The sequence below is a fragment of the Polaromonas sp. 39-63-25 genome (genome assembly GCF_002278925.1).
Classification (GTDB): Bacteria; Pseudomonadota; Gammaproteobacteria; order Burkholderiales; family Burkholderiaceae_C; genus Polaromonas.
This window is the reverse complement of record NZ_NCJH01000001.1, coordinates 226,044-339,687: the sequence shown is the minus strand read 5'-3', so window position 1 is coordinate 339,687 and position 113,644 is coordinate 226,044. Positions and strand designations below refer to the sequence as shown.

General features: G+C 64.2%; 106 protein-coding genes (1 of these 106 running past the window's edge). 75 read left to right on the top strand and 31 right to left on the bottom strand.

Annotated elements, in window-relative coordinates:
* From fabZ to B7X65_RS01580, 9 genes are all read left to right on the top strand, one after another.
* On the top strand, positions 1–382 hold the 3' portion of the coding sequence (gene fabZ / locus B7X65_RS01620) for a 3-hydroxyacyl-ACP dehydratase FabZ (RefSeq protein ID WP_096665436.1). It extends 59 nt beyond the left edge of the window; 382 of the gene's 441 nt are visible here — the last part of the coding sequence; the start codon falls outside the window, past its left edge; its stop codon occupies positions 380–382.
* Between the two features lie 27 nt (positions 383–409).
* Entirely contained in the window at positions 410–1,204 is a 795-nt protein-coding gene (lpxA, locus tag B7X65_RS01615; RefSeq protein WP_293592242.1) for an acyl-ACP--UDP-N-acetylglucosamine O-acyltransferase, read from the top strand.
* Between the two features lie 78 nt (positions 1,205–1,282).
* Complete coding sequence (gene lpxB / locus B7X65_RS01610; protein ID WP_293592241.1) at positions 1,283–2,419, top strand: lipid-A-disaccharide synthase; 1,137 nt, start codon at positions 1,283–1,285, stop codon at positions 2,417–2,419.
* Positions 2,391–3,008, top strand: a complete 618-nt coding sequence (gene rnhB / locus B7X65_RS01605; RefSeq protein WP_096665427.1) for a ribonuclease HII — start codon at positions 2,391–2,393, stop codon at positions 3,006–3,008. The genes lpxB and rnhB overlap by 29 nt, the downstream gene beginning before the upstream one ends.
* On the top strand, positions 3,005–3,793 hold the full coding sequence (locus B7X65_RS01600; RefSeq protein ID WP_293592240.1) for an RNA methyltransferase: 789 nt from the start codon (positions 3,005–3,007) through the stop codon (positions 3,791–3,793). Before rnhB ends, B7X65_RS01600 begins: the two co-directional genes overlap by 4 nt.
* Positions 3,794–4,067: 274 nt before the next feature.
* Complete coding sequence (gene carA, locus B7X65_RS01595) at positions 4,068–5,249, top strand: glutamine-hydrolyzing carbamoyl-phosphate synthase small subunit (RefSeq protein WP_293592239.1); 1,182 nt, start codon at positions 4,068–4,070, stop codon at positions 5,247–5,249.
* Positions 5,242–8,472, top strand: coding sequence for a carbamoyl-phosphate synthase large subunit (carB, locus tag B7X65_RS01590; RefSeq protein ID WP_293592238.1), 3,231 nt, complete (start codon positions 5,242–5,244; stop codon positions 8,470–8,472). The genes carA and carB overlap by 8 nt, the downstream gene beginning before the upstream one ends.
* 120 nt (positions 8,473–8,592) lie before the next feature.
* On the top strand, positions 8,593–9,069 hold the full coding sequence (greA, locus tag B7X65_RS01585) for a transcription elongation factor GreA (protein WP_293592237.1): 477 nt from the start codon (positions 8,593–8,595) through the stop codon (positions 9,067–9,069).
* Between the two features lie 8 nt (positions 9,070–9,077).
* Positions 9,078–9,521 carry a DUF4149 domain-containing protein gene (locus tag B7X65_RS01580; RefSeq protein WP_293592236.1) on the top strand — a complete coding sequence of 148 codons (444 nt, stop codon included), beginning with the start codon at positions 9,078–9,080 and terminating at the stop codon, positions 9,519–9,521.
* An 18-nt stretch (positions 9,522–9,539) separates the two neighbouring features.
* Here B7X65_RS01580 and folD read toward each other — a convergent pair whose 3' ends face one another.
* From folD to B7X65_RS01565, 3 genes are all read right to left on the bottom strand, one after another.
* The gene (folD, locus tag B7X65_RS01575) at positions 9,540–10,385 is read right to left on the bottom strand and encodes a bifunctional methylenetetrahydrofolate dehydrogenase/methenyltetrahydrofolate cyclohydrolase FolD (protein WP_293592235.1); all 846 of its coding nucleotides are present in this window, start codon (positions 10,383–10,385) and stop codon (positions 9,540–9,542) included.
* An 86-nt stretch (positions 10,386–10,471) separates the two neighbouring features.
* Positions 10,472–11,101 carry a response regulator transcription factor gene (locus tag B7X65_RS01570; protein ID WP_293592234.1) on the bottom strand — a complete coding sequence of 210 codons (630 nt, stop codon included), beginning with the start codon at positions 11,099–11,101 and terminating at the stop codon, positions 10,472–10,474.
* 34 nt (positions 11,102–11,135) lie between these two features.
* On the bottom strand, positions 11,136–13,700 hold the full coding sequence (locus B7X65_RS01565; protein ID WP_293592233.1) for a PAS domain-containing sensor histidine kinase: 2,565 nt from the start codon (positions 13,698–13,700) through the stop codon (positions 11,136–11,138).
* A 270-nt stretch (positions 13,701–13,970) separates the two neighbouring features.
* Between B7X65_RS01565 and aceE the strand changes: the two genes are divergently transcribed.
* The 4 genes from aceE (at position 13,971) to lpdA (B7X65_RS01545) (ending at position 21,055) form a co-directional block, all read left to right on the top strand.
* Positions 13,971–16,736, top strand: a complete 2,766-nt coding sequence (aceE, locus tag B7X65_RS01560; RefSeq protein ID WP_293592232.1) for a pyruvate dehydrogenase (acetyl-transferring), homodimeric type — start codon at positions 13,971–13,973, stop codon at positions 16,734–16,736.
* A 42-nt stretch (positions 16,737–16,778) separates the two neighbouring features.
* Positions 16,779–18,473 carry a dihydrolipoyllysine-residue acetyltransferase gene (gene aceF, locus B7X65_RS01555; protein WP_293592231.1) on the top strand — a complete coding sequence of 565 codons (1,695 nt, stop codon included), beginning with the start codon at positions 16,779–16,781 and terminating at the stop codon, positions 18,471–18,473.
* A 121-nt stretch (positions 18,474–18,594) separates the two neighbouring features.
* Positions 18,595–19,179, top strand: a complete 585-nt coding sequence (locus tag B7X65_RS01550; protein ID WP_293592230.1) for an MFS transporter — start codon at positions 18,595–18,597, stop codon at positions 19,177–19,179.
* A 28-nt stretch (positions 19,180–19,207) separates the two neighbouring features.
* Complete coding sequence (lpdA, locus tag B7X65_RS01545) at positions 19,208–21,055, top strand: dihydrolipoyl dehydrogenase (RefSeq protein ID WP_293592229.1); 1,848 nt, start codon at positions 19,208–19,210, stop codon at positions 21,053–21,055.
* A gap of 401 nt (positions 21,056–21,456) precedes the next feature.
* Here the strand turns inward: lpdA (B7X65_RS01545) and B7X65_RS01540 are convergent, their stop codons facing one another.
* The 3 genes from B7X65_RS01540 to B7X65_RS01530 are packed head-to-tail and all read right to left on the bottom strand — an operon-like array spanning position 21,457 to position 23,148.
* Complete coding sequence (locus B7X65_RS01540) at positions 21,457–21,966, bottom strand: VOC family protein (RefSeq protein ID WP_293592228.1); 510 nt, start codon at positions 21,964–21,966, stop codon at positions 21,457–21,459.
* Complete coding sequence (locus B7X65_RS01535; protein WP_293592227.1) at positions 21,963–22,643, bottom strand: glutathione S-transferase family protein; 681 nt, start codon at positions 22,641–22,643, stop codon at positions 21,963–21,965. The genes B7X65_RS01540 and B7X65_RS01535 overlap by 4 nt, the downstream gene beginning before the upstream one ends.
* A gap of 10 nt (positions 22,644–22,653) precedes the next feature.
* On the bottom strand, positions 22,654–23,148 hold the full coding sequence (locus B7X65_RS01530; protein WP_293592226.1) for a c-type cytochrome: 495 nt from the start codon (positions 23,146–23,148) through the stop codon (positions 22,654–22,656).
* 101 nt (positions 23,149–23,249) lie between these two features.
* On the opposite strand from B7X65_RS01530, the gene B7X65_RS01525 reads away from it, so the two are divergent.
* On the top strand, positions 23,250–24,176 hold the full coding sequence (locus B7X65_RS01525) for a LysR family transcriptional regulator (protein ID WP_293592225.1): 927 nt from the start codon (positions 23,250–23,252) through the stop codon (positions 24,174–24,176).
* A gap of 16 nt (positions 24,177–24,192) precedes the next feature.
* Here the strand turns inward: B7X65_RS01525 and B7X65_RS01520 are convergent, their stop codons facing one another.
* The gene (locus B7X65_RS01520) at positions 24,193–24,363 is read right to left on the bottom strand and encodes a hypothetical protein (RefSeq protein ID WP_293592224.1); all 171 of its coding nucleotides are present in this window, start codon (positions 24,361–24,363) and stop codon (positions 24,193–24,195) included.
* Positions 24,364–24,422: 59 nt separating this feature from the next.
* Between B7X65_RS01520 and B7X65_RS01515 the strand changes: the two genes are divergently transcribed.
* From B7X65_RS01515 to B7X65_RS01505, 3 genes are read left to right on the top strand one after another with little or no spacing between them, the layout of a single operon-like run.
* A complete protein-coding gene (locus B7X65_RS01515; RefSeq protein WP_293592223.1) occupies positions 24,423–24,722 on the top strand; it encodes a hypothetical protein in 300 nt (99 codons plus the stop codon).
* Between the two features lie 49 nt (positions 24,723–24,771).
* Positions 24,772–24,954, top strand: coding sequence for a hypothetical protein (locus tag B7X65_RS01510; RefSeq protein ID WP_293592222.1), 183 nt, complete (start codon positions 24,772–24,774; stop codon positions 24,952–24,954).
* Between the two features lie 59 nt (positions 24,955–25,013).
* Positions 25,014–26,786 carry a hypothetical protein gene (locus B7X65_RS01505; protein WP_293592221.1) on the top strand — a complete coding sequence of 591 codons (1,773 nt, stop codon included), beginning with the start codon at positions 25,014–25,016 and terminating at the stop codon, positions 26,784–26,786.
* A gap of 609 nt (positions 26,787–27,395) precedes the next feature.
* Here B7X65_RS01505 and B7X65_RS01500 read toward each other — a convergent pair.
* Together B7X65_RS01500 and B7X65_RS01495 are read right to left on the bottom strand one after the other, a co-directional pair.
* Positions 27,396–28,226 carry a hypothetical protein gene (locus B7X65_RS01500; RefSeq protein WP_293592220.1) on the bottom strand — a complete coding sequence of 277 codons (831 nt, stop codon included), beginning with the start codon at positions 28,224–28,226 and terminating at the stop codon, positions 27,396–27,398.
* Positions 28,227–28,574: 348 nt separating this feature from the next.
* A complete protein-coding gene (locus tag B7X65_RS01495; RefSeq protein ID WP_293592219.1) occupies positions 28,575–29,123 on the bottom strand; it encodes a C40 family peptidase in 549 nt (182 codons plus the stop codon).
* Positions 29,124–29,358: 235 nt separating this feature from the next.
* Between B7X65_RS01495 and B7X65_RS01490 the strand changes: the two genes are divergently transcribed.
* The 9 genes from B7X65_RS01490 to B7X65_RS01450 all read left to right on the top strand — a co-directional run bounded on the left by B7X65_RS01490 (position 29,359) and on the right by B7X65_RS01450 (position 36,979).
* A complete protein-coding gene (locus B7X65_RS01490) occupies positions 29,359–30,504 on the top strand; it encodes a PQQ-dependent sugar dehydrogenase (RefSeq protein ID WP_293592218.1) in 1,146 nt (381 codons plus the stop codon).
* A gap of 53 nt (positions 30,505–30,557) precedes the next feature.
* Positions 30,558–31,412, top strand: coding sequence for an archaetidylserine decarboxylase (gene asd, locus B7X65_RS01485; RefSeq protein ID WP_293592217.1), 855 nt, complete (start codon positions 30,558–30,560; stop codon positions 31,410–31,412).
* Positions 31,413–31,781: 369 nt separating this feature from the next.
* A complete protein-coding gene (locus B7X65_RS01480) occupies positions 31,782–32,096 on the top strand; it encodes a hypothetical protein (protein ID WP_293592216.1) in 315 nt (104 codons plus the stop codon).
* Between the two features lie 86 nt (positions 32,097–32,182).
* The gene (locus B7X65_RS01475) at positions 32,183–32,698 is read left to right on the top strand and encodes a response regulator (RefSeq protein ID WP_293592215.1); all 516 of its coding nucleotides are present in this window, start codon (positions 32,183–32,185) and stop codon (positions 32,696–32,698) included.
* Positions 32,699–32,755: 57 nt separating this feature from the next.
* Positions 32,756–33,184, top strand: coding sequence for a hypothetical protein (locus tag B7X65_RS01470; protein ID WP_293592214.1), 429 nt, complete (start codon positions 32,756–32,758; stop codon positions 33,182–33,184).
* Between the two features lie 28 nt (positions 33,185–33,212).
* Complete coding sequence (locus B7X65_RS01465; RefSeq protein WP_293592213.1) at positions 33,213–34,016, top strand: ABC transporter permease; 804 nt, start codon at positions 33,213–33,215, stop codon at positions 34,014–34,016.
* A gap of 46 nt (positions 34,017–34,062) precedes the next feature.
* Positions 34,063–35,067 carry a mammalian cell entry protein gene (locus B7X65_RS01460; protein ID WP_293592212.1) on the top strand — a complete coding sequence of 335 codons (1,005 nt, stop codon included), beginning with the start codon at positions 34,063–34,065 and terminating at the stop codon, positions 35,065–35,067.
* Positions 35,064–35,735: a hypothetical protein gene (locus B7X65_RS01455; RefSeq protein WP_293592211.1), complete on the top strand. Its 672-nt coding sequence runs from the start codon at positions 35,064–35,066 to the stop codon at positions 35,733–35,735. The genes B7X65_RS01460 and B7X65_RS01455 overlap by 4 nt, the downstream gene beginning before the upstream one ends.
* A gap of 41 nt (positions 35,736–35,776) precedes the next feature.
* Entirely contained in the window at positions 35,777–36,979 is a 1,203-nt protein-coding gene (locus B7X65_RS01450) for a YbfB/YjiJ family MFS transporter (RefSeq protein WP_293592445.1), read from the top strand.
* A 252-nt stretch (positions 36,980–37,231) separates the two neighbouring features.
* Here the strand turns inward: B7X65_RS01450 and B7X65_RS01445 are convergent, their stop codons facing one another.
* The gene (locus tag B7X65_RS01445; RefSeq protein ID WP_293592210.1) at positions 37,232–37,834 is read right to left on the bottom strand and encodes a restriction endonuclease; all 603 of its coding nucleotides are present in this window, start codon (positions 37,832–37,834) and stop codon (positions 37,232–37,234) included.
* A 268-nt stretch (positions 37,835–38,102) separates the two neighbouring features.
* On the opposite strand from B7X65_RS01445, the gene B7X65_RS01440 reads away from it, so the two are divergent.
* The 3 genes from B7X65_RS01440 (at position 38,103) to serA (ending at position 42,775) form a co-directional block, all read left to right on the top strand.
* Complete coding sequence (locus B7X65_RS01440; RefSeq protein ID WP_293592209.1) at positions 38,103–40,346, top strand: ATP-binding protein; 2,244 nt, start codon at positions 38,103–38,105, stop codon at positions 40,344–40,346.
* Positions 40,347–40,484: 138 nt separating this feature from the next.
* A complete protein-coding gene (locus tag B7X65_RS01435; protein ID WP_293592208.1) occupies positions 40,485–41,429 on the top strand; it encodes a DMT family transporter in 945 nt (314 codons plus the stop codon).
* Between the two features lie 116 nt (positions 41,430–41,545).
* Entirely contained in the window at positions 41,546–42,775 is a 1,230-nt protein-coding gene (gene serA, locus B7X65_RS01430; protein ID WP_293592207.1) for a phosphoglycerate dehydrogenase, read from the top strand.
* Between the two features lie 88 nt (positions 42,776–42,863).
* On the opposite strand, the gene B7X65_RS01425 is transcribed toward serA, so the two are convergent.
* Together B7X65_RS01425 and B7X65_RS01420 are read right to left on the bottom strand one after the other, a co-directional pair.
* Positions 42,864–43,460, bottom strand: a complete 597-nt coding sequence (locus tag B7X65_RS01425) for a thioredoxin fold domain-containing protein (RefSeq protein ID WP_293592206.1) — start codon at positions 43,458–43,460, stop codon at positions 42,864–42,866.
* 348 nt (positions 43,461–43,808) lie between these two features.
* Positions 43,809–44,780, bottom strand: a complete 972-nt coding sequence (locus B7X65_RS01420; protein WP_293592205.1) for a tripartite tricarboxylate transporter substrate binding protein — start codon at positions 44,778–44,780, stop codon at positions 43,809–43,811.
* A gap of 206 nt (positions 44,781–44,986) precedes the next feature.
* On the opposite strand from B7X65_RS01420, the gene B7X65_RS01415 reads away from it, so the two are divergent.
* From B7X65_RS01415 to B7X65_RS01405, 3 genes are all read left to right on the top strand, one after another.
* On the top strand, positions 44,987–45,505 hold the full coding sequence (locus B7X65_RS01415; protein ID WP_293592204.1) for a hypothetical protein: 519 nt from the start codon (positions 44,987–44,989) through the stop codon (positions 45,503–45,505).
* Positions 45,505–46,782: an Hsp70 family protein gene (locus B7X65_RS01410; RefSeq protein WP_293592203.1), complete on the top strand. Its 1,278-nt coding sequence runs from the start codon at positions 45,505–45,507 to the stop codon at positions 46,780–46,782. Before B7X65_RS01415 ends, B7X65_RS01410 begins: the two co-directional genes overlap by 1 nt.
* 225 nt (positions 46,783–47,007) lie before the next feature.
* Positions 47,008–47,466: an Lrp/AsnC family transcriptional regulator gene (locus tag B7X65_RS01405; protein WP_096665338.1), complete on the top strand. Its 459-nt coding sequence runs from the start codon at positions 47,008–47,010 to the stop codon at positions 47,464–47,466.
* 4 nt (positions 47,467–47,470) lie between these two features.
* On the opposite strand, the gene B7X65_RS01400 is transcribed toward B7X65_RS01405, so the two are convergent.
* Together B7X65_RS01400 and B7X65_RS01395 are read right to left on the bottom strand one after the other, a co-directional pair.
* A complete protein-coding gene (locus tag B7X65_RS01400) occupies positions 47,471–48,358 on the bottom strand; it encodes a DMT family transporter (RefSeq protein WP_293592202.1) in 888 nt (295 codons plus the stop codon).
* Positions 48,359–48,601: 243 nt separating this feature from the next.
* The gene (locus B7X65_RS01395) at positions 48,602–49,324 is read right to left on the bottom strand and encodes a hypothetical protein (RefSeq protein WP_293592201.1); all 723 of its coding nucleotides are present in this window, start codon (positions 49,322–49,324) and stop codon (positions 48,602–48,604) included.
* 287 nt (positions 49,325–49,611) lie between these two features.
* Here B7X65_RS01395 and B7X65_RS01390 point away from each other — a divergent pair, with 287 nt between their 5' ends.
* The 6 genes from B7X65_RS01390 (at position 49,612) to B7X65_RS01365 (ending at position 55,023) form a co-directional block, all read left to right on the top strand.
* Positions 49,612–50,079 (top strand): DUF2721 domain-containing protein, encoded by a 468-nt coding sequence (locus tag B7X65_RS01390; RefSeq protein WP_293592200.1) that lies wholly within the window; start codon positions 49,612–49,614, stop codon positions 50,077–50,079.
* Between the two features lie 87 nt (positions 50,080–50,166).
* A complete protein-coding gene (locus B7X65_RS01385) occupies positions 50,167–50,790 on the top strand; it encodes an isochorismatase family protein (RefSeq protein WP_293592199.1) in 624 nt (207 codons plus the stop codon).
* A 102-nt stretch (positions 50,791–50,892) separates the two neighbouring features.
* On the top strand, positions 50,893–51,180 hold the full coding sequence (locus tag B7X65_RS01380; protein ID WP_293592198.1) for a ferritin-like domain-containing protein: 288 nt from the start codon (positions 50,893–50,895) through the stop codon (positions 51,178–51,180).
* A 185-nt stretch (positions 51,181–51,365) separates the two neighbouring features.
* Positions 51,366–51,860 carry a heme-binding protein gene (locus B7X65_RS01375; protein ID WP_293592197.1) on the top strand — a complete coding sequence of 165 codons (495 nt, stop codon included), beginning with the start codon at positions 51,366–51,368 and terminating at the stop codon, positions 51,858–51,860.
* A 242-nt stretch (positions 51,861–52,102) separates the two neighbouring features.
* Entirely contained in the window at positions 52,103–53,080 is a 978-nt protein-coding gene (locus tag B7X65_RS01370) for an MDR family oxidoreductase (protein WP_293592196.1), read from the top strand.
* Positions 53,077–55,023 carry a propionate--CoA ligase gene (locus B7X65_RS01365; protein ID WP_293592444.1) on the top strand — a complete coding sequence of 649 codons (1,947 nt, stop codon included), beginning with the start codon at positions 53,077–53,079 and terminating at the stop codon, positions 55,021–55,023. The genes B7X65_RS01370 and B7X65_RS01365 overlap by 4 nt, the downstream gene beginning before the upstream one ends.
* Positions 55,024–55,192: 169 nt before the next feature.
* On the opposite strand, the gene B7X65_RS01360 is transcribed toward B7X65_RS01365, so the two are convergent.
* Positions 55,193–56,569, bottom strand: coding sequence for a FecR family protein (locus B7X65_RS01360; RefSeq protein WP_293592195.1), 1,377 nt, complete (start codon positions 56,567–56,569; stop codon positions 55,193–55,195).
* Positions 56,570–56,638: 69 nt separating this feature from the next.
* A complete protein-coding gene (locus tag B7X65_RS01355; RefSeq protein ID WP_293592194.1) occupies positions 56,639–57,967 on the bottom strand; it encodes a porin family protein in 1,329 nt (442 codons plus the stop codon).
* Between the two features lie 368 nt (positions 57,968–58,335).
* On the opposite strand from B7X65_RS01355, the gene B7X65_RS01350 reads away from it, so the two are divergent.
* From B7X65_RS01350 to B7X65_RS01330, 5 genes are all read left to right on the top strand, one after another.
* Positions 58,336–61,215 carry a 2-oxoglutarate dehydrogenase E1 component gene (locus B7X65_RS01350; RefSeq protein WP_293592193.1) on the top strand — a complete coding sequence of 960 codons (2,880 nt, stop codon included), beginning with the start codon at positions 58,336–58,338 and terminating at the stop codon, positions 61,213–61,215.
* Between the two features lie 64 nt (positions 61,216–61,279).
* Entirely contained in the window at positions 61,280–62,551 is a 1,272-nt protein-coding gene (odhB, locus tag B7X65_RS01345; RefSeq protein ID WP_293592192.1) for a 2-oxoglutarate dehydrogenase complex dihydrolipoyllysine-residue succinyltransferase, read from the top strand.
* Between the two features lie 10 nt (positions 62,552–62,561).
* A complete protein-coding gene (lpdA, locus tag B7X65_RS01340; protein WP_293592191.1) occupies positions 62,562–63,989 on the top strand; it encodes a dihydrolipoyl dehydrogenase in 1,428 nt (475 codons plus the stop codon).
* 88 nt (positions 63,990–64,077) lie between these two features.
* Positions 64,078–65,190, top strand: coding sequence for a cell division protein ZapE (zapE, locus tag B7X65_RS01335; protein ID WP_293592190.1), 1,113 nt, complete (start codon positions 64,078–64,080; stop codon positions 65,188–65,190).
* Positions 65,187–65,831 carry a hypothetical protein gene (locus tag B7X65_RS01330; RefSeq protein WP_293592189.1) on the top strand — a complete coding sequence of 215 codons (645 nt, stop codon included), beginning with the start codon at positions 65,187–65,189 and terminating at the stop codon, positions 65,829–65,831. Before zapE ends, B7X65_RS01330 begins: the two co-directional genes overlap by 4 nt.
* Before the next feature lie 13 nt (positions 65,832–65,844).
* On the opposite strand, the gene B7X65_RS01325 is transcribed toward B7X65_RS01330, so the two are convergent.
* Positions 65,845–66,603, bottom strand: coding sequence for a protein phosphatase 2C domain-containing protein (locus B7X65_RS01325; protein WP_293592188.1), 759 nt, complete (start codon positions 66,601–66,603; stop codon positions 65,845–65,847).
* An 84-nt stretch (positions 66,604–66,687) separates the two neighbouring features.
* Here B7X65_RS01325 and B7X65_RS01320 point away from each other — a divergent pair, with 84 nt between their 5' ends.
* Together B7X65_RS01320 and B7X65_RS01315 are read left to right on the top strand one after the other, a co-directional pair.
* Entirely contained in the window at positions 66,688–66,891 is a 204-nt protein-coding gene (locus tag B7X65_RS01320) for a DUF465 domain-containing protein (RefSeq protein WP_096696985.1), read from the top strand.
* A complete protein-coding gene (locus B7X65_RS01315) occupies positions 66,891–68,897 on the top strand; it encodes an ATP-dependent DNA helicase (protein ID WP_293592187.1) in 2,007 nt (668 codons plus the stop codon). The genes B7X65_RS01320 and B7X65_RS01315 overlap by 1 nt, the downstream gene beginning before the upstream one ends.
* On the opposite strand, the gene B7X65_RS01310 is transcribed toward B7X65_RS01315, so the two are convergent.
* A complete protein-coding gene (locus B7X65_RS01310; RefSeq protein WP_293592186.1) occupies positions 68,860–69,681 on the bottom strand; it encodes an outer membrane protein assembly factor BamD in 822 nt (273 codons plus the stop codon). The genes B7X65_RS01315 and B7X65_RS01310 overlap by 38 nt on opposite strands.
* A gap of 17 nt (positions 69,682–69,698) precedes the next feature.
* On the opposite strand from B7X65_RS01310, the gene B7X65_RS01305 reads away from it, so the two are divergent.
* The 22 genes from B7X65_RS01305 to B7X65_RS01200 all read left to right on the top strand — a co-directional run bounded on the left by B7X65_RS01305 (position 69,699) and on the right by B7X65_RS01200 (position 91,722).
* The gene (locus tag B7X65_RS01305) at positions 69,699–70,733 is read left to right on the top strand and encodes an RluA family pseudouridine synthase (RefSeq protein ID WP_293592185.1); all 1,035 of its coding nucleotides are present in this window, start codon (positions 69,699–69,701) and stop codon (positions 70,731–70,733) included.
* Between the two features lie 104 nt (positions 70,734–70,837).
* Positions 70,838–71,551 carry an SMC-Scp complex subunit ScpB gene (gene scpB / locus B7X65_RS01300; protein WP_293592184.1) on the top strand — a complete coding sequence of 238 codons (714 nt, stop codon included), beginning with the start codon at positions 70,838–70,840 and terminating at the stop codon, positions 71,549–71,551.
* 10 nt (positions 71,552–71,561) lie between these two features.
* Positions 71,562–73,271, top strand: coding sequence for a pseudouridine synthase (locus B7X65_RS01295; RefSeq protein WP_293592183.1), 1,710 nt, complete (start codon positions 71,562–71,564; stop codon positions 73,269–73,271).
* A gap of 112 nt (positions 73,272–73,383) precedes the next feature.
* Positions 73,384–73,809, top strand: a complete 426-nt coding sequence (gene ndk / locus B7X65_RS01290; RefSeq protein ID WP_096662563.1) for a nucleoside-diphosphate kinase — start codon at positions 73,384–73,386, stop codon at positions 73,807–73,809.
* Between the two features lie 18 nt (positions 73,810–73,827).
* Positions 73,828–74,973: a 23S rRNA (adenine(2503)-C(2))-methyltransferase RlmN gene (gene rlmN / locus B7X65_RS01285; RefSeq protein ID WP_293592182.1), complete on the top strand. Its 1,146-nt coding sequence runs from the start codon at positions 73,828–73,830 to the stop codon at positions 74,971–74,973.
* Positions 74,970–75,782 carry a type IV pilus biogenesis/stability protein PilW gene (pilW, locus tag B7X65_RS01280; RefSeq protein WP_293592181.1) on the top strand — a complete coding sequence of 271 codons (813 nt, stop codon included), beginning with the start codon at positions 74,970–74,972 and terminating at the stop codon, positions 75,780–75,782. The genes rlmN and pilW overlap by 4 nt, the downstream gene beginning before the upstream one ends.
* A complete protein-coding gene (locus tag B7X65_RS01275; RefSeq protein WP_293592180.1) occupies positions 75,775–76,758 on the top strand; it encodes a helix-turn-helix domain-containing protein in 984 nt (327 codons plus the stop codon). Before pilW ends, B7X65_RS01275 begins: the two co-directional genes overlap by 8 nt.
* Positions 76,758–78,032, top strand: coding sequence for a flavodoxin-dependent (E)-4-hydroxy-3-methylbut-2-enyl-diphosphate synthase (ispG, locus tag B7X65_RS01270; protein WP_293592179.1), 1,275 nt, complete (start codon positions 76,758–76,760; stop codon positions 78,030–78,032). Before B7X65_RS01275 ends, ispG begins: the two co-directional genes overlap by 1 nt.
* 9 nt (positions 78,033–78,041) lie before the next feature.
* Entirely contained in the window at positions 78,042–79,352 is a 1,311-nt protein-coding gene (gene hisS, locus B7X65_RS01265) for a histidine--tRNA ligase (RefSeq protein ID WP_293592178.1), read from the top strand.
* Between the two features lie 51 nt (positions 79,353–79,403).
* On the top strand, positions 79,404–80,114 hold the full coding sequence (locus B7X65_RS01260) for a tetratricopeptide repeat protein (protein ID WP_293592177.1): 711 nt from the start codon (positions 79,404–79,406) through the stop codon (positions 80,112–80,114).
* Entirely contained in the window at positions 80,111–81,265 is a 1,155-nt protein-coding gene (bamB, locus tag B7X65_RS01255) for an outer membrane protein assembly factor BamB (protein WP_293592176.1), read from the top strand. The genes B7X65_RS01260 and bamB overlap by 4 nt, the downstream gene beginning before the upstream one ends.
* 173 nt (positions 81,266–81,438) lie before the next feature.
* Entirely contained in the window at positions 81,439–82,782 is a 1,344-nt protein-coding gene (gene der, locus B7X65_RS01250; RefSeq protein ID WP_293592175.1) for a ribosome biogenesis GTPase Der, read from the top strand.
* Positions 82,783–82,832: 50 nt separating this feature from the next.
* Positions 82,833–83,102 (top strand): RNA chaperone Hfq, encoded by a 270-nt coding sequence (hfq, locus tag B7X65_RS01245; protein ID WP_293592174.1) that lies wholly within the window; start codon positions 82,833–82,835, stop codon positions 83,100–83,102.
* 38 nt (positions 83,103–83,140) lie between these two features.
* A complete protein-coding gene (gene hflX, locus B7X65_RS01240; protein WP_293592443.1) occupies positions 83,141–84,280 on the top strand; it encodes a GTPase HflX in 1,140 nt (379 codons plus the stop codon).
* Between the two features lie 42 nt (positions 84,281–84,322).
* On the top strand, positions 84,323–85,738 hold the full coding sequence (hflK, locus tag B7X65_RS01235) for an FtsH protease activity modulator HflK (protein WP_293592173.1): 1,416 nt from the start codon (positions 84,323–84,325) through the stop codon (positions 85,736–85,738).
* Positions 85,739–85,747: 9 nt separating this feature from the next.
* On the top strand, positions 85,748–86,650 hold the full coding sequence (hflC, locus tag B7X65_RS01230) for a protease modulator HflC (RefSeq protein WP_293592172.1): 903 nt from the start codon (positions 85,748–85,750) through the stop codon (positions 86,648–86,650).
* 9 nt (positions 86,651–86,659) lie between these two features.
* Positions 86,660–86,848: a DUF2065 domain-containing protein gene (locus tag B7X65_RS01225; RefSeq protein WP_293592171.1), complete on the top strand. Its 189-nt coding sequence runs from the start codon at positions 86,660–86,662 to the stop codon at positions 86,846–86,848.
* Positions 86,849–86,975: 127 nt separating this feature from the next.
* On the top strand, positions 86,976–88,190 hold the full coding sequence (locus tag B7X65_RS01220) for an ATP phosphoribosyltransferase regulatory subunit (RefSeq protein ID WP_293592170.1): 1,215 nt from the start codon (positions 86,976–86,978) through the stop codon (positions 88,188–88,190).
* Positions 88,191–88,248: 58 nt separating this feature from the next.
* Entirely contained in the window at positions 88,249–89,577 is a 1,329-nt protein-coding gene (locus B7X65_RS01215) for an adenylosuccinate synthase (protein WP_293592442.1), read from the top strand.
* Between the two features lie 84 nt (positions 89,578–89,661).
* Positions 89,662–90,186, top strand: a complete 525-nt coding sequence (locus tag B7X65_RS01210; protein WP_096662533.1) for a phosphoribosyltransferase — start codon at positions 89,662–89,664, stop codon at positions 90,184–90,186.
* Positions 90,187–90,335: 149 nt separating this feature from the next.
* On the top strand, positions 90,336–91,523 hold the full coding sequence (locus B7X65_RS01205) for a PLP-dependent transferase (protein ID WP_293592169.1): 1,188 nt from the start codon (positions 90,336–90,338) through the stop codon (positions 91,521–91,523).
* Positions 91,524–91,548: 25 nt separating this feature from the next.
* Positions 91,549–91,722, top strand: a complete 174-nt coding sequence (locus B7X65_RS01200) for a hypothetical protein (protein WP_293592168.1) — start codon at positions 91,549–91,551, stop codon at positions 91,720–91,722.
* Between the two features lie 153 nt (positions 91,723–91,875).
* Here the strand turns inward: B7X65_RS01200 and mnmH are convergent, their stop codons facing one another.
* Both mnmH and B7X65_RS01190 read right to left on the bottom strand, forming a co-directional pair.
* Positions 91,876–92,931, bottom strand: coding sequence for a tRNA 2-selenouridine(34) synthase MnmH (gene mnmH, locus B7X65_RS01195; RefSeq protein ID WP_293592167.1), 1,056 nt, complete (start codon positions 92,929–92,931; stop codon positions 91,876–91,878).
* A complete protein-coding gene (locus B7X65_RS01190) occupies positions 92,928–93,560 on the bottom strand; it encodes an arylesterase (protein ID WP_293592441.1) in 633 nt (210 codons plus the stop codon). The genes mnmH and B7X65_RS01190 overlap by 4 nt, the downstream gene beginning before the upstream one ends.
* A gap of 91 nt (positions 93,561–93,651) precedes the next feature.
* On the opposite strand from B7X65_RS01190, the gene B7X65_RS01185 reads away from it, so the two are divergent.
* On the top strand, positions 93,652–94,389 hold the full coding sequence (locus B7X65_RS01185) for an ABC transporter ATP-binding protein (protein ID WP_293592166.1): 738 nt from the start codon (positions 93,652–93,654) through the stop codon (positions 94,387–94,389).
* A gap of 87 nt (positions 94,390–94,476) precedes the next feature.
* On the opposite strand, the gene B7X65_RS01180 is transcribed toward B7X65_RS01185, so the two are convergent.
* Together B7X65_RS01180 and B7X65_RS01175 are read right to left on the bottom strand one after the other, a co-directional pair.
* Positions 94,477–96,582 (bottom strand): protein kinase, encoded by a 2,106-nt coding sequence (locus B7X65_RS01180; RefSeq protein ID WP_293592165.1) that lies wholly within the window; start codon positions 96,580–96,582, stop codon positions 94,477–94,479.
* A 4-nt stretch (positions 96,583–96,586) separates the two neighbouring features.
* The gene (locus B7X65_RS01175) at positions 96,587–97,465 is read right to left on the bottom strand and encodes a DUF3365 domain-containing protein (protein WP_293592164.1); all 879 of its coding nucleotides are present in this window, start codon (positions 97,463–97,465) and stop codon (positions 96,587–96,589) included.
* A gap of 113 nt (positions 97,466–97,578) precedes the next feature.
* Here B7X65_RS01175 and rlmB point away from each other — a divergent pair, with 113 nt between their 5' ends.
* A complete protein-coding gene (rlmB, locus tag B7X65_RS01170; protein ID WP_293592163.1) occupies positions 97,579–98,328 on the top strand; it encodes a 23S rRNA (guanosine(2251)-2'-O)-methyltransferase RlmB in 750 nt (249 codons plus the stop codon).
* A gap of 71 nt (positions 98,329–98,399) precedes the next feature.
* Here rlmB and B7X65_RS01165 read toward each other — a convergent pair whose 3' ends face one another.
* The 5 genes from B7X65_RS01165 to B7X65_RS01145 are packed head-to-tail and all read right to left on the bottom strand — an operon-like array spanning position 98,400 to position 101,975.
* Positions 98,400–98,972 (bottom strand): chromate transporter, encoded by a 573-nt coding sequence (locus tag B7X65_RS01165; RefSeq protein WP_293592162.1) that lies wholly within the window; start codon positions 98,970–98,972, stop codon positions 98,400–98,402.
* On the bottom strand, positions 98,969–99,553 hold the full coding sequence (locus B7X65_RS01160; RefSeq protein ID WP_293592161.1) for a chromate transporter: 585 nt from the start codon (positions 99,551–99,553) through the stop codon (positions 98,969–98,971). The genes B7X65_RS01165 and B7X65_RS01160 overlap by 4 nt, the downstream gene beginning before the upstream one ends.
* A gap of 7 nt (positions 99,554–99,560) precedes the next feature.
* A complete protein-coding gene (locus B7X65_RS01155; RefSeq protein ID WP_293592160.1) occupies positions 99,561–100,478 on the bottom strand; it encodes a DMT family transporter in 918 nt (305 codons plus the stop codon).
* Between the two features lie 16 nt (positions 100,479–100,494).
* The gene (locus B7X65_RS01150; RefSeq protein WP_293592159.1) at positions 100,495–101,448 is read right to left on the bottom strand and encodes a bifunctional helix-turn-helix transcriptional regulator/GNAT family N-acetyltransferase; all 954 of its coding nucleotides are present in this window, start codon (positions 101,446–101,448) and stop codon (positions 100,495–100,497) included.
* 56 nt (positions 101,449–101,504) lie between these two features.
* The gene (locus B7X65_RS01145) at positions 101,505–101,975 is read right to left on the bottom strand and encodes a MarR family winged helix-turn-helix transcriptional regulator (protein WP_293592158.1); all 471 of its coding nucleotides are present in this window, start codon (positions 101,973–101,975) and stop codon (positions 101,505–101,507) included.
* A gap of 86 nt (positions 101,976–102,061) precedes the next feature.
* On the opposite strand from B7X65_RS01145, the gene B7X65_RS01140 reads away from it, so the two are divergent.
* The 5 genes from B7X65_RS01140 to B7X65_RS01120 are packed head-to-tail and all read left to right on the top strand — an operon-like array spanning position 102,062 to position 107,269.
* Positions 102,062–102,595 carry a flavin reductase family protein gene (locus tag B7X65_RS01140; protein ID WP_293592157.1) on the top strand — a complete coding sequence of 178 codons (534 nt, stop codon included), beginning with the start codon at positions 102,062–102,064 and terminating at the stop codon, positions 102,593–102,595.
* Between the two features lie 12 nt (positions 102,596–102,607).
* A complete protein-coding gene (locus tag B7X65_RS01135; protein ID WP_293592156.1) occupies positions 102,608–103,654 on the top strand; it encodes a peptidase M29 in 1,047 nt (348 codons plus the stop codon).
* Between the two features lie 3 nt (positions 103,655–103,657).
* Complete coding sequence (locus B7X65_RS01130; protein WP_293592155.1) at positions 103,658–104,440, top strand: alpha/beta fold hydrolase; 783 nt, start codon at positions 103,658–103,660, stop codon at positions 104,438–104,440.
* A gap of 21 nt (positions 104,441–104,461) precedes the next feature.
* Entirely contained in the window at positions 104,462–105,748 is a 1,287-nt protein-coding gene (locus tag B7X65_RS01125) for an acyl-CoA dehydrogenase family protein (protein WP_293592154.1), read from the top strand.
* A 12-nt stretch (positions 105,749–105,760) separates the two neighbouring features.
* Positions 105,761–107,269 carry an AMP-binding protein gene (locus B7X65_RS01120; protein WP_293592153.1) on the top strand — a complete coding sequence of 503 codons (1,509 nt, stop codon included), beginning with the start codon at positions 105,761–105,763 and terminating at the stop codon, positions 107,267–107,269.
* Here the strand turns inward: B7X65_RS01120 and B7X65_RS01115 are convergent.
* Both B7X65_RS01115 and B7X65_RS01110 read right to left on the bottom strand, forming a co-directional pair.
* On the bottom strand, positions 107,244–109,403 hold the full coding sequence (locus B7X65_RS01115) for a 3-hydroxyacyl-CoA dehydrogenase NAD-binding domain-containing protein (protein ID WP_293592152.1): 2,160 nt from the start codon (positions 109,401–109,403) through the stop codon (positions 107,244–107,246). The two genes, B7X65_RS01120 and B7X65_RS01115, sit on opposite strands and share 26 nt — an antisense overlap.
* 96 nt (positions 109,404–109,499) lie before the next feature.
* Complete coding sequence (locus B7X65_RS01110; protein WP_293592151.1) at positions 109,500–110,705, bottom strand: acetyl-CoA C-acetyltransferase; 1,206 nt, start codon at positions 110,703–110,705, stop codon at positions 109,500–109,502.
* Between the two features lie 182 nt (positions 110,706–110,887).
* On the opposite strand from B7X65_RS01110, the gene B7X65_RS01105 reads away from it, so the two are divergent.
* Positions 110,888–112,057, top strand: coding sequence for an acyl-CoA dehydrogenase family protein (locus B7X65_RS01105; protein ID WP_293592150.1), 1,170 nt, complete (start codon positions 110,888–110,890; stop codon positions 112,055–112,057).
* A 69-nt stretch (positions 112,058–112,126) separates the two neighbouring features.
* On the opposite strand, the gene B7X65_RS01100 is transcribed toward B7X65_RS01105, so the two are convergent.
* Both B7X65_RS01100 and B7X65_RS01095 read right to left on the bottom strand, forming a co-directional pair.
* Positions 112,127–113,152: an OmpA family protein gene (locus B7X65_RS01100; protein WP_293592149.1), complete on the bottom strand. Its 1,026-nt coding sequence runs from the start codon at positions 113,150–113,152 to the stop codon at positions 112,127–112,129.
* Between the two features lie 298 nt (positions 113,153–113,450).
* The gene (locus B7X65_RS01095) at positions 113,451–113,621 is read right to left on the bottom strand and encodes a hypothetical protein (protein ID WP_293592148.1); all 171 of its coding nucleotides are present in this window, start codon (positions 113,619–113,621) and stop codon (positions 113,451–113,453) included.
* Between the last annotated feature and the right edge of the window lie 23 nt (positions 113,622–113,644).

Sequence of the window (113,644 nt, the reverse complement as noted above, 5' to 3'; positions counted from 1 at the left end):
GGATCGTGTGCTGGAACTGGAAAAAGGCAAGCGCATCAAGGCGCTGAAGAACGTCACGATCAACGAGCCGTTTTTTACCGGGCACTTTCCGCACCGGCCGGTGATGCCGGGTGTGCTGATGCTCGAAGCCATGGCGCAGGCTGCTGCCCTGCTGGCGTTCGACATGCAGGGTGTGACCCCCGATGACAAGACCGTGTATTACTTTGCCGGCATCGACGGCGCGCGATTCAAGCGGCCGGTGGAGCCGGGCGACCAGCTGATCATGGAGGTCACGCTGGAGCGGCTCAAGGCCGGCGTGTTCAAGTTCAAGGGTGTGACCCGGGTGGACGACAACATGGTCTGCGAGGCCGAGCTGATGTGCACCATGCGCACTATCGCCTGATCTGTCCCGGCAAGAGAAGGTTTTTCCGTGACAGGCATCCATCCCACAGCACTGGTTGATCCCCAGGCCCAGCTCGACAGCAGCGTCAGCGTGGGGCCGTACACGGTGATCGGCCCGCACGTCAAGGTCGCGGCCGGCACGACGATAGGCGCGCATTGCGTCATCGAGGGCCACACGACGATAGGACGCGACAACCGCATTTTTCAGTTCAACTCGCTGGGGGCCATTCCGCAGGACAAGAAGTACGCGGGTGAGCCCTGCGAGCTGGTCATTGGCGAGCGCAACACCATTCGCGAGTTCTGCACCTTCAATATCGGCTCACCCGGCGACACCGGGGTGACGCGGGTTGGCGACGACAACTGGATCATGGCGTACGTGCATCTGGCGCACGACTGCGATGTCGGCAACCACACGATTTTTGCCAACAACTCCCAGCTGGCCGGCCATGTGCACGTCGGCGACTGGGTGATCCTCGGCGGCTTCACCGTCGTGCACCAGTTTGTCCGGCTTGGCGCGCACAGCATGACCGCCATGTGTTCGCTGTTGTTTGCCGATCTGCCGCCGTTCGTGATGTGCCAGGGCCAGCCCGCCGAGGCGCGTTCGATGAACTATGAGGGCCTGCGCCGGCGCGGCTACACGCCCGACCGCATTGCGGCCGTCAAGGCCATGCACAAGGCCCTGTACCGTGAGGACCTGACGCTGGAGCAGGCGAAGGCGCGCATTGCAGAACTGGCCGCCGGGCATCCCGAAGCGGCGCCTGATGTGCAGGCGATGTTGACCTTTCTGGCGGACAGCTCACCGCAACGCGGCATCGTCCGGTAAGCGACGATGTCCGATGCGCCAAGCCCTGTGCCAAGCCGTACAGAGGCGGCCGGGTCCTCTGCGGCAAATACTCCCCGCATGGCCCTGGTCGCTGGCGAAACCTCGGGGGACCTGCTGGCCGGTTTGTTGCTCGACGGGTTTTGTGCACGCTGGCCCGGGTTGACGGCGGTGGGCATCGGCGGGCCGCAGATGGCGCGCCGCGGCTTTTCACCCTGGTGGCCCAGCGAGAAACTGGCGGTGCGCGGTTATGTCGAGGTGTTGCGGCACTACCGCGAAATTGTCGGCATCCGCAAGCAACTCCGGGAACGGCTGCTGCAGTTACGGCCCGATGTGTTCATCGGCGTTGATGCACCCGACTTCAACCTCGACCTCGAGGCCGATCTCAAGGCAGCCGGCATACGCACCGTTCATTTCATCAGCCCCTCGGTCTGGGCCTGGCGCGCCGACCGTGTCGAAAAAATCCGCCGCAGCGTCGACCACGTGTTGTGCATCTTCCCCTTTGAGCCGGCCTTGCTGGCGCAACACGGCATTGCCGCCACCTACGTGGGTCACCCGCTGGCCGGCATGATCCCGATGCAGCCCGACAAGGCGGCGGCCCGGCAACAGCTGGGCCTGGCAGCGGATGATCTGGTGCTGGCGGTGTTGCCGGGCAGCCGCCGCTCCGAGATTAAATATCTGGCTGACAGATTCTTTCGGGCTGCAGCCCTTGTCCAGCAGGCGCAGCCTGCTATCAAAATAGTAGTTCCCGCGGTGCCCGCCTTGCGCCAGCAGATCGAGCAGGCGGCGCAGGACGCGGGTGTGCTGGCAAAGGTGCAGATCGTCGCCGGGCAGTCGCACACGGTGCTGGCGGCCTGTGATGTCACGCTGATTGCCAGCGGCACTGCGACGCTGGAGGCGGCGCTGTTCAAGCGTCCCATGGTGATTGCCTACAACATGAACTGGCTGTCCTGGCAGATCATGCGCCGCAAGAAACTGCAGCCCTGGGTAGGCCTGCCCAACATTCTGTGCCGCGATTTTGTCGTACCCGAACTGCTGCAGGATGCCGCCACGCCGCAGGCGCTGGCCGCTGCGGTGCTGCAATGGATAGATGCGAAAATCTCCGCACCCGAAAAAATAGCTGCTGTCGAACAACGATTCACACAGCTGCACCACGAGCTGCAGCGCGATACCGCCCAACTGGCCACCGATGCGATCCAGAACATTCTTGAAGGCTGAACAGGTCACCCTCTCCTGGGACACGCCCGGACTGTGGGCCGGTGTGGACGAGGCCGGCCGCGGGCCGCTGGCCGGCCCGGTGGTGGCGGCCGCGGTGATTCTGGACGATCTCCAGCCCATCAAGGGTCTGGCGGACTCCAAGGTGCTGACGGCGCGGCGCCGGGAGCAGCTCTACGAGGAAATCCTCGCCAAAGCCCTGTGCTGCTCGATTGCCGAGGCCAGTGTCGAGGAAATCGACAGGCTCAACATCCTGCAGGCCACGATGCTGGCGATGAAACGCGCGGTCGAGGGCTTGCGTCTGAAGCCCGTGAAGGTGCAGGTCGATGGCAACCGGCTGCCGGTGCTCAGCATGCTGGCCGAAGCCATTGTCAAGGGCGACGCGCTGGTGCCGGCCATCTCCGCCGCGTCCATCCTGGCCAAGGTGCACCGGGACCGCTGGTGCGAGCAATTCCATCTGGAATACCCGCAATACGGTTTTGCCGGCCACAAAGGTTATGGCACGGCCGAGCACCTGGCTGCGCTGCGCGAGCACGGCGCCTGCCCGCAACACCGGCGGTCTTTCAGCCCCGTGGCCGAGGTTCTGCGTTGAGCTCGCCCGCGCCGGCAGCGCCTGTGTTTGTCACCTCGCGCGACAACGCCCTGGTCAAGGATTTACGCCGGCTCTCACAGGACAGCACGGCCTACCGCAAGCAGGGACGGGTCTGGCTGGAGGGCGACCACCTGTGCCGCGCCGCGCTGCTGCGCGGGCTGACCCCGGCGATGACCGTATTTTCAGAATCATTCTGGCCTCTGGCCCCCGCTGAATGGGCGCAGGCAGCTATCAAAACCATAGTAATTTCCGATGCGCTGCTGCCCGAGATCAGCGGCCTGGAGTCGCCGGCCCGCATGGGCTTTGTGATTGATTTGCCGGCACCAGCGGCCCTGTCGCCGGGTGTGGCCTCGCTGATTCTGGACAGGGTGCAGGATGCCGGCAATGTGGGCTCCATGCTGCGCAGCGCGTCGGCCTTTGGTTTCAGCCAGGTGATTGCGCTCCGGGGCACGGCGGCGCTGTGGTCGCCCAAGGTGCTGCGGGCCGGCATGGGCGCCCATTTCGGGCTTCAACTGCTTGAAGGAGTGGAGCCGCAGGCGCTGGACGGCTTGACCGTGCCCATCATTGTGACCAGTTCACATGACGGTGCTTTCCTGCACCGGCAAGCCCTGCCCATGCCCTGTGCGTGGGCCATGGGACACGAAGGGCAGGGCGTCGGCGACGACCTGATGGCCCGGGCCAGCCTGAAGATGCGCATAGACCAGCCGGGTGGCGAGGAGTCGCTCAATGTGGCGGCTGCTGCTGCAATCTGCCTCTACGCCAGCTCGGTTGCCGCAACCCGCTAACCAGGCGGGTTGGGCGGACTTCGTGACCAGCAGGGGCCGCGGAACTGGCTTTGCCAGGCCGCAGGCGCAGCGGCCCCCTCGGGGGGCAGGGCGCTACACGCAGTGAGCAACCGTGGGGGCGCATGCCGGCGTTATATAATCAGGGGCTTTTCAAAACACAGCTTCGCCCAAGCGCACACAAAGCCAACACCCTCACAAAAGCAGCCCGCAAGAGTCTTGACAGAGACGTTTCTTGTGCACGCTTGGGCGAACCGTAACCAACCCGGAGAACCCAGTGCTTTTGTCTCTACAGGGAAATACCCCTCACGCCATCCTGGCGCTCGCAGACGGCACGGTCTTTATCGGCAATTCCATTGGAGCCGTGGGCTCCACGGTCGGTGAGGTGGTGTTCAACACTGCCATGACCGGCTACCAGGAAATCCTCACGGACCCCAGCTACTGCCAGCAGATCGTCACCCTCACGTACCCCCATATCGGCAACTACGGCATCAATGCCGAAGACGTGGAGGCGGAAAAAGTCCATGCCGCCGGGCTGATCATCAAGGACTTGCCGCTGATCGCGTCGAATTTCCGCAGCACCATGACCCTGTCCGAGTACCTGGTCCGGGAGGGCACGGTGGCGATCGCCAACATTGATACGCGCCAGCTGACACGCATGCTGCGCACCCAGGGCGCACAAAACGGCTGCATCCTGGCCTTGCCTGCGGGCGAGGACGTGTCGCCTGAACATATTGAACAGGCGATTCTCGTGGCCCGCAGTGCCCCAAACATGGCCGGCCTCGACCTGGCCAAGGTGGTTTCCTGCAAGCAGTCCTACGAATGGACGCAGACCGAGTGGAAGCTGGGCTCGGGTTACGGCGTGCAGATCACGCCGAAATTCCATGTCGTCGCCTTCGACTTCGGCGTGAAGAAAAACATCCTGCGCATGATGGCCGAGCGTGGCGCACGCATCACGGTGGTGCCGGCGCAGACGCCCGCCGCCGACGTGCTCAAGCTCAAACCCGACGGCATTTTTCTGGCCAACGGACCGGGTGATCCGGAACCTTGCGACTACGCGATCACGGCCGTGCGCGAGCTGATCGAGACCGGCATCCCGACCTTCGGTATCTGCCTGGGCCACCAGATCATGGCGCTGGCCAGCGGTGCGAAAACTTTCAAGATGAAGTTCGGCCACCACGGCGCCAACCATCCGGTGAAAGACCTGGACAACGGCCGCGTCAGCATCACCAGCCAGAACCACGGTTTTGCGGTGGACGAAAAAACGCTGCCGGCGAATTTGCGCCCGACCCACATCAGCCTGTTCGACGGCACGCTGCAGGGCTTGGCCCGCACCGACAAGCCGGCTTTCTGCTTCCAGGGCCACCCGGAAGCATCGCCCGGGCCACACGACATTTCGTATTTGTTTGACCGTTTCACCGCGCTGATGGAACAGGCTCAGGAGAAGAAGAATGCCTAAGCGCACTGACATCAAAAGCGTCCTCATCATCGGGGCCGGCCCCATCATCATCGGCCAGGCCTGCGAGTTCGACTACTCCGGCGTGCAGGCCTGCAAGGCGCTGCGTGAAGAGGGTTACAAGGTCATCCTGATCAACAGCAACCCGGCGACCATCATGACCGACCCGGCCACCGCCGACGTCACCTACATCGAGCCCATCACCTGGCAGACGGTCGAGAAGATCATCGCCAGGGAGCGTCCCGACGCCATCCTGCCAACGATGGGCGGTCAGACCGCGCTTAATTGCGCGCTCGACCTCTGGCACAACGGTGTGCTCGACAAGTACAAGGTCGAACTGATTGGTGCCACGCCCGAAGCCATCGACAAGGCCGAAGACCGCCTGAAGTTCAAGGACGCGATGACCAAGATCGGCCTGGGATCGGCCCGTTCCGGCATCGCGCACAGCATGGAAGAAGCCTGGACGGTGCAGAAGACCCTCGGTTTCCCGACCGTGATTCGTCCCAGTTTCACCCTGGGCGGCACCGGCGGCGGCATTGCCTACAACTCGGAAGAGTTCGAAGTCATCTGCAAGCGTGGCCTGGAAGCCTCGCCGACCAACGAGCTGCTGATCGAGGAATCGCTGCTCGGCTGGAAAGAGTACGAGATGGAGGTGGTGCGCGACAAGGCCGACAACTGCATCATCGTCTGCTCGATTGAAAACCTGGACCCCATGGGCGTGCACACCGGCGACTCGATCACCGTGGCGCCGGCCCAGACCCTGACCGACAAGGAATACCAGATCCTGCGCAATGCCTCGCTGGCCGTGCTGCGCGAGATCGGTGTCGACACCGGTGGCTCCAACGTGCAGTTCTCGATCAATCCGGTCGACGGCCGCATGGTGGTGATCGAGATGAATCCGCGCGTGTCGCGCTCGTCGGCCCTGGCCTCCAAGGCCACCGGTTTCCCGATCGCCAAAGTCGCGGCCAAGCTGGCCATCGGTTACACGCTCGACGAGCTACGCAACGAGATCACCGGCGGCGCGACCCCCGCGAGTTTCGAGCCCAGCATCGACTATGTCGTCACCAAGATTCCGCGTTTTGCGTTCGAGAAATTCCCGCAGGCCGACAGCCGTCTGACCACGCAGATGAAGTCGGTCGGCGAAGTCATGGCCATGGGCCGCACCTTCCAGGAGTCCTTCCAGAAAGCCCTGCGCGGCCTGGAAGTCGGCGTGGACGGCATGAACGAAAAAACCCAGGACCGCGAGGTGCTTGAGAAGGAACTCGGTGCGCCCGGTCCCGACCGCATCTGGTACGTGGGCGACGCCTTTGCCATGGGCATGAGCGTGGACGAAGTGTTTGCGCTGACCAAGATCGACCCGTGGTTCCTGGTGCAGATCGAGCAGATCGTCAAGGTCGAGCTTGAACTGGAAACGACCACCCTGGACAAGATTGACGAGCCGACGCTGCGCATGCTCAAGCAGAAGGGCTTTTCCGACCGGCGCCTGGCCAAACAGCTCAAGACCACGGACACCGCCATCCGCGAAAAACGGCTGGAGCTGGGCGTGCGCCCGGTTTACAAACGGGTGGACACCTGCGCCGCCGAGTTTGCCACCAACACCGCCTACATGTACTCGACCTATGAGGGCGAGGGCAGCGAGTGTGAAGCCGAGCCGACCGACAACAAAAAAATCATGGTGCTGGGCGGCGGGCCCAACCGCATCGGCCAGGGCATCGAGTTTGACTACTGCTGTGTGCATGCGGCGCTCGCCATGCGCGAAGACGGCTACGAGACCATCATGGTCAACTGCAACCCCGAGACCGTCTCGACCGACTACGACACCAGCGACCGCCTGTATTTCGAGCCGCTGACGCTGGAAGACGTGCTGGAAATTGTCGACAAGGAAAAACCGCTGGGCGTGATCGTCCAGTATGGTGGCCAGACGCCCTTGAAGCTGGCGCTGGACCTGGAGAAAAACGGCGTCCCCATCATCGGCACCTCGCCCGACATGATCGACGCGGCCGAAGACCGCGAGCGCTTCCAGAAGCTGCTGCATGAACTGAAATTGCGCCAGCCGCCCAATGCCACGGCCCGCACCGAGCCCGAAGCGCTGGAAAAAGCCGCCGCCCTCGGCTACCCGCTGGTGGTGCGCCCCAGCTACGTGCTCGGCGGCCGCGCGATGGAAATTGTGCATGAGCAACGTGACCTCGAGCGCTACATGCGCGAAGCCGTCAAGGTCAGCCATGACTCGCCGGTGCTGCTGGACCGCTTCCTCAACGACGCGATCGAATGTGACGTCGACTGCATCCGCGATTCCGAAGGTGTGACCTTCATTGGCGGCGTGATGGAACACATCGAGCAGGCCGGCGTGCACAGCGGCGACTCCGCCTGTTCGCTGCCGCCGTATTCGCTGAGCGCGGAGACAGTGACCGAGATCAAGCGCCAGACCGCGGCCATGGCCCAGGCCCTGAACGTGGTGGGTCTCATGAACGTGCAGTTCGCGATCCAGCACGTGGACGGCAAGGACGTGATCTACGTGCTCGAGGTCAACCCGCGTGCCTCGCGCACCGTGCCTTTTGTCAGCAAGGCAACCGGCATCCAGCTGGCCAAGGTCGCGGCACGCTGCATGGTCGGCCAGACGCTGGCCTCGCAAGGCATCAGCAAGGAAGTCACGCCACCGTATTTCAGTGTCAAGGAAGCCGTCTTCCCCTTCGTCAAGTTCCCCGGCGTGGACACCATTCTCGGCCCCGAGATGAAGTCCACCGGTGAGGTGATGGGCGTCGGCAAAACCTTCGGCGAGGCCTTTGTGAAGTCGCAGCTCGGTGCCGGCACCAAGCTGCCGACCTCCGGCAAGGTCTTCATGACGGTCAAGAACAACGACAAGCCGCGCGCCGTGGAAGTGGCGCGTGCGCTGGCGGCGCTGAAGTTCGAGATTGTCGCCACCAAGGGCACGGCTGCGGCGATCAACGCTGCCGGCATTCCCTGCGGCGTGGTCAACAAGGTCACTGAAGGCCGGCCGCACGTGGTGGACATGATCAAGAACAACGAGATTGCGCTGGTCATCAACACCGTGGAAGAACGCCGCAATGCGATCGCCGACTCGCGGCAGATCCGCACCTCGGCGCTGCTGGCCCGGGTCACCACCTACACGACCATCGCCGGCGCCGAAGCGGCGGTGGAGGGCATGAAATACCTGGACAACCTGACGGTTTATTCGGTTCAGGAACTCCATTCCCAACTGGCCTGAGCTCGGGACAACTACCGAGCCCGCGCCGGGGCATTTGCATTAAACTCGCATTAGGACAAACATGTTAAGACGCCGCCGCCAGGTGACTGGTGGCGGTTTCGCTTTTGGAGGACTCAAACCATGGCAACCATTCCGATTACAAAAAAGGGCGCGGAAAAGCTCAAGGCCGAACTGCACCAGCTCAAGACCGTGGATCGCCCCTGGGTGATCAACTCGATTTCCGAAGCGCGGGCCCAGGGTGACCTCAGCGAGAACGCCGAGTACGACGCCGCCAAGGACCGCCAGGGCTTCATCGAAGGCCGCATCCAGGAAATCGAAGGCAAGCTGTCGGCCGCGCAGATCATCGATCCGTCCGAGGTCGATGCCGGCGGCAAGGTGGTGTTCGGCTCCACGATCGAGTTGCAGGACGAGGACTCCGGCGACAAGGTGACCTACCAGATCGTCGGCGAAGACGAGGCCGACATCAAGCTGGGCCTGGTCAACATCAGCTCGCCGATTGCACGCGCGCTGATCGGCAAGGACGAGGGCGACACCGCCGAAGTGCAGGCACCCGGTGGCATCAAACGCTACGAGATCATCGCGGTGATGTACATCTAGGCTGCCGCATGAAACCACGACTGAGCATCCTGCTTGCCGCCCTCTGGTGGGGCAGCCTGACGGGTCTGGGTTTTGTCGTGGTGCCGATGTTGTTCATCCACCTGCCCAGCCCCGCCGCGGCCGGCGCCATGGCCGCGAAACTGTTCACGGCCCAGACGTGGCTCAGCGTGGCCTGCACCATGCTCCTGCTGCTGGCCTTGAATAAAAAAGAGGCTCCAGCCCTTTCCCCCTCTGCGCAAGCAGCTATGAAATTCATAGTGGCCGGCCTGCTGCTGGCGGTGCTGGTGGAGTTCGGCGTGGCGCCGCGCATTGTCAATGCACGCGTTGACGGCGGTAACCTCAGGCTCTGGCATGGCCTGGGCAGCGCGATGTACCTGGCCCAATGGCTGGCTGCCGGCTGGACGCTGTGGTGCCTGAGCCGGACGACAAAAGCTGCCGACGCCGAGACCTGAAGCTCCAGCCCGCGGTTTCTAGCTGCGCTCCGCCGCTTCCAGGGTATTGACCAGCAACATCGTGATGGTCATGGGGCCCACACCGCCGGGCACCGGTGTGATCCAGCCGGCGACTTCCTTCACGCCGTCGAAATCCACATCGCCGCAGAGTTTGCCTTCGTCATTGCGGTTCATGCCGACGTCAATCACGACCGCGCCGGGTTTGACCATGTCGGCCGTCAGCACATTGCGCTTGCCCACGGCGGCGACCACCACGTCGGCCTGAAGCGTCAGGGCCTTGAGGTTTTGCGTGCCGCTGTGGCAGATCGTGACCGTGGCATTTTTCTGCAGCAGCATCAGCGCCATCGGTTTGCCGACGATGTTGCTGCGGCCTATCACCACCGCATGTTTGCCCTTCAGGTCGTAGTTGATGCTCTCGAGCATCTTCATGCAGCCATAGGGCGTGCAGGGCCAGAAGCCGGGCTGGCCGACCATCAGCGCACCGGCGCTGGCGACGTGGAAACCATCGACGTCCTTGGCCGGCGAAATCGCCTCGATCACCTTGTGCGCATCGATGTGGGCGGGCAGGGGAAGCTGGACCAGGATGCCGTGGATGGCCGGGTCGCGGTTCAGGGCATCCACGCGGGCAAGCAGCTCGGCTTCGCCCAGCGTCGCCGGGTAACGCTCCAGCACCGAATGCAGGCCGCTGTCCTCACAGGCCTTGACCTTGTTGCGCACATACACCTGGCTGGCCGGGTTCTCGCCGACCAGCACCACGGCCAGGCCGGGCACCACACCACGGGCGCGCAGGGCGGCGGCGCGTTTCGCGACGTCGGCGCGCAGTTGTTTCGACAGGGCGATGCCATCAATGATGTGAGCGGTCATGGTTTCTGGTCTTCAAGGAAAAACGCCCGCCAGTCCTTGAACCACGGGCGTCATCAGCTATAAAAAGAGGAGTGAAGGAAGATCGGTCAGGCGGCCTTGGGTGCGCTGGAACCCAGGGCAATTTTCAGCAGGTCGGCCACGGTGTTGGCATTGAGTTTTTCCATGATGTTGGCGCGGTGCGCCTCCACCGTCTTGATGCTGATGCCCAGGTCGTCGGCGATCTGCTTGTTCAGGCGGCCGGCGACGATGCGCTCCAACACCTGCGCCTCGCGCGAGGTCAGCTTGGCCAGCAGGGCGTCGCGGCTGGCGGACTGCTGGTGTTCGCTGAAGGCTTCCTTGGCCTGGTCCAGCATGCGCTCCACCAGGCTGACCAGGGCTTCTTCCTGGAAAGGCTTCTGGATGAAATCCATCGCGCCTTTTTTCATGGTGTCCACCGCCATGGGCACGTCGCCGTGGCCGGTGATGAACACGATGGGCAGCGGCGACTTGCGTTCGACCAGACGGTCCTGCAGTTCCAGGCCGGTCATGCCGCCCATGCGGATGTCGACGATCAGGCAGGCGACTTCGCGCGGATCGTAGCGGCTCAGAAAGGTTTCGGCAGAGTCGTAACAGCGTACGCGGTAGTCCTTGCCTTCGAGCAGCCACTGGAGCGAGTCGCGCACGCCCTCGTCGTCATCGACGACATAGACGGTACCTTTTTTTGGAATCAAGCTCATGCCAAACCTTTGCGTAAACGGTTTCAGAACCCTGTCAGGAAATGCCAGTCGGGGCGGCGGGCGCTTCTGCGGCAGCCGGCGCTGGCGAGAGCAGGGGTGTCACGGGAATCCAGAAGGTAAACCGGCACCCCACCACTTCGTCGCCATTGTAGAGGTTCTCGGCCTGCATTCTGCCCTGGTGCGACTCCACAATGCTGCGGCACAGCTTCAGGCCAATGCCCATGCCTTCGGCCTTGGTCGAGTAGAAGGCTTCGTAGAGACGTCCCATCACTTCAGGCGACAGGCCCTTGCCCGAATCCAGCACCGAAAACTCGATCACGTTCTGCTCGTCTATGGTTTTGGGCACCACGCGCAGCTCCACGCTGCGCCGCGCGGTGGGGCGCTGCGCCTGCGCGATCGATTCGGCGCCGTTTTTCATCAGGTTGATCAGCACCTGCTCGATCAGGATGGGGTCCACCATCACAGGCGGCAGGCGCGCGGCGATGTAGTGGCTCAGCCGCACGTTGTGGCGGCGCAGTTCGATGTCGGCCAGCTCCATCGCATTGCTGACCATGGTGGCCACGTCGGCCGGGCTGCGGTTCGGTTCGCTGCGTTTGACGAAGGAACGGATGCGCTGGATGATCTGCCCGGCGCGATGCGCCTGCCGGGCGGTTTTTTCCAGCGCGACAAGCAGGTCCTCGTTGCTGATCTGCTGGCCCTTGATGCGCGAGACCATGCCGTTGCAATAGTTGTTGATGGCGGTCAGCGGCTGGTTCAGTTCGTGCGCCACGCTCGACGCCATCTCGCCCATGGTGATCAGGCGGCTGGCCGCCTGGGCCCGCTCGGCCTGCAGCGCGGCCTGCTCTTCGGCATGGCGGCGTGGGGTGATGTCGGTGGCAATCACCATCTGGGCCAGGCGACCGTCCACCCAGGTGAGGTAGCGCGAGCGCACCTCCAGCCATTTGCCAAGTTCGGGCACAAAAATCTCGGCGTTCTCGGTCTGGGCCGCGGTCAGGGTGTCGGTCGGGAAACCGGCGAGGCCATCGACCGCGTCCAGGGTATCGTCCGTCGGCGTCACGGCCGGCACGCCGGCCTGGGCAATCAGGCTCATGTGGCCGGCGACTTCACCGCCGAACCAGGCGCGGTAGAGCTTGTTGGCAAACAGCAGCTCCTCGCTGCCCAGCGGCGCCACCGACACCGCCGCGTCCAGCCCTTCGAGCACCGTGGTGAAGCGCTCGTACGACGCGGACAGCTCCTCGCGGATGCGCTTGGGCTCGGTGATGTCGGTCATCGAGGTCATCCAGCCGGTCTGCTGGCCGCGCGGGTCGATCAGCGGCGAGACATACATGCGGCCGTCGAAAATCGCGCCGCTTTTTCGTTTGACCCGGACCTCAAAGCCGCCCGGCGTGGAACGGCCGTGCAACTCGTCGTCGAGCCGTGCTGCGAGCATTTCGCGGTCCTGCTCCGGCCAGTAGGGGAAGGGTGCGGTGCGGCCCACCAGCTCGCCTTCGCTCCAGCCCGTCATCTGGCAAAACGCCGGGTTGACATAGGTGATGCGGCCCTGCAGGTCCAGTGCCCGCATGCCCGTCAGCATGGAGTTCTCCATGGCGCGGCGGAAATTGGTCTCCGAGATCAGCGCTTCCTGAGCCTGCACGCGCCGTCGCGTGTGGCGCCAGGTGCCCAGCAGCATCCAGACGGTCAGCGCACTCAGGGCGCTGACGAGCCAGAAGAAGCCGCTGCCCACCACACCGAGCGAGGCCCGGTAACCCTGGGCCTTGAGCAGCAGGCCATTGCCGACCGGCGACACCGGAATTTCGTATTCCTGCGCCTCGTCGGACATCGGCAGCAGCTTGGCCGCCGTGTTTCTGGGCGGCGGCAGGTTGCCGGCCAGCACCTTGCCCTGGTCGTCGAGCAGGGCCACCGCGTATTTGGCGGTCACTTCATTGGGCACGCCAAAGCGCAGCAGGCCGTCGATGGCGTATTCGCCCATGATGACGCCGTCGAATTTGCCCTGGTCGTCGAGCGGTACCTGCAACTGCAGGCTGGGGGTGTTGTAGCTGGGGTCGTCCTTGACAGTCAGCGGGCGCGAATAGACCGGTTGCCGCAGGTCGCGCGCCAGGCCGAAGGTGCTTTCCGTTTCCCCGCGTTTGAGCTGTTCGCCGGGCGCCTGTTGCTGCGACGAATTCGCGCTCGGCGAAACATAGGCAGAGCGGACCCGGCGGCGCGCGTCTATCCAGGTCACCGCCAGCAGTTCGGGGTACTGGTTGACCAGGGATTCGGCCTGCGCAATGAACTCCTCGCTGTCCACGTCCTTGTTGGACACGTCGCGGCCCAGCCGCATCAACTGCTCCTGGCGCTCCAGTAGGCGCAGGCGCAGCCTTTGCTGCGCGTACTCCACATCGCGCTTGACGGCCTGCTGCTCGCGGTCGATTTCCTCGATGCGCAGGTAGGCAAAGGCGGCAATCACCGCGGCCAGGAAAAGCATCACCGCCAGCAGGGGGCCAAGGGTGACGAAGCGGTCCTGGCGGGTCGGCGATTGTTTGCGCCACCAGCGCCGCCAGCGGGCCAGCGGCGCGCTGCTGGCAGGGGCGTCAAAGGTGGAGGGTGTGGGCTGAGTCATGGCGGGATGTCGAGTTTACGGGACTTCCCCCTGCGGCCGTGCGCCACCTTGATGCAAGGGCGGCCCCGACGCTGGCGGACTCTGGCGGTGCGCCCGCTGGGCCTGTCTCATCAGGGTTGTTGATGTTTCATAATGCGAAAACAACAAGCATAATTTGAAAAATCCTGAAAATTGTGGGAAACTGGCGCCTGGAATCCAAATTGCGTTAACGTGATGTTGACGCCACCAAATCAACAGCTAGGAATCTAGCGATCAGCAGGAGACAAAACCATGGCTGCAAATCCGGAACAGGCACGTGCCGACACATTGGGCAAGGCGGCCAGCGAGGGCCAGGACCAAGACGCCCAGGAAACCCGTGAGTGGATTGATGCGCTCAGTGCCGTCATTGCCAACAGCCCCAGCAACGACGAGGGTCGCGCACGTGCTCACTTCCTGCTGGAGCAGTTGCTGGAGCAGGCGCGCCAGGAGGGCGTCGACACGCCGTTCTCCGCCACCACCGGTTATGTCAACACCATCGAGCCCAGCGACGAGGTGCCTTCTCCCGGCAACCTGCTGATCGAGCAGCGCCTGCGCGCCTACATGCGCTGGAATGCCATGGCCATGGTCGTCAAGGCCAACCGCCTGCACCCGGCCGACGGTGGCGACCTGGGCGGCCACATTGGCTCGTTCGCTTCGCTGGCCAGCCTGTTCGGCGCCGGCTTCAACCATTTCTGGCACGCGGAAAGCGACGATCATGGCGGCGACTGCCTCTATATCCAGGGTCATGTATCGCCCGGTGTGTATGCCCGCGCCTACCTCGAAGGGCGGCTCAGCGAAGAGCAACTGCTGAACTTCCGCCAGGAAGTCGACGGCAAGGGCCTGTCGAGTTACCCGCATCCCAAGCTGATGCCCGAGTTCTGGCAGTTCCCCACCGTCTCCATGGGCCTGGGCCCGCTGATGGCGATTTACCAGGCGCGTTTCCTCAAGTACCTGCATGCGCGCGGCATTGCCAACACCGAGAACCGCAAGGTCTGGGTGTTCTGCGGCGACGGCGAGATGGACGAGGTGGAATCGCTGGGTGCGATCAGTCTGGCGGCGCGCGAGAACCTCGACAACCTCATCTTCGTCATCAACTGCAACCTGCAGCGCCTGGACGGCCCGGTGCGAGGCAACGGCAAGATCATCCAGGAGCTCGAAGGCGAGTTCCGTGGTTCGGGCTGGAACGTGATCAAGCTGATCTGGGGCAGCAACTGGGATCCGCTGCTGGCGGGTGACAAGAACGGTGCGCTGCGCAAGGTCATGATGGACACACCCGACGGCGACTACCAGGCCATGAAAGCCAACGACGGTGCCTATGTGCGCAAGCATTTCTTCGGTCAGAATCCCGAGACGCTCGAGATGGTCTCGAAGATGAGCGACGAGGAAATTTTCGACCTGCGCCGCGGTGGCCATGATTCGAAAAAAGTCTATGCGGCGTTCCACAAGGCGGTCAACCACACCGGCCAGCCGACCGTGCTGCTGATCAAGACCGTCAAGGGTTTTGGCATGGGCAAGATCGGCGAAGGCAAGAACAACGTTCACCAGACCAAAAAGCTGTCCGACGAGGACATCAAGGCCTTCCGCGACCGCTTCAACATCCCGATTCCCGACAGCCAGCTGGCGGACGTCCCGTTCTACAAACCGGCCGACGACACGCCTGAAATGAAATACCTGCACGAGCGCCGCAAGGCCCTCGGGGGCTACCTGCCGCACCGCCGGACCAAGGCCGACGAAAGTTTCACGGTGCCGTCGCTGGAGACTTTCAAGGCGGTGATCGAGCCCACGCCGGAAGGCCGCGAAATTTCCACCACCCAAGCCTATGTGCGTTTCCTGACGCAGTTGCTGCGCGACCAGGCGCTGGGCGCGCGCGTGGTGCCCATCCTGGTGGACGAGGCCCGCACTTTCGGCATGGAAGGGCTGTTCCGCCAGATCGGCATCTACAACCCGGCAGGCCAGAAATACACCCCGGTCGACAAAGACCAGGTGATGTATTACAAGGAAGACAAGAAGGGTCAGATCCTGCAGGAAGGCATCAACGAGGCCGGCGGCATGAGCAGCTGGATCGCGGCGGCCACCTCCTACAGCACGAACAACCGGATCATGATCCCGTTCTACGTGTATTACTCGATGTTCGGCTTCCAGCGCGTCGGCGACCTGGCCTGGGCCGCGGGCGACATGCAGGCGCGTGGTTTCCTTCTGGGCGGCACTTCGGGCCGTACCACGCTCAACGGCGAAGGCCTGCAGCACGAGGACGGCCACAGCCACATCCTGGCCGGCACCATTCCCAACTGCGTCAGCTACGACCCGACCTATGCCCACGAGGTGGCGGTGATCATGCAGGATGGCCTCAAGCGCATGGTCGAGCGCCAGGAAAACGTTTTCTACTACATCACGCTGCTCAACGAAAACTACGCGATGCCGGGCCTGACCCCGGGTACCGAGGCGCAGATCGTCAAGGGCATGTACCTGCTCCAGGAAGGCGGCCAGGGGCTGCCCAAGGGCCAGGCCGGGAATGCGCCGCGCGTGCAACTGCTGGGCTCGGGCACCATCCTGCGCGAGTCCATCGCGGCCCAGGAACTGCTGGAAAAAGACTGGGGCGTCGCCGCCAACGTCTGGAGCTGCCCGAGCTTCAACGAACTCACGCGTGACGGCCAGGATGCCGAGCGCTGGAACCTGCTGCACCCGCTGGACACGCAGCGTGTTCCCTTCGTGGGCCAGCAGCTCGAAAAACACACGGGACCGGTGGTTGCCTCGACCGACTACATGAAGGCCTATGCCGAGCAGATCCGTCCCTTCATTCCCCGGGGCCGTACCTACAAGGTGCTGGGGACCGACGGTTTTGGCCGCAGCGATTTCCGCTCCAAGCTGCGCGAGCACTTCGAGATCAACCGCCACTACATCGTGATTGCCGCGCTGAAGGCGCTCAGCGAAGAAGGCACCGTGCCGGTGGCCAAGGTCGCAGAGGCGATCCGCAAGTACGGCATCAATGCCGACAAGGTCAACCCGCTTTACGCCTGATCATCACGCGCAGAAAAATACGGACGAACTGGAGACAAGAACATGGCATTGGTAGACATACAGGTTCCCGACATCGGGGACTTTGACGAGGTGACGGTCATCGAGCTGCTGGTCAAGCCGGGTGACACCGTCAAGGCGGAGCAGTCGCTGATCACGGTCGAATCGGACAAGGCCTCGATGGAAATTCCCTCGAGCCAGGCCGGCGTGGTCAAGGAAGTCAGGGTCAAGCTGGGCGACAAGGTCAAGCAAGGCTCCGTCGTGCTGGTGCTCGAAGGCGAGGGCGCTGCTGCGACCGCGGCACCCGCTGCGACTCCCGTTGCAGAACAAAATAAGGCCCCAGCCCCCGCTGCACCTGCGCCGGCAGCTATTGATTCAGGAGCGTCCACGGCCGCGCCGGCTGCCACCGCCGCCGGGCCGGTCGAGGTCCGTGTGCCGGACATCGGCGACTTCAAGGACGTGGCCGTCATCGAGGTGCTGGTCAAGGTCGGCGACATGGTCAAAGCCGAGCAGTCGCTGGTGACCGTGGAGTCCGACAAGGCCTCGATGGAAATTCCGTCCTCGGTGTCGGGCGTGATCCGGGAACTCAAGGTCAAGCTCGGCGACAAGATCAACATTGGCGACCTGCTCGCCATTCTGGAAGGCGTGGCGGCTCCTGCCGCTGCTGCTTCGGCACCAGCACCGGCGCCGGCAGCGGCACCCGCTGCAGCAGCTGCGGCGCCCGCTGCCAGCCGGGCCAGCGCGCCGGCGCCAGCCGCCGTGGCGCCGGTAGCCTTGCCGGCGCACGAACCGGCTGCACCCACGGGCAACCTGCCGCATGCCTCGCCCTCGGTGCGCAAGTTCGCGCGTGAACTGGGCGTTCCGCTGGGGGAGGTCAAGGGCAGTGGCCCCAAAGGCCGCATCACGCTGGACGACGTGCAGGGTTTCACCAAGGCCGTGATGGCCGGCGAAGCACGCACCCAGGCGCAGGCCTCCAAAGCCCCGGCCCCGTCCGGCGGCGGCGCGGGCCTGGATCTGCTGCCCTGGCCCAAGGTGGACTTCACGAAGTTCGGCCCGGTCGAGCGCAAGGACATGTCCCGCATCAAGAAGATCAGCGGCGCCAACCTGCACCGCAACTGGGTCATGATTCCGCACGTCTGCAACCACGACGATGCGGACATCACCGAACTGGAAGCCTTCCGCGTGCTGATGAACAAGGAAAACGAAAAGGCCGGCATCAAAATCACTATGCTGGCTTTCCTGATCAAGGCCTCGGTCGCGGCGCTGAAGAAATTCCCCGAGTTCAATGCCTCGCTGGATGGCGACCAGCTGGTGCTCAAGCAGTATTACAACGTGGCGTTCGCCGCCGACACGCCCAACGGCCTGGTTGTGCCTGTCATCAAGGATGCCGACAAGAAGGGCGTGGTGCAGATCTCGCAGGAAATGGGCGAACTGGCGAAAAAGGCGCGTGACGGCAAACTCAGCCCGGCCGACATGCAGGGCGCGTGTTTCACCATCTCGTCGCTGGGCGGCATAGGCGGGCGTTATTTCACGCCCATCATCAACGCGCCGGAAGTCGCCATCCTCGGCGTCTGCAAGTCGAGCACCGCGCCGGTGTGGGACGGCCAGGCCTTCCAGCCGCGCCTGATGTTGCCGCTGTCCCTGAGCTGGGACCACCGCGTCATCGACGGCGCCTCGGCCGCGCGTTTCAACGCCTACCTGGGCCAGATCCTGGGTGACTTCCGCCGGGTATTGCTTTGACCCCCACGCTCGTCACTTCGTGTACGTCGCTGCCCCCCGAGGGGGCGCTGCGCCTGCGGCCCGGCAAAGCCGGTTCCGCGGCCCCGGTTGGCAAAGAGCGTGCCCCCGCGCTGCGGCCGCTATGACGACGCTGGTTGCCGTCAGGAAAGCCGGGCAGGCGGTGATCGCCACCGATGCGCTGATCACCTTCGGCGATACGCGCCTGGGCAGCCGCTTCGAGGCCAACGAGAAGATCTTCAGGGTCGAGACACCGGCTGGCGGCAGCTACATCGGCATGGCCGGCACGGCGGCGCATTTTCCGGTGCTGCGCAAGGCCATGGCGGCATTGCCCAAGGACCAGCTCCGGCTGGGCAGCAAGGACGAGGTGTTCGACACCTTCCACAAGCTGCATCCCGTGCTGAAAGACACCTTTTTCCTGCAGACCAAGGAAGACGACAACGACCCCTACGAGTCGAGCCAGTTCAGCGCGCTGATTGCCAACGCCACCGGTATTTACGGGCTCTACAGCTACCGTGAGGTGTTTGAGTTCAAGGAGTTCTGGGCCATCGGCTCGGGGCGCAGCTTTGCACTGGGGGCCATGCATGCCACCTGGGGCAAGGCGAAAACGGCGCGCGAGGTGGCCCTGGCCGGCGTGCACGCGGGCTGCGAGTTCGACAAGAACTCCGGCGGCCCGGTGGAACTGTTCACCGTCAAGCTGAAAAAATAAGCCGACGCATCAAACGGAGACAAGAGACATGGCATTGATAGACATTACCGTTCCCGACATCGGGGACTTCGACGAGGTCACCGTGATCGAACTGCTGGTCAAGCCCGGCGACAGCATCGCGGCCGACCAGAGCCTGCTGACCGTGGAAAGCGACAAGGCCTCGATGGAGATTCCGTCCAGCCATGCCGGCGTCGTCAAGGAACTCAAGGTCAAGCTGGGCGACAAGGTCAAGCAAGGAACGGTCGTGCTGACGCTGGACGCCGAAGGTGTCGCTGCCCCCATCTCAGAGACAAAAAAGGCTGTAACCACCGCTGTATCTGCGCCGGCAGCTCCTGAAAAGGTAGCGGCGCCAGCACCCGTACCTGCGCCAGCTGCCGCCAGCTTTGGCGGCAAAGCCGACCTGGACTGCGACCTGCTGGTGCTGGGCGCCGGACCCGGCGGTTATTCGGCCGCTTTCCGCGCCGCCGACCTCGGCCTGAAAGTCATCATCGTCGAGCGTTACGCCACCCTGGGCGGCGTCTGCCTGAACGTCGGCTGCATCCCGTCCAAGGCGCTGCTGCATGTGGCCGCGGTGATGGACGAGGTCAAACATTTCGACAGCCTGGGCGTGAGCTTCGGCGAGCCGGTGCTCGACATCGCCAAGCTGCGCACCCACAAGGAAAAAGTCGTGGGCAAGCTGACGGGGGGTCTCAGCGCGATGGCCAAAATGCGCAAGGTGACGGTGGTGCGCGGTTATGGCGCCTTCGTCGGCGCCAACCATGTGGAGGTGGAAGAAACCTCCGGTGGCGCTCAGGACAAAACCGGCAAGAAGCAGACGATTGCGTTCAGGAACTGCATCATCGCGGCCGGCTCGCAGGCGGTGCGCCTGCCTTTCATGCCTGAAGACCCGCGTGTGGTCGATTCAACCGGCGCCCTGGCGCTGAAGGAAGTTCCCAAACGCATGTTGATTCTCGGCGGCGGCATCATTGGCCTGGAGATGGGCACGGTGTATTCCACGTTGGGTGCGCGCCTGGACGTGGTGGAAATGATGGATGGGCTGATGCAGGGCGCCGACCGCGACCTGGTCAAGGTCTGGCAGAAGATGAACGCCCCGCGTTTCGACAACATCATGCTCAAGACCAAAACCGTCGGCGCCAAGGCGACTGCCAAGGGCATCGAGGTGACGTTTGAAAGTGCTGAGCCGGGAGGGGCGGTCTCGGCGCCGCAAACCTACGACCTGGTGCTGCAGGCCGTGGGCCGCACGCCGAACGGCAAGAAGATTGCGGCCGACAAGGCCGGTGTTTCCGTGACCGACCGCGGCTTCATCCCGGTCGATATCCAGATGCGTACCAACGTGCCGCACATCTTTGCGATCGGCGACATCGTCGGCCAGCCCATGCTGGCGCACAAGGCAGTGCACGAAGGCCATGTGGCCGCTGAAGTGATTGCCGGCGAGTTGCAGGGCAACAAGGAACTGGCCAGTGCTGCCTTCAATGCCCGCGTGATTCCCAGCGTGGCCTACACCGACCCTGAAATCGCCTGGGTCGGCCTGACCGAAGACCAGGCCAAGGCGCAGGGCATCAAGGTCAGGAAAGGATTGTTCCCATGGAACGCCTCCGGCCGGGCCATTGCCAATGGCCGCGACGAAGGTTTCACCAAGCTGCTGTTTGATGACAGCCCCGAAGCGCATGGCCACGGCAAGATTCTCGGTGGCGGCATCGTCGGCACACACGCCGGCGACATGATCGGCGAAATCGCGTTGGCCATCGAAATGGGCGCCGACGCAGTGGACATCGGCAAGACCATTCACCCGCACCCGACCCTCGGCGAAAGCATGGGCATGGCGGCGGAAGTGGCGCACGGCAGCTGTACGGATCTGCCGCCGGCACGCAAGTAGACCAAGCGCCCACGATACCCTGCAAAGCCCGAGCCCTTACCGGTTCGGGCTTCTTGCTGTCCGGTTGCTCGATTGCGCCCGCTCACCTTTGGCCATGGATGGATGGGCAGCGTCAAACTCAAAAGAGCAGGTGGATCTTTGGCGGTTTATTCGCGAACGTCTACTAGCCGAACGCAACAAGGTGGTTCACGCGGGCAAACAAGCCTCGCTGCTTGATGCAGAAGATGCGCTACTTGCAGCAAAGTCCTTTTGGCAATCGCCGCAGGATGCCGACCGTGCCCAGTTCACCCATGCCTTTCACGCCGGGCGGGTTGATCATCTTGTCGTCCTCCTCGACGAACAGCGTCTCGATGGCGCGTCGCGCAGTGTGCCGCCCGCAAAGGCAGCCAGGCGACGTGTTGCTACGCCGTTGAATCCTTCTGAGCCTGCCACCGGTCCAGCACTTCGCGCGCGCCGTTCGCGGCCGGGTCCAGCGCCGCGTCATGCCCTGCCCGCTTCGCTGCCAGCTCCACCACATAGCCATCGGGATCGCGAAAGTACGCCGAGCGGATGAACTGGTGCTCGGAGATCCCTCGGGTGTCCACGCCCAAGGACTTTCCCTTGGCGAGCATGGCCTCCAGGTCCGTTGCATTCACTTCCAGCGCGATGTGCAGGTCGAAGTCGTGTTGGGCCTTGAACTCGAAGGGGGCGCCAGGCACCTCGAAGAAGGCCAGGAAGGACCCATCGCCCAGCCGGTAGAAGGTATGCAGCACGCGCACGGCGCGCCCCGTCGCCGTTTCGCTCAGGTCCAGCGAGGCGGCCAGAGGCAGGCCGAGGAAGCCTTCGTAGAACTGCCGGGTTCTCTCCGAGTCGCTGCACCGCAGGGCGCTGTGGTGCAGCTTCCGGATCACCGGTTCGCGCGGCGGCGTCATAGCGGCTGGAACCGGTGCGATGCCAGCGAGGCGGCGTAGCCGTCGATGGCTGCAAACACCGGGGCCCAGTTGGGCAACTGCTTCATCGTAGCCAGCCACCGACGGATGTTGGGGTAAGGCGCGTAGTCCAGTCTGGCCGCCTCCCCGATGGCGACCATGGGGGCGCCGAGGTAGTCGGCCAGGGTGATGGACTGGCCGCAGACATACGCGTTGCTCTCACCGAGGAAGTGGCCATCCAGCACGTCCAGCCACTGTCTGGCGCGGGACGCGTGCCACGCCAGGGTGGCTTGCTGGGCCGCGTCGCTTTCGCGCTTGTGCTGCGGAAAGATCTGCGGGTACACGAAGCCGTAGACCAGGTCGCGATTGAGCTGGGTGTTGAACCAGTCCAGCCGCTCGTTGACCCGTGCCCGTTCGTGCAGGCCACCGGGGTAGCTGGGCGAAGCGGCCGTGTCGGCCAGATATCTGAGGATGGCCGAGCTTTCGGTCAGGCGGAAACCGCCATGCTCCAGCAGCGGGATCAGGCGATTCGGATTGACGGCCGCATACGAGGCGCCCATGTGCTGGCCGCTGAAGATGTCGATGGTTTCCAGGTTGCACGCGATGCCGCTTTCGGCGGCGAACAGCATGACGGCGCGGCTGGCCGTTGAGGCGGGATGGCAGTGGATATTGATGGTCATGGTGTCGTTCTCACTCGGGGAATTGCACAACCGGGCCCGCAGCTTTGCGGCCGGGTGGCAGGGACGCCGGGGCGGGCGCGCCCGCAGGGCCCAGCGAAAGGATGTAGGCATGGATGGCCTGGAGGTCGGCGTCGGTCATTGCGCGAAGGTTGAACCAGGGCATGGGGGGCCGGGGCTTCATGCTGCGGGCGTGTACCAGCCATTGCTGGCGGGTCATGCCGGCCATCAGCAACCGCAAGTTGGTGGCATAGGTGGTGCCCCAGGGCCCGGCCCAGCCCACGGCGTCGCCCGTGAGCCAGAGCTTTTCGTCGACCTTGCCGTCCTTGGCAGCGTAGCCGGGCGTGTGGCAGTCGTTGCAGCCTGTGGTTTCCACAAGGTAGCGCCCGCGCAGAATCTCATCGTTGTTGCCGGCCTGCGCGGCAGCCGGTTCCAAAGCGCACAAAGTCGCTGCCAAGATCCAATGGGCACGCGTTGCGCCGCGCCGTACGCTTCTTTTTGGGCTCATGTTGTTTCCTTGATTGAAAGAGCCTGAAGCATAATCTTCGATAAATAATCAATAAACGGCGCAATTTCGAATTTAGTATTCGAAGCAATAGAATAATTCCAATGGACCACTTCAATTGCATCCGCATGTTTGTCCGTGTGGTGGAGCAGGGATCGTTCGTCCGGGTGGCTGAGGGCCTTTCGGTCGCGCCGTCCACGGTCACTTATGGCGTCGCGCAACTGGAGCGCGAGGTGGGCGCCCGGCTGCTTCACCGCACCACGCGGCGGGTGAGCGCTACGGAAGAGGGTCGCCGCTACTACGAGGTGTGCCAACGCGTGCTTGACGAACTGCGTGAAGTGCAGGAAGACCTGTCGCAGGCCAAGGCGGCGCCGCAAGGACGATTGCGCGTTTCGCTGGCGCATGGCTTTGCGCAGCACGTGCTCTACCCTGCGTTGCCTCGTTTTTTCGCCCGTTACCCGCGCTTGGCGCTGGATCTGATGATCACCGATCGAGCCGTCAACCTTGTGGAGGAAGGTGTCGATTGCGCCGTTCGCGCCTCGTCCGTGGAGCCGGACGCGAACCTGGTGGCGCGCCCGATTGCCACGCTGCACTGGGTGACGTGCGCCAGCGCTTCCTACGTCGCCGAGCGCGGCCTGCCGGGCTCGCCCGAAGCGCTGCACTCGCATGAATGCATCGGCTTCGTTTCGCCCACCACCGGCCGGACGGCCGACTGGGTGTTCGAGCGCGAAGGCCGGCGCCAGATGCACGCGCCAGCCGGCCGGCTCAGTGTGTCATCGTTGGAGGCCGCGGCCAACGCCGCGGTCGCGGGCCTGGGTATCGCCCAGGTCCCCGACCCGCTGGTCTATGAACTGGTGCGCCAAGGCCGGCTGCAGCCCGTGCTGGTGGACCATGTGGCGCTGGCCTCGCCTGTGCACGTGGTCTACCTGCGCAACCGCTACCAGATGTCCAGGCTCAGGGCGTTCACCGATTTCATCGCCGAGATCCACCCGCCTGAAGGCTGGTGGACCGACATCGCGCCGGCGTCGTAGGCCCGCAAGCTCTCCGTCAATTCAGTTTCTGCCAATCCGCGTCCTTCAGCTTGGCAGACAGGAACTCCAGCAGAACGTGCACCTTCGCAAGAACGTCATAGGCGCAATCGCAAACCGTCTTGGATTCACATTGGGCGTAACCGGACAGCGGGCTGAGATCAAGAGGGAACAGGGTGTGCTCGGGCATCACGGATATCAATCCTCCGGCACTCAATTCTTTGCCGCCTCGTCATTTTGATCACCATCATGTCTAACAAGGCACTGGTCCTGAGTCAGGCTGTGTCTTCTCGCGTCAGCCGCGTCGAGGCCAGCAGTATCGTTCACGCTGGCGACATCAATGGGGATCACCCTGACTTCGCCCTGCGCCGAGACTACTTTTACGCGCCAGGCGGGGCGGCCTCCGACTTGCGCCGTGTCTACCGCCAGGACGCGGCCGTCTGTGGCGCGCTGGGCCAAGCCAGAGCGCCCACCACAGCACCCACAGCCGTGGCGACGTCCTTGCCGCTACTCGGTGACCCAGTGGCTGGTGCAATCCTCGCGCGGTGAGGTCAGGTTCTGGTATTGGGGCTCGACGCCGCGAACGCGGGCATGATCGATGAACCTTTCTGCCTGGGCGCCGGCGGCCGAAATGCTCGATGGCCTGATGCAGGGCGCCGACCGCGACCTCGTCAAGGTCTGGCAGAAGATGAACGCCCCGCGTTTCGACAACATCATGCTCAAGACCAAAACCGTCGGCGCCAAGGCTTATCCGGATGCCATGGCACGGCTTGTTTTGTAACCACCTATCACAAATGTAAAATATAGTGACGGAACTTCAAGCGTAGAAATCTTTACACCATGAACAAGAATTCTGTTGACCTGAGCGCAGCCTGGCAAAAAGTGAAACTCGGTTTTCTAAGTGCGAGTATCCCCCAGGACGGTATCAGGGACCTCGAAGTGGAGTTCGACAGCTGGGACCATAGCGACGCAAAATCCATCCTCGAATTTGGGCGTTTTAGCGAAAGCAACAATGAAAACCGGGACAGCAGAAACCTGTTCCGCGCATTGAATTTCCTCACCGCAGTCCAGGTCAAGAGCGTCGCCGGTATATACGGAGGCATCGAAAAGGACATCAAAGCCCAATTCTCCGCCGGCGGATCGGGAAACTCGGAACTCATCAAGCGCGTCAAGGGTGTCTACGACGCCATTGCTGCCGTCCGGGCCGCGGCAGCCGCCCGGCCAATAGTGCCCGTCCCGGTAGATCAAGTCAGGTTGACTGCGCAGCCGCAGTTGCGAACCAATGCCCCTGTCAGCCTGACAACCCGACAATTCGATGATGCTGCCCGCGAAGTGCTAAAAACAAAACTGATAGGTGCGATGCAGCAGGTGCGGACCAACATACGCAGCAGTAATCGTGAGCTCGTCGCCAAGAGCTTCGACAACAACGCAGCAATATCCACAGCCTGGTCAGAGGCGAGAAGGGGTATTGAGAACGCCATAGACCAAAATGCCCATTGGCTGCTGTTCAACTATACGACCCTGAACACCGCAATCATGGTCGCGTACAGGAATTTCGACGACACGGTGGCGAAAGACAGCAAAAAGACCGGTGACAGGCTGAAGTTGATCTCGACTGTTCTTGATGCCCTGAGCGCGGCGCCGCCGCCGCTCAGCGTTGTCGGCAAGGTGGCGTCCAAAGTGGTCGGCATTTTCAGGAGCGATAACTACGATCCAACAAGCAAGTACGCACCCCTCAAAGGCGATGACAAGCCACTTGCCGTCCGTCTGTTCGCCGAAAGGCTGGAGCAATATGAAAACGGCACAGTCCTGATGGATCTGTCGCACCTTTCCAAGGTGGCGCACGTCGCCGCCATTGCAACCGCGTTGTCCGCCGCCACGCTGACACTGATGCAAGACGCCACGAAACATGTGCTGGACAGGATTTTTGGTGAAGATTTCGTCGATTCCGGGAACAAGTTGGAAGCGCACAAACAGGCGTACCTCCGTAAATCCGGCCAAATCGTGCGGGGGCAGGAAAAAAACCAGCACCTGTTCATGAATGCGGTCATTCGCGGCTTCGCGAGTGACGTGCAAAAAGCCATCGAAGCGCACTACGGCTGGAAAAAAAGCGTGCTTGATCCGAATGATCTGCGCATCGCTATTGAAATGTTCCTGTATTCGGAATACGTGATTGACGTGTTCCATAAGCAGGGCAATGAAACCCGGCTCTACTCCGACAACATGATCAATTTTTTTGCCCAGAAGGAAAAATGGGGCGTCCTTATGTTGCATCAGGACACCCACGAAGAATCCACGGCAAGACGGCGCCTTAACTGGAAGGGCGGGGATGATCACAAGCGGGCATTGGTCATGTTCTGCGGCTGGTACCTGAAGAACATCAATCCGTTCGCGCTGATCACCGGCACATTGCGCAACGGCGAACCGTATTCAGCTGAACTGATTGTCGAGTTGTGCCATGCCCAGATCGATCTGATCAATAGGGCGATTTCCCACGGACGGACATTGACGACGTTTTGGGGGAAAACGATCAAGTCGAGCTGGGATTGGGACCGCATCGACTACATGTATAAAAGTCTGTGCACAAGTGATGTGTGGGACATGGCTGATTGAGCGATGCACCGCCCGGCCAGGCCTGTTCCCGCGCCTCGTGCCGCACAGGCCGGCGCTTCGCGGTCTGGATTTTTCTCGAACGTCAGCGAGCTGACATAGCCCAACGTCGATTGCAATCTTTTGTGATTGTGGTAATTGATTCAGTCCATCACCCCGTTCGGGGCTTTGCGCTGTGCAGCAAACTTCCTGCCGTGCAGCCAGCGTAATAAGGTAGGGGCTTGGGAAGCAAAGTCCGTTAAAGAGGGTTGCTGCGAAGCAAGGATATCAGCCTTGAAACTAATCGGGAAAATCCCTTGATGCTGGTTTTACCGGGGAATAACAGATGAGAGCGACGATGATTCAGGCGTGTCGGGGCCTGCTTCTCCTGGGAAGCTGCTGCCTGCCGCTGGCTTTTGCCTCGCCCACGCCGAATGAGTTTGAAACTTGCCATCGCATGGCCTCGGCGCTGCTGCGTGCCTGCCTGGACAACAGCGCGGGGCAGGCCAGTGAGCGTTGCTGGGAGCGTGCCAGGCTGAAAAACAAGGTTTGTTCTGCCGAAGTGCGCCAACGCCACCGGCCGGACCGGGACCGGACAGAGGCTGCGAAACGGACAACTGGGAAAAGAAACCCCTAACAGGTCGGCGTTGCCTGCCGGTGGATCGTGAAGTTGTACTGGCTGGACCGGTTTTTCACGTCAAGCCTGAGCTCAAAACCAGGGCTGCCGTTGGTCAGCGAGGCCTTGACGAAGCGCAGCCTGACCCGGGGAGCAGACTCTGCGCCGGCCTGCGGCGTCAAGGCGGGGACGCTGTCGATCGACACGAGCTGGAAGCCGACGTCTTGCGCCGGGGTGACCGACCAGCCGTCGCCGGGTTGTCCGGGTAATTCGAGTTCCAGAGTGTCGTAGCCGCCCACGCCTAGCGGCTGTCTGGCGACGGCGGTGGCCTCATTTCCCATGACCACTTTACCCCGCGGGACCTCGACAGCCGTGGTGATGTCCAGACGGACCCACTGGATGCGCCCGGCGTGGCTGACGCGCAGATACACACGGCCCGCGTGGGCTGCGCCGAAGCGGCGGATGCCGGTGCCGGGTCCGCTGGGCAGCGTGAGTTTGGCAACCCGCACATCGGGAAAAGCGACGCCGCCGCCCTGGTCAGACAGGGCGAGGTAACGCGTTTCTTCAAGTGCCACCAGGGCGGGTTCAGCGACGCCCGGGGCCTCGATGGCGGTGACGACTGCCTTGGCCGGCAGCAGCACGGTCACGAGGTCTCCCGCATGCAGCGTGTGTTCCACGGGGGTGTCGGTATCGACGGCCTGTCGCTTCCAGGGGTCCATGTTGACCAGGATCTGGGCGCGTGCGGGGCGATCGGTGATACAGCCAAACGCCAGCCCGGATGTCAGCAGCAGGGCGCCAAGCCCGGCGAGGGCAGCGAGAAGGCCCGAACGGGACCGCTGGATAGTCATGGAAGCTCCTGAACGTGGTGGCTTTGGAAGGATACCGGATGGGGCCATCTTGCGCCGCATTCTGCCTTGCGCAGCAGCGAGCGTCGTGCAGGTGTCAGCCCGGGCTCAGCCGCGTCCTTTTTCGGGGCAAACCCGGTGGCCGCTGCATGGACTGTGGCCCGGAATGAAGAGGGGTCCGATGCGTTTATTGCGCTGGAAACGACCCAATGGGCGAAGGTGATCCGGGGGGCCGGCGTCAAGGCCGATTGAGGCCGGTCTGCCGAAGCAGGGCAGGCAGGAAGAAAGACGGGAAAGAGAAGAAGAGAAGGGCGAAGAAGAGCGAGAAGCCGGACGTGGCCGGCCGGCCGCTTATTCGCCGGACGCGTTGGCCTGGGCGGTGCCCTGGACGCGGCGCGCACCGTCGAAGCGGCGGGCCCAGTAAGCGACGCTCAGGCTTTCAACCCGCACCTGGGCACCGGGCTTGGGCGCATGGATGAATTTGCCTTCGCCGACATAAATGCCGACATGGCTGAATGCCCGCTTCATGGTGTTGAAAAACACCAGGTCGCCGGGTTGCAGCTCATTTTTGTCGATGTTCTGTGTGGCGGCAGCCTGCTGCTCGGCGCGCCGTGGCAAGACCAGGCCCACGGTCTGCTCGTAGATGGCTTTCACAAAACCGCTGCAATCCACCCCGGACTCGGCCGTGTTGCCGCCGCGCCGGTAAGGCACGCCCAGGAATCCCATGGCGTTGACCACCAGTTCGGAGGCCTTGTGGCTGACCGACTGCCGCACCTGGTCGATCCGGTTGAGCAGGCCCTTGTCAGCGAGGAATTTGTCCATGTCGTCACCGGAATGGCCGGGTGCCGCCTGCGCGGTGGCAGCTAGCAGAAGGCAGGTGAGGAGCAGGGGGGTACGCATGGGCGCTAGAGTACTGAAGGACAAGTCCTACGTCAAGCTAAAGTTTTTTCTAGATTGCGACGGTAAGCCATTGATTTGTAACGATTTACGACAATGAGCGCTTTTGAGAACTGAAAAGTCGCTCCTTGTTCGGGGAAACCCGCAGGCGTGTACAGGCAAGGCGATAGTGGCATATTGCCGCAAGGCCCGGCACTATCCGTCGCGCGGATCTTTTGCCCGAATCAAGGAGTGAAATATGCACCTACCCCTTATCTCTCTTGCCTTTTGTGCTACTGTTTTAGTAGCATTTTCCGGTGCAGGGGCGCAGGCGCAGACCGTGCGACCGGAGGCCGTCGCCACGGGCCTTCAAAACCCCTGGGCCCTCGCATTTTTGCCGCAGGGCCGCTTCCTGGTCACGGAAAGGCCAGGCCGCCTGCGTGTGGTGGAGGCCGATGGCAGGCTCGGGCCGCCCGTGGCTGGTCTGCCCGCCATCGACGCCGGCGGACAGGGTGGGCTGCTCGATGTCATCACGGATGCCGGTTTTGCTGCCAACCGCAGGATCTACATCTGCTTTTCCGAGCCGGCCGCCTCGGGCGGCGGCAACAGCACGGCGCTGGCCCGTGCCACCCTGGCCGCTGACAACAGCCGGCTCGAAGACGTGCAGGTGCTTTTCAGCCAGAAACCGAAGCTTTCCAGCAGCGCGCATTTTGGCTGCCGCATCGTCGAAGCCCACCAGGACGGCAAGCCCGACGGCACCTTGTTCCTGACCCTGGGCGACCGCTATTCGCGCATGCAGGACGCGCAAAAACTCGACAACCACCACGGCAAGGTGGTCCGCATCAACAAGGACGGCAGCGTTCCGAAAGACAACCCCTTTGTCGGGCGGACGGGTGCCTTGCCGGAAATCTGGAGTTATGGCCACCGCAACATGCAGGGCGCAACCCTGGCGCCCGACGGCAGCTACTGGACCCACGAGCACGGCCCGCAGGGCGGCGATGAAATCAACCTGCCGCAGCCCGGCCGCAACTATGGCTGGCCGGTCATCACCTACGGCGAAAACTACGGCGGCGGCAAGACGGGCGAGGGCATCACTGCCAGGGCCGGCATGGAGCAGCCGCTGCATTACTGGGTGCCGTCGATTGCGCCGTCGGGCATGGTGTTTCTGACGAGCGGGCGTTACGGCCCGGCCTGGCAGGGCAACCTGTTTGTCGGGTCGCTGAAGTTCGGCTACCTCAACCGCATCGAATTGAGCGCGCCCTTCAAGGGCCGGGTCGTGCGCGAACACAAGCTGCTCGAGGGCGGCGGTGAACGCATTCGCGATGTGCGGCAGGGCCCGGACGGCCTGCTTTATGTGCTGACCGACAGCCCGCGCGGCCGCCTGCTGCGGCTGCAACCGGGCTGATGCAGGGCCTGCCTCTATAGAATGGGCGCTTCTCCAGACCACAGTGAGCCCGCGTGTCCGAACGATTTGAAGTATTTTTGCAATACCTCCTGCCCAAGCAGGCACTGACGGAATTCGGCAGCCACATTGCCTCCATGCGGGGCGGGGCGGTCACGACACGCATCATCCGCTGGTTTGTCGGCAAATACGGCGTGAACATGGGCGAGGCCGCCAACCCCGACATCGGCAGCTACCCGACCTTCAACGAATTTTTCACGCGTGCGCTCAAGCCGGGCGTACGGCCGCTGGCCGCTGCCGACCTGATCTGTCCGGTGGACGGTGCAATCAGCCAGTTCGGCGCGATCGAGGGCGACCGGATTTTCCAGGCCAAGGGGCATCACTACTCGACCACCGCCCTGGTCGGCGGCGACCGCGCGCTGGCCGCGCAGTTCGAAGGCGGCAGTTTCGCCACGATTTACCTCAGCCCCAAGGACTACCACCGCATCCACATGCCCACGGGCGGGCGCCTGCAGCGCATGATTTACGTACCGGGTGAGCTGTTTTCGGTCAACCCGGCCACGGCGCGCGGCGTGCCCGGGCTGTTTGCGCGCAACGAACGCGTGGTCTGCGTTTTCGAGTCGGCGCGCGGGCCGTTTGTGCTGGTGCTGGTGGGCGCCACCATTGTCGGCAGCATGGCCACGGTCTGGCATGGCGTGGTCAACCCGCCCCGGACGAAAGAGGTCCGTGAGTGGCGCTACGACGGGCAAGCACCGGTGGAACTCGCGCAAGGTGACGAAATGGGCCGCTTTTTACTCGGCTCCACCGTGGTGATGCTGTTTCCCAAGGGACCGTGCCACTTCAACCCGGACTGGGCACCGGGCGCAGCGGTGAGGCTCGGGGAGCTGATGGCGAACTGCCCGGCGCCCTGACGCTGACGCTGCGCCGCAGCGTCACTTCATTGCTATGAATAGCATAGCTGTTTGCGCCCATCCCATGAGGGCTGGAGACCATTTTTACTTCAAAGCGCAGGCTTTCCGGTTAGTTTGGCCACGCCCCGGCTGATCGGTGGCCAGGCCAGGACCGCGCACGAAGCGCGGCACCTGCTGAAAACCCGGTCGTTCTGTAGCCTGCGGAAACTCTCCGTGTTTACCCGCCACCCCTGTCAGAGTTGACAGGGGTATCAGTGCACGCCCTGGACAATGCATTTAAATTCAAACACTGGGTGTTGTGCAAACGGCGGCAACGGGCCTGCCGTGATGAATGAACGTCCCTGCAGCTTCCCGGGAAACGAGGATGCGATGAGTTACCTCATACGGTTGGTGGACAACACGGAATTTCCCGAGGAACAATGCCGCCTCATCGAGCAGCGGTATGACCGAGCCCTGGTCCATCAGCTCGGCAGTCCGGAGCAGGTGGCGCAGGCGCGCCGCGCCTGGGTGCAGGCCAAGACCCGCGAGGACGAGGCGACGGAGACGGATCTCTCACTGGAAGAAAAGCAGGCCATCGTGCGCTGGGAGCGTGCGGAAGCTGCAGCGCGGCTGCTCGCTTTCGAGGGTTACACCGGTGCGCTGGAAGATATCTACATCGACGTCCGGGTGTCCCCGGCTGGCTAGGACCCTGCCGGACAGTCTTGTGCTGGATCAATTGCAGCCGCTCGACGCCAACTTACACTGATTTTTTCAGCATGGATCGAGGCCTGATGGTCACAATTGCTCATGTCCAGCACATCACCCTACTGCCGCGCGCCAGTACACCGGTGTCCCGCGTGACCGGGGTGGACGATGCCGGCGACAAGGGCGCATCGCGGTCCCTCAGAGTCTTCGTGATCGAGGACGAGATGGCCCTGCGAAACCTGCTGGTTGACGCGCTCCAGGAGATACCCGGGGTGGAGGTGCTGTTTTATGCCGACAACGAAGTCTCCGCAACCAACTGGCTCTCGTCCCATGACAGCGCCTGGGATCTTGCGGTGGTCGACCTGTACCTGCGGCAGGGCAGCGGCGTCGGGGCGCTCAACTGGTGCATCACACGCCGGGAGGACCAGCGGGTGGTGGTGTTGAGCAGCCAGTTGAGCCAGGAGGTGCGCCGCAAATGCCTGGCCCTGCGGGCCGACGCAGTCTTCGACAAGGCCAGCGAGATGGATGACTTCCTGGCTTACTGCCGTGCCTTGCTGGGCCCACCGGTCGGGGCACCAGCAGTCACGCCCCGCATGCCCTAAACTTTCGGCCATCGCCGCCGTTCCGGCTGCGAATCACGGACATGGAAGACCACACGCATGAGTGCACTGTTTCGCGAGCAACTGCTGGCGGCCGCCGGGCAGGCCGCCTTTCCCGCCGAAAGAACGCTGGACCCGGCCACCGGCGAGGAGGTTTTCGACGCCGCTTCCGAGGCCATGCTGGCACAGGTCTTTTCCCTGTTCGGGATCACCGCGTTGACGCCCCAGGACGAAGATGCCGATCGGGTCATCAACACCGCCTGCACCCTGGCCACCGAGGTGGCGGCGCATCTGCAGAGCCTGATCTCCGCCGGCGGTGCGCTGGACAGGCTGGAAGAAGCCGGCGACTGGCACCCGGCCTACCGGGCCTACCTCAGCGCCTTGTGGCAGGGGGAGCGCGACGAGGTGGCGCGCTGCGCGCAGGCGCTCAACCTGTCCGCAGGCATTCCCAACGGATCGCTCCCGCTCGAAGCGGGGCCGCTCGCCTGATGTACGCAGTGCGCAGTATCATGGCCCAATGACTCCCTTGGCTGGTCGGCGCGGCACGATGGCAGAACTGAACCACAGGGCGCGGAACTGGCTGGTGGGCTGGTGGCGCCTGATCCATCTCGGCGCGCTGATCCTGGTGCTGGCCCTGTCGCCGTCGAGTTACGCCCGCGACAACCGCCGGTCGCTGGCGCGCCACATCTATCTCAACACCGCGCCCAATCTGCTGGGTTTCACGCTGATGTGTGCGTTGATCACCGTGGTCATCACGCGCATCGTCATCGTCACCGCGCTCAGTTACGGCCTGTCGCAGTACGCCTTGCAGGTCGTCATTCGCGTGCTGGTGCTGGAACTGATTCCGCTGACGGCCGCCATGTTCGTGGCCCTGCGCTGTGCGATTGCGAGCGGGGTGGAGCTGTCGCTGCTGCGCCAGCGTGGGGAGCTACAGGCCATGCAGCAGCGCGGCCTGGACCCGGTTCGTCAGGAGGTGCTGCCACGTGTGACGGCCGGCATTTTTGCCACCATCACGCTGGCCGCGCTGAGCTGCGTGGTGGCGCTGGTGATGGCCTACCTGGCCAGTTACGGTTTCACGCTATCGGGCGTGGCGGTGTACACCCGGCTTTTCGGCCAGGTGTTCAACCCCGACGTGACCCTGATCTTCGTGCTGAAAACCCTGTTTTTCAGCCTGGCCGTGTCGCTGATTCCGATGGCGTCGGCCCTGTACGACACGGCCGAGCTGCGTTTTCGCGCCAGTGCCGAACTGCGCATGCTGGTGCGCATGTTTGCAGTCATCCTGATCATCGAGGTGGTGTCTCTCGTGGGCAACTACTACTAACCAACATCCCCAACATTCCGTCCGGATCCTCCATTCCTTTCAAGTCATGAGCGAACCCCTGCCACCCCCATCCCCGCCTGCGCCGCCGGAGCCGCCGCCCGGCAGCAGCGTGGCCATGCCGCCGGTTGCCAACCTCGAGTTCAAGGCGTTGATGCTGCTGGTCTTCATGGCGGCGCTGGTGGTGGGCTCGGCGCTTTACGTGTTGTATGCGCGCGGCGCCTTTGAGAGCACCCAGAAACTGGTGTTGTTGTCCGACGACTCCGAAGGCGTGGTGGTCGGCATGGACATGACGTTTTCGGGTTTTCCGATTGGCCGCGTGCGCCGCATCGAGCTGGCTGAAGACGGCAAGGCCCGCATCATCGTGGATGTGCCGACCAAGGACGCGCATTGGCTGCGCACGTCCAGTGTGTTCACCCTGGTGCGCGGGCTGGTGGGCAGCACCAACATCCGCGCCTACACCGGCATGCTCAAGGACCCGCTGCTGCCGGACGGCGCGGTGCGCGAAGTGCTGCGCGGCGACGCCGGCGCCGAAGTGCCCAAGCTGGTGGCCGCCGCCAAGGACCTGATTGAAAACCTCAACAGCCTGACGAGCAGTGGCGGCGCGATAGGTGCCAGCCTCGCCAACGTCCAGAAACTGACGGACAGGCTCAACGGCCCGGGCGGCGCATTGAGCGTGTTGCTGGGCAACGACGCCGAGGCTAAAAAGCTGATTGCCACGCTGGACCGCACCAACGCCTTGCTGACCAAACTTGACAGCCTGGCGGCCAAGACCGACACCCAGGTGTTCGGCGCCAAGGGCGTGATGCCCGAAGCGCGGGCCACGGTGGTGCAGCTCAACACCCTGCTCGGCGAAGCGCGCACCAGCCTGAAAAAAGTCGACGCGGTGCTCGTCGAAGCCCAGGCCGTGGGCGCCAACGCCCGGGCCGCCACCGACGACCTGGGGGCGCTGCGCGGGGAGGTCGAGTCCAGCTTGCGCAAGGTGGATGGCCTGATCAACGAGATCAACCGCAAGTGGCCGTTTGCCCGCGACACGGAGATCAAGCTGCCATGAGACTCTTTTCACTTGTCCTGTCCGTGCTGGCCCTCTCGCTGCTGGCGGCCTGCAGCAGCGGACCCAAGGCCCCCGACTGGCAGATGGAGGCCAAGACCGCGATGGAACGCGCGGTTGCCGCCTACCTCGAAGGCAATTCGCGCGTCGAGGCGCAGGAGTTCGCGCGCGTGCGCAGCGAACTCTCCAGCACCGGCCGCAGCGACCTGATGGCGCGGGCCGAGCTGCTGCGTTGTGCCAGCCGCGTGGCCAGCCTGGTGCTGGAACCCTGTGCCGGGTTTGAGGTTTTGCGACCGGACGCACCGGCCGCCGAACGCGCCTATGCCGACTACCTCGCCGGCCGGCTGCAGCCGCAGGACGTGGCCTTGTTGCCTGCACCGCAACGTGCCGCGGCCGCCGCCGGTGCCGATGCGGCAGCGCTGAAAGCCATGAGCGACCCGCTGTCGCAACTGGTCGCCGCCGGCGTGATGTTTCGCGCCGGCCGTGCCAGTCCGGCGGTGCTGCAGCAGGCGGTGGACACGGCTTCCGGCCAGGGCTGGCGCAGGCCGCTGCTGGCCTGGCTGGGCGTGCAGCTGCAGCTCGCGGAAAAGGGCAGTGATTCGGAGGCGGCCGCGCGCCTGCGCCGCCGCATTGCGCTGACGCAAAACCCGGCCGCAGGCAGCAAGCCTTGAGCCGGGCGCCCGTGAGTCGCTGGGCGATTGCCATCGCCGGCATGTTGTCGCTGGCCGCGGCCATGGGCATAGGCCGGTTTGCTTTCACGCCGCTGCTGCCCATGATGCTCAGCGACGGCGTGATCGACCTGCCGTCGGCCAGCTGGCTGGCCAGCGCCAATTACCTCGGTTACCTTGTCGGCGCGTTGCTGTGCACCTTCCAGCCCTGGATCTGGAAACACCTGCGTTTCCTGCCGGCCGTCGCCGCCTCGAGCTGGGTGCGTGCGGGCCTGGTCGCCACCACGCTGCTGACGCTGGGCATGGCCCTGCACCTGCCGGCCGTCTGGCCGCTGCTGCGTTTTGCGGCCGGTGTGGCCAGTGCGCTGGTGTTTGTCTACACCTCGGGCTGGTGCCTGGCGCAGCTGGCCCGGCTGGATGCGCCGGCATTGGGCGGCATCATGTACGCCGGCCCGGGCGCGGGCATCGCCCTGAGCGGGTTGTTTGCCAGCGCCATGGTCGCGCTGCAGTGGAAGGCTGCTACCGGCTGGCTGATTTTCGGCGTACTCGCCGCGGTGTTGACGGCCGCCGTGTGGCGCACTTTCCAGGAGCGGGGGCAAGGGCAGGGCGGCAGTGCGGCCAACGCAGTGCCCAGCACGCCAGCCACCAGCCATGCGCCGGCCGGCAGGAGGCAGATGCTGCTGCTGGCCCTGGCTTACGGGCTGGCCGGTTTTGGCTACATCATCACCGCAACTTTTTTGCCGGTGATCGCGCGCGAAGCCATGCCGGGCTCGGTCTGGATCGATTTTTTCTGGCCCATCTTCGGCCTCGGCGTGGTGACCGGCGCCTTGCTGGCCACCCGCATTCCGGCCACCGGCGACTTCCGCTACCTGCTGGCCGGCGCCTACACGGTGCAGGCGCTGGGCATCGCGGCCAGCGTGTTCAGCCCCAACCTCGCCGGTTTCGCCATCGGCAGCCTGCTGCTGGGCATTCCGTTCACCGCCATCACCTTTTTTGCCATGCAGGAGGTGCGGCGGCTGCGGCCGGCCGCGGCTGCCAGTTACATGGGCCTGCTGACCGCCATGTACGGCATCGGCCAGATCGCCGGCCCGCCGCTGGTCGCCGTGTTGCTTCGGCACAGCCGCAGCCTGGGCGAGGGTTTCACGCTGTCGCTGGAAATCGCCGCGGCGGCCTTGCTGGCCGGCGCGCTGATGTACCTGTGGATGGCCAGCGCCTACCCGGTGATGAAGGCCGTGCGGCAGCGCTGAACCCGGCTGGCTGGGGTCTTATAGCGAAAAAGGCCTCTAGCCCAATAAGCACCTGCGCAGGTAGCTATAAAAACAGGAGCGAAACAGGAGCAAATCCGGGCTCAGGCTCTAGTACTGCAACCCGAAAATATCGACACATGAAAGCGCGCCTTCGCACCCATGGCGGCGTTGCAATCCTTGCGAAGGCGCACAGCCTTCGCTGCGGTTTGCGCCTTGCCCTGGGCACGAAGTCATCACTTTCATCTTGTTTCGCTACTTCCGTGCTGCAGTACTAGCGGTTTTCGCCAGCACCGGCTTGAGCAGCTGGGCCAGTTCGGTGCCCTGCAAAACGCGGATCTGGTGCTCGGCCGCAAACTGGCGCGCCTTCTCCGTCACCTGTCCGGTGGCGATGCACAGGGCGCTGTCGGCCTGATGGGCGCCCAGCGCGGCCTGCAGACCCTGGAAAGGCTCGATGCCCAGGTGGGCGGCTTTCCAGCGCTTGCAGCCGACCAGCGTGGTGTGGCCGGCCTTGACCAGGACGAAATCCGCCACCGCGCCGTCGAGGCGCCGCACCGCGTATCCCTCGCGGACAAAGGCCTGCTCGACGGCGGCCGAGAAATCGCGCCAGGTCATGGCCTCCAGCTGCGCCAGCGTGCCCTCGACATGGGCGGTGCTGGGTGCGCTGAACTGCTTCCAGGCGGCGATCACGCCGATCACGGCAAAGGGCAGGCCGCCGAGGGCGCCAAAGACAAAATACTGCGCGGGCAGCAGGGCCTTGGAGGCCAGCCCGAAGGCGACGGCGATGGCAAAGCTGATCCACCATGGCGAGCGCAGCAGGATGGCAAAAAGCGACTTTTCAGCCATTTTGAATTTCAAGGTCTTCCTTTCGGGTGAGGGGGTGTATATCGGGGGCGTCAGGCTGGCGACGCTGCGACGGTGTGCAAAGCCGGCTTTACCCTCAAAATCCGCGTTTTGCCTACATCGGCACCGGGCAGATTTCCTTATAGTAAAGCACCATGCATATTCCGACCCCGCCGATTGGCAGTCATTCACGGCGCTTGCGCCTCAAACCGGACCCACGTGTGTTCGCCGGCGTGCTGTCACCAATCCGGCCCGGGGTAGAGATGCCTGAAGAAGGACGATGATGCAGGCCTCCGACGACGAAGACCGCCTGCTGCGCTCGGTTGCCCTGCAGAACGCGCAGAGCATTCTGCGGGCGCGCCAGCAGGCCGAAGGTGTGCTGGTGGCCGCCAGGGACGGGCTGGAGCAGAAAACGACGGAGCTGGCGCTGTCGCTGTCCATGGTTCGGGCCACCCTGGAGGCCAGCCGCGACGGCATCCTGGTCACCGATGACAACGCCCACGTCACGGGCTTCAACCAGCTGTACGTCCGGATGTGGGGGCTGTCCGATGAACTCATGGCGTTTCGCGACCACGAACGGCTGCTGGCCGTGGCGAGCCGGCAGGTCGACGATGCGCAGCACTATCTGGACCGGGTCCATGAGATCTACCGCCACTCGCCGGCGGAAAGTTTTGACCTGCTCCAGCTGCGCGATGGCCGGGTCTACGAACGTTCTTCCAAGATCCAGATCGTGGAAGGCCAGCATGTCGGGCGGGTCTGGGTTTTCCGCGACATCACGGAACAGCGGCGCAGCGAGGATGCCCTGCGCAAGAAGGCCCGGGTGCTGGAACTGCTCAACAAGACCGGCACCATCCTGACGGCCAAGCTCGACGTGCGCATGCTGGCACAGGCGGTCATTGACGCGGCCACGGAGATCAGCGGCGCCAAAGTAGGTGTCTTTTTCTACAACACCGCGGCCCGGAGCGGCGACAGCCCTTTTCTGCGAACGGTGGCCGGCATCGCCGAGCAGGACTTCGACAGCTGCGGCCTGCCGCAGGCCGGTGCACTGTTCGACCTCACGCTCAGCGGCGCGCCGCTGGTCCATCTCGACGATCTGACGAAGGACGCGCGCTATGAGGCCGCGGCCCAGCCGGGGACGGTGCCGATCCGCAGTTACCTGGCCGTGCCTGTGGCGTCGGGTTCTGCGGAGGTGATAGGGGGCCTGTTTTTCGGCCATCCGGATGCCGGTGTTTTCGACGAACGTGCCGAAAGGCTGGTGACTGGCATTGCGGCGCAGGCCGGCGTGTCCATCGACAACGCCCGGCTGTATGAAGTGGCCAGGCAGGCCGCGCAGGAACGCGAGAAGCTGCTCGACAACGAGCGCGCCGCGCGCAGCGAGGCCGAACAGATGAGCCGCATGAAGGACGAGTTCCTCGCCATGCTGGCCCATGAGTTGCGCAACCCCTTGGCACCGCTGCGCGCCAGCGCGGAAATCCTGCGGCTGGGAGCGGACGACGTGGCTGTCCTGGAGCGCACCCGGGCCATCATGGAGCGCCAGATCGCGCACCTGACACGCCTGGTCGACGACCTGCTCGATGTCAGCCGCATCAGCCGCGGCAAGCTGGGGCTGCACCTCGAGCCGATCCGGCTCGCGGACGCCATCAGCAGTGCGGCGGAGACCAGCCGGCCGGTCCTCCTCGAGCGGCAGCACGTGTTCACCGTCACCATGCCGGACCAGCCGATTGTGCTGACGGCCGACCTGGTGCGCCTGTCGCAGGCCTTCACCAACCTGCTCAACAACGCCGCCAAATACACGCCCGAAGGCGGCGCCGTGGAGTTGCACGTAAGCGCCGACGCGCAGGGCGTGACGGTCAGCATCGAGGACAACGGCATCGGGGTGCCTGAGCACCTGAGCACGCGCATTTTTGACATGTTCGTTCAGGGCGAGCCCAGCCCGGCCACGCCGCAGGCCCAGGGCGGGCTGGGCATCGGCCTGACGCTGGTGCGCAAGATTGTCGAGATGCACGGCGGCAGCATTCGGGCCGAAAGCCGCAGTGAAGGCCCCGGCAGCCGCTTCATCGTCTGGCTGCCCATGGCCGACACCGCAGCCACGCCGGCCGCGGCAGAGTCAGGCACGGCCCAAGCTGCGGCGCTGGCGCCGGTCCGGCACCCCGCAGGCGTTTTCGAGCCGCGCCGCATTCTGGTCACCGACGACAATGTCGATGCTGCAGTGACGCTGGCGAGCCTGCTGGGCATGTTGGGGCACGAGGTGCGCACCGCCCATGACGGCGCCGAGGCCATCGAGGCGGCCGCGACCTTCAGGCCAGACATCATTTTTCTGGACATCGGCATGCCGCGCATGGACGGCTACGAAGCCTGCCGCAGGATTCGCGCGCTCCGCCAGGCGCCTGCCCCGGTCATCGTCGCCCTGACCGGCTGGGGCCAGGCCGAAGACAAACGCAAGGCGCAGGAGGCGGGCTTTGACCACCATTTCACCAAGCCGGTAGATCCGGCCCGGCTGGAGGCGCTGGTCGGCAGCAACTTCTGAAGCCCCCGTCCGGCGCCGGGGCGGCGGCCCTGCAGCTTTGGCCGGAAGCTGGTGTGCTTCCAAATTGATAGCTGCTTGCGCCCGCATCCATTGGGCTACAGGCCTGTTTGACCCCAAACTTTCACGGAACACGGCGCGATGACCCCCGAACAGAAAAAACTCCGCCGTGCGTCCATCGCCCTGGCCGCTGCGCTGGTGCTGGTGGTGATCTGGGGCATCAACTTTTCGCTGCAGAAGTTTGTCTTCAACGTGGTCGGCCCCGGCGGCTTCCTGTTTGCCCGCTACCTCATCATGCCGCTGTGTGCACTGGCCTTGCTGGCCTGGCGGTTCGGCACGCGTTTCCCGCGCATCACGCGCCGCGAATTCTGGCAGCTCGCGCGCCTGGGTTTTGCCGGGCATTTCCTGCACGTGGGCATGGTGACTTACGGCATCCACTGGTCCACGGCGTTTTCGAGTTCGCTGATCCTGGCCTGCGGCCCCATCTTCACGCTGCTGATCCTGCGTTTCATGGGGGTGGAGAAACTGCACAAGGCGCAGATCGTCGGCGTGGCCGTGGCGTTTGCCGGCGTGCTGATTTTCCTGTCCGACAAACTGCTGGGCGGCAACTGGCGTGCCACCGGCGGCGATCTGTTCCTGCTTGTCGCGGCGAGTTTTTTCTCCTGGTACACGGTGGCCGCCAAACCGCTGATCGAGCGCCATGGCGGCGTCGTGACCATGGCCTATGCAACCCTGCTCGGCAGCGTGCCGGTGTTGTTGCTGTCGCTGCCGGCCGGCCTGTCGGCGCCGTGGGGCGACGCCTCGCTGGCGGTGTGGGCCAGCCTGGTCTGGTCGGTCACGGTGTCGGCCTTTCTGGGCTGGCTGGTCTGGGGCTGGGTCAACGCGGTGCGCGGCGTGGCCCGCACCGCGCCGCTGATGTATTTGATGCCGCCGGTCGCCGGCCTGGTGGCCTGGCTGTTTGCCGGCGAGCAGTACACGAGCATCAAGCTGGCCGGTGCCGCGCTGACACTGGTGGGTGTGGCGCTGGCACAGTTCACCAGCCGGCGGCAGGCGCTGGCGCGCGAGGCGCCCGCACCGGTGGACTGACAAACCGCGACCGCGCGGTTGCGACAACCTTTTTGCGGTGCGGGCAAAAGCGCCCCGGGCGACTCGCACGCAGGCCTTGGTTCATACTTCGGTGCTCCACAACCCGCCTGAGCGCCATGAGCAAAACCTCGACCGACAAGAAAAAGATCAAGTTTCTCCTGCTGGAGGGCATCCATCCCTCGGCCGTGGCGGTGCTGCAGGCGGCGGGTTACACGCAGATCGAAAGCCTCACGGGGGCCCTGGAAGGCGACGAGCTCAAGCGCAAGATCGCCGACGCGCATTTTGTCGGCATCCGTTCGCGCACCCAGCTGACTGCCGACGTGTTTGCCCATGCAATCAAACTGGCGGCGGTCGGCTGCTTTTGCATAGGCACCAACCAGGTTGACCTGAATGCGGCGCGCGAGCGCGGCATTGCGGTGTTCAACGCGCCGTTTTCCAACACCCGTTCGGTGGCCGAGCTGGTGCTGGCCGAGGCCATCCTGCTGCTGCGCGGTGTGCCCGAGAAAAGCGCCGTCGCCCACCGCGGCGGCTGGCTCAAGTCGGCCGAGAACGCTTTCGAGATCCGCGGCAAGACGCTGGGCATCATCGGTTACGGATCCATCGGCACGCAGCTGTCGGTGCTGGCCGAGGCGCTGGGCATGCAGGTGGTGTTTTTCGACGTGGTCACCAAGCTGCCGCTGGGCAATGCGCGCCAGGCCGGCAAGCTCACGGATCTGCTGGCGCAGTCCGACGTGGTCAGCCTGCATGTGCCCGAGACCCAGGCCACGCAGTGGATGATCGGTGCGGCCGAGATTGCCGCGATGAAGCACGGCAGCGTGCTGATCAATGCCTCGCGCGGCACCGTGGTCGAGATCGAGCCGCTGGCCCAAGCCCTGCGCCAGAAAAAACTGCTCGGTGCGGCGATCGACGTGTTTCCCGTCGAGCCGAAGAGCAACAAGGACGTGTTCGAGTCGCCGCTGCGCGGCCTGGACAACGTGATCCTGACGCCGCACGTCGGCGGCTCCACCATGGAGGCCCAGGAAAACATCGGCGTCGAAGTGGCGGAAAAACTGGTCAAGTACAGCGACAACGGCACCTCGACCTCTTCGGTCAACTTCCCCGAGGTGGCGCTGCCGGCGCATCCCGGCAAACACCGGCTGCTGCACATCCACCGCAACGTGCCGGGTGTGCTGGCCGAGATCAACCGCGTGTTTTCGGACAACAACATCAACATCGCGTCGCAGTACCTGCAGACCAACGAAGCCATCGGTTATGTGGTGATCGACATCGACGCCGCTTCTTCGGACATGGCGCTGGTCAAACTGGCCGGGGTGCCGGGCACCATCCGTAGCCGCGTTCTGTTTTAGGCGCAGCGGTCGAGAAGCTATCAATAAGAGAGCTGCTTGCGCCCGTCGTTATTGGGCTGGAGCCACTTTTTGTTATAAAAAAGCTTGCCTACTGCGCGGCCGGCACCTGCAGCCCGAGCAGGGCGGCCAGGGCCGCGGTCGGCATGGAGCCTTCCTGCGTCACCAGCGCGCCGCTTTGGGCGTGGGTGCCGATGATAGTCGGGATCGAGCCAAAACCGAGGCGGGTCAGCAGTGCGGTGTTTTTCGCCACGATCTCTTTCTGCGCCGCGATGTCGCTGCCGGCACTGATGCCGCCGCCTTTGGCTTGCATGGACGCTTCGTGTTCATCCATGGCGGCAGCCGGATCTTTCGCGGCCAGCAAGGTTGCGCCCTGGGCCGTGCTGGACGCATTGAGGATGCCCACGGGAATCCAGACAAATTTCGCCTGCGACTTCAGCGGTTTGGCGGCCACCCACAACGCGTTGCAATGCGGGCACTGGGGATCAAAAAAAACATAAACCGTGCGGGTGCTCATGGTGGAGCCGACGCTGAAGCCCTTGGCCTCGGCGGCCACGACGGCGGTGGACACAGCGGTGGTGCCGGCTTTGGCCTTTGCGTCGGGCGCGGGCGTGTCTTGGCAGGCGGTCAACAGCAGCGTGGCAGTCACAAGCATGGCCGGGAGGATCTGGAAAGGTTGGAAGGTCATGTCGGCACCGGAAAAAGGGAGATGGTCAGCATAACGCAGGCCGGCCCTGGGCAGGGGCTCGCCGTTGCAAGCCTTCTGTGGACAAGGGGTTCATGCTCGATGCAGGGCAAATTGAAACAAAGTGAACATAAAGCCATAAATCTTGAGGTGAGGTGGCTTTCTCCAAGGGCGGTATTTTTACCCGCAGGCATGCCCTGCGCCGGGTGCTCCCGCCAATGCGGTACCCAGGTTGCCCACCCATCCTGTGCACGAATCTGTGGATAAGCACGCAAAAAAGCCACGAAAGGCTTGCCAGTCGTGGCTTGCGACAGTTTGCCTGCCAATTAAGCGCCGGCGGGCCGGCCGGGGTCAGCCCTTGAAGCTCATGCCCAGCCGCTCTATCGTCGCTTTTTCAGCGACAAAGGTTTCGCGGGCGAACTTGGTGTATTGCGCGGTGTTCATGTAGATCACCGACTGGTCGTATTTGTCGAAGGTGGCCAGCACGGCCGGGTCGTTCAACGTTTTCCGGAAGGCTTCGTGCAGCGTCGCCACGATGGCCGGGTCCATGCCCTTGGGGCCGCACACACCGAAGGGCGAGTCCGACACGGTGTCGTAGCCGAGTTCGGTCAGCGTGGGCACGTTGGGCCAGCGCTTGGTACGTTTGCTGCCGTAGGTGGCGAGCAGGCGAAGCTTGCCCGACTCCACGTGCGGGCCCCAGCCGGTGGCGTCGCTCGCACCCATCACGTGGCCGCCGAGGATGGCCTGCATGTTGTCGGCGTTGCCCTTGAACGGCACATGGGTGAGCTTGATGCCTGCGCGCTGCGCAAACTCCTCGACCGCCAGGTGCGGACTGGTGCCGGTGCCGGTCGAGCCGTAGGTGAATTTTTCGGGGTTGGCCTTGGCGTAGGCCACCAGGTCCTTGATGCTTTTGATCGGTGAGTCGGCGGGCACGACCAGGCCAAAGGTGTAGCCGGTCAGGCAGGCGATCCAGGTGAAATCCTTGAGCGGGTCGTAAGCGACTTTCTGCATGTGCGGAATGCGGAAAACGCCGTGCGGTATCTGCGTCAGCGTGTAGCCGTCGGGTTTGGCGCCCAGCATCTCGATGGCGCCCAGCATGCCACCGGCGCCCGGCTTGTTTTCGACAATGATGGTCTGGCCCAGGGTCTTGCCGGCGCTTTCGGCCAGCGAACGGATGACGGCGTCGGTGGAGCCGCCTGCCGGCCAGGGGCAGATGTATTTGATGGGGCGCGAGGGATAGGCCTGCGCACGGGCCAGGGTGGGCAGGGCCACACCGGCCACGGCCGCTGTGGTGCTGGCAATAAACGCGCGGCGGTTGGTCATTGATAAGTCTCCGGAGGTTGCAGAACATCTGAAGTTTCAAGCGTAGCGGCCCGCTGTCGGCGTGTCATCAAGGTTTACGCGGGGAGCGTATTCTGCAAGGCAGAACAGCCGACCGGCGCGGGGTCGGGCTGCGGGATGCAGGCGGTAAAATGGACGCCTGCAGACAGCGCACCGCAGCGCTTTTTTTTTGACTGAAACGACCCCCTGTGACCGATACCGCCAGCTTCCCGTCCGACCCTTCTTCCTCCGACCATCTTCCCGATCCCGACACCCCTGTCCAGCAGCCGCGCCTGTGGTGCGGCGACGGCTGGACCGCCCGCGTGCTCAAGAACGAAGACGACGACGGCTGGGCGGTGGCCATGATCAAGGATGGCGAACCCGAGCCCGCGCTGGTGGGCCCCTGGACCATGGGGCGCGACAAGAAAAACCCCAAGCCGCTCGACGGCCCGGCCTTCAGCACCCTGGTCAAGACCGCGTCGGAGTTTGTGCGCCGCCATGAGCAGCAGCTGCATGCCACCCTGCACCAGAGCCTGGAAGTGGACTCGCGCGATGCGCGTATCACCGTGTCACTGGACATCGTGCCCGATGAAGACAACCCGTCTGCCATGCTGAGCGCGCATGACGAGGCAGGCGAACAACTCGCACAGGTGCGTGTGTCGCCGGCCTTCAAACTGAGCCGCGCCAGCGCCACGGCCTGGGCCGACGGCGGCTTCCTCAAGCCCTGATGGCGGGCGCTTTTCCTGCATTGATCGATGCCTGCGGTATCGACTTCGGAACCTCCAACTCCACCGCGGGCTGCGGCGGTGCTGGCCCGGGGCAGGTGATCCTGCTGCCGCTGGAGGACGGCAAGGCCACCCTGCCATCGGTCGTGTTTTTTCACGCCGAAGACGGGCACATCAGTTACGGCCGCGCCGCGCTGGCCGATTACCTGGCGGGTGATGAAGGGCGACTGATGCGTTCGCTCAAAAGCCTGCTCGGCACCTCGCTGATCGACGAGCAGACCGAGGTGGCCGGTCGCGCACTGCCGTTTCGTGCGCTGCTGGCGCAGTTCATCGGCGAACTCAAGCGCCGCGCAGAACACGCGGCGGGCCGTGACTTCACCCGCGCCGTTCTCGGGCGGCCGGTTTTTTTTGTCGACGGCGACGCCGCGGCCGACCGGCAGGCCGAAAACACGCTGGCCGAGATCGCGCGCGCCGTGGGTCTGCGCGACATTGCCTTCCAGTACGAACCGATTGCCGCGGCCTTTGACTACGAGTCGCAGGTCACGCGCGAAGAGCTGGTGCTGGTGGTGGACATCGGCGGCGGCACCTCGGACTTTGCGCTGGTGCGCCTGGCGCCCGAACGCGCGGGCCGGGCCGATCGGCGTGACGACATCCTGGCCAGCAGCGGCGTGCACATAGGCGGTACCGACTTCGACAAGGTCCTGAGCCTGACCAGCGTGATGCCCATGCTGGGCCTGGGCAGCCGGCTCCGGAATGGCCTGCTGATGCCGTCGTCCATCTACTTCAACCTGGCGACCTGGCACACCATCAACTTCGCCTACACCCGGCAGGCGGGGTCGCAGATCGGCGAGCTGCACCGCGAGGCGCAGGAGAAGGGCAAACTCGCGCGCCTGCAAAACCTGGTGAGCGAACGCGCCGGGCACTGGCTGGCGATGCAGGTGGAGGAAGCCAAGATCGCGCTGTCGGACGCGCCCCGAACGTCCATGGACCTGGGCCGCATCGCCCCCGGTGAAACACTGGTGTTGCAGCGCGCGGATTTCGACACCGCCATCGGCGAGCTGGTCGGCACGGTGGAGCGCAGCGTGAGCGGTCTGCTGCGTGATGCCGGCGTGCCGGCCGGTGCGGTGGACACGGTGTTTTTTACCGGTGGTTCGAGCAGCGTGCCGCTGCTGCGCTCGCGTATCGCGGCCCTGCTGCCGCAGGCACGCCGCGTCGAGGGCGATCTGTTCGGCAGCATTGGCGCCGGGCTGGCGCTGGATGCGCTGCGCAAGTTTGCCTGAGTGCCAGTCCGGTAAGACGGCCTGCGGCAGCGGCAGACATGCCCAGGCGCAACAACGGGCGGTAACCCCTTGCTGCGCCTGCCTTGCAACACACACCGGTAAATGTGCTTGCCAGAAAGAAGTATCGGCCAGGCGCCGCAGAAAGTGCTTCTGTATTTCTTCTGATTCACCGATGATTAAGTAATAATTCCTTTATAGATCGAAAAACGAAGGAAATATTGCTGTATGGATAAAACAGACCGGAAAATATTGCAGGTGCTGCAGGCCAATGCCCGTGCCAGCCTGCAGGAGATCGGCCAGGCGGTGGGCCTGAGCCACACGCCGTGCTGGACCCGCATCAGGAAGATGGAGGAGTCCGGCGTCATCGAGGGTTACACCGTGCGCATCAACGCCGCGGCGCTGGACCTCAGCGACACGGTGCTGGTGCAGGTCACGCTGGACAGCCACTCGGACAACACGCTGGAAAAATTCGGCGAAACGCTGGCGAAAATCCCCGAGGTGATCGAGGCCTACCTGGTTTCGGGCGACTACGACTACCTGCTGCGCATCGCCGTCAGCGGCACGCGCGACTACGAGCGCCTGCTGCGCGAGCGTCTCTACAAGATCAAGGGCATACGCCACAGCAAGTCCAGCTTCGTGCTGCGCACGCTGAAAAAAGCCGACCTGCCGCTGTTTCAGGCCTGAGGTGTCAGCGGTCCTCGCGCAGCGCGCGTGAACGGACCCAGGCCATGCGTGCTTCGGTCAGCGCCACGCCCAGGCCGGCCAGGCAGATCAGCGTGATGCCCAGCGCGGTGGTCCGGCCCGGCACCTGACCAAACACCAGCCAGCCCAGCGTGGCAGCGGCCACGATTTGCAGGTAGCTGAAGGGCGCCAGCAGGGTGGCCGGGCTGTGGCGGAAGGCGGCGATCTGCAGCCAGTGCCCGAGAAAGCCTGTGAGGCCGGTGGACACCAGCAGCAGCCACTGCCACGGCGACAGGTCGGGCGTGGTCCAGAACCAGGGCAGGGCCAGTGTCAGGGTGATGGTGCCGAACAGGCCGCCGTAATAGTTGGTTGTCAGCGGATCGTCGTGGGCCACGCGACGGGTGGCGATCTGGAAAAACGCAAAGGCCAGGGCCGTGGCTAGGCCCAGCGCCACACCGATCGGGTCCAACTGCGAACCGGGCCGCACCACGATCAGCATGCCGGCGAAACCGGCCAGCACGCCCAGCCAGCGGTGCAGCCGGTGCGCCTCGTGCAGCAGCCACGGTGCCATCATCATCAGGAACAGGGGCGCCATGAAGTTGATGGCGGTGGCCTCGGCCAGTGGCAGGCGGCCCAGCACCGAGAAAAACAACACGGTGGTAGTGATCATCAGGAGGCCGCGCACCAGCTGGCGCGGCAACGACTTGGTCCGGAAGATGGCCCGGCCGCGCGAGGGCAGCACCACGGCCGTCATCAGCACGGTATGCACGGCGTAACGCATCCAGGCCACCATCAGCACCGACACGCCGGCCATGACCAGCCATTTTCCGGAAGCGTCGAGGGCCGAGAGCAGCCACAGGCCGGCGATGTGAAGAAGAATGCCGCTTTTGTTCATGAAGGCAGGGAGCAGGGTGGGGACGGGAAGGCTGGAGCAGGACTTGGTGACGATGAAGGCTGGCCGTGCGTACCAGGTTCTGTCCCTCCAAGCATAACCATTGCGAGCGTCAAGACGCGCGTCCATGTGGCCGGACGGGCATGCCGGCCAGCCTTTCTTTCAGGGGTTAATGGTGAAAATGGCCGCCAGCCCTTATTTGATGGGCGCCGGCCGCTACCAAAAGCAGAGCATGCGACGCCTGCTTCAGCCGGTCACCAGCGCCTGTTCAATCCTGTTGAACAGCATGTCGGCGTGTGCCGCGCTGTAGCGGATGCTGACCTGCTCGGCGTCCGCCAGCGCCTGCACATCGTCCCAGCCCAAGGCGCGGTAGCCGCGGCCCTCGTCCGGCGCCGCCATGCCCTCGGTGCGGGTGACCATGATGCAGACCCGGGTCTGGTCACCGGCGGGTTCGCTGCTGAGCACCACGCTGGCGGGGGCCTGCGCCGCGTCGGTCAGCGCAATCAGGCAGGCGGTGAACACGGTGCGCAGCGCAAACACAGAGGTGGTCACCTCGGGCGCATTGACCTGGTTGGTCACCGTGAAGCCGCGAAAAGCCAGGTCGGTCGCCAGCATGCCCAGCGCTTCCTCGATGCCGGCCTCCAGCGCGATGCTGCCGTTTTCCTTGGGGACGACCCAGGTGATCAGGTTCATGCTGGCAGTGGATGCCGAGCGCGACAGCGTGCTGATCGACTTGCTGTTGTCGCGCAGCACCGCCAGGTCGGGTGTCTCTGCCTGCAGCCGCCGGTCGAGAATGGCGGCAATCATGCCGATGGGTTGCAGTGTGCCGGCCATGTGGTGGCGGATGGCCGGCGCGATGCGGCGCAGCAGGGCGTAGCGGGCAGCCTCTTCCCGCAGGAGGGCCGGAGCTGGAGCTGGGGTGGAAGCGCTCTCGGTAACGCTCTCGGTAAGGGTGTCGGGGAGTTTCATGCGTCTTCAATCAGGGTCGAAAGGGGTACGTGATGATGCTAGCACCGGCGGCGGCTGGTCCTGAACGTGGCTTCGGGGACATGTTGTCCTGCCGTGGGGCAACATGCAGATTTCCTTGGCTTGGCGAGGCATTTTGCAGCGGTATGGCTGTCAGTGTGATGGACGCTGCCGGGGCGTGCTGTCGGACAGTGACGACTGTTGCGTAGGAAGGCTGCTATCGCGCGGGCTGCCGGCGGCGTTTTGCATGACAGAATACGGGCGTCCCCCTGATGCTGACGGAGCCCTGGATGAATTTTGCCCCCGACCTTGCGACGGTCACCCACGGCATACAGCTCGCTGTGGCCCCCGTGTTCCTGCTCACGGCCGTTTCCGGCATGATCGCCGCCGTGGCCGGCCGCCTCGCCCGCATCATCGACCGTGCGCGTTTTCTGGAAAACCGGCTGGAAGCGGGTGGGGTCGAGGAGACCCGGGCCACCAGGATGTACGCCGAACTCGGCGAGCTGCGGCACCGCGGCTGGCTGGTCAACGGCTGCCTGGCCCTGCTGACGTTTTGCGCCATCCTGATCGGCCTGACCATTGTGCTGCTCTTTCTCGGCGAGACCAGCGACCTGCCCACGCTCAAGATCGCCACCGTGTGTTTTCTCTCGGGCGTGGCCTGCTTCCTGTTCGCACTGCTGTGTTTCCTGGCCGAGACCCTGCTGGCGACGCGCCTGCTCAAGTTTGCGGAACTGCCGCAACAACCGCCGACGCCCTGACATTGCCTGGCTTGCGGCGAAGAGACCCTGCTGCTCTTGCCGCATTTGTCGGAAAGCCCTCTTTGAACAAAACCTTCAGGAATAACCATGTTGCTTGATGCCGATGACTCCCAACTCGTGCTGGTGGACTACCAGGTTCGTCTGATGCCCGCCATTTTTGAAGGTGAGCTTGTCCTTGCCAATGCGCTGCGCCTGGCCGGCATGGCCAGGCTGATGGCCGTGCCGGTGTGGGGCACGGCGCAGACGCCCGACAAGCTGGGGCCCAACGTGCCCGGGGTCGCTGCCGCCATCGCGGCGGCCGGCGGCCGGACGCTGGACAAGATGCATTTCAGTGCCGTGGACGACGGCCTGGCCGAGTGGTTGCGGCCGCCCGCGCGCAAGGCCCCCGCTGGAGGCAACGCCCGCAGCCTGCCCAAACATCTGCAGAAAGCCGCGCCAGCGGAAGAAGAAGGGCGGGGCGTCATCGTGATGGCCGGCTGCGAGGCGCATGTGTGCCTGCTGCAGACCGCACTGGGCCTGCTCGAAGAAGAGTTCGAGGTCTGGGTCGTCACCGACGCCTGCAGCTCGCGCACTGAACGCAACCGCGACGCCGCCTTCGACCGCCTGGCCGGCGCCGGTGCCGAACTGGTGACGACCGAGATGGTGGCCTTCGAGTGGCTGCGCACCGCGGAGCATCCGGCGTTCAGGGACATGCTGGCGCTGGTGAAGTAGGGCGCGCCGGACTCGCCCGGCGAAGCTGCCGGGCCCGACCCCTGATCACCGTCCGCCGGCCGGGGTCTGCTATAAGAAGTCTTGGCAACAGGAGAAAACGCCATGTCCAGTGTTGGTTACCACGAACCCGTCAACGAACTGTCCGACGAAACGCGGGACATGCATCGCGCCATCGTCTCGCTCATGGAAGAGCTGGAAGCGGTGGACTGGTACAACCAGCGCGCCGATGCCTGCAAGGACCCCGACCTCAAGGCCATCCTGCAGCACAACCGTGACGAGGAAAAGGAACACGCGGCCATGGTGCTTGAGTGGATCCGCAGGAAGGATCCGAAGTTTTCCAGTGAGATGAAGGACTATCTCTTCACGGACAAGCCCATCGCGCACAAGTGACACGCTGACTCCCGGTGGCGGAGCTGGTGAAGCGGCTTTGGCCAAATCGGCTCCGACCGCTAAGATGGCGGTGGACTTGTCCTTCCTGCGTGGGGGATGAAAAGCTGGAACTCTCCCGCGCGGCTCGCCAGGCCTATGGAAGTCCCGTCTATTCGTCAACCCAGCCATCTGCAGGAGATACATCCATGCGTACTTCAACCTTTCTGGCCCCTGTACTCTTCGGGTTGGCCGGCCTCGCCTTTGCACAACAGGCAACGTTTCAGACCAAGTCGCTCACGCCGGAAACGGCGCTGACAGCAGCCAGGGCGGCGATGGAGGCTTGCCGCACGCAGGGCTACCAGGTCGGCGTTGCCGTGGTTGACCGTGCCGGCCTGACCCAGGTCTTTCTGCGTGACCGTTTCGCGGGTCCGCACACCGTGGACGTTGCCACCAACAAGGCGTGGACGGCCGTCAGTTTTCGCACGTCCACCCTGGCGCTCGCGGCGCAGACCGAGGCCGGCAAGCCCATGAGCGGCATTCGCGGCGTGTCACGCATGCTTGCGGTGGGCGGTGGTCTTCTGATCGAGGGCGGCGGCTCCATTTATGGCGCCATCGGTGTTTCCGGCGCCCCTGGCGGCGAAGTTGATGAGGTATGCGCTCAGGCCGGCATCAAGGCGATCGCCGGCACGCTGGAGTTCTAACGTCGTCGAGGAGCCCTGCCCGCCCCCGGGGTGTGGGCTCCGCGGCTGGGTCTTCCCACTTTTTCCGACGGCGAGTGTCCCAGTTGCTGTTCCCGCCACGGCCGTGGGCTCGCTTTTTATCGGAGCTGGCCGCTTCCAGCATACCAACGGCGTCATCGGGCTGTCCTGAAAGACCCTGTCAGCCCCGTGCAAGTCTGTTATAAATAATTATGAATTCAGTTTGGAAATAACCGGAGACAGCCGTGTTCAAAGCCCTGCAACTCAACAAGTCCGACGCCGGCTTTTCTGCCGCGCTTGTTTCCCTTGATGAGGCCGAACTGCCCACCGGCGATGTGCTGGTGGAGGTCGAGTATTCGACCCTGAACTACAAGGATGGGCTGGCCATCACCAACACGGGCCCGGTGGTGCGCAACTGGCCCATGGTGGCGGGTATTGACGGTGCGGGCACGGTGCTCGAATCCAGCCACCCGGACTGGAAAGCCGGCGACCCCTTCATCCACAACGGCTGGGGCCTGGGCGAGACGCGCTGGGGCTTGTTGGCCGAGCGGGCGCGCCTGCAGGGCGACTGGCTGGTCAGGTTGCCGGCCGCCTTCACCACGCGGCAGGCGATGGCCATTGGCACGGCGGGTTACACGGCCATGCTGTGTGTGCTGGCGCTGGAAAAGCATGGCCTGAAGCCCGGCGACGGCGAGGTGCTGGTCACGGGTGCCACCGGCGGCGTGGGCAGCGTGACGGTGGCGCTGCTGGGCAAGCTCGGTTACCACGTGGTGGCGGCCACGGGCAAGGCCAGTGAGGAAAGTTATCTGAAACAGCTGGGCGCGGGCACCGTGATGGACCGGGCCGAGCTGGCCGCACCGGGCAAGCCGTTGCAAAAGGAACGCTGGGCCGCGGTGGTGGACGCAGTAGGCTCGCACACGCTGGCCAATGCCTGCGCGCAAACGCGTTACGGCGGCGTGGTGGCGGCCTGCGGGCTGGCCCAGGGCGCGGATTTTCCGGCCACGGTGCTGCCTTTCATCCTGCGTGGCGTGACGCTGGCCGGCATCGACAGCGTGATGGCCCCCTTGGCGCGCCGCCAGCAGGCTTGGGACAGGCTGGCGACGGACCTGGACCCGGCGAAACTCGAAGCCATTGTGGAAGAAGTGCCGCTGAGCCGGGCTGCGGAAAAAGCCGCCGACTTGATGGCGGGCAAGGTCCGCGGCCGCATCGTGGTCAAAATCTGAATCGTGAAACCAAAAACTGGAGACAGCGCATGACAAGTTACGCCGATTTTTACCGCCAGTCGATAGACCAGCCCGACGCCTTCTGGGCCGAGCAGGCCAGACTGATTGAGTGGAAGCAGCCTTTCACGCGTGTCTGCAACTACGACAAGCCGCCGTTTGCACACTGGTTTGAAGGCGGCACCACCAACCTGTGCCACAACGCGGTGGACCGGCACCTGAAAGACCGGGCCGGCCAGGCGGCGCTGATCTACGTGTCGACCGAAACCGGCATTGAAAAAACCTACAGCTTTGCCGAATTGCATGTCGAAGTGCAGCGCATGGCGGCCAGCCTGAAAGCACTGGGCGTGCAAAAGGGCGACCGCGTGCTGATCTACATGCCCATGATTGCCGAGGCCGCGTTTGCGATGCTGGCTTGCGCGCGCATAGGTGCCATTCACTGCGTGGTGTTCGGCGGGTTTGCCAGCGGCTCGCTGGCTTCCCGCATCGAGGATGCGACGCCCAGGGTCATTGTCGGCGCCGACGCGGGATCGCGCGGCGGCAAAATCGTGCCCTACAAACCGCTGCTTGATGAAGCAATTCGCCTCTCAAGCCACAAGCCCGAGGCGGTGCTGCTGGTGGACCGGGGGCTCTCGCCCATGCAGCTCGTGGCCGGGCGTGACCAGTTGTGGTCGGATCTGCGCGTCAGGCACCTGGATGACCAGGTGCCCTGCGAGTGGATGAAATCCACCGACATCAGCTACACGATCTACACCAGCGGCACCACGGGCAAGCCCAAAGGCGTGCAGCGCGACACCGGTGGCTACGCGGTGGCGCTGGCCGCCAGCATGAAACACATCTTCGACGGCCGGCCGGGTGAAACCTATTTCTCGACCAGCGACATCGGCTGGGTCGTCGGCCACAGCTACATCATCTACGGCCCGCTGATTGCCGGCATGGCGACGCTGATGTACGAGGGCCTGCCGACGCAAGGCCTGGACAAGCAGCCCGACGGCGGCATCTGGTGGCGCCTGGTTGAAAAATACAAGGTCACGGCCATGTTCAGTGCGCCGACCGCGGTGCGCGTTCTGAAGAAGCAGGACCCGGCGCTGCTCAAGAAATACGACCTGTCCAGCCTGCGCGCCTTGTTTCTGGCGGGTGAGCCGCTGGACGAGCCGACCGCACGCTGGATCAGCGAGGGCCTGCAGGTGCCCATCATCGACAACTACTGGCAGACCGAAAGCGGCTGGCCGATTCTGACGATTGCCAATGCGGTCGAGAAAAAATCCAGCAAATTCGGCAGCCCCGGCATTCCGATGTACGGCTACAACGTCAAGCTGCTGCATGAGTCGACCGGCGAAGAGCTGACACAGCCGAACGAAAAGGGCGTGGTGGTTCTGGAGGGCCCGACGCCGCCGGGCTTCATGCAGACGATCTGGAAAGACGATGCGCGCTTCGTCAACACCTACTGGAAAAGTGTGCCCGGCAAGATGGTCTACAGCACCTTCGACTGGGGCATTCGGGACGAGGACGGCTACTACTTTATCCTCGGCCGCACCGACGACGTGATCAACGTGGCGGGGCACCGCCTGGGCACGCGCGAGATCGAGGAAAGCATCTCCGGGCACACCGGCGTGGCGGAAGTCGCGGTGGTGGGTGTGGCTGACAGCCTCAAGGGGCAGGTGGCCATGGCGTTTGTGGTGCCCAAGGACAGCGGCGTGCTGACGGACAGCAGTGCCGCGCTCAAGCTCGAAGGCGAGATCATGAAGCGCGTGGACCAGGACCTGGGCGCGCTGGCGCGGCCTTCACGGGTGCGTTTTGTGTCGGTGCTGCCGAAAACCCGCAGCGGCAAGCTGCTGCGGCGTGCGATCCAGGCCGTGTGTGAGGGACGAGATGCGGGCGACCTGACGACCATGGACGACCCGGCGGCACTGCAGCAGATCCGGGACCTGATGGGCGCGGCTTGAACGCCCGGGCTGGCTTTTTGATGAAAAAGTAGTGCTTGCCCTTCTGGCGCGTGCGCCATAAGCTATAAAAAATATAGCATTCCAACTGTTTCAGCGGCCTCGCGCGGGTGGAGCAGGTGGAGTCACGCAGTCGCAGTCGCAGTCGCGGTCGCCAGCGACCGGAGTCAGGCTACTTCTTGAAAACCACCGCGCCGGTGATCAAGCCGGCCCCGGGGTTCTTGGCGTAGGTCAGGCCCGCATACGCGGCATTGGTGCCGACGAACATGCCCTTGATATAGGTGCCATTGAAGGACGGCGTGCTGCCGGATGCCGAGTCCGTGAAGTTGCCGAACGAGGTGTTGATGGCCACCGAGATGGTATAGCCCGTCTGGAAATTGACCGAGAAGGTCGCGCTGTTGAGCGTGCCGGCAATACCGTTTTGCGTGGGGGCCGTGTTGCCCGCCAGCGTGTAGTTGGCAACGCCGCTGTAGGACAGTGCGGAAAGTTCTGTCTGTGACGTGGGCCGTCCTGCGACGTAGTGCACGTTGTCCAGCGAGAGGACGCTCGGATCTTCTTTCTGACCGGTGGTCCACATTCCCCAGCCGATGAAGTTGGCGTCACTCACATTGCCGACAGACTTGAAACTGGTCACCGGCTGCGCTGTGCCGGCTTCCGACCACTTCGGCGTGTTGGCCCCGGTGTCCTGCAGCTTGAGCAGTTTGTTGTCGCTGAAAACGGTCGTGGCTCCGGTGCTGGTCGTCAGGGTGTATGCCGAGCCGCTGTTGACGCCGACTGCCGCGACCTGGATGTCCGTGAAGGTGCGCTCGACAGGAGACGTCGTTGTGGTGGTAGTTGTTTTGGTGGTGGTTGTGGTGGTTGCTGCTTCCACTTTTTCGGTCACAACTTTTATCTTGCCCGCCTGGTCCACCTTGTCGCCCACAACGACAGGATCCTTCGTGGTAACGGGCGTCTCGACCTTGGGCTGTTCGCTGGTACGCACCGGTGGCGTCACATTGTCGAGAACCTTCAACGACTCTCCTGCCACCAGGCCTATGCAGCCGCTCTGGTTGCAGACTTCAATTTTGTCCAGCTCGCTGGTGATGCCGAGCGAGCCATCCGGGTTGTAGCCGACCTTGAAGCCCGAGCCGCGGATGCCGATGGTGGCGGTGGTGGTGGTGAGCCGGTAGTTGTCCCGGTTGCGTTTGCCGATCAGGCCGGTGATGGCGCGCATGCTGCCGCGCAGCAGGTCAACGAGGAAGCGGTCTTCCTTGGGGTTGTTCTGGTCCACATAGTTGGCAATCTTGAACTCGGTGTTGGGCTGCAGTGAAACCAGGCCACCATCGGTGAACCGGACCTGGGCCCGGCCGTTGCCACCAGTGACGATGGCGTGACCGCTGTCGATGCTGCCGCCCTTGGCCAGGGCGATGGTCTTGCCATCCGCCTGCCGGACGTTGACTTCACCGGCAGTGAATTGGGCGATCCCGGCCAGCGCATGTACCTGCAGCGGCCAGGCGCTCACCAGTGCCGTCAGCAGGGCGGCATTTTTCAGCGGGAAGTGTGGTTTCATGATGTGGGCCCTGGCGGATCGTTGGATGGCGGAGCGGGGGGGGGAAACGGCAACGGCGGGTGCGTCTGCCTAGAAATCCTTGCGCACGGTCACGGACAGCACGCGCTTGCTGAAATCTGAAATGGAGATGTTGGAGTTTGTCCTCAGCAGCGACAGCTGCGGTGTCACGCGCCAGCTCACGACAGGAACCCAGGTCAGGCCCAGATTCAGGTTGGTCTGCCGGTCACGGCGGTTCACCAGGAAATACGGGTCGGCGCCGCCGTGGTGGCGCGTTTCATACCCGGCGTTGGCGAACAGGTCCACGTCCGCGTTGATGGACTGCTGCAGACCGGCGCGCAGGCCTGCGAGCCGGTGTCCGAGATGCGGCACGCCGGATGCCCGCTCGTTTTCGGTGCCGGCGTACAAGCCGCCAAAAACCACCAGCCCGCCCCGAAACGCCCTCGCGTAGGACGTGCCCAGCACATGGCGGTTGGCATCCCGCAGATTCTGGCCGGGGTAACGCAGGGTGGACAGCTGCAGGTAGGTGGTCCACTGGCTGGCGGCGTCCGGCCGGTGGGTCCATTCGCCCACCAAGCCGCGCTGGTCGCGCACGGTGGTGTTGTCGGCGGTATAGGTCCCGATCTGGACTGCCGCGGTGAACTCGTCCTTGCCGACCCGGTAGCTGGCCCCGCCGCTCACGTCAAACTGGCGGGTGTCGAAATCGTTGTAGTCGTTGTTGAAGCGGTAGTTGCCGGAAGCGCTGGCAATCAGCGACAGGCGCGGGTCGATCACGAAACGTCCGGAGACGCCGGCGCCCAGGCTGTAAAAATCGTCCTTCAATTTGACACTGGTCGGGCCCAGGGTCAGTATCAGTCCCCCGAGCGATGGCACGGCGACGTTGGCATTGCCAGGACCGCTGTTGATATTGCTGTCGATGCCTGCGACGGTTTCGACATAGGCCCTGACAGAAGACCTGGCGGCCTCTTCATTGCGGTCGATGGCCTGCAGGAATTCGTCGATCTTGCGGGCCACCTCGGCAGGGATGGCGTCCCGTTTTGTTTCTTGCAGCACTTGCCGCGCGGCCTGGTTGTCGCCCAGCGCAAACAGGGCGCGGCCCAGTTCGGCGCGGGCGCGCGAGTTGCCCGGCTGGACCGTCAGCACCCGTTCAAGCGCAAACACGGCACGCGTGAACTGGCCGGTGTCATTGGCGGCAATGCCCAGGACGGTGTCAAAGTCAGGGTCGCCCGCGCGTTTTTCCTCCACAGCGGCGAGCTGGTCAAACGCCTGTTGCGCCTTGCCCTTTTCCACCAGCGCCAGCGATTCACGAACCAGTACGTCGGCTTCGGCATGCGCCGCGCCGGCAAGCGTTGCGGAAAACCAGGCAACAGACAGCAGAAAAATGAAGCGTTTGAATGACATAGGCAACGGACCCAGGAAAAACCATTGGACGCCGAAGGTTTTATATCACGCGGTAACACAAAAGCAGCATTTATTACAGTGACTTTCTCCACGCCTGCCGATGTTTCGGTCTGCCGGCGTGGTTTGGGACGCCTGGCGTTGGGTCCAGCCGTCAACTGACAGATGCATGACAAAACCGGGCGCCCGGTGGGGGGCCCTGGTTTCGTCATTTCGGCATTCGGTGGCACAATCAAGTGTGTTTCTGAAGGCCCTTCCTTGCCACAGTCGCATCCGCTAATCGGTCAAGCCGTGTTGCGGAAGGTTAATCAACCAGCCACATCCTGCTGTGGCCAGCTAATGTTTCCCCAAGGGAAACGGAGGTCAGCGTAATGAGTTCAAGCCCGGCGGCGTCGTCCGTCTATTCGGCCTATCAAGGCAACACCTATCTCTTCGGCGGCAATGCGCCCTATGTCGAAGAGATGTACGAAAACTACCTTGCCAACCCCGGCAGCGTGCCCGACAACTGGCGCGAGTATTTCGACGCCCTGCAAAATGTGCCCGCCGTTGACGGCAGCAACGCCAGGGACGTGCCGCACCTGCCGGTTGTCAACGCTTTCGCCGAACGTGCCAAGCAGGGCGTGACCCGTGTGGTGGGTGCTTCCACCGCCGACTCCGAGTGGGGACGCAAACGCACCGCCGTCCAGCAGCTGATTGCCGCCTACCGCAACGTCGGTGCCCGCTGGGCCGACCTGGACCCCCTCAAACGCACCGAGCGCGACAACATTCCCGAGCTCGACCCGTCTTTCTACGGGTTCGCCGATGCCGACCAGGAAGCGGTGTTCAACACCAGCAACACCTTCTTCGGCAAGGAAACCATGAGCCTGCGCGAGCTGCTCAATGCGCTGCGCGAGACCTACTGCGGCACCATCGGTGCCGAGTACATGTACATGACGGACCAGAACCAGAAGCGCTGGTGGCAGCAAAAACTCGAAGCCATCCGCAGCAAGCCCAACTTCACGCCGGAAAAAAAGCGCCACATCCTGGACCGCCTCTCGGCGGCGGAAGGCCTGGAGCGCTTCCTCCACACCAAATATGTCGGGCAAAAACGCTTCTCGCTCGAAGGCGGCGAGAGCTTCATCGCCAGCATGGACGAGCTGATCCAGCGCGGCGGCAGCATCGGCGTGCAGGAAATCGTGATCGGCATGGCCCACCGCGGCCGCCTGAACGTGCTGGTCAACTCGCTGGGCAAGGTGCCGGCCGACCTGTTTGCCGAGTTCGAGCACACCGCCCCTGAAGACCTTCCGAGCGGCGACGTCAAATACCACCAGGGTTTCAGCTCCGACGTCACCACCCCCGGCGGGCCGGTGCATCTGAGCCTGGCGTTCAATCCCTCGCACCTCGAAATCGTCAACCCGGTGGTCGAAGGCTCGGTGCGCGCCCGCATGGACCGCCGCGCCGACCCCAAGGGCCTGCAGGTGTTGCCGGTGCTGGTGCACGGCGATGCTGCGTTCGCAGGGCAGGGCGTGGTCATGGAAACCCTGGCCCTGGCCGAGACCCGGGGTTACTCCACCGGCGGCACGGTGCACATCGTGATCAACAACCAGATCGGATTCACCACCAGCGACCCGCGCGACAGCCGCTCCACGCTGTATTGCACCGACGTCGTCAAGATGATCGAGGCGCCCGTGCTCCATGTCAACGGCGACGATCCGGAAGCCGTGGTGCTGGCGACCCAGCTCGCGCTCGAGTTCCGCATGGAGTTCCAGAAGGACGTCGTGGTGGACATCATCTGTTTCCGCAAGCTCGGCCACAACGAGCAGGACACGCCGGCGCTCACCCAGCCGCTGATGTACAAGAAAATTGCGCAACACCCCGGTACCCGCAAGCTGTACGCCGACAAGCTGGCGGCCCAGGGCATGGGCGAGGCGTTGGGTGACGACATGGTCAAGGCCGTGCGCGCCGCGCTGGACGCCGGTAAAAGCACCTTCGACCCGGTCATCACCAACTTCAAGAGCAAGTACGCGGTGGACTGGAGCCCCTACCTGGGCAAGAAGTGGACCGACGCCGGCGACACCGCCATTCCGATGGCCGAGTGGAAACGCCTGTCCGAAAAGATCAGCACCATACCGACGACGGTCACCGCCCACCAGCTCGTCAAGAAGGTGTACGACGACCGCGCAGCCATGGGCCGCGGTGACATTCCGGTGGACTGGGGCATGGGCGAACACATGGCGCTGGCCTCGCTGGTGGCCAGCGGCTACCCGGTGCGCCTGTCCGGTGAGGACTGCGGACGCGGCACCTTCACCCACCGCCATTCGGTGATCCACGACCAGAGCCGCGAGAAATGGGACACCGGCACCTATGTGCCGCTGCAGAACGTGGCCGAGAACCAGGCCCCGTTTGTGGTCATCGACTCCATCCTGTCGGAGGAGGCGGTGCTGGCGTTCGAATACGGCTATGCCTCCAACGATCCGAACACGCTGGTGATCTGGGAAGCCCAGTTCGGCGACTTCGCCAATGGCGCACAGGTCGTGATTGACCAGTTCATCGCCTCGGGCGAGGTCAAGTGGGGCCGTGTCAACGGCATCACGCTGATGCTGCCGCACGGCTATGAAGGCCAGGGGCCGGAGCACAGCTCGGCGCGCCTGGAGCGTTTCATGCAGCTGTCGGCCGACACCAACATGCAGGTGGTCCAGCCGACCACGGCCAGCCAGATCTTCCACGTGTTGCGCCGCCAGATGGTGCGCAACCTGCGCAAGCCGCTGGTCATCATGACGCCCAAGTCGCTGCTGCGCAACAAGGACGCCACCTCGCCGCTGTCCGAGTTCACCAAGGGCGGTTTTCAGACGGTGATCCCCGACAGCGGCGGGCTCAAGGCCGACAAGGTCAAGCGTGTGGTCGCCTGTTCGGGCAAGGTCTACTACGACCTGGCCAAGAAGCGCGAAGAAAAGGGTGTCGACGACGTCGCCCTCCTGCGTGTGGAGCAGCTCTACCCCTTCCCGCACAAGGCCTTCGCGGCCGAGCTGAAGAAGTACCCGAATGTCACCGACATCGTCTGGTGCCAGGACGAGCCGCAGAACCAGGGCGCCTGGTTCTTCGTGCAGCATTACATCCACGAAAACATGGCCGAAGGCCAGAAGCTTGGTTATTCGGGCCGTGCGGCCTCGGCATCCCCGGCCGTGGGTTATTCGCACCTGCACCAGGAACAGCAAAAAGCGCTGGTCGACGGCGCCTTCGGCAAGCTCAAGGGCTTTGTCCTGACCAAATAAACAAATGGAAAAGGGCTGCGCCGGCCGGCGCACCCCATCGAACCCACAACCCGAAAGAATTCAAATGGCTATCGTAGAAGTCAAGGTCCCGCAGTTGTCCGAATCCGTGGCGGAAGCCACCATGCTGCAGTGGAAGAAAAAAGTTGGCGATTCCATCGCCATCGACGAAATCCTGATCGAGATCGAAACCGACAAGGTGGTGCTGGAAGTGCCCGCGCCTGCCGCCGGTGTCCTGTCCGAGATCCTGGTCGCCGACGGCGGCACGGTCACGGCCGAACAACTGATTGCCCGGATCGACACCGAAGGCAAGGCCTCTGCTGCTGCACCTGCCGCAGCAGCGCCTGCGGCCGCCGTCGCAGCCACCCCGGCAGCCGCGCCCGCCGCAGCTGGGGGCAGCATGGCCGGTGTACCCATGCCCGCAGCGGCCAAGCTGATGGCCGACAACCAGCTGGCCTCCGGCTCGGTTCCCGGGACCGGCAAGGACGGCCGTGTCACCAAGGGCGACGTGCTGGGTGCGGTGGCCGGCGGCGCCCCGTCTGCTCCTAAATCAGTAGCTGCCAGCGCAATACCGACGGGCGCTCCAACCACTTCCTTGCCTCAAGTGGCGGTACCTGCCAAGGCCAGCGGCCTGGGTGACCGCCCCGAGCAGCGCGTGCCCATGAGCCGCCTGCGTGCCCGCATCGCCGAGCGTCTGCTGCAATCGCAATCGACCAATGCCATCCTGACAACCTTCAACGAGGTCAACATGGCGCCCGTCATGGAGATGCGCAAGAAGTTCCAGGACCAGTTCACCAAGGAACACGGCGTCAAGATCGGCTTCATGAGTTTCTTTGTGAAAGCCGCCGTGCATGCGCTGAAGAAATTCCCGGTGATCAATGCGTCGGTCGACGGCAATGACATCGTCTACCACGGCTACTTCGACATCGGCATCGCCGTTGGTTCGCCGCGCGGCCTGGTGGTGCCCATCCTGCGCAATGCCGACCAGATGAGTTTTGCCGACATCGAAAAGAAAATTGCCGAGTTCGGGAAAAAAGCGCAGGACGGCAAGCTGGGCATTGAAGAAATGACCGGCGGCACGTTCTCGATTTCCAACGGTGGCACCTTCGGATCCATGTTGTCGACGCCTATCATCAACCCGCCGCAGTCGGCTATCCTGGGCGTGCATGCCACCAAGGACCGCGCAGTTGTGGAGAACGGTCAGATCGTGATCCGTCCGATGAACTACCTCGCCATGAGCTACGACCACCGCATCATCGACGGCCGTGAAGCCGTGCTCGGTCTGGTGGCGATGAAGGAAGCGCTGGAAGATCCGGCACGTCTGTTGTTTGACATCTGAGGAGCCATACATGTCCAAACAATTCGACGTGATCGTCATTGGTGGCGGTCCCGGCGGCTACATTGCCGCCATCCGCGCCGCCCAGCTGGGTTTCAACGTGGCCTGTATCGACGAGTGGAAAAACGCCAAGGGTGGACCGGCCCTGGGTGGCACCTGCACCAACATCGGCTGCATTCCGTCCAAGGCCTTGCTGCAATCGTCCGAACACTACGACCATGCCGCTCACCACTTTGCCGACCATGGCATCGAGGTCAAGGGCCTGGGCCTGGACGTCGCGAAGATGGTGGCGCGCAAGGACACGGTCGTCAAGCAGAACAACGACGGCATCGTCTACCTGTTCAAGAAGAACAAGGTCACCTTCTTCCATGGCCGGGGCTCTTTCGTCGCGGCGAAGGACGGTCTTTATGACATCAAGGTGGCTGGAGCCGCCGAGGAAACCCTCTCCGGCAAACACGTCATCGTGGCCACGGGATCGAACGCCCGCGCCTTGCCCGGCGCACCTTTTGATGAAGAAAATATTCTGTCCAACGACGGCGCCCTGCGCATCGGCGCGGTGCCCAAAAAGCTGGGCCTCATCGGCTCCGGCGTGATCGGTCTGGAAATGGGCTCGGTCTGGCGGCGCCTCGGTGCCGATGTGACCATTCTGGAAGGCCTGCCAACTTTCCTCGGTGCGGTGGACCAGCAAATTGCCAAGGAAGCGCACAAGGCCTTTGTCAAGCAAGGCCTGAAAATCGAGCTTGGCGTCAAGGTTGGCGAGATCAAGTCCGGCAAAAAAGGCGTATCCGTCGCCTGGACCAATGCCAAGGGCGAGGCCCAGACGCTCGATGTCGACAAGCTGATTGTCTCGATCGGCCGGACTGCCAACACCATCGGTCTGGCGCCGGAAACCGTGGGCCTGAAGCTCGACGAGCGTGGCGCCATCGTGGTCGACGAGGAATGCAAAACCAACCTGCCCAACGTTTGGGCTGTTGGTGATGTGGTGCGCGGCCCCATGCTCGCGCACAAGGCGGAAGAAGAGGGCGTGGCGGTGGCCGAGCGCATCGCCGGCCAGCACGGCCATGTCAACTTCAACACCATTCCCTGGGTGATTTACACCAACCCCGAGATCGCGTGGGTGGGGCAGACCGAAGAGCAGCTCAAGGCCGCGGGCCGGGCCTACAAGGCCGGCACCTTCCCCTTCATGGCCAACGGCCGCGCACGCGCCTTGGGCGATACCACCGGCATGGTGAAAATGCTGGCGGACGCTGCCACCGACGAAATTCTGGGCGTGCACATTGTTGGTCCGATGGCCAGTGAGTTGATCGCCGAATGTGTGGTGGCCATGGAGTTCAGGGCCAGTTCCGAGGACATCGCCCGGATTTGCCATGCCCATCCGTCGCTCAGCGAGGCCACCAAGGAGGCGGCGCTGGCCGTCGACAAGCGGACGCTGAATTTCTGACGATGTTTGCCCCCACGTTCCCCCACTTCGTGTGGGTCCCTGCCCCCCAAGGGGGCCCAGCCGCCTTGGGGCGGCCCGGCGGCGGCTGATGGTCGTCCCGCGAGGGTCGGTGCGTTCGGATTACGAGTCTGAACTGAAGACGCGGGGTTACACCAGTGACCCCGCCCAGTTGCGGGCGGTGGACGCGCTGGAGCGTTGCGCCACCGAGTGGGCGGCGTTCAAGGAGAAGCGTTCCAATCCGCTCAAGAAGCTGATCAACCGGCCCGATATTCCGCGCGGGGTTTACATGCACGGCGGGGTGGGGCGCGGCAAAAGCTTCCTGATGGACTGTTTTTACAACGCGGTTCCGCTCAAGCGCAAGACGCGCCTGCATTTTCACGAGTTCATGCGCGAAGTCCACCGTGAACTGCGCGACCTCCAGGGCACGGTCAATCCGCTCGACGAACTGGGCAAACGTATTGCCAAACGTTACCGCCTCATCTGCTTTGACGAGTTTCACGTCGCCGACATCACCGATGCGATGATTCTGCACCGCCTGCTGGCGGCGCTGTTTGACAACGGCGTGGGTTTTGTCACCACCTCCAATTTTCATCCCGACGACCTGTACCCGAACGGCCTGCACCGTGACCGCATTTTTCCTGCGATTGCGCTGCTCAAGCAGCACCTCGAAGTGATCAGCGTGGACAACGGGACCGACTACCGCCGGCGCACGCTCGAGCAGGTCAGGCTCTACCACACGCCGCTGGGGCCGCGGGCCGACGCGGAGATGGAGGAAACTTTTCAGCGGTTGGCGGAGTCTCACGACGAATCGCCGGTGCTGCACATCGAATCACGGAAAATCCACGCCAGACGCAAGGCAGGCGGCGTCGTCTGGTTCGATTTCAAAACCCTGTGCGGCGGGCCGCGTTCACAAAATGACTACCTGGAAATCGCCACCCAGTTTCACACGGTGCTGCTCAGCGACGTACCGCACATGCCGGTACGCATGGCGTCCGAAGCGCGTCGCTTTACCTGGCTGGTTGATGTTCTTTACGATCGGCGTGTCAAACTCATCATGTCGGCAGAAGTCGCTCCTGAAGCGTTATATACAGAAGGCCCTCTGGCCCACGAATTTCCCCGGACAGTCTCAAGGCTCAATGAAATGCAGTCTGCCGAGTTTCTGGCGCTGGAGCGCCGAAATGTGGATACCACCCTGACATGAAGAAACTATTTCTTTTCCTGCTGCTTTCCACACTGGGTTTCGCCTCAAGCGCTCAAACCCAGGATGAACTGCTGTCGGCCGCCACCAATCGCGAACGGCAGCGCATCAACGCCGAGCGCGCCACCCTGGAGGCGGCATTTGATGCGGAAGAAGACGCCTGTTACAAGAAGTTTTTTGTCAACAGCTGCCTCAATGCCATCAAACCCCGGCGCCGCGAGGCGATGGCTGACCTGAAATTCAGGGAAGTTGCCCTCAACGAGCAGGAGCGCCGGCAAAAGGCGGCCGAGCAGATTCGCCAGACCGAGGAAAAATCATCGCCCGAGGCCGAGCGGCAAGCCGCCGAGCGCCGCGCCACGGCGCTGGAAGACACCAAGGCCCGGGAAGAGCGTACGCGCCAGAAGGCCAGCGAACGTTTCGATTTGAAGCAGAACGAAGCAGTCAATGCGGCAGAGGCTGCAGGCAAGGACCAAGGCTCCAAGGAGAGGGCCAAGGCGCGCGCCGACAAGCAGGCCGCCAGTGCCAAAGAGGCCCAGATTTACAAAGACAAGCAGCAGGAAGCGCAGGAGAGAAAAGCGACCCGCGAGCAGAGGCTGCGCGAGCAGACCAAGCCGGCGGCCAAGTCATTGCCTGCACCTGACTGAGCTTAAGTCAGGGTCAGGCCAGGGCCTCGAGCTTGACGATGACCATCGACAGGTTGTCGCCGCCGCCATGGGCCCGCGACCGCGCCTTCTGAATCAGGAATTCGGTCGCCTCGCGCGGCGACAGCATGGACAAGGCCGAGCCCATTTCACTGGGACTGAAATAGTGCCAGACACCGTCGCTGCAGGCGATCAATGAGTCGCCCGGGCCGAGTTGGGGGATGTAGTGCTGGCTGATCGGCGGCACCTCTTCGGTGCCCAAGCAGCCCATCAGGATGTTGGACTGCGGATGCACGTTGGCCTCTTCCTCGGTGAGTTCCCCTTTGTCCACCAGTGTCTGGACATACGAGTGGTCGGTGGTCCGCTTGACCAGCTTGGCGCCCCGGAAATGGTAGATGCGCGAGTCGCCGGCATGCACCCAGTGGCAGTCTCCACCCGGGTTGATCAGGAACGCAGCCAGCGTGCTGTGCGGCTCCTGTTCGGCGGAAATGGCGGTGAGTTTGATCACGGTGTGGGCCTCTTCCACCAGCTGTTTGAGCATGGCCACCGCATCGTCGGTGTCGGGGGCATAACGCTCGAACAGCTGTTTAGCGGTCATCATGACCTGGTCGGACGCCTTGCGTCCGCCGCTTCGACCGCCCATGCCGTCGGCCACGATGCCGAGCATGCAGCCCGCGATGCGCGGATGGCTGAGCAGGGCCACCTGGTCCTGCTGGTAGTCGCGGTCTCCCTTATGGATACCGGTTGACGCCGTGATTCGATAACCTTTGGACATATTGAAATGGCCGAGTCATGTGGACTCGATTTATCTCCGTAATCAACGTATTATCAGATGAAGCTGCCCCCCGGATCAAAAAACTTGGACTTCAACCTGCACTCCCCGGAGCGTCGCCTCATAGACCTCAAGATCGAACATGCGGATCTCAATGCCCTGGTGGACCTCACCGCACATGCCGTGCCGATCGACGAGTTGATGCTCAGGCGCCTGAAAAAACGCCGCCTGCTCTTGCGCGACCTGATCTCCCAGCTCGAGCTGGCCCTCGACCCTCCCGAACCCGCCTGATGAACCTGGAATCGCAAGTCCTGGAGGCTTTTGCCCCCGAAGGTGTGCTGGCGCGCGCGGCCGAGCATTTTGTCCCGCGCAGCGGCCAGACCGACATGGCCCTGGCCGTGGCGCGCGCCATCGAAGGCGCCTATCCGCTGGTGGTGGAGGCCAGCACCGGTGTCGGAAAAACGTTCTCTTACCTGGTGCCGGCCCTGCTCAGCGGCGAGCGGGTGCTGCTGTCCACCGCCACCAAGGCCTTGCAGGACCAGCTGTTCGGGCGTGACCTGCCGGCACTGGTCAAGGCCTTGGGCGTGCCGGTCAGCACCGCCTTGCTCAAGGGGCGCGGCAGTTACCTCTGCCTGCACCGGATGGAGATGGCCCGCCATGACGCGAACTTTCCGGAGCGCAGCTCGCTTCGCGCGCTGGCCAAGGTGGAGGAGTGGGCGCGCGGAACCGATACCGGCGATCTGGCTGAACTCCCAGGGCTGGACGAACGCTCGCCGGTGATCCCCTGGGTGACCTCGACCCGCGAAAACTGCCTCGGGGTCCAGTGCCCGCGTTTTCGTGCCTGCCACGTCAACCATGCACGCCGTGAAGCGCTCGCGGCCGACGTCGTGGTGATCAACCACCACCTGTTTTTTGCGGATCTGGCGGTGCGCGAATCGGGCGTAGCCGAACTGCTGCCTACAGTGCGCATTGCGATTTTTGACGAGGCGCACCAGCTCAATGAAACCGGTGTGCAGTTTCTGGGAAAAAACCTGTCGACCGGGCAACTGCTCGATTTTGCGCGCGACATGCTGGGCACCGGGCTGCAGCTGGCGCGCGGCCTGCTGGACTGGCAGGCACTGGCCGGCGCGACCGAACATGCCGCGCGTGACCTGCGCCTGTGTGTGGGCAAGGCCTACCCGGGCAGCAAGCTGCGCTGGACCGATGCTGCGCCCGAAGGCCTGGCCCCCGTCGAATGGGGAGAGGCGCTGGCGGCCGTCAGCACCGCGCTGGCTGGCGCCTGTGAGGCCCTGAACACGGTCAGTGAGATCGCACCGGACTTCGTGCGCCTGCACGAGCGCGCTGCCGAACTGGAAGCGCGCGCCCGCGCTTTTGGTCTTGCGCCCGAGCCCGGCGGTGTCCGCTGGCTGGATGTGGGCACCCAACTGCGGCTGGTGGAGTCTCCGCTGGACATCGCCCAGGCTATCCAGGCCAGGGTGTTCACCGACGACAAGGCGGCTGCCAAAACCTGGATCTTTACCTCGGCGACCTTGGGCGACGATGCGCAATTGAGCTGGTTCACGCAGCCCTGCGGCTTGACCGGCGCCACGACGCTGCAGGTGGGCAGCCCTTTCGACTATGCGCGCCAGGCGGCGTTTTACATTCCGCGAAACTTCCCCAAGCCTGGCGAGCCCACCCACACGGCTGCTGTGGCGTCCTCCGCGGCGGACTGGGCACGCCGGCTGGGCGGCCGCACCATGGTGCTGACAACGACCTTGCGCGCCTTGCGCGCCATTGGCGATGCCTTGCAGGCGAGCTTTGAGAATTCGACCGAGATCGAGGTACTGGTGCAGGGGGCCATGCCCAAGCGGACCCTGATTGAGCGTTTCCGCCAGGCCGACAGCCATGGCGGGCGTGGCTGCGTGCTGGTGGCGTCCGCCTCTTTCTGGGAAGGCATCGATGTGCCGGGGGATGCGCTGCAGCTCGTGATCATCGACAAGCTGCCGTTTCCGCCGCCCAACGATCCGATGGTGGAGGCCAGATCGCGGCTACTGGAGTCTGAAGGCAAAAGCGCTTTCAACGACTATTTCCTGCCGGAAGCCGCGGTGGCGCTGAAGCAGGGCGCGGGGCGGTTGATTCGCCGCGAGACCGATCAGGGCGTGCTGGTGGTCTGCGACAGCCGCCTGGCTTCCATGGGTTACGGCAAGCGGCTGCTGCGTGCGCTGCCGCCCATGCAGCGCCTGGCCTCGGAAGAGGAGTTGAACGAGCGGCTGGATCTGCTTACCAGAACTTGTACCAGGGCCCATCCACCGACTTGAAGCCCTTGGACAGGTATTCGCTCTGGGGAAAGCTTCTTTCCATCACGCGTTTGGTGTCGTCGCGCAACTGGGTCATGTTGAGGGCGTCATAAGACTTGTACAGGATGAACAGGGCTTCTTCGAGCACCGGCACATCGCGGTAGTCCGCGATCGCAGTCTGCGCACGGTTGATGGCGGAGATATAGGCGCCACGGGTGTAGTAGTAGCGGGCCACATGGACTTCGTACTGGGCCAAGGAGTTGACGATGTAGTTCATGCGCAGGCGCGCGTCGGCCGAATACTTGGATTCGGGAAAGCGGTTGACCAGCTCCTTGAAGGACTCGAAGGACTCTTTGGCGGCCTTCTGGTCCCGCTCGGACAGGTCCTGCTTGTACAGGAAGCTGAACAGGCCCAGGTTCTCATTGAAGTTGACCAGGCCCTTGAGGTACAGGGCATAGTCGATCGCCGGGCTGGCCGGGTGCAGCTTCATGAAGCGGTCCAGCGTCGCCAGGGCCTGTGCCTGCTCGCCACCCTTGAACTGGGCATAGGCCTTTTCCAGCTGGGCCTGCTGCGCCAGCGGCGTGCCGGCCGCGCGGCCTTCGAGCTTTTCAAACAGCGGGACGGCCTTGTCGTAGGCACCGGAATTCGCTTCGTCCCGGGCTTCCGTGTAAATCTTGTTCGGGCTCCAGTTGGCCGTGGGGTCCTTCACGGTGGAGGAACATGCCGAAAGGACGAATGCACAGACAAGCATGGCCGCTGCCACGGGGCGTGTGGCTGGAACAACCGATAATTTGGTGGAAAACATCGCAATTGATCCTGTTAATGACTGATTCTGTACAAAGCAAACTGATTATATCGAGCGCCACTGCGGCGGGCACGCTGGTGGAGGACATTCTGGGGGAGGGCGAGACGGCCGCCGATGCCGAGTTGCGCGAGGTCAGTGTTCCCGTGGAGAGCCACGGCGCGCGTCTGGACCGGGCACTGGCTGGCATTGTGCCCGAGTTCTCCCGCAGCTATCTGCAGCAACTGATAGAGGCTGCCGCGGTGCAGCTCAATGGCGTCACGGTGACCAAGGTCTCGGCCAGGGTCAAGGCCGGCGACAACCTCAAGATCGAACTCAAACCCACACCGCAAAGCCAGGCCTTCAAGCCGGAGGTGATGGCGCTGGAGGTTCTCTTTGAGGACGAGCATCTGCTGGTCCTCAACAAGCCGGCCGGCCTGGTGGTGCATCCGGCGCCCGGCAACTGGAGCGGCACGCTGCTCAACGGGCTGCTGGCGCGCGACCCCCAGGCCAGCCTGCTGCCGCGCGCGGGCATTGTGCACCGGCTGGACAAGGACACCAGCGGCCTCATGGTGGTGGCGCGCAGGCGCCAGGTCATGGACCAGCTGGTGGTCATGATTGCCGAACGAAGTGTCAGCCGGGAATACATCGCGCTGGCGCACGGCGCGTGGGAAGGACCGAAGTCGCGCCAGGTGGAGGCGCCGATAGGCCGCGATCCGCGCAATCGCCTGCGCATGGCGGTGGTGGACCTGGAAAAAACGGCCGGCAAAACCGCCTCGACCGGCTTTTACCTGCTGCAAAACGAAGGGCCGTTTTGCCTGGTGCGCTGCCGGCTGCAGACCGGCCGGACGCACCAGATCAGGGTGCACATGGCCTCCATCGGCCATCCGCTGGTGGCGGACGAGGTTTATGGCGGCAAACCTGCCGCGGGCATGGCGCGACAGGCCCTGCATGCCTGCCGCCTGGCTTTCACTCACCCGGTGACCGGCCAAGCCCTTGAGTTCAGGGCGCCGCTGCCGGCGGATCTGGCCGCGGCGCTTGGCCAGCTGGGGCTGGGATACAATCAAATCCAGTAGTTTTCTGCTACCCGCCGCATGGCGCGCCCCGATGTTGTGGTTGCGCATGAATGTGAACTGCGCCGCCAGGCGCCTTTATCTCGAATCATTTCGGAACCAAGACCATGAATACGACGGATGCCAAGCGCGTCCTCGAAACGGCACTTATTTGCGCGCAGCAGCCGCTGCCTTTGCGTGAAATGGGTGTTTTGTTCAACGGGGCACTGACCGCCGACACCCTCAAGCTCCTGCTGGAGGATCTGCAAAACGACTGGTCCGGGCGGGGGGTGGAGCTGGTGCATGTCGCGACCGGCTGGCGTTTCCAGAGCCGGCCGCAGATGCGCGAGTACCTTGATCGCCTGCACCCTGAAAAGCCGCCGCGCTACACGCGCGCCACGCTGGAGACGCTGGCGATCATCGCCTACCGTCAGCCGGTCACCCGCGGTGACATGGAAGACATCCGGGGCGTGACCATCAACAGCATGATTCTCAAGCAGCTCGAGGACCGGGGCTGGGTCGAGGTCATCGGCCACCGCGAAACCGTCGGGCGGCCGGGGCTGTACGCCACGACGCGGCAGTTTCTCGACGACCTGGGGCTGGAGTCGCTGGACCAGCTGCCGGTCATGGACACCACGGCGGCGCAGGCGTCCATGCTCGATCAGATCGAGTTTGGCATGCCGGCGGCTGTGACAGGCGACGAGGCGGCTCCCGAGGATGCCCGCTTGCCGGACGATCCCGGGACCGGCTTGCTGGTCGCAGAACTTTCCGATGCGGCGGATGCCGGCCATTCCCAGGACGCTCCGTTAACCAGCCTCACGGCCACCGATCCCAACGCCTGAACGCAAACGCATGAATCAAAAAGACAATCCGGCTCCGGCCACCGCTCCCACCCCCCAGGTTGATGAGCCCATTGTGCCGCCAGCCCCCGATTCACTTGCGCAGGGAGCTCCTGATTTGATAGCGGTCGAGACGGCGCCTGCCGACGATGTGGCGAACGCGGCGCCGGGCCGGCCCGAGCGTGCGGCTCAGGTGACGCCGGCGCTGGCGCGTTTTGAAGACGTGGTGACCGGCCAGTTCGATGCCGACGAAGAGGAGGACGTGGCGCTCGAGCTTCCCAAGCGCGTGCTGCTGCCCCAGCCTGAAACGCCCAAGCTGCACAAGGTGCTGGCGCAGGCGGGGCTCGGTTCCCGGCTGGAAATGGAGCAGCTGATTCTGGAGGGCCGGATTTCCGTCAATGGAGAACCGGCCCACATTGGCCAGCGCATCCAGTTTGGCGACACGGTCAAGGTCAATGGCAAGCCGATCCGGGTGCGCATCGACCCGCCGCCGCCGCGGGTCATCGCCTACCACAAGCCCTCCGGCGAGGTGGTGTCGCATGATGACCCGCAAAACCGGCCCACGGTGTTTCGCCGTCTGCCCAAGCTGTTCCAGGGCAAATGGCAATCGGTAGGCCGGCTCGACCTGAACACCGAGGGGCTTTTGCTGCTGACCAGCTCCGGCGAACTTGCCAACAAACTCATGCATCCCCGTTTTGGCCTGGAGCGCGAGTACGCCGTGCGTGTGCTGGGTGCGCTGAACAACGAAGAGAAAAAACGCCTGCTCGATGGCGTGCAACTCGACGACGGCCTGGCCCAGTTCAGCACGATTGAAGCCGGCGGAGGCGAGGGCGCCAACTGCTGGTACCGCGTGACGATTTCAGAGGGTCGCAACCGCGAGGTGCGCCGCATGTTCGAAGCGGTGGGTCACGCCGTCAGCCGCCTGATCCGCATCCGTTACGGCGCCGTGGTGCTGCCGCGCGGCCTCAAGCGCGGCGCCTTTGTCGAACTCGACGAGCGCGACATTGACGCATTGACCAGCGCTGTTGGGCGTTCGGAAGCGCGCGCCGATCCGCGTGGAGTCAACAGGAACGCGGGAGAAGCCGGGGCAGCCGGGGAAGCCGGCTCCGGCGAGGGCCGTCCAGGGCGCGGGCCGCGCCGCAATGACCGCTCACGCGGCGGACGGGGACGCCCCGACAACGGCACCCCCCGGGCACCGGATGCGCAGGCCATGCCGGAAAAAAGCCGGACCGCCGAGCCAGACGATCATGGCGATGAGGCCGGCCATGATCCGCTGGACCTCCAGCCCCCCCTGAATCGCAACGAAGCGCCACGCGACCCCAACCGTCGTCGCGGCGCCAAGGGTGGACGCGGCAATGGGGGCAACCCCGGCGCCGGTCCCCGGTCCGGTCCGTCCGGAAAATTCGGGGGCAATACCGGCGGACAGGGGCCGAAGCGCCGCGACGACCGGGGCGGTGATCGCGGCGACCGCGGCGACAAGGGCCCCGGCGGGGCACAGCCCGACCCGATGAAAACCTCATTTGGTTATATCGGCGCTGAAACATTTACCCGCCAGCGGCAGGCGCCGAGCCAGGGCCAGCGTCGCGGTGGCAGCGGCACGGGCGGTGGCGGTCCTTCAGGCCCGCGGCGCGGAGGAGGAGGTGGCGGTGGCGGTGGCGGTGGCGGGGGTGGAAACCGCGGCGGAAATCGCAGCGGGGGCGGCAACCGCGGCGGAAACCGTTAACTCACCGGCGTATTCACACGCACTTTTGCTCAAGGGCCATTGCCCGCGGGTTAAAATCAGAGGCTTTATTCGATTTGAATAAATCCCAGAAAATCAAGGTTAAGGAAATCTCATGGCGATCGAACGCACTCTCTCCATCATCAAACCTGATGCAGTGGCAAAAAATGTCATTGGTCAAATTTATGCACGCTTTGAGGCTGCCGGCCTGAAAGTGGTTGCTGCCCGGATGGCGCACCTGTCGCGCGGCGAAGCCGAAGCCTTTTATGCCGTGCATAAAGAGCGTCCTTTCTTCAAGGACCTGGTTGAGTTCATGATTTCCGGCCCCGTCATGATTTCCGCCCTGGAAGGCGAAAACGCGATCCTGAAACACCGCGACCTGATGGGTGCGACGGATCCGAAGAAAGCCGCCGCCGGTACCATTCGCGCCGATTTCGCCGACAGCATCGATGCCAATGCCGTGCATGGCTCCGACGCCGTCGAAACCGCCCAGGTGGAGATCAGCTTCTTCTTCGCGGGCATGAACATCTATTCGCGCTGAAGCGCGGATTTCCATGCAATGACGGCCAACCTGCTTGATTACGATCTGGAAGGTCTGGCCGCCTTTTGCGGGCAGCTCGGAGAAAAACGTTTCCGGGCTACGCAGCTTTTTCGCTGGATTCACCAGAAAGGCGCGACCGATTTCGACCAGATGACCGATCTGGCCAAGTCCCTGCGCGAAAAACTCGCCGGTGCGGCCCATATCCAGGGCCTCAACCCGGTATCCCGGCATGATTCGGCTGACGGCACCATCAAGTGGCTGTTCGACGTCGGTGCCGGCGATGTCATTGAAACCGTTTTTATCCCCGAGGCCGACCGCGGAACGCTTTGCATTTCGTCGCAGGCCGGCTGCGCTGTCGGCTGCCGGTTTTGCTCCACCGGACACCAAGGCTTCAGCCGCAACCTGACGACAGCCGAGATCATCGGCCAGCTCTGGTATGCCGAACACTTTCTGCGCAAACACCTTGGCAAAACCGAGCGCGTCATTTCCAATGTGGTGATGATGGGCATGGGCGAGCCGCTGCAAAATTACGCGCAGCTGCTGCCGGCCCTGCGCATGATGCTGGACGACCATGCCTATGGTCTGTCGCGCCGGCGCGTGACCGTCTCGACCTCGGGTGTGGTTCCCATGATGGACCGCCTGGCGCAGGATTGCCCGGTCGCGCTGGCGGTGTCGCTGCATGCGCCGGAAGACGAACTGCGCAGCAACTTGGTGCCGCTGAACAAAAAATACCCGATCTCTGAACTGCTCGAGGCCTGCACGCGTTACCAGGCCGCGGCACCCAGGGACTTCATCACCTTTGAATATTGCATGCTCGATGGCGTCAATGACCAGCCGGAACATGCGCGCATGCTGGTGGAACTGATGCGCAGGCATTCGCTGCAAGGGCTGGCCTGCAAGTTCAACCTGATCCCTTTCAATCCGTTTCCGGCCTCCGGCCTGAAACGCTCCGACATGCCGCAGGTGCTGGCTTTCGCCAAAATCCTGATGGATGCCGGCATCGTGACCACCGTGCGAAAAACCCGGGGCGACGATATCGACGCTGCCTGCGGCCAGCTCGCCGGCGATGTGCAGGACCGCACCGGTGTCCAGCAGCGCATGGCCACGCAGAGGCAAGGTATGCTCAAGGGCATCAAGATAGTCTCCAGAGAGGTCGGTATATGAAGCGTGTCCGCAATGTCCTGTTGATGTCTGTCTGCTGGGCGGCCGTGCTGCTCGCCGGCTGTGCCGGCAAACCGGGCTCCGCCCCGGGCGCCGCGAGCGGGCGCGGGGAAATCATGACGGAGTCGGACGAGCCGGACGTGCGCAAACGCGCGCGCATCCGCCTGGAGCTCGCCGCCAACTATTTTCAGCAGGGGCAGACCAACGTCGCCCTCGACGAACTCAAGCAGGCGCTGGTGACCGACCCGACCTATGCCGATGCCTACAATCTGCGCGGCCTGGTCTACATGCGCATGAATGACAACGCGCTCGCCGAGGACAGTTTCCGGCGGGCCATGGCGCTCAATCCACGGGACGGCGATGTGCTGCACAACTATGGCTGGCTGCTGTGCCAGCAAAAACGTTACAGCGAATCGATCGCGCTGTTCGGGCGCGCTATCGCCATGCCTCAGTACGGCGGCCAGGCCAAAACACTGATGACACAAGGCATTTGCCAGATCAGTGCAGGCCAAGCGGCTGAAGGTGAGCGCAGCCTGTTGCAGTCGTATGAGCTGGATGCAGGCAACCCTATTACCGGCTACCACCTGTCAAGTGCGCTTTTCCAGCGCGGCGATCTGCCGCGTGCGCAGTTTTACATTCGTCGCGTGAATAACAGCGATCTGGCCAGAGCTGAAACCCTGTGGCTAGGCATCAAGGTGGAGCGCAGCCTGGGCAATCGCGAAGCGATGCTGCAGCTGGCCGATCAGCTTAAAAAACGCTTCGGCCAGTCACGCGAGGCCGCAGCTTACGAAAGAGGAGCCTTCAATGACTGACGCCGACGGCCAGCTGCCGGGTAGTGCTGCGATGGCCCAGCAAGACTCGCCGCCCCACGTCCTGCAGGGCCAGGCAGATGCCGGGCCCGCGGTCAGTGCCGGCTCCCTGATCCGGCAGGCACGCGAGGCGGCAGGCCTGCATATCGCGGCTCTGGCTGTGGCCTTGAAGGTGCCGGTCAAAAAACTCGAAGCGCTGGAGGCCGACAGGCTGGACCTGCTGCCGGATGCCGTGTTTGTCCGCGCGCTTGCGGCAAGCGTCTGCCGCACCCTCAAGATCGATGCGGGTCAGGTGCTGGCGCTGTTGCCGCAAACCGGCAAGCCCAGTCTCGGGCAGCAGAGTGCGCCCATCAACACCCCGTTTCGTTCCCCGGGTGATGGACCCGGTCCCTCCCTGCTGGCGCAGATTTCCAGGCCTGCCGTTCTGGCGGGCTTGCTGCTGTTGCTGGGTGCCCTGGTCCTGATCTTCCTGCCCGCCGTCCAGCAGCCCGGCACCGCCACCCAGCCGGCGACACCGTCGCCCGCCGTTGCCGACACACCTGCGGCCCCGTCGGGCGCGCTGTCTGGGGTGGCCATGGCCAGGACCGAGTTGCTCGAAGTGGACAAGCCCCCCGTGACCGACAGTGCGGACCAGCCCGCTACCACTGCAGGCATGGCGCCGGCCGCCCCTGTGCTGGCACCGCAGCCTTCCGCTGTCGCGCCGCCGCCCACGGCTGTGTCGGTGGCCGTGTCGCCCGCAGCGGCCGGCATCATCGTGTTCAAGGCCAAAGGGGAGTCATGGGTCGAAGTCACCGATGCCAGGGGTACGGTCGTTCTGCGTCGTACCCTGGCTGCCGGTGAAGAAGCCGGGGCATCAGGCGTCCTGCCGCTGGCGGCTGTGGTGGGCCGGGTCGATGCGACGCAGGTCGAGGTGCGGGGCAAGGCCTTTGACCTGGGTGCTGTGAGCAAAGACAACGTTGCACGTTTTGAGGTGAAGTAGTGACAGCATGTTTTCCCGTGGAGTCGGCCGCGCCCAAGGCGCGCGTGTCGTCCCAGGCGCGTGTGGTCTGGGGCTCGCGTGTGGTCACGGTGGGCGGCGATGCGCCCGTGCGTGTGCAGTCCATGACCAACACCGACACGGTGGACGCGATCGGCACGGCCATCCAGGTCAAGGAGCTGGCGATTGCCGGATCAGAAATGGTCCGCATCACCGTCAACACGCCGGAGGCTGCGGCGCAGGTGCCGTACATTCGCGAACAGCTCGACCGCATGGGCATCGACGTGCCCTTGATCGGCGACTTCCATTACAACGGTCACCGCCTGCTGACCGACTACCCGGCCTGTGCCGAGGCGCTGTCCAAATACCGCATCAACCCCGGCAATGTGGGCAAGGGCGATAAACACGACCGTCAGTTCGGGCAGATGATAGAAGCGGCGGTCCGCTGGAACAAGCCGGTGCGCATCGGTGTCAATTGGGGCAGCCTGGACCAGGAACTGCTGGCTGGCTTGATGGACGAAAACAGCCGCCGCGACCAGCCCTGGGACGCGAAACAGGTGATGTACGAGGCATTGATCACCTCGGCCGTCGGTTCGGCCGAACTCGCCGAGCAGATGGGGATGGACAGAAACCAGATCATCCTGTCCTGCAAGGTCAGCGGCGTGCAGGACCTGATCTCGGTCTACCGTGAACTTTCAAGGCGCTCGCGTTATGCGCTGCACCTCGGCCTGACCGAGGCCGGCATGGGCACCAAGGGCACGGTGGCGTCTGCCGCGGCATTGTCGATCCTGCTGCAGGAAGGCATCGGCGACACCGTCCGTGTCTCGCTCACGCCGCAGCCCGGCGAAGCGCGCACGCAAGAGGTGCTGATTGCCTCCGAAATCCTGCAGGCGCTGGGCCTGCGCAGCTTTGTGCCCAGCGTCACTGCCTGTCCCGGCTGCGGCCGAACCACCAGCACCACGTTCCAGGAACTGACCAAGGAAATCGACGATTTCCTGCGCGCCCAGATGCCGGTCTGGCGGGCCCGCTACCCCGGCGTCGAGAAACTCAAGGTCGCGGTGATGGGTTGCATCGTCAACGGGCCGGGTGAAAGCAAACACGCCGACATCGGCATCAGCCTGCCGGGCTCGGGTGAAGCACCGGCCGCGCCGGTCTACATAGATGGCGAAAAAAGTGTGACCTTGCGCGGCGACCGGATCGCGCAGGAATTCCGGACCATTGTCGAAAACTACATTGAAAAGCGCTTTGGCACGCCAGTCGTTGCCCAGGTCGCCTGACGGATATCCATGGCTGAAAAACTGACTGCCGTCAAAGGCATGAACGACATATTGCCGCCCGATTCGGCGCGCTGGGAATGGCTGGAGGGCAAGGTGCGCTCGCTGATGGCGCGTTATGCCTACCGCAACATCCGCACGCCTATCGTCGAGCCGACGGCGCTGTTTGTGCGTGGCCTCGGCGAAGTGACCGACATTGTCGAAAAAGAGATGTACTCGTTTGAGGACAGGCTCAACGGCGAAGCCTTGACACTTCGGCCCGAAAACACCGCCGGTGTGGTGCGGGCCGTGGCCGAGCACAGCATGCTGTACGACGGCGGCAAGCGCCTGTACTACATGGGCCCGATGTTCCGGCACGAGCGTCCGCAGCGGGGCCGCTACCGGCAGTTTCACCAGATCGGTGCCGAAGCGCTGGGCTTTCCCGGCGCCGAAGTCGACGCCGAGCTGATCCTGCTGGCCGATGCCTTGTGGAAAGAACTGGGCCTGAAGGACGTGCGGCTGGAACTCAACAGCCTGGGGCAGCCCGAAGAACGCAAGTTGCACCGCGGGGCGCTGATCAGCTATTTCGAGGCCAACGCGGACCAGCTTGACGAAGAAGCCAAACGCCGGCTGCACAGCAACCCGCTGCGCATCCTGGACACCAAAAACCCGACAATGCAGGCCCTGGTGGAGGCCGCGCCGCGGCTGATCGATTTTCTGGGCGAAGCATCGCTGGCGCATTTCAGCAGCGTCAAGGCCATTCTCGAGGCCAACGGCATCGCCTACCGCATCAACCCGCGGCTGGTGCGCGGCATGGACTACTACAACCTGACGGTGTTCGAGTTCATCACCGAGAGCCTGGGCTCGCAGGGCACGATCTGCGGCGGCGGCCGTTACGACTACCTGATCGAGCAGATCGGCGGCAAGGCCGCGCCCGCCGTAGGCTGGGCGCTGGGCGTGGAGCGGGTGCTCGAGCTGATCAGGGAGCAGGGCGGGGCGGCGGATCTGCCGGTGCCGGATGCTTATGCGATTGTTCCCGATGCATCGGCTTTGCCGGTGGTGCTGAAAACCCTGCAGGCCTTGCGTACCCTGGGCGTCAGCGTGCAGATGCATGCGGCCTCCGGCGCCTCCGCAGACGGCATGGGCAGCATGAAATCCCAGTTCAAGAAGGCCGACGCCAGCGGCGCCCGGTTCGCCCTGATCTTTGGCGAGGCTGAACTCGCGCAGGGCAGCGTGGCCGTCAAGCCCCTGCGCGGCGAAAAGGTCGAGGCCGCCCAGGCACAAACCCTGCAGCCGCTGGAGACCGTGGCCCCGTGGGCGCACAGCCTGCACGCTGGCGTCTGACAGCGACCCCTACAATCAACACAATTCATTTGGCGGAACCAGCAGAGCTCTATGGCAAAACATCTCGATTTGGAAGAACAGGAGCAGCTCGACGAGCTGAAACACTTCTGGAAGCAATACGGTGACCTGATTACCTGGGGCTTGATTGTCATTTTTGGCGCTTTTGCAGCCTGGAACGGCTACAACTACTGGCAGCGCGATCAGGCCGCCAAGGCGGCCGTGATGTACGACGAGGTCGAACGTGCCGCCCAGTCGGGAGACACCAGCCGGCTGGACCGCGCGATGGCCGACATGAAGGAGCGTTTTGCCGGGACGGCCTTTGCCCAGCAGGCCGGCCTGCTGGCGGCCAGGACCTATTACGACAAGGGCAACATCGATGCCGCCAAGGTTTCCCTGAGCTGGGTGGCCGGCAAAAGCGCCGATGAAGGTTACCAGGCGATTGCCAAGCTGCGTCTGGCGGGTTTGCTGCTGGAAGCCAAAGCCTACGACGAGGCCCTGCAGCAGCTCACCGGTGCCTTCCCCAAGGACTTTGTTGCGCTGGCGGCGGATCGCCGCGGCGACATTCTCGCCGCACAGGGCAAGAAAAACGAAGCCCGGGCCGAATACGAAAAAGCCTGGAAAGGCATGGATGAGCGCACCGAGTACCGGCGCCTGGTCGAAGTCAAACTCAATGCGCTCGGGTTGAACCCGTCGGCGGCATTGGCCCCTGCTGCAGCCGCCGCTGCAGTTTCTCCCGCGTCCGCACCGGAGGTCAAGCAGTGATTTTCAAGTCTTTTCGGCCTCTGGCCCATACGCTGAAAGCGCCTGCAGCTATCTTTTTGGTAGCATCCTTGGCAGGCTGCTCGATGTTCAGCAGCTCCGTCAAGAAGCCGCAGCCGGCTGAACTGCAGCCGGTGGTGGCGCTGGTACCGGCCAAACAGGTCTGGACCGCCCGTATCGGCGAGGTTTCTTTCCCGCTCCAGGTGAACGTCTCGGGCGATACCGTGGTGGCGGCGAGCACCGACGGCACCGTGGTGGCGCTGGACGCACGCAGTGGCCGCGACTTCTGGCGCACGAATGTCGGCGCGCCGATCGCAGCCGGCGTGGGCAGCGACGGCAAGGTGGCCGCTGTGGTCACGCGGACCAACGAAGTGGTGGCCGTGTCGGGCGGCAAGGAAATCTGGCGCCAGAAACTGGCGGCCCAGGCCTTCACCGCACCGTTTGTGGCCGGCGGCCGGGTGTTTGTGCTCGCGGCCGACCGGTCGGTCAATGCCTTTGACGGTCAGACCGGGCGCAAGCTCTGGTCCCAGCAGCGCCCCAGCGAACCGCTGGTGCTGCGCCAGTCGGGTGTCATGCTCGCCGTCGGCGACACACTGGTGGTGGGCCTGGCCGGCCGCCTGACAGGACTCAATCCGCTCAACGGCAGCATCCGCTGGGAGGCCCCGATTGCCTCGCCGCGCGGCATCAATGATGTGGAGCGCCTGGTGGACTTGGTGGGCACCGTGAGCCGCACCGGCAACACGGTCTGCGCCCGGGCTTTCCAGGCCAGCGTCGGCTGTGTCGATGCCCAGCGCGGCGTCCTGCTGTGGACCAAGCCCGCCAATGGCGCGCAGGGCATCGATGGCGACGACAGCCTGGTGTTTGGCACCGAAGCCGACGGCAAGGTTCTGGCCTGGCGCCGTAGCGACGGGGAAAGGGCCTGGAGTTCGGACAGCCTGCGTTACCGCAGCCTGAGCGCGCCGCTGGTCGTGGGCCGCTCCATCGCCATCGGCGACGCCGCAGGGTTTGTACACCTGTTGTCCCGTGCGGACGGCTCGCCGCTGAACCGCCTCGTGACCGACGGCTCGCCGGTGGCGGCCTCACCGGTGCTGGCCGGCAATATCCTGATTGCGGTCACGCGTTCAGGCGCTGTTTTCGGCTTCGCGCCCGAGTAGATGGTGGCCCCCACGCTCCGCACTGACGTGTCGTCGCTGCCCCCCGAGGGGGCGCTGCGCCTGCGGCCCGGAGAAGCCGGTTCCGCGGCCCCGGCTGGTAGAGAGGTGGCCTCTACGCTTGTCACTTCGTTGCCCTCCCAGGAGGCTTGTTTCTCCGCCCTGAATGCTCTCTTGTGAAACCTGTTATTGCCCTGGTCGGTCGCCCCAATGTGGGCAAATCGACGATTTTTAACCGCCTGACCAAGTCGCGTGATGCGATCGTGGCCGACTATGCCGGCCTGACGCGGGACCGCCACTACGGCAATGGCCATCTGGGCGCGCAGGAGTTCATCGTCATCGACACCGGCGGCTTCGAGCCCAAGGCCGTCGATGGCATCTACAAGGAAATGGCCAAGCAGACCCGGCAGGCGGTGGCTGAAGCCGACGTCGTGGTGTTTGTGGTCGATGCGCGCGCCGGGGTCAATGCCCAGGACCACGAGATCGCCAAATACCTGCGCAAACTGGGCAAGCCGACCGTGTTGACCGCCAACAAGGCCGAAGGCATGACGGAGGGCGTGCACCTGTCCGAGTTTTTCGAGCTTGGGCTGGGTGAGGTCCTGCCGGTGTCCGCCTCGCACGGTCAGGGCATGCGCACCCTGGTCGAGATGGCGCTGAAGCCGCTGAACCTGCCGGATCCGGACGAGGAGGGCGAGCCTGGCGACCCGACGGTGATCAAGCTGGCGGTGGCGGGCCGCCCCAATGTGGGCAAATCAACGCTGATCAACACCTGGCTGGGCGAGGAGCGCCTGGTGGCGTTTGACCAGCCCGGCACCACGCGCGACGCCATTTCCGTGCCCTTCGAGCGCGGCGGGCAGAAATTCGAGCTGATCGACACCGCCGGTCTGCGCCGCAAGGGCAAGGTGTTCGAGGCGATTGAAAAGTTCTCGGTGGTCAAGACCCTGCAGGCCATCGAAAGCGCCAATGTGGTGTTGCTGCTGCTGGATGCGACCCAGGGCGTGACCGACCAGGACGCCCACATTGCCGGCTACATCCTGGAAAGCGGGCGCGCGGTGGTGCTGGCCGTCAACAAGTGGGATGCGGTGGACGCCTATCAGAAGGAAATCCTGCAGCGCTCCATCGAAACGCGGCTGTCCTTCCTGAAGTTCGCCACCATCCACAATATTTCAGCGATCAAGCGCCAGGGTCTGGGCCCGGTCTGGAAATCGATTGTCCAGGCCCATGCTTCGGCCAACCGCAAGATGTCGACGCCAGTGCTGACCCGCCTGCTGCTCGAGGCGGTGCAGTTCCAGAGCCCGCAACGGGCCGGCATGTTCCGACCCAAGCTGCGTTACGCGCACCAGGGCGGCATGAACCCGCCCATCATCATTGTTCACGGCAATTCGCTGGAACACGTCACCGACGCCTACAAGCGCTTTCTGGAAGGGCGCTTCCGCAAGGAGTTCGATCTGGTGGGCACGCCGCTGCGCATCCAGATGAAGTCGTCCAGCAACCCCTTCGCGGGCAAAGATTCGCCTTAGGATGACAGCCGCCGCCGTTTGGCTGTGGTAAGGTGAAGTCCTACCAACTCTTGAACACGGAAAATATCGTGAGCAACAACAAAGGTCAGCTTTTGCAGGACCCTTTCCTCAATACTTTGCGCCGCGAGCATGTGCCGGTGTCGATTTACCTCGTCAACGGCATCAAGCTTCAGGGTCAGATCGAATCTTTCGATCAGTATGTGGTCCTGCTGCGCAACACCGTCACCCAGATGGTCTACAAACACGCCATTTCGACCATTGTTCCTGGTCGTGCAGTCAATTTTGCTGCAGCAGAATCCCAAGAAAGCCCAGCCAGCTGAGTTCCCAGGACCTCTCCCCGGCGGCAGCGCCTCTGGCCATTCTGGTCGGGGTTGATCTGGGCCTCCCCAATTTTGATGCCGGCCTGGAAGAGCTGGGCCTGCTGGCCCAGACGGCCGGCCTGCAGCCGGTTGCCCGTGTGGTCTGCAAGCGCCGGGCGCCGGATGCAGCGCTGTTCATTGGCAGCGGCAAGGCCGACGAGATCAAGATGCTCGCGCTGGAAACGGGCGCCAGCGAAATCCTGTTTGACCAGTCCCTGAGCCCGGCCCAGCAGCGCAATCTGGAACGGGTGCTTGGCCTGCCGGTCAATGACCGCACCTTGCTGATTCTCGAGATTTTTGCCCAGCGCGCGCGCAGCCACGAAGGCAAGCTGCAGGTCGAGCTGGCGCGCCTGCAGTACCTGTCGACGCGTCTGGTACGGCGCTGGTCGCACCTGGAGCGTCAGACCGGCGGCGCCGGCGTGCGCGGCGGTCCGGGCGAGAAGCAGATCGAGCTCGACAAACGCATGATCGGCGAGTCCATCAAGCGCACCAAGGAGCGCCTGACCAAGGTCAAGAAGCAGCGCCAGACCCAGCGGCGCCAGCGTGAGCGGCGCAACTCCTTCACGATTTCCCTGGTCGGCTACACCAATGCCGGCAAGTCGACGCTGTTCAATGCCCTCGTCAAGGCGCGCGCCTACGCGGCCGACCAGTTGTTTGCGACGCTGGACACCACAACACGGCAGCTGTACCTTGGCGACGCTGCCCGATCGGTGTCGCTGTCGGACACGGTCGGCTTCATCCGTGACCTGCCGCACGGCCTGGTCGATGCGTTTGCCGCCACCCTGCAGGAGGCCGCTGACGCCGATTTGCTGCTGCACGTGGTCGATGGCGCAAATCCGGACCATCTCGAGCAGATCGAGCAGGTGCAACGCGTGCTGGCCGAGATCGGCGCGGCCGACGTGCCGCAGATTCTGGTCTTCAACAAGCTCGACGCCCTTGAAAAATCGCGCCGGCCACTGCAGCTAAGTGACAGTTTCGAGATCAAGGACGCCTTTTCGGACACGGGCAGGCGTGTGGACCGGGTTTTTGTCAGCGCACAGACGGGCGAGGGTGTACCCCTGTTGCGCGAGTTGCTGGCCCGGCATGCGTCGCAGGCGCCCGTCGAAGATATCCCCCCAATCGATGAGGCCGTGGCCTGATTAGGCACAATGTGGGAATCATAAAAAAGTGAGCTCGATTTCATGAACCTGAACCCTGTGTTACAGACGCTGACGACCCTGCCGGCAAGGCTGCGGCAACGCGCCCGAGGAATGTTCAATTTGAATGATCCGCGCTGGGGCCGCGACGACGACAACAAGGCCCCGCCCGACGAGTCCAAGCCGGAGGCCGGCCGCGATGACGTGCCGCCTGTGCGGCCGCCGGCGCCAAACCGTCCGCAGGGCCAGGGTCAGGGCCCCAACCAGGGCCCGCCCGACCTCGATGAATTGTGGCGTGACTTCAACCGCAAGCTCGGCGGTCTTTTTGGCGGCGCCAAAAATGCCGGGCAACGCGGCCGCGGTACCGGTGGACTGGGCGGCGGAGGCGGGGGCGGCCCCGGCGGGTTCCAGCCCGACATGAAAAGTGCGGGTATCGGTGTCGGCCTGATTGCCGGCGTGGCTGTGCTGATCTGGCTGGGTACCGGCTTTTTCATCGTGCAGGAGGGCCAGCAGGCTGTCATCACCCAGTTCGGCAAGTACAACTCGACCGTGGGCGCCGGCTTCAACTGGCGCCTGCCTTACCCTGTGCAGCGCCATGAAGTCGTCGTGGTGACCCAGATCCGCTCCGTTGACGTGGGTCGAGATACCATCATCAAGGCCACCGGCCTGCGTGAGTCGGCCATGCTCACGGAAGACGAGAACATTGTCGAGATCAAGTTTGCGGTCCAGTACCGCCTGAACGACGCGCGTGCCTATCTTTTCGAGACGCGTGATCCAGCTGCCACGGTGGTGCAGGCGGCTGAAACCGCGGTGCGCGAAGTGGTCGGCAAGATGAAAATGGACTCTGCGCTGGCCGAGGAACGCGACCAGATCGCGCCGCGCGTGCGCACCCTGATGCAGACCATCCTGGACCGCTACAAGGTCGGGGTTGAAGTGGTTGGCATCAACTTGCAGCAAAGCGGTGTGCGTCCGCCCGAGCAGGTGCAGGCCTCGTTCGACGACGTGCTCAAGGCCGGGCAGGAGCGCGAACGCGCGAAAAACGAAGCCGAGGCCTATGCCAACGACGTGATTCCGCGCGCGGTCGGTTCGGCATCGCGCCTCAAGGAAGAGTCGGAGGCCTACAAGGCCAGGGTGGTGGCACAGGCCCAGGGTGATGCGCAGCGCTTCCGCTCGGTGCTGGCGGAGTACCAGAAGGCGCCCCAGGTGACACGCGACCGCATGTACACCGACGCCATGCAACAGGTCTACAGCAATGTGACCAAGGTGCTGGTGGAGTCACGCCAGGGCTCGAACCTGCTGTATCTGCCGCTCGACAAGCTGATGCAGGCCACCACGGCAGCCAAGACCGCCACCGTGGAGCCGGCCGGCTCGGCGGCTTTGCCCCCGGTCGCTCCGTCCACTTCGACCCTCGATACGCGGGCCCGTGACACCTCACGCACCCGCGACCGCGAAACACGCTAAGGAACTGCCGTGAATAGAGTTGGATTTATTGCTTCTTCGATGCTGGTGGCGCTGGCATTGCTCAGTTCCATGCTGTTTGTGGTCGACCAACGGCAGTTCGGCGTGGTGTACGCGCTGGGCCAGATCAAGGAAGTCATCCTGGAGCCCGGCCTGAACTTCAAGTTGCCGCCGCCTTTCCAGAACGTGTCGTACATCGACAGGCGGCTGCTGACCCTGGACAGCACCGATGCCGAGCCGATGCTGACTGCCGAGAAGCAGCGCGTGGTGATCGACTGGTTTGTCAAATGGCGCATCATCCAGCCCTCGGAGTACATCCGTAATGTGGGCCTGGACGAGCGTGCCGGTGCCAACCAGCTGAACCGGGTCGTGCGCAATGCTTTCCAGGAAGCCATCAACAAGCGCACCGTCAAGGACCTGCTGTCGCTCAAACGCGAAGCCCTGATGGCCGACGTGAAAGCCGAGGTGCTGGAAGTCGTGCGCGGCGCCAAGCCCTGGGGCGTTGACGTGATCGACGTGCGCATCACGCGTGTCGACTATGTGGAAGCCATCACCGAATCGGTGTACCGCCGCATGGAGGCCGAGCGCAAGCGGGTCGCCAATGAGTTGCGCTCCACCGGTGCTGCCGAGGGCGAGAAAATCCGCGCGGACGCCGACCGGCAGCGCGAGGTCACCATCGCCAATGCCTACCGCGAAGCGCAGAAAATCAAGGGTGAGGGCGATGCGCAGGCCGCCGCGGCTTACAGCGACGCCTTTGGCCGTGACCCGCAGTTTGCCCAGTTCTATCGCAGTCTGGACGCCTACAAGGCCAGCTTCGACAAAAAGGGCGACGTGATGGTGATCGATCCTTCGTCCGACTTCTTCAAGGCCATGCGCAGCTCCGGCAGCGGCACGGCCCCGGCCGGCAAAAAATAACGGTCCCTCTTGGACGGCAGCACGATCTGGCAGGCACTGGCGTTGATGCTGGTGATCGAGGGGCTGCTGCCGTTTTTCTCGCCGCGCGGCTGGCGCGGCATGTTCGAGAAGATCCTCCAACTCACGGACGGGCAGATCCGCTTTTTCGGGCTGGGCAGCATCGTTGCAGGCCTGGCGTGGATGGCCTTTCTGCTCTGACCAGCAGCCGCTGACACGGCGGTCTGGCGCCTGTATTTGAGCCCGCCGGGCATCTGTGTGCCGACGCGGGCCGAAAACAGGCCCCAAGCCCGGTAAAATCCTGTTTTTAACAGCCCACGATAAATACATGCCCGCCTGGTCGTCATCATGGCAATTGCCGGATCAAATTGCCGATGTCCTGCCCTCCGAGGCGCGTCACATCGAAGAGCTGCGTCGCCTGTTTCTCGACACGGCGCGCAGCTACGGCTACGAGCTGGTCATGCCGCCGCTGCTCGAACATCTCGAATCCCTGCTGACCGGCACCGGTGAGGCGCTGGACCTGCAGACCTTCAAGCTGGTGGACCAGCTCTCGGGCCGCACCTTGGGCCTGCGTGCCGACACCACGCCTCAGGTCGCCCGCATCGACGCCCACCTGCTCAATCGCCAGGGCGTGGCCCGCCTGTGTTACTGCGGCCCGGTGCTGCACACCCGCGCCGACCGCCCGCACGCCACACGCGAGCCGCTGCAGTTCGGCGCTGAAATCTACGGCCATGCCGGGCTGGAAGCCGACCTCGAAGCCCAGCTGCTGGCGCTGGAAGGCTTGAGTGCCGCCGGCGTCACGAAGCTGTCGGTGGATATGGCCGATGTGCGTATCGTGAGCAGCCTGCTGGCAGGGGCCAAAGTCAGTGCCGCCATGCTGGCACGCATTCATGCCGCGCTGGCGAGCAAGGACGCCAGTGAGCTGGCCAGCCTGACCGCCAGCCTCAACGGCGAGTTGCCCGCCGCGGCACGCCAGGGACTGCTCGCCCTGCTGCAGTTTTATGGCGACGAGAAGGTATTGCTTGAGGCCGAAAAAGCGTTCAAGGCCTTGCCCGAAGCGCTCAAGGCGCTGCAGAATTTGAAGTGGCTCGCCACCCATGTCAGCAGCCTGGCGAGCAATGTCAGCATCGGTTTTGACCTGGCTGACCTGCGCGGTTATGCCTACTACAGCGGCACCCGTTTTGCGATTTATGGCCACGGCCAGCAGGGCGGCGCCCAGGGCGCCGAGCTGGTGCGCGGCGGCCGGTATGACGAGGTCGGCGCTGTGTTCGGGCGCAACCGTCCGGCCGCCGGGTTCAGCCTGGACCTGAAAGAACTGGTCAGCGTGCTGTCACCCAAACCCTTGCGTCCCGCCATCCGCGCCCCCTGGGGCGAAGAAGCCGGGCTGCGCAGCGCGATTGCCGCACTGCGCGCCGGCGGTGAAACCGTGGCCTGCGTGTTGCCCGGCCATGAGCACGAAGTTGATGAATTTGACTGTGACCGCGAACTGGCCAGCGTGGCCGGCCAGTGGCAGGTCCAGCCGCTGGGCAACAAGCCGGCCTGAAGCCGCGCCGTCCGCATAACCAACCCCTCCTGAAAGCAGACTGAAGATGACAAAGACAATCGCCGCAACCGCCGGCCGCAACGTGGTGGTCGTGGGTACCCAGTGGGGTGACGAAGGCAAGGGCAAGCTGGTGGACTGGCTGACCGAAAGCTCGCAGGGGGTTGTGCGTTTCCAGGGCGGCCACAATGCCGGCCACACGCTGGTCATCAACGGCATCAAGACGGCCCTGCACCTGATCCCCAGCGGCATCATGCGTCCCGGCGTCAAGTGTTACATCGGCAATGGCGTGGTGCTGTCGGCCGCCAAGCTGTTTGAAGAAATCGAAGGGCTGGAAAAAGCCGGTGTCGAGGTGCGTTCGCGCCTGCGCATCAGCGAAGCCTGCCCGCTGATCCTGCCGTTCCACGCGGCACTCGACATTGCGCGCGAGACCCGCCGCGAAACCGGCGGCACCGTCAAGATCGGCACCACCGGCCGTGGCATCGGCCCGGCCTATGAAGACAAGATCGCCCGCCGCGCCCTGCGTGTGCAGGACCTCAAGTACCCCGAGCGTTTTGCCGCCAAGCTGCGCGAGCTGCTGGACCTGCACAACTTCGTGCTGACCGGCTACCTCCATGCGCCGGCCATCGAGTTTCAGCCCGTCTATGACGAGGCCATGCGCCACGCCGAACTGCTCAAGCCGATGATGGCCGACGTCTCGCGCGAACTCAACGACGCTCACCGTGACGGCGCGAACCTGCTGTTCGAAGGCGCGCAGGGCACGCTGCTCGACGTGGACCACGGCACCTACCCGTTTGTGACTTCCAGCAATTGCGTGGCCGGCAATGCGGCCGCCGGCGCCGGTGTCGGCCCCGGCATGCTGCACTACATCCTGGGCATCACCAAGGCCTACTGCACCCGTGTGGGCGGCGGGCCTTTCCCGACCGAGCTCGATTGGGAAACACCGGGCACGCCGGGTTACCACATGAGCACCGTCGGTGCGGAAAAAGGCGTGACCACCGGGCGCAGCCGCCGCTGCGGCTGGTTCGACGCGGCGCTGCTCAAGCGCTCGGCGCAGGTCAACGGCCTGTCCGGCCTGTGCATCACCAAGCTCGATGTGCTCGACGGCATTGAACAACTCGAACTGTGCACCGGTTACGAACTCGACGGCCACATTACCGACATCCTGCCCATGGGCGCAGAAGAAATTGCCCGCTGCAAGCCGATTTACGAAACCCTGCCGGGCTGGACACAAAGCACGGTCGGCGTGACCGACTACGACAAGCTGCCGGCCGCGGCCCAGCGCTACCTGCACCGCATCGAGGAAGTCACCGGCGTGCCGATCCACATGATCTCGACCAGCCCCGACCGCGACCACACGATCTTGTTGCGCCATCCGTTCGTGGCCTGACCGTTTTTTGCAGGGTTTTCAGTTAAATCGTGCTCCAGCCCAGTCGGGGCGGGCGCAACCAGCTATTGAATCAGGAGCATTTTCATGTTGACCGAAGACGGCAAGCACCTTTATGTCAGTTATGACGAGTACCACAACCTGATTGAAAAACTGGCGATCAAGATCCACCAGTCCGACTGGCAGTTCGACACCATTCTGTGCCTGGCGCGCGGCGGCATGCGGCCCGGCGACATCCTCTCGCGCATTTTCGACAAGCCACTGGCCATCATGTCCACCAGCTCCTACCGCGCCGACTCCGGCACGGTGCAGGGCAACCTCGATATCGCACGTTTCATCACCACCCCCAAGGGCGAGATCGCCGGTAAGGTGCTGCTGGTCGATGACCTGGCCGACACTGGCCACACGCTCAACGCCGTCATTCACCAGCTGCGCAACAACTACAAACCGATCAGCGAACTGCGCAGCGCGGTGATCTGGACCAAGGGCGTGTCCGCCTTCCAGCCGGATTATTCGGTCGAGTTCCTGCCGACCAACCCATGGATTCACCAGCCCTTCGAGGGCTACGATGCCTTGCGGCCCGCGCAGCTGATGGAAAAATGGAAGATCTAGAGCCCCCACGTTCGCGCACTGCGTGTCGCTCTCTGCCCCCCGAGGGGGCGCTGCGCCTGCGGACTGGCAGAGCCAGATCCGCGGCCCCTGCTTGAATGGGAGGGCGCTCAGCCGCATTGCCCACCATCGCCTGCCGTTAACATTGGCAGATGAGCGATATTTCCACCCAGCTGATCCACCACCCCTACAAACCGCCCGCCGGTTTCGAGGCCGTCAACCCCGCCGTGCACAAGGCCTCGACGGTCATCTTTCCGAATGTGGCGGCCTTGCGCCAGCGCGACTGGAAACACAAGACCGGCTACACCTACGGCCTGCACGGCACACCGACCACCTTCACGCTCGAGGAACGTATTGCCACGCTCGAAGGCGGGCAGTTCTGCACCTTGGTGCCCAGCGGCCTCGCGGCGGTGGCGCTGGTCGACATGGCGCTGCTGAGGGCCGGCGACGAGGTGCTGATTCCCGACAACGCCTACGGTCCCAACAAGACCTTTGCGCAGCATGAGCTGGCCGGCTGGGGCGTCCGCTTCCGTTATTACGATCCCATGCAGCCCGCCGACCTGGCCGCCAAACTGAGTGGCTCAACGCGCCTGGTTTGGCTCGAGGCACCGGGCTCGATCACGCTGGAGTTTCCGGACCTGCCGGCGCTGGTGGCGGCCGTCAAGGCGCACGGCGATGTGCATCCGCAAGGTATCGTGACGGCGCTGGACAACACATGGGGGGCGGGCATCGCCTTCAACGCCTTTGAACTGGGCGCCGACATCTCCATCCAGGCCCTGACCAAGTACCCCAGCGGCGGCGCCGACGTGCTGATGGGCTCGGTCGTCACGCGCAACGAGACGCTGCATCACCTGGTGCATTTCTGCCATATGCGCGTCGGTTACGGTGTGGCCGGCAACGACGCCGAACTGGTGCTGCGCGGGCTGGGCAGCATGGCCCTGCGTTACGCCGCGCAGGACAGCGCCACGCGCGCGCTGGCGGTCTGGCTGCAGCAGCAACCTCAGATCGAGGCCGTGCTGCACCCGGCGCTGGCCGGCTCGCCCGGCCATGCGACCTGGCAACGCGACTGCACGGCCGCTGCCTGCCTGCTGAGCATCGTGTTCAAGGCCGGCTATCCGCAAGCCGAGGTGGACCGCTTCTGCGACAGCCTGCAGCTGTTCAGGCTCGGCTACAGCTGGGCTGGTCCCATGAGCCTGTGCGCGCCTTACGACGTGCCGGCGATACGCACCACGCCCTGGCCCTTTCAGGGCGGCCTGGTGCGGTTTTCGGTCGGGCTGGAGGCGGTGGCCGACCTGCAGGCCGACCTGGCGAACGCGCTGGCGGCGATGCAGTACAGTTAGGACATATTCCTGAAGAAAGCACGCTGTGGCAACTCCCAATTATTCCTACGAAAAACGTCAGAAAGAGCTGGCCAAAAAGAAGAAGAAAGAAGAAAAGCTCAAGCGCAAGGCCGAAGGCAAACCGGACCTGCCCGATGACGATACGCCCGATGGCGACGACGCGGGCGGCACACCGCCACCGGCCGATCCCGCACCCTGAGGTTGCGGAGATCTCTGAAAATTTGAATCAAATCGGGCGCCAGCCCTTGATTTACCGGCGCAAGCAGCTCTCTTTTTGATAGCCGATGCGGCCACTAGGCCCCGCAGGGACAGGCAGCTGTTCTTCCGGGGCCTGTTTGTTGGCGCCTGCGTTTCAGCTGGCCAGCATGCTGGCCGCGAGCTCGGCCATCGCCGCGGCCGTGTGGTCGCGTGGCGCGAGGACCCGGGCCGTTTCGTAGTGGCTGAAGTTGCGCCGCATCGACTGCAGGTACACCGGGTCGTAGTGCCTGACCAGCAACTCGCGCACCACGGATGCCACGTCGCCGCCGCGCGCACGCGCCTGCCAGTCCTGCACGGTGTCCTTGCCGCGGGCCTCGGTCAGCGCGCCCAGGCGTTCGCAGAAAAATGCGATGTCCCTGACAAAAAAATCATAGTCCTCGAGCAGCAGCGCGACACGTTCGTCTTCGGCGAGGTCCAGCTGCAGGCAGGGGGCGGCGCGCATGGCGGCGATCAGGCCTTCGGGCACGGCCACGTTGCCGACCTTCTTGCTTTCGCTCTCGATGTAGACCGGACGGGCCGGATCGAAGCTGCGCAGCGCGGCCCAGATCAGGCTGTCAAACGCCTTCTGGCTGGGTTGCGGCACGCCGGGGATCAGGCCCAGCACCGAGCTGCGGTGGTTCGCCAGCGCCTCCAGGTCCAGCACCTGCGCGCCCTGGGCCTGCAGGGCCTGCAGCAGCCGGGTCTTGCCGCTGCCGGTGGTGCCGCACACCACCTGGTAGCTGTAGCGGGCGGCGAGTTGCGGCAGGTCGGCGACCAGGGCTGCCCGGAAGGCCTTGTAGCCGCCGTCCACCAGGGTGACCTTGAAGCCGATCTGGTCCAGGATCAGTGCCAGCGAGCCGCTGCGTTTGCCGCCGCGCCAGCAGTACACCAGCGGTTGCCATTCGCGCGGTTTGTCCAGCACCTCGCGCTGGATGTGGGCCGCGATGTTTTTGGCAACCAGCGCGGCGCCCAGCTTTTTCGCCTCGAACTGGCTGATCTGCTTGTAACTCGTGCCGACAATTTTGCGTTCATCGTCGTTCAGGCTGGGCCAGTTGACGGCGCCGGGCAGGTGATCCTCGGCGTATTCGCCTTCGCTGCGGGCGTCGATGATGGTCGAAAAGTCGGCGAGGCGGACCAGCGCCTCTTGGGCCGTGATGCGATCGACGCTCACTTGAGAAGTTTTCCCAGTTCCGGCCAGACATTGGCCAGCATCAGCGGATGCGCTTGCTCGTTGGGGTGGATGCGGTCGGCCTGGAACAGCCGGGTAGCGTCCTCGGTGTCGCCCACACCCTTGAGCAGGAAAGGCACCAGCGCCGCCTTGCGGTCTTTCGCGACCTTGGCAAACAGTCCGGAAAACTTCGCTGCATAGTCGCTGCCGTAGTTGGGCGGCACCTGCATGCCCACCAGCAGCACCCGGGCGCCGGCCTTTTGCGCCGCCTGCGTCATGGCGCGCAGGTTGCCTTCGGTCATGTCCAGCGGCAGGCCGCGCAGGGCGTCGTTGCCGCCCAGCTCGATGATGACCACGCCGGGCTTGTGCTGGCTCAGCAGGGCCGGCAGGCGCGAGCGCCCGCCCGAGGTGGTGTCGCCGCTGATGCTGGCGTTGACCACCCGGGCCGGAATTTTTTCGGCGGCCAGGCGCTGCTCCATCAGCCTGACCCAGCCGCTGCCGCGTTTGAGGCCGTATTCGGCGCTCAGCGAATCGCCGACCACCAGAATCGTCGGGCCGGCGCCGGCTGCTGCCTGGGCCACGGCCTGGGCCTGCCCGTTCTGCGGCAATACCAGCATGAAAGTGCAGAGCATCAGGCCCAGCAGACCCGCGCGCCGCCCGGGCTTGGTAAAGTCAGGGCGAGTCATTCCAAAAATAATTCCCCAAATATCCGACAAGGCTGGCATGTTTGAACCCGTTGTTCCTGTTTCTCCGGCGCCGTCCACCTTCGCGGCAGGGGCGGGAGACCGTTCATCTTCAATTATTTCCGTCGAGCATGTTTTCAAGAGCGTGAGCGACTCGACGGGCACGCTGACCATTTTGCGCGATATTGACTTCGCACTCGCGGCCAGGGAGACTGCCGCCATTGTCGGTGCTTCCGGTTCGGGAAAAAGCACGCTGCTGTCCATCATCGCCGGGCTGGACACGCCCACCCAGGGCACGGTGCGGCTGGCCGGCCAGGACCTGTTTGCGCTCAGCGAAGACGACCGCGCGGCGCTGCGCGCTCAGAAGGTCGGTTTTGTGTTCCAGAGTTTTCAGCTCATGGGCAACCTCAATGCGCTGGAAAACGTCATGCTGCCGCTGGAACTGTCGGGCGCGAAGAACGCGCGGTCGCAGGCCACCGAGATGCTCAAGCGCGTCGGCCTCGGTGAACGCCTGGGCCACTACCCCAAGGTGCTGTCGGGCGGCGAGCAGCAGCGGGTGGCGCTGGCCCGGGCCTTTGTGGTGCAACCGGCGGTGCTGCTGGCCGACGAGCCCACCGGCAGCCTGGACTTTGCCACCGGCGAAAAAGTCATGGCGCTGATGTTCGAGCTCAACCAGGAACTGGGTACCACGCTGGTGCTCGTGACCCACGACCCGGCCATCGCTGCGCGCTGCGAGCGGCGCATCACCATCGAGGCCGGCCAGGTCGTTGCGGTTTGAGGTCAAAATAGGCCGTAGCCCTTGATTGACGTACGGGGAGTGCTATTGATAAAGTAGCAATCCGGACGGCGGACAGGTGGCTCGGCCCTAGAGCTTTTGCATCGCCGCCAGAAAGCTGGCGCGGTCGGCCGGCCGGTCGATTTCGGTGGCCAGGGCCTGCACCAGCGTCTCCAGCGCGGTATGCCGGACCAACTCCTTCTTCACGATCATTTTCGCCAGCGGGCCGATGAACTGGCTCAGGGCCCGCTCCACCTGCGCGAGCTGCGCATCGCTGAAGTTGGGGGAGGAGAGGGCCGATACCGGACCGCTGCGCGAACTGACGGGCCGGCTGTGGTCTGCGCGCGGCCGGCTGAAGGGGTTGAGCGTGCCGGAGCGGTCTGTCCCGCTGGCCGGGTGGGGCACGGGTTGGGTCTTGTGGCTTTTCGGCTGGACGAACAGCTGCCGCGCCGCCGGATCGGGAATCGACACCGCCAGCAGGTCGCGCAGGCCCTGGGCACTGACGGTGCGCGGCACGGCCTTGCTGACGAGGACTTTGGCCAGCGGCCCGATGCTTCTGGCGAGTTCGGCCTCGATGTCGGCCACCGCTTCGGGCGTCAGCGTGGCCAGGGCCGCGAACGAGGCGGTGTTTTCAAACCCGCTGTTCGCCGGCGCGACAGGGGTCGGCTGTGAAGGCCGGTCCAGAACGGCATGGATCTCGTGCGAACGCAGGTGTTTGTCCAGGTGCGGACCCATGGCGCTGAACATGCCGGCGGCGTTGTCCATGATGCGCGAAATGACGTCGTGGTAGGCCCGCGAGACCACGATCTGGTTGGGCTGGGCAAAGTCCATGATGCGCTGGGCCACGTTGATGCCGTCACCGACCACGCTGATACGCTGGTGGGCGTCATGCACCATGCGCACCGGCCCCAGGTGCAGTCCGATGCGTACCGCAAGCATCTGGCCGTACTTCTGCAGCAGCAGCCCGCGCAGCAGCAGCGCCGATTGCAGCGCCTCCTCGGGGTCGCCGAGAAAGCAGACGGCGACGCCATCGCCGGTGTCCATCACGATGCGCGAGGATTCGGCCACGCCCTTGAGCGCCTTGAGGATCAGTTCGTTGAAGCGCTCCCTGAGCGCCATTTGCTGATCCACCGGATGTTTCGAGGAGGCCACCAGATTCAGAAACATCACGGTGCCCAGCACATTCCTGCGCAGCGCGGCGGCTGCCAGGGCCGGAGTCTGGCTCTCCGGGCCCGCGCTCGTGGCCGCAGGCGTGTGGCCAGCCGCGGGTACGAGACCGGCGGGGCGGGGTGCGGCTTCCTCCAGCGCAGCCCGCAATTGCGCGACGTTCTGCGGCCGGCGGCCCTCGCTCGGGCTCAGCGCCCAGTCGATGGCGCGCAGCAGCGCCTCGCCGAATACCGCCGTATTGCCGATGTCCACCGCCCTCGGCATGGTGTCGTCCTGCACGCGTGCGGCGGACTCCACCGGTTTTTGCCCGGTGGTCATCCAGTACATCACGGCGCCCAGCGAATAGAGGTCGCTCCACGGCCCCTGGTTGCCCTTGCTGTGGTACTGCTCGAAGGGGGCAAAACCCGGGCTCACGATATTCGTCAGATCGCGCCCGCCGGTGGTGCGGCGCGCGGCACCGAAGTCCAGCAGCACCGGCGTGCCGTCGGCGCGGATGTAGATGTTGTCAGGCTTGATGTCGCGGTGCAGGAAGTCCAGCCTGTGCACCGCCTCCAGACCGTCCAGCAGCGGATGGATCACCCTGAGCAGCCCGGCCTGGTCCAGCATCGGCTGGTCAGCCAGCCAGCGTTTGAGCGGGTCGCCCGACTCGTACTCCATGACGATGTAGGCCGTGCCGTTTTCCCTGAAATAACGCAGCACACGGGTGATGTTGGGGTGGCGAAAGGACGCCAGCGCGCGCGCTTCGTCGAGAAAACGCTCCAGCCCCCAGTGGAACTGCTGCTCGGCCTCGGGCACACGCACACGCACGGAGAGGTCGGCCGCGCGGGAGGTCAGGTCGCCCGGAAAATACTCCTTGAGGGCCACCGGCAGCTCGAGGTTGATGTCGCGTGCCAGGTAGGTGATGCCGAAGCCGCCGCCGCCCAGCATTTTTTCGATGCGGTACTCGAAGACGGTGTGCCCCTCGGGCAGGGCGGCCGTGTCCACGCCCGCCGCGCAGGGCGGGTTGGCGGAGGCCGGCGCCAGGTCCATGGGTTCAGTTTCCCCGCTCTATCATCTGCATGGCTTTTTCCAGGCTGCGGCGCATGCGGTTGAACGAGCTGCCGAGAACCGCGACTTCGTCGCGCCCCGCGTCGGAGAACTCCGGCACGTCGAAGTCGCCGGTGCTGACCTTGTCGGCCGCCAGCGACATGCGCCGGATGGGGCGCACGATCAGCCAGCTGAGCATCAGGTTGAGCGCGACAAACACCACGGCAAACACGGCGGCCAGGGCGGCCATGAAGGTCTTGAAGGCGCGGTCGGCCTTGAGGACGGGAATGTCCATGGGCACGGTCACGACCTGGGCGCCCACGATCTCATTGTGCTTCCAGCCAAAGCCGTTGGCCTCGCCGTAGATTTTCAGCATGCTGGCGGGCGCCGCGGCCGGCACGCTGTGGCACTGCAGGCAGGCCGCGTTGCTGATCTGGATGGGTTTGGCGATGTACAGGATGCGGCCGGTGCCGCCCGTGCGCTCCGACACCAGCTCTTTCGACTCGGAATTCTGGCGGAACTGCTGGACGATGTCGGCTTCCCAGTCGGTGGCGCGGTCGCGCGGGTTGGTCGGGTTCAGGGTGGCTTCCTTGTAGCCGTAATCGCGGTATTTTTTCTGGATGTGGCCCAGGGTTTCGGTGGCGGCGTAGGCCGGTACGCTTTGCGGCAGGAACACCTCCTGAAGCTGCCTGTCCAGGTGCGGCTTGACCTGCTCGACGGTGTAGGCGCGCACGGACAGCGCCGTGTCCATCATCAGGCGCGCATTGCGCAACACCTCTTCACGGGCGTTGTCCTGCAGCAGCTGGCGCGAGACCAGGCCGGTGGCCGCAAAGCCGGCCAGGAACACGATCACCAGCACCAGATTGAACTTAAGGCGTAAACCCATGACGTCCCCATTTCAAAAAACATCTCGTTACCATTTTAGGCTTTCCCCCTTGCCGCCCATCCCTCCAGTGACTCCTGCCGTCAGGAGACAGGTGGTGCAGCGATAATCGAGGGATGTCTTCTTCCCCCAAAGTCCTGTTCGGCTTCCATGCCGTCGGCGTGCGCATCAAAACCGCCCCGCAATCCGTTTTCGAGGTGTTTTTCGACGTGTCGCGGCGCGACGCCCGCATGCGCCAGTTTGTCGACCGTGCCCGGGAGGCCGGCATCCGGCTGATCGAGTCGGACGGGCTGCGGCTGGCCAAGATGTGCGGCAGCCACGGTCACCAGGGCGTGGTGGCGCGGGTCGATGCCGTGCCGCAGGTCAAGTCGCTGGACGAACTGCTGGAGCAGCTCGAAGCCGCCGGCGAAGAGTCGCCGCTGCTGCTGGTGCTCGACGGCGTGACCGACCCGCACAACCTCGGCGCCTGCCTGCGCGTGGCCGACGGGGCCGGTGCACACGCGGTGATTGCGCCCAAGGACCATGCGGCCGGCATCAACGCCACAGTCGCCAAGGTGGCCAGCGGCGCCGCCGAAACCATGCCTTATTTCATGGTGACCAACCTGGCGCGCACCCTGGGCGAGCTCAAGGAACGCAATATCTGGTGCATAGGCACCAGCGACGATGCCGAAAAAACCATCTACGACGTGGACCTCAAGGGCCCGGTGGCCCTGGTGCTGGGCGCCGAAGGCGAGGGCATGCGCCAGCTGACACGCAAGACCTGCGACGAGCTGGTCCGCATCCCGATGCGCGGCGCTGTCGAGAGCCTGAACGTCTCGGTGGCCAGCGGTGTCTGCCTTTACGAGGCGCTGCGCCAGCGCAGCTGAGCGCGTCGCCAGCAGCTCTCTTTTTGATAGCTTCTGGCGCCCAGTCCGCAAGGGCGCAAGCCCGTTTTTATTCAGATCCAGCCGAACCAGCCCAGCAGGGCGCCGGCCCCCAGCAGCCACAGCAAATGCATGCGGGTGCGCCAGACAATCAGCGCCGTCACCACGGTCAGCAGCGCCACCGGCCAGTCTTTCAGGCCGGTGACGTTGGCGCTGGCCAGGATCCAGCCGGTGGCGATCAGCAGCGCAATCACGATGGGCGCCATGCCCTGCTTGAAGGCGCGCACCCAGCGCAGGTTGCGGTTGCGGTGGCCCCAGCTGGCGGCGAGGTAGGTCAGCGTGGTGCTGGGCAGCATGATGCCCAGCATGGTGACCAGCACACCGAACAGGCCCAGCAGCGGGCCGCCCGCGTTCAGACCCACCTGCCAGCCCATCAGCGCGACAAACAGCACGTTGGGGCCGGGCGCGGCCTGCGCAATTGCCACCGAGGCGTTGAACTGCGGATCGGTCAGCCAGTGCTGCCGGTCCACCAGGTAGCGGTGCATGTCGGGTGCGGTGGTGATGGCGCCGCCTATCGACAGCAGCGACAGCGACAGGAAATGCACAAACATGCCGAGCCAGTCCGTCCATTGCAGGTTCAGGCTCATGGCGCGAGCTTGCGGTAGGTCAGCGTGCAGGCCAGCCCGCCGAGGCCAAGCAGCACATAGGCCAGCGGCAGGCGCAGCAAGGCGATGGCGGTGAAACACAGCAGCGCCAGCGCGATGCACAGCGGCAGGCCCAGCGGGTGCCTGGCCAGGGCGCTCATCAGCTTGAGGCCGGTGGCGGCGATCAGTCCGGCTGCGACCGCCCCCATGCCGCGCAGGGCACCGGCCACGCCGGGGTTGTCGGCGAACTGCGCATACACCAGCGCCAGCAGCAACACCACCAGCAGCGGCACAGTCAGCATGCCGGCCAGGGCCACCATGGCGCCGCGCAGGCCGAAGTAGCGGTGACCAATCATCAGCGAGAGGTTGACGACGTTGGGTCCGGGCATGATCTGCGCGACGGCCCATTCCTCAACGAACTCCTCACGCGTCATCCAGCGTTTTTTCTCGACCAGTTCACGCTGCACGACGGCGAGCACACCGCCGAAACCCTGCAGCGCCAGCAGGGTGAAGGAGACAAACAGGTCGGTCAGGGATTGCGGCTGCGGGCGGGTGGTTTCTTGCGTGCCGGGCGGTGCGTTCATGGCCCGATTATCGCCGGGCCGGCGCCGCGCCGCGGGTCGCCAGCCACAAACCGGACGCTATTAAAAAGATAGCTGCTGCCGACCACGGGGAAAGGGCTTCACCGAGAAAAAGCACGCCAAGCAGGGCCGCTGTCAATGGGTTGAGTGCGAGAAACACGGTGACCCGCGTCGGCGACTCGTGCTTGAGGGCGTAGAGCCACCAGAAGTAGCCGATGCCGCTGGAGATGCCGATCAGGGCGACCACGGTCCAGCTTTGCAGGCCGAGCGCCATGACCCGCGTGGGCCAGTTTTCGGTCAGGGCCAGCAGGCCGAGAAACAGCACCGATACCAGCATCGCAAAACTGGACACCGCCAGCGTCGGGTAACGCTGCAGGTAAGGGCGGTACAACACGCTGCACAGTGCGCCGACGCCGGCACTGGCCAGCACCGCCGCCTCACCCCACCAGTGGCCCGGGTGCGGCGCCTGGAGTTTGGGCCACAGCGACAGCGCCACACCGGTGATGGACAGCAAGACGCCGGCCAGCAGCGCGGCCGAAATGCGTTCGCGACCGAGGGCGCTGGACAGCAGCAGGGTCAGCAGCGGGAACAGGCTGAAAATCAGCGCCGCCTGGGCGGCACCGATGTGCTGCAGACCGTAATTGAGCAGCGCGATCAACACCGCAAACTGGCCGGTGCCGAGCCCGGCCATCGCCAGCCAGTCTGAAATTGCTATATTTTTAATAGCTGCTCGCGCTTGTCCACCAAGGGCTGGTGCCAGAAAAGACTTCAAGAAAAAAGGCAGGAGGCAGGCAAAACCAATCGCGTAACGCAGCAGGGCCAAGGTCAGCGGCGGGACGTCGGCCACGACAAAACGCGAGGCCACGATGGCTGCGCCAACCTGCACGCCGGTGGCGGCCGCGGCCAGCAGGGCCAGGTTGAGCTTCACCGGGGCGGCGGGCGGTTCACAGCCGTAGTTCCCACGTCTCGCCGACCAGGTCTTTGCCGAAACCGGTGTAGGGCTCGCTGTTGACCAGCTTGAAGCCGCGCCTGGCGTACAGGGCGCGTGCGCTGTCCAGGCAGCTGTTGGTCCAGAGCACCATTTTTTTGTAACCCTTGCTGCGCGCAAAGGCCAGGCATTCATCGGTCAGGCGTGCGCCCAGGCCCAGTCCGCGCGCCTGGGGCGTCAGGATCAGCAGGCGCAGCTGCGCCACGGTTTTGGACTTGCGCACGACAAAGGCCGAACCGACCCGCTCTCCGTCGACCTCAGCGATCCAGCAGCGCTCCCACTCGGGCTGGTGCTGGCGCACGTAGCCTGCGACGATCTCCGCCACCAGCGCTTCAAACGTGCTGTCCCAGCCGTACTCGCGGGCGTAGACCTCGCCATGCTGCTGCACCACCCAGCCCATGTCACCGGGTTGCGGGTCGCGCAGCACGACGTTTTGTCCGGCAGGGGACGTGTCAGGCGCCAGCAGGCGCTGCACGGTGGCCAGCGCCTGGGTCAGCTGCTGCTGCGCCGGCCTGGCCAGCGGTGACAGCAGGGCGGCCGCCTCGTCGCGCGAGCGTTGCTGCAGCGGTGCAAAAGCCTGGTGGCCGGCCTCGGTGAGTTGCAGCAGGCTTTGCCGGGCATCGGCGGGCGAGGGCGTGCGGGCCATCCATCCCTGGCGCTCGAAGCGGCGCAGGATGCGGCTGAGGTAGCCCGCGTCCAGCGCAAGGTCGCGGCCCAGCTCGGTGGCCGTGGGCTGGTCGCGATGCGCCAGTTCGTACAACACGCGCACCTCGGTCAGTGAAAACTCGCTGCCCAGATAAGGGTCGAGCACGCCGATGCGCTGCGTGTAGAAGCGATTGAAGCGGCGAACCGCCTTGACGTGGGCGGCGGAGACGGAAGTGGAAGCGGTACGCGGTGTCATGGCTGCCATGATTTATCAATTACTTGACAAAGTCAAGTAATCGGCGCCGACCCGGCAACCGGGGGTCAGCCCCCGTCGCCGCGGCCGATCAGGGTGCGCAGGATCTTCTTCAGGGCCGTGACGTCACGTTCGCTGAAGTCCTGCAGCAGCGAGGTTTCGTGCGCCTTGGCCTGGGCCAGCAGCGCAGCCACGGTGGCGCGGCCCTGTTCAGTCTCGAACACCAGGGTGCGCCGTGCATCGGCCGGGTCTTCGCCACGCCGCACCCAGCCGGCTTTTTCCATGCGTTGCACGAGTTTGGTCAGTGTCGGCTGCTGGGCCAGGATTTCGCGCGCGAGCTCGCCGATCGTCAGGCCGTCACCGTCCGACAAGGTGGCCAGCAGCCGCCATTCCAGCTGGCTCAAACCGGCGGCCTGGACCTGGGCGTGGAACTCGCTGTACACGGTGTGGCTGGCCCGCGCGAGCAGGTAGGACAGATAGCCGTCGATAAACCGGCTGGCAGCCGCTGGCGCACCGGCCGGTTTGCGGGAGCGGCTCACGGTGTGCCTCGCCAAAGAAGAGGTCGGGTTGGAGGCCGGGTTGATGCGCTTGCGTATTGCATGAATATTCATATATTATGCGACGAATGAATGCTGCCCTGCAAGCCACCCCGGATTCCGGTACCCCTGTTCCCGTTGCGGCACCGGACAGCCGGGCCCTGCGCATCGCGCTGGGCCAGTTCGCCACCGGTATCACGGTGGTGACCACCCGCGCCGGCAACGGTCCCTTTGTCGGGCTCACGGTCAATTCGTTTTCGGCGCTGTCGCTGGAGCCGCCGCTGATCCTCTGGTCGCTGCGCTGCAGTTCGCCCAGCCTGCCGGTCTTTGAAGAGGCCGAGCGTTTTGTCGTCAACGTGCTGGCCGAAGCCCAGGTGGAGGTGTCGCGCCGTTTCGCCTCGCCCCAGGCCGACAAGTTCGAGGGAGTGCCGCATGCGGAAAACGCCTGGGGCTTGCCGCTGCTGCATGGCGCCAGCGCCTGGTTCGAATGCCGCACGGTCTCGCGGCAAATCGCCGGCGACCATTGCCTGTTCATTGCCGAAGTCGAGCGCTTTACGCTGTCCGAGGCGGCGCCGCTGCTGTTTCATGCCGGCGGGTATTTCGCGCTCGGCTCACGCCTTTAAGAAAGAGTTTTCATGCTGCAGGAACGAATCGAAGCCAAATGGATTGACTGCTTTACCGAGACCTTTGCGCTGTGTGGCGTCAAGGCAGGCGATACGGCGGCCATCCTGTCCGAAACGCAGTCGCGGCCGGTCAATGTGCAGCTTGCCGAGCTGGCGCTGGCGCGCCTCGGTGCGCGGGCCTTTCACCTGGTGCTGGCCACGCCCCGGCTGGCCGCGCCGGTGCCGGTGCGTTCGACCGGCGCCTCGGACGCTATAGCCCAGCTCGCGCCTGTCGTGCAGGCCCTCGCAGCCAGCACCTTTGTGGCCGACCTGACTGTGGAGGGCCTGCTGCACGCGGCCGAGCTGCCCGACATTCTGAAGGGCGGCGCGCGCGTGCTCATGGTGTCCAACGAACACCCCGAAATCCTCGAGCGTTGCCTGCCCGATCCGGCGCTCGAGCCCAAGGTCAAGGCCGGCATCAAGCGGCTGCGCAACGCCAAGGCCATGCGTGTAACTTCGCCCGCGGGCACCGACCTGACCATCTCGCTGGTCGGGGCGCAGGCCGGCGGCGGCTGGGGTTACACGGCCCGGCCCGGCACCATCTCGCACTGGCCGGGCGGCCTGTGCCTGGCCTTTCCGGCCCAGGGCAGTGTCAACGGCCGGCTGGTGCTGGCCCCCGGCGATGTCAACCTGACCTTCAAACGTTATCTCGAACAAGCCGTGGTGCTGACGATTGAAAACGACTTTGTGACCGACATTGCCGGCCAGCATGTGGATGCCGACCTGATGCGCAGCTATTGGGCCGCCTGGGGCGACCGCGAAGCCTACGCCGTCTCGCATGTGGGCTGGGGCATGAACCCGAAGGCGCGCTGGGATGCGATGGCCCTGTACGACAAGAAGGACTTCAACGGCACCGAGCTGCGTGCCTTTGCGGGCAACTTCCTGTATTCGACAGGCGCCAACGAGGTGGCGGGGCGTCACACGCTGGGGCATTTCGATCTGCCATTGCGGGGCTGCACCGTAGCGCTGGACGGTCAGGTGATCGTGGACGCCGGGCAACTGACCGGCGAGCTGGCCTGAGCCATGGGAATGCCGGCTTATTTTGAGCAGGGGGAGGGCGACACCGCCGTGTTCCTGCTGCACGGCGTGGGTGGCGGCAAGGAAGCCTGGGCGCGCAACCAGCCGGTGTTGGCGAGTGGGGGCTTCAGAACGGTAGCCTGGGACATGCCGGGTTACGGCGCGTCAGCACCCCTGTCGCCCTGCACCAACGCGCTGCTGGCCGATGCCTTGAAAAACCTGATAACCCACGTGGGCGCCAGGCGCAATGTGCTGCTGGGGCACAGCATGGGCGGCATGATTGCGCAGGAACTGGTGGCCCTGCATCCTGCGCTGGTGCACGGCCTGATTCTCTACAGCACCTCGCCGGCTTTCGGCAAGGCCGATGGCGCCTGGCAGCAGCAGTTTTTGCAGAGCCGTTTTGCGCCGCTGGACCAGGGGCTGGGCATGGCGGGCCTGGCCAACCAACTGGTGCCGACCATGTTTGCACCCGGTGCCGAGCCGTCGCGAATCGCCGAAGCCGCCGCGTTGATGGCCCGCGTCCCCGCGGAAAGTTACCGCGCCGCGCTGTCGGCCATCGTGTCCTTCAACCGGCTGGCTGCGCTGGGCAACATCGCCGTGCCCACCCTGTGCCTGGCCGGTGAGCTGGACCTCAACGCGCCGCCCGCCGTGGTCGAAAAAATGGCCAGCCGCATTCCCGGCGCGGCTTACGTCTGCCTGCCGCAGGTGGGCCACATCGCCAACATCGAGCAGCCCGAGCTGTTCAACCACGCTGTCCTGACATTTCTGAAACAACATTTTCTGCCCTGACCCGACCCGAGGAACCGACCCATGTCTGCACTGCCTGTCTCCCCACCTCCTGCCGCCCGCTACCTGCCGCCTTCGATTGCCGGCGACTACACCGAACTCACGCCCAAGCAGACCGAACTGCTGGCCATCGCCGCCCGTCTCGGGCGCGAAAAATTCGCGCCACGCGCTCAGCAGATTGACCGCGATGCGGTCTTCCCCTTCGAGAACTACGCCGACCTGCGCGAAGCCGGCCTGCTTGGCATCTGTGTGCCCGAAGAACACGGCGGCTGGGGCGCCGACTTCGCCACCTATGTGATGACCGCCGCAGAAATTGGCCGGCATTGCGGCGCCACCGCGCTGACCCTGAACATGCATGTGAGCTCCACCATGTGGACCGGCTTCATCGCCGACGACCTCGACATGACGCCCGAGCAGCGTGCCAACCACGAGGCGCACCGCAAGGTGCATTACGAGCGGGTGGTGAAGCAGGGCAAGGTCTACTCGCAGCCGTTTTCCGAAGGTGGTGCCGCAGCCGCCGGCAAGGCGCCTTTCGGCACCCTGGCCCGAAAGGTCGAAGGCGGATACATCGTCAACGGCAAGAAAATTTTTGCCTCGCTGGCTGGTGCGGCTGACTACTACGGCATTTTGTGCACGCTGGACAAGCCAGGTGCGACCCAGCGCGATTCGCTCTACCTGGCAGTTGACAAAAACTCGGACGGTGTCAGTGTGACCGGCGACTGGGACCCGCTGGGCATGCGCGGCACGGTGTCGCGCACACTGGTGTTCCAGGACGTGTTTGTGCCTGAGGTCGAGCGCCTGATTCCCGAAGGCCTGTATGCCCAGGCTGCGCTGCGCTGGCCGCACATGTTTGCGACCCTGTCGCCGACCTACATGGGCATTTGCCAGGCAGCCTACGACTTCACCGTGCAGTACCTGCGCGGCGAGGTTCCCGGCACGCCGCCGGTCAAGCGCCGCATGTACCCGACCAAACAGATCGCGGTCGCGGAAATGAAGGTGCGCCTGGAGCAGACGCGCGCCATCTTTCTGCAGAATGCCCGCGCCGCCCGCGTCGATCCTTCCAAGGAAATCCGTCTCGGGCTGTACGCGGCGCACTACACCATCATGGAAAACGCCAACGAGATCTGCCGCTTGGCGGTGCGCACCTGCGGCGGCCAGTCCATGCTCAAGACCCTGCCGCTGGAGCGCATGTACCGCGATTCGCGTTGCGGCTCGCTGATGCTGCCCTGGACCGCGGAACTCTGCATCGACCGGCTCGGGCGTGAATGCCTTTACGAGGCTGGTGAACAGGACGAACAGGCCGTGCTGTAAGCCGGGATCGGAATGAACCTCGCGCAGATCATAAAGCGGCACGCGCAGTTTTCGCCGCAGCAGGTGGCAATCCATGCGGCGGGGGAAGACGTTACCTATCCCGCCTTGTGGCAGCGTATTGAACGCGCGACCGGGGTGTTGCTGGCTGCCGGTGTGCAGCCGGGCGCCCGGGTGGCCTGGCTGGGCTTCAATGACCCGGCCCTGCTGGTGCTGCTGTTTGCGCTTTCCCGCGTCGGGGCAATTCTGCTGCCGCTCAATTACCGCTTGGCCGCACCCGAACAGGTGGCCATTCTTGGTCATGCGGGGGTGAGCCTGCTGGTCAGCGACAGCGCCCACGCCGGCGCGGCTGCCGCGCTGGCCGCGGTCCAGGGCTGCCGCCTGCTGCCTGCCGCCGGGTTGGCCGCGGATGGCGGCGGCGATGCCGACGCCGGCGTCCTCGCGGGGGAGTACGCCTCGCCGGTGCTGCTGGTCTACACCTCGGGCACCACCGGCCGGCCCAAGGGCGCCTTGCACACGCAATCCGGCCTGATCTGGAACTGCGTGATTTCCGCCCATGCGCATGATCTCACCCAGGCTGACCAGGTGCTGAGTGTGCTGCCGATGTTTCATGTCGGCGGCCTGTGCATCCAGACCCTGCCGGCCCTGCATGCCGGTGCAACCGTGACCCTGCACGCGCGTTTTGACCCTGCGGCCTGGCTGGCCGATGTGGCCAGGCGGCGGCCCACGCTGTCACTGATGGTGCCGGCCACCTTGCGCGCGGTGCTGGACCATGCGGATTTCGCTTCAGCCGATCTTTCATCCTTGCGTTTTCTGGCAGCGGGCTCGTCCACGATTCCGGCCTCAATGATTGCGGCCATCCATGCGCGCGGCGTGCCGCTTGGCCAGGTCTATGGCGCGACCGAAACCGGCCCGGTCTCCATCTACCTGCGCCGTGCCGATGCGATGCAGCACGTCGGTGCGGCGGGCAAGGCCGGGCTGCATGTGGACGTGAAGCTAGTCAACACGCAGGGCGAAACCGTGGCCCCGGGCGAGGTCGGTGAAATCTGCGTACGTGCGCCCAATGTGATGTGTGGCTATTGGGCCGATGACAACAACCCGGCTTTTGCCGATGGCTGGTTTCACACCGGCGACCTGGCGCGCTGCGATGACGCCGGGTTCCACGAGGTGGTGGGACGCTCGAAAGACATGATCATCTCCGGTGGCGAAAACGTCTACCCGGCCGAGATTGAAAACCTGCTGGCCGACTGCCCGCAGATCCTGGAAGCCGCGGTGGTCGGCCAGCCCGATGCGCGCTGGGGAGAGGTGGTGGTTGCCGTCATTGTGAAAGCCCCCGGCGCGGATCTCGACGCGGCGCAGGTGTTGCAACTGTTCGAGGGCCGGCTCGCACGCTTCAAACACCCCAAGCGCATCGTGTTCTGCGAGGCCTTGCCCAAAACCGCGCTGGGCAAGGTGCAGAAAGCCGGCCTGCTGGCCGGCCTCGCAGCGCAATCAACCCTCAATAAACCGGCTGGTGCTTTCTGATCGTGGCCTTGACCTCGTCGCTGAGCGCAAAACCCGGACCGTACTGGGCAGCCAGTTCGCCGGCGCGCTGCACAAAGGCGTCCACGCCCATGCTGTAGATGAACTGCATCGCGCCGCCGGTCCAGGCGGGAAAACCAATGCCGAAGATGGAGCCGATGTTGGCGTCGTGCACGCTGGTCAGCACGTTTTCGCTGAGGCAGCGCGCGGTCTCCACGGCCTGGCGGTACAGCAGCCTGTCTTTCAGGTCGGTGATGGCCCAGGCCGCATCGGGTTTTTCGAACAGGGGCTTGAGTTCAGGCCACAGGGTTTTCTTCGCGCCTTTTTCCTCGGGGTAGTCGTAGAAGCCGGCGCCTGCGGCCCGGCCATTGCGGTCGAACTCCTTGACCATGCGCTCGACGATCAGCTCGCCTGGCGTGGCGATGTAGGTCTTGCCTTCGGCCACGTAGTCGGCGCGGGTCTGGTCCAGCACATGCACGCTCAGTGAGAGCGCGGTTTCGTCGAGCACGGCGAGCGGGCCCACCGGCATGCCGCACTGGATGCCGGCGTTTTCAATTGCTGCCGCGGGAATGCCTTCGCCCAGCATGGCCGCGCCTTCCATCACAAAGGTGCCGAAGGTGCGGCTGGTATAAAAACCGCGCGAGTCGTTGACCACAATCGGAATTTTGCCCAGGGCCTGCACATAGTCAAAGGCACGCGCCACGGTGTCGTCGTCGGTTTGCTTGCCGCGGATGATCTCGACCAGCTTCATCTTGTCCACCGGGCTGAAAAAGTGGATGCCGATGAATTTGTCCGGGTGCGAGCTCGCCGTGGCCAGCCCGCTGATCGGCAGGGTGGAGGTGTTGGACGCAAAAAAGCCGCCAGGTGCCAGCAAGGGCTCCGCTTCCTGCGTGACCTTGGCTTTCAGGTCGCGGCGCTCGAACACGGCTTCGATGATCAGATCGCAGCCGGCGAGGTCGGCCACCTTGTCGGTGGCGCTGATGCGCGCGAGCAGGGCCGCCTGATCGGGCACACTCATGCGGCCCTTGTCCACGCGTGCCTGCGTCAGTTTGGCGCTGTAGGCCTTGCCCGCATCGGCCTTGTCCTGGCTCACATCCCTGAGCACGGTGCTGATGCCGCGGCTGGCCTGGGCGTAGGCAATGCCCGCACCCATCATGCCGGCGCCGAGCAGGCCGACTTTCTGCGGCTTGTAACGCGGGACATCTTTCGGACGCGAGCGGCCCGACTTGATCGCGTTCATGTTGAAGAAGAAGGTGTTGATCATGTTTTTGGCCACCGGGCTCACGATCAGCCGGGCCAGGTAACGCGATTCGATGCGCAGCGCCGTGTCGAAATCGACCTGCGCACCCTCGACCATGGCGGCCAGCGCATATTCGGGGGCCGGGTACAGGCCGCGTGTTTTCTGCTTGAGCACGGCCGGCGCCACGGCCAGCATGCCGGCGATCTTGGGGTTGGCCGGCGTGCCGCCAGGCATCCTGTAGTTCTTGTCGTCCCAGGGGTGGTGCGCCGGCGCGGCGGCGCCATCATGCGTCGCGATCCAGGCCAGCGCCGCAGGGCGCAGCGCGGCGGCATTCGGCACCAGTTCTTGCACCAGGCCAAGCTCCAGCGCTTCATGCGGGTTGAACAGTTTGCTTTCCAGAATATAGGGCTGCGCGCCCATCAGGCCCAGCAGCCGCGTCATCTTGGTGATGCCGCTGGCGCCGGGGATCAGGCCCAGCGTGATTTCAGGCAGGCCGAACTGGATTTTCTTGTCATCGACGGCAATACGGTAATGGCCAACCAGTGCCACTTCCCAGCCGCCGCCCAGCGCCGTGCCATTGAGGCAACTGACCACCGGCTTGCCCAGGGTCTCCAGCGTGCGGAAGTTCTTTTTGGTCTGCTCGATTTCCTGGAACACCGCCGCGGCATCCGATGCCTTCAGGCGCATCGTGGCCTTGAGATCGGCGCCGGCAAAGAAGGTGCTTTTGTTGGACGCCAGCACGATGCCGCGAATCGCGTCCTTGTCCTTGACCACCTGTGCAGTGGCTTCGGTCAGGTCTTTCTGCCACTGGGCACACATGGTGTTGACCGGTGAGCCTTCCTCGTCGAAGGTGAGGGTGGCAATGCCGTCGGTCAGTTCGTACTTGATTGTTTTCATCTGTTTGTCATTGCGGGCTCGACCCGCAATCCATGTTGGGTGAATGTCATATGTCGGCGGGCTGTGGATGCCGGGTCAAGCCCGGCATGACAGGGTTTAAATGGCTTCCACAATCGTTGCAATGCCCATGCCGCCGCCCACACACAGCGTGGCCAGGCCGTAACGCAGCTTGCGCCTGTGCAGCTCGTCGATCAGGGTGCCCAAAATCATCGCGCCGGTTGCGCCCAGCGGGTGGCCCATGGCGATCGCGCCGCCGTTGACGTTGACCTTGTCGTGCGGCACCTTCATCTCTTTCATGAAACGCATCACCACCGCGGCAAAGGCTTCGTTGACTTCAAACAGGTCGATCTGGTCTACGCCCAAGCCGGCCTTGGCCAGCGCCTTGCGAGCCGCCGGCATGGGGCCGGTCAGCATGATGGTCGGGTCGGCGCCGCTGAGGGCCGCCGCAACAATACGCGCGCGCGGCGTGAGGCCATGGATTTTTCCGGCGGCTTCGGAGCCGACCAGCACCGCCGCTGCGCCGTCCACGATGCCCGACGAGTTGCCGGCGTGGTGCACATGGTGGATGCGCTCGACCTGCGGGTAGCGGGTCAGGGCGACCTGGTCGAAACCCATGGCGCCCATCTGTTCAAAAGCCGGCCGCAGCGAGGCCAGGCCTTCCAGCGTGGTGTGCGGCTTGATGAACTCGTCCTGCGCCAGGATGGTCTGGTCGAGGAAGTCCTTTACCGGCACGACCGAGCGGTCGAAATGGCCGGCCGCCCGGGCCTGGGCCGCGCGCTTCTGACTCTCCAGCGCAAAAGCGTCGACATCGGCGCGGCTGAAACCTTCAATCGTGGCGATCAGGTCGGCCCCAACCCCTTGCGGCACAAAACCGGTGGCACTGTTGGTCTCCGGGTCCTGGGCCCAGGCGCCGCCGTCCGAACCGATGGGCACGCGGCTCATGCTTTCGACGCCACCGGCCACCACCAGCTCTTCCCAACCCGAACGTACCTTCTGCGCGGCCAGGTTGACGGCTTCCAGGCCGGAGGCGCAAAAACGGTTGATCTGCACGCCAGAGGCGCGGAAGTCCCAGCCGGCTTTGAGCGCAGCCACCTTGGCGATGACGGAGCCCTGTTCGCCAATCGGCGAGACCACACCCATCACCACGTCATCGACTTGCGCGGTGTCAAAGTTGTTGCGGCGCTGCAGCTCGGTCAGCACACCGGCCAGCAGGTTGACCGGCTTGACCTCGTACAGGCTGCCGTCCTTTTTGCCTTTGCCACGGGGGGTGCGGATGGCGTCGTAAATGAATGCTTCGGTCATGGGGTGCTCCTGCTGAATGGGGGGAGGGCAGTGCCGGCAAGGGGAGGTGCCGGTTTCTGCGCCGAAAAGCCGCAGGAACGAGTATATTCATTTCACCAAGCAAATGCTTTGCATAAATATGGCCCCCACGCTCAGCCCTCCATCTGCTTTTTACTCTTTGACTTCTTCCAACAGGTGACCCCATGATCGAACGCACACTTTTCAGCAGCGACCACGAGGCCTTTCGAGACAGCTTTCGCCGCTTCATGGACAAGGAAATTGCACCTTTCCACGCGTTATGGGAGGAACAGGGTTATGTGGACCGCGCGGTCTGGAACAAGGCCGGGGAGAACGGCTTCCTGTGCATGACCATGCCCGAGGAATACGGCGGCGCTGGCGCCGACAAGCTGTATTCCGTGGTGCAGATGGAAGAGCTAAGCACCGCGGGCTTTTCCGGCATCGGTTACGGCCTGCACAGCGAGATTGTGGCGCCCTACATCCTGCATTACGGCACCGAGGCGCAGAAGAAAAAATACCTGCCCAAACTTGCCAGCGGCGAGATGGTGGGCGCCATCGCCATGAGCGAGCCGTCGGCCGGCTCCGACCTGCAGGGCGTCAAGTCCACGGCCCTCCAGCAGGCCGACGGCAGCTTCCTGCTCAATGGCAGCAAGACCTTCATCACCAACGGCTGGCATGCCGACCTGGTGGTTGTGGTGGCCAAGACCAACCCCGCGGCCGGCGCCAAGGGCACCAGCTTACTGCTGGTCGAGCGCGGCATGCCGGGTTTTGCGGTAGGCAAACGCCTGAAGAAGCTGGGCCTGAAGGCGCAGGACACCTCGGAGCTGTTTTTTGACAATGTGCGTGTTCCCGCGGAAAACCTGCTGGGTGGTACCGCCCAGGAAAACCGTGGCTTCATCTGCCTGATGGAACAACTGCCCTGGGAGCGGCTGCAGATCGCGATCGGTGCGGTCGCTGCGGCGCAGGCGGCGATCGGCTGGACGGTCGACTATGTGAAGGAACGCAAGGTCTTCGGCCAGCCGGTGGCCAGTTACCAGAACACGCGTTACACCCTGGCCGAGCTGCAGACCGAAGTGCAGGTGGCACGCGTGTTTGTGGACAAATGCACCGAGTTGCTCGCCGATGACAAGCTCGATACCGCGACGGCCAGCATGGCCAAGTACTGGTGCTCGGACCTGCAGTGCAAGGTGATGGACGAGTGTGTGCAGCTTTTCGGCGGCTACGGCTACATGTGGGAGTACCCGATCACCCGTGCCTATGCCGACGCACGCGTGCAGCGCATCTACGGCGGCACCAACGAAATCATGAAGGAAGTGATCACCCGAGCCATGGGCCTGGGCGCCAAGCCGTCCTGATGACGGCAACGGGACAAAAAAAAGGGCTCCGGGAGAATCCCGGAACCCTTTTCCTGTGGTCAGGCCCGCTTAATTGACGCGGCGCTCGATGACGATTTCCTCGACTTCAACACGGCGGTTGGGTGCCAGGCAATTGATCAGGTCCGTGCGTTTGCGGTCATTGCAGGTGACGACCGGGTTGGCTTCGCCCTTGCCGACGGCTGTCAGGCGATTGGCCGCCACGCCCTTGCTGGTCAGGTAGTTCCGCACGGCTTCGGCGCGCTGCTGCGACAGCTTCTGGTTGTAGGCGTCCGAACCCAGACGGTCGGTGTAGCCGGTCACGGTGACATTGCCACTGTATTGGCCGGCCCCCAGGACCTGTGCAATCTCGTCGAGCTTGGTCTGCGGCATGCGCAACTGGGCGCTGTCGAAGGCAAACAGTTCGGTGGCCGACAGGGTCACACGCTCAAAGCGTGCCGGCGCGGCGGCCGGCGGTGGAGGCGGGGGTGCCATGACAGGCGCCGGTGCCGGCGGTGGTGTGTACTGCGCCACCTGGGTGCGCACTGGCTTGTCGAAGTAGTAGCTCAGGCCGAAGTTCAGCGAATTGGTCGTGAGGTGGTCGGCGCCGAAGGTGTTGTGGCGAACGTAAGCGCGGCTGCGGCGCAGGTCGGCCTGCATGAACCACTGCTCGGACAGGGCCACCTGGAAGCCGGCGCCCAAGCTCAGGTAAGGCGAGGTGGCACTGGCTGTGGGCAGTTTGTCGCGCTGCGCGCCAATTCCGGCGAGCAGGAAGGGGCGGAAGTTGCTGCGGTTGAACATGTACAGGGCATCGACGCCCAGTGTGGCCTGCTCGTAACGGATGCCGTTCTCGGTCGACCGGCCCAGCGTGCCGCCCCCCTGGATGTCCCATGACGGCGACACCGCTTTACCGAGGCGCAGGCCCAGCGCATTGAAATTCTTGCCGCCGTTGAATCGGTCATCAGGATCCACCACGCTGATGCTGGGCATGATGTAGGTTGACGGGTTGTCAACCATCTGGGCCATCAGCAATGCCGGGCTCATGCAGGCAAGCGCGGCTGCGGCGGCAGAAAAGGTTCTGATGTGGGTGAGTTTCATGGCGTGTCCTTCAAACAAGAGCCGATGCGTTGATAGGGGAGGGATGGCATCGCGGCCCATTGGCGCCGCGATGGTCAAGCATTGGGCCGTGGGTGGGGGTGCCGTATCGGTGCAGCCCGCATGAAGCTGTGGGACAGCGCCTACTGTTGCGTCATGACTGTGTCGGCCTCTTGCCCGCAGGGGCATAAAAAAGCCCCGCTCGAAGCGGGGCGTGACAGGCACGATGGGCGCCCCTGTGATGGCGCCGTGGCGGAAGGCCCGCCAGCATTGCCAGCTCAATTCGCCAACAGGTTTTTCATCAAGAGGGATCCTTGCTGCGGGTGCGGCCCACAGCGCTGAAGATGCCTATGCCCAGAATCACGAGCGCTCCGATGCCAATGTAGACAGGGGGGACGCCGGCTTCGAACGCCCCCCAGACCAGACCACCCATAAAAATTGCGAAACCGACCATATAAAGCGCAAAAGACATTGCTTCCTCCAGAAGTTGATGGG

Coding starts and splice junctions, on each gene's coding strand:
- B7X65_RS01570 (WP_293592234.1), bottom strand. CDS start 11,101: ATGAGCTTGATTCCAAAAAAAGGTACCGTCTATGTCGTCGATGACGAC.
- zapE (WP_293592190.1), top strand. CDS start 64,078: ATGGTCGTCCCGCGAGGGTCGGTGCGTTCGGATTACGAGTCTGAACTG.
- B7X65_RS01180 (WP_293592165.1), bottom strand. CDS start 96,582: ATGGACCTGGCGCCGGCCTCCGCCAACCCGCCCTGCGCGGCGGGCGTG.
- B7X65_RS01420 (WP_293592205.1), bottom strand. CDS start 44,780: ATGACCAACCGCCGCGCGTTTATTGCCAGCACCACAGCGGCCGTGGCC.
- B7X65_RS01100 (WP_293592149.1), bottom strand. CDS start 113,152: ATGAAACTCACCCACATCAGAACCTTTTCTGCCGCCGCAGCCGCGCTT.
- B7X65_RS01105 (WP_293592150.1), top strand. CDS start 110,888: ATGATCGAACGCACACTTTTCAGCAGCGACCACGAGGCCTTTCGAGAC.
- B7X65_RS01150 (WP_293592159.1), bottom strand. CDS start 101,448: ATGGCAGCCATGACACCGCGTACCGCTTCCACTTCCGTCTCCGCCGCC.
- B7X65_RS01530 (WP_293592226.1), bottom strand. CDS start 23,148: ATGAGCCCAAAAAGAAGCGTACGGCGCGGCGCAACGCGTGCCCATTGG.
- B7X65_RS01220 (WP_293592170.1), top strand. CDS start 86,976: ATGCCCGCCTGGTCGTCATCATGGCAATTGCCGGATCAAATTGCCGAT.
- B7X65_RS01440 (WP_293592209.1), top strand. CDS start 38,103: ATGCAGGCCTCCGACGACGAAGACCGCCTGCTGCGCTCGGTTGCCCTG.
- B7X65_RS01190 (WP_293592441.1), bottom strand. CDS start 93,560: ATGCTCTGCACTTTCATGCTGGTATTGCCGCAGAACGGGCAGGCCCAG.
- B7X65_RS01550 (WP_293592230.1), top strand. CDS start 18,595: ATGACGACGCTGGTTGCCGTCAGGAAAGCCGGGCAGGCGGTGATCGCC.
- B7X65_RS01450 (WP_293592445.1), top strand. CDS start 35,777: ATGTTGTCGCTGGCCGCGGCCATGGGCATAGGCCGGTTTGCTTTCACG.
- B7X65_RS01435 (WP_293592208.1), top strand. CDS start 40,485: ATGACCCCCGAACAGAAAAAACTCCGCCGTGCGTCCATCGCCCTGGCC.
- rlmB (WP_293592163.1), top strand. CDS start 97,579: ATGTCTTCTTCCCCCAAAGTCCTGTTCGGCTTCCATGCCGTCGGCGTG.
- B7X65_RS01095 (WP_293592148.1), bottom strand. CDS start 113,621: ATGTCTTTTGCGCTTTATATGGTCGGTTTCGCAATTTTTATGGGTGGT.
- B7X65_RS01380 (WP_293592198.1), top strand. CDS start 50,893: ATGTCCAGTGTTGGTTACCACGAACCCGTCAACGAACTGTCCGACGAA.
- rnhB (WP_096665427.1), top strand. CDS start 2,391: ATGCGATCCAGAACATTCTTGAAGGCTGAACAGGTCACCCTCTCCTGG.
- B7X65_RS01315 (WP_293592187.1), top strand. CDS start 66,891: ATGAACCTGGAATCGCAAGTCCTGGAGGCTTTTGCCCCCGAAGGTGTG.
- serA (WP_293592207.1), top strand. CDS start 41,546: ATGAGCAAAACCTCGACCGACAAGAAAAAGATCAAGTTTCTCCTGCTG.
- B7X65_RS01410 (WP_293592203.1), top strand. CDS start 45,505: ATGGCGGGCGCTTTTCCTGCATTGATCGATGCCTGCGGTATCGACTTC.
- B7X65_RS01395 (WP_293592201.1), bottom strand. CDS start 49,324: ATGAAACTCCCCGACACCCTTACCGAGAGCGTTACCGAGAGCGCTTCC.
- B7X65_RS01565 (WP_293592233.1), bottom strand. CDS start 13,700: ATGACTCAGCCCACACCCTCCACCTTTGACGCCCCTGCCAGCAGCGCG.
- scpB (WP_293592184.1), top strand. CDS start 70,838: ATGAATACGACGGATGCCAAGCGCGTCCTCGAAACGGCACTTATTTGC.
- B7X65_RS01460 (WP_293592212.1), top strand. CDS start 34,063: ATGAGCGAACCCCTGCCACCCCCATCCCCGCCTGCGCCGCCGGAGCCG.
- B7X65_RS01165 (WP_293592162.1), bottom strand. CDS start 98,972: ATGAGCCTGAACCTGCAATGGACGGACTGGCTCGGCATGTTTGTGCAT.
- lpdA (WP_293592191.1), top strand. CDS start 62,562: ATGTCCAAACAATTCGACGTGATCGTCATTGGTGGCGGTCCCGGCGGC.
- B7X65_RS01525 (WP_293592225.1), top strand. CDS start 23,250: ATGGACCACTTCAATTGCATCCGCATGTTTGTCCGTGTGGTGGAGCAG.
- B7X65_RS01385 (WP_293592199.1), top strand. CDS start 50,167: ATGTTGCTTGATGCCGATGACTCCCAACTCGTGCTGGTGGACTACCAG.
- B7X65_RS01500 (WP_293592220.1), bottom strand. CDS start 28,226: ATGACTATCCAGCGGTCCCGTTCGGGCCTTCTCGCTGCCCTCGCCGGG.
- B7X65_RS01470 (WP_293592214.1), top strand. CDS start 32,756: ATGAGTGCACTGTTTCGCGAGCAACTGCTGGCGGCCGCCGGGCAGGCC.
- pilW (WP_293592181.1), top strand. CDS start 74,970: ATGAAGCGTGTCCGCAATGTCCTGTTGATGTCTGTCTGCTGGGCGGCC.
- ndk (WP_096662563.1), top strand. CDS start 73,384: ATGGCGATCGAACGCACTCTCTCCATCATCAAACCTGATGCAGTGGCA.
- B7X65_RS01510 (WP_293592222.1), top strand. CDS start 24,772: ATGAACCTTTCTGCCTGGGCGCCGGCGGCCGAAATGCTCGATGGCCTG.
- B7X65_RS01210 (WP_096662533.1), top strand. CDS start 89,662: ATGTTGACCGAAGACGGCAAGCACCTTTATGTCAGTTATGACGAGTAC.
- B7X65_RS01160 (WP_293592161.1), bottom strand. CDS start 99,553: ATGAACGCACCGCCCGGCACGCAAGAAACCACCCGCCCGCAGCCGCAA.
- B7X65_RS01475 (WP_293592215.1), top strand. CDS start 32,183: ATGGTCACAATTGCTCATGTCCAGCACATCACCCTACTGCCGCGCGCC.
- B7X65_RS01490 (WP_293592218.1), top strand. CDS start 29,359: ATGCACCTACCCCTTATCTCTCTTGCCTTTTGTGCTACTGTTTTAGTA.
- B7X65_RS01185 (WP_293592166.1), top strand. CDS start 93,652: ATGTTTGAACCCGTTGTTCCTGTTTCTCCGGCGCCGTCCACCTTCGCG.
- carB (WP_293592238.1), top strand. CDS start 5,242: ATGCCTAAGCGCACTGACATCAAAAGCGTCCTCATCATCGGGGCCGGC.
- B7X65_RS01260 (WP_293592177.1), top strand. CDS start 79,404: ATGGCAAAACATCTCGATTTGGAAGAACAGGAGCAGCTCGACGAGCTG.
- B7X65_RS01310 (WP_293592186.1), bottom strand. CDS start 69,681: ATGTTTTCCACCAAATTATCGGTTGTTCCAGCCACACGCCCCGTGGCA.
- greA (WP_293592237.1), top strand. CDS start 8,593: ATGGCAACCATTCCGATTACAAAAAAGGGCGCGGAAAAGCTCAAGGCC.
- B7X65_RS01130 (WP_293592155.1), top strand. CDS start 103,658: ATGGGAATGCCGGCTTATTTTGAGCAGGGGGAGGGCGACACCGCCGTG.
- B7X65_RS01330 (WP_293592189.1), top strand. CDS start 65,187: ATGAAGAAACTATTTCTTTTCCTGCTGCTTTCCACACTGGGTTTCGCC.
- B7X65_RS01175 (WP_293592164.1), bottom strand. CDS start 97,465: ATGGGTTTACGCCTTAAGTTCAATCTGGTGCTGGTGATCGTGTTCCTG.
- B7X65_RS01455 (WP_293592211.1), top strand. CDS start 35,064: ATGAGACTCTTTTCACTTGTCCTGTCCGTGCTGGCCCTCTCGCTGCTG.
- aceF (WP_293592231.1), top strand. CDS start 16,779: ATGGCATTGGTAGACATACAGGTTCCCGACATCGGGGACTTTGACGAG.
- lpdA (WP_293592229.1), top strand. CDS start 19,208: ATGGCATTGATAGACATTACCGTTCCCGACATCGGGGACTTCGACGAG.
- B7X65_RS01120 (WP_293592153.1), top strand. CDS start 105,761: ATGAACCTCGCGCAGATCATAAAGCGGCACGCGCAGTTTTCGCCGCAG.
- B7X65_RS01425 (WP_293592206.1), bottom strand. CDS start 43,460: ATGACCTTCCAACCTTTCCAGATCCTCCCGGCCATGCTTGTGACTGCC.
- B7X65_RS01405 (WP_096665338.1), top strand. CDS start 47,008: ATGGATAAAACAGACCGGAAAATATTGCAGGTGCTGCAGGCCAATGCC.
- B7X65_RS01480 (WP_293592216.1), top strand. CDS start 31,782: ATGAGTTACCTCATACGGTTGGTGGACAACACGGAATTTCCCGAGGAA.
- B7X65_RS01520 (WP_293592224.1), bottom strand. CDS start 24,363: ATGCCCGAGCACACCCTGTTCCCTCTTGATCTCAGCCCGCTGTCCGGT.
- B7X65_RS01110 (WP_293592151.1), bottom strand. CDS start 110,705: ATGACCGAAGCATTCATTTACGACGCCATCCGCACCCCCCGTGGCAAA.
- B7X65_RS01140 (WP_293592157.1), top strand. CDS start 102,062: ATGAATGCTGCCCTGCAAGCCACCCCGGATTCCGGTACCCCTGTTCCC.
- B7X65_RS01135 (WP_293592156.1), top strand. CDS start 102,608: ATGCTGCAGGAACGAATCGAAGCCAAATGGATTGACTGCTTTACCGAG.
- B7X65_RS01535 (WP_293592227.1), bottom strand. CDS start 22,643: ATGACCATCAATATCCACTGCCATCCCGCCTCAACGGCCAGCCGCGCC.
- B7X65_RS01390 (WP_293592200.1), top strand. CDS start 49,612: ATGAATTTTGCCCCCGACCTTGCGACGGTCACCCACGGCATACAGCTC.
- B7X65_RS01295 (WP_293592183.1), top strand. CDS start 71,562: ATGAATCAAAAAGACAATCCGGCTCCGGCCACCGCTCCCACCCCCCAG.
- B7X65_RS01465 (WP_293592213.1), top strand. CDS start 33,213: ATGACTCCCTTGGCTGGTCGGCGCGGCACGATGGCAGAACTGAACCAC.
- B7X65_RS01400 (WP_293592202.1), bottom strand. CDS start 48,358: ATGAACAAAAGCGGCATTCTTCTTCACATCGCCGGCCTGTGGCTGCTC.
- B7X65_RS01495 (WP_293592219.1), bottom strand. CDS start 29,123: ATGCGTACCCCCCTGCTCCTCACCTGCCTTCTGCTAGCTGCCACCGCG.
- B7X65_RS01305 (WP_293592185.1), top strand. CDS start 69,699: ATGACTGATTCTGTACAAAGCAAACTGATTATATCGAGCGCCACTGCG.
- folD (WP_293592235.1), bottom strand. CDS start 10,385: ATGACCGCTCACATCATTGATGGCATCGCCCTGTCGAAACAACTGCGC.
- B7X65_RS01515 (WP_293592223.1), top strand. CDS start 24,423: ATGTCTAACAAGGCACTGGTCCTGAGTCAGGCTGTGTCTTCTCGCGTC.
- aceE (WP_293592232.1), top strand. CDS start 13,971: ATGGCTGCAAATCCGGAACAGGCACGTGCCGACACATTGGGCAAGGCG.
- B7X65_RS01505 (WP_293592221.1), top strand. CDS start 25,014: ATGAACAAGAATTCTGTTGACCTGAGCGCAGCCTGGCAAAAAGTGAAA.
- hisS (WP_293592178.1), top strand. CDS start 78,042: ATGGCTGAAAAACTGACTGCCGTCAAAGGCATGAACGACATATTGCCG.
- B7X65_RS01125 (WP_293592154.1), top strand. CDS start 104,462: ATGTCTGCACTGCCTGTCTCCCCACCTCCTGCCGCCCGCTACCTGCCG.
- B7X65_RS01350 (WP_293592193.1), top strand. CDS start 58,336: ATGAGTTCAAGCCCGGCGGCGTCGTCCGTCTATTCGGCCTATCAAGGC.
- B7X65_RS01375 (WP_293592197.1), top strand. CDS start 51,366: ATGCGTACTTCAACCTTTCTGGCCCCTGTACTCTTCGGGTTGGCCGGC.
- B7X65_RS01360 (WP_293592195.1), bottom strand. CDS start 56,569: ATGAAACCACACTTCCCGCTGAAAAATGCCGCCCTGCTGACGGCACTG.
- B7X65_RS01355 (WP_293592194.1), bottom strand. CDS start 57,967: ATGTCATTCAAACGCTTCATTTTTCTGCTGTCTGTTGCCTGGTTTTCC.
- B7X65_RS01540 (WP_293592228.1), bottom strand. CDS start 21,966: ATGACGCCGCCGCGCGAACCGGTGATCCGGAAGCTGCACCACAGCGCC.
- lpxB (WP_293592241.1), top strand. CDS start 1,283: ATGGCCCTGGTCGCTGGCGAAACCTCGGGGGACCTGCTGGCCGGTTTG.
- B7X65_RS01115 (WP_293592152.1), bottom strand. CDS start 109,403: ATGAAAACAATCAAGTACGAACTGACCGACGGCATTGCCACCCTCACC.
- rlmN (WP_293592182.1), top strand. CDS start 73,828: ATGACGGCCAACCTGCTTGATTACGATCTGGAAGGTCTGGCCGCCTTT.
- B7X65_RS01205 (WP_293592169.1), top strand. CDS start 90,336: ATGAGCGATATTTCCACCCAGCTGATCCACCACCCCTACAAACCGCCC.
- B7X65_RS01325 (WP_293592188.1), bottom strand. CDS start 66,603: ATGTCCAAAGGTTATCGAATCACGGCGTCAACCGGTATCCATAAGGGA.
- hflK (WP_293592173.1), top strand. CDS start 84,323: ATGAACCTGAACCCTGTGTTACAGACGCTGACGACCCTGCCGGCAAGG.
- odhB (WP_293592192.1), top strand. CDS start 61,280: ATGGCTATCGTAGAAGTCAAGGTCCCGCAGTTGTCCGAATCCGTGGCG.
- B7X65_RS01580 (WP_293592236.1), top strand. CDS start 9,078: ATGAAACCACGACTGAGCATCCTGCTTGCCGCCCTCTGGTGGGGCAGC.
- B7X65_RS01275 (WP_293592180.1), top strand. CDS start 75,775: ATGACTGACGCCGACGGCCAGCTGCCGGGTAGTGCTGCGATGGCCCAG.